Origin of the sequence: Mesorhizobium sp. LSHC420B00 (assembly GCF_000503055.1) — a bacterium.
Classification (GTDB): domain Bacteria; phylum Pseudomonadota; class Alphaproteobacteria; order Rhizobiales; family Rhizobiaceae; genus Mesorhizobium.
In genome coordinates, this window is record NZ_AYVY01000022.1 from 1 (window position 1) to 114,190 (window position 114,190).

A 114,190-nucleotide genomic window follows, 5' to 3' on the forward strand; every position below is an offset into this window, starting at 1 on the left:
CCGCGCCATGGCGATCGAACCGGCCGTGCTTTTGCTCGACGAGCCGTTCGGCGCGCTCGATGCCCAGGTGCGCCGCGAACTGCGCCGCTGGCTGCGCGACATCCACGACGCCACCGGCCACACCACGGTCTTCGTCACCCATGACCAGGAAGAGGCGCTGGAGCTTGCCGACCGCGTCGTGGTGATGAGCCAGGGCCGCATCGAGCAGGTTGGCACCGCCGACGAGATCTACGACACGCCGAACTCGCCCTTCGTCTATGGCTTCATCGGCGAATCGAGCTCGATCCCGGTCAAGGTCGAGGACGGCCAGGTCTGGATCGCCGACCGGCCGATCGGGCTTTCCGCGCCGCACGCACCGCAAGGTGAAGCGACGCTGTTCTTCCGCCCGCACGACGTCGATCTGGTGGAAGAATGCAACGGCTGCATCGCCGGCACGGTTGTCGCCAGCCGCCGCGTCGCCGGCACCAGGCGGGTCGAGCTCGAAATCGGCGGCGAACGCCAGCGGGTCGAGATCGAGTTGCCAGTCGACCATCCGGCGGCGCAGAAAAGCCGGGTGGCTTTCAGGCCGCGGCGCTGGAAGCTTTTTCCGGCTGCTTGATCCTCTTTTAGGCGCTACACCAGCCAGTTCTCGACCTTCAGGCCTTTGATCCGGTTGAACTCGCCGGTGTTGGCGGTCACCAGGGTAGTTCCCAGTGCATAGGCGTGGGCAGCAATAAAAAGGTCGTTTTGGCCGATGGTCTGGCCCCTGCCTTCCAGCTCTGCGCGAATCGCGCCGTACTCGGCATCTACCGGCACATCGAGCGGCAAGACAGGAATCTCAGCCAGCAATTCCTCGACCTTCTTGAGCAACTTGGCCGACTCTTTCCTGGCGCAGCCATATCGCAGTTCCGAGGCGACCACGATGCTGGTACACACGGCGGCGTCTCCCACGCGCAGGGCGGCGGCGGCGGCTTTCCCGGCCGGATTTCGGATCATGTCGCTGATAATGTTCGTGTCCAGCATGAACCGCATCAAAAAAATTCCTCGGATTTGACAGGCATATCCTCGACTTCGGGAAAGTCCTCCTCGGAACCGGGGGGCGGCTCTTTCGCCCATTGCGCGAGCAGCGCCGTGAGGCCGGGTTTGCGAACCGGCTCGATGATCAGGCGGTCGCCTTCACGACTGATCAAGACCTTTTCGCCGGGAAGTTCGAACTCGACAGGAATGCGCACCGCCTGACTGCGATTGTTACGAAACAGCTTCGCCTCTTTCGGCGGGGTTGTTGAATGGCGGCGTTGAGGCATGACGATAGCTCCTTGTATATACCATTTGTATATGCCAGACCGCGCGGCGATGCAATCGCCATCGCGTTGGCCGGCCGGGAACCATCGTGCACGCCGACGGCATCGGCACCGCTGCCAAGCTGCCCGGAAGACTCTGCCTGAAAGAAAAAACTAGAAATCCTCCACAGCGGGAATATTTCTTCTATCGACAACGTGGAGCGGCCGCTCTGCCTGCCTCGTCGCGCACAATGCCTTGCCGCTATAGTCCGGCAATAAGCGCACGCATTGGAGCCTTGTTTTCATGAAGCGATTTTTGCTTGGCGTCGCCACATTGGCCGGCCTGTTCCTCGCATCCTCCCAAGCCTGGTCGGCCGACAAATTGCTGAACGCTTCTTACGATGTCGGCCGCGAGCTGTTTGCGCAGGTCAACAAGGCGTTCGTCGCCGGCCACCCAGGCGTCACCATCGATCAGTCGCATGCCGGGACGTCTGCGCAGGCACGTGCCATCGCCGAGGGCCTCGGCGCCGATGTGGTCACCTTCAACCAGGTCCTCGACATCGACTTCCTGGTCAGGAAGGGTCTCATCTCCGCGGATTGGCAGAAAGATTTTCCCGACAACGCCTCGCCCTTCTATTCGCTGCCCTCCTTCCTGGTGCGCGCCGGCAATCCGAAGCACATCAAGGATTGGAACGATCTCGTGCGCGACGACGTCCAGGTGATCTTCCCCAATCCGAAAACCTCCGGCAATGCCCGGTACACCTACCTTGCGGCCACCGCCTACGCCAAGGAAGCCTTCAAGGGCGACGACGCCAAGGTGAAGGAATTCGTCACCAAGCTGTTCAACAACGTACCGATCTTCGACAGCGGCGGACGCGCCGCGACCACCACTTTCGTGCAGCGCGAGATCGGCGACGTGCTGATCACCTTTGAGTCGGAAACGCGCGGCGTCCGCAAGGAGTATGGCGAGGACAAATTCGAGCAGGTGACGCCCTCGGTCAGCCTTTTGGCCGAGTTTCCGGTGGCGATCGTCGACACGATCGCCGACGAGCATGGCACGCGCGACCTCGCCAAGACCTATCTCGACTTCCTTTATACGCTGGAGGGCCAGGACATCGCCGCCCGCAACGGCCTGCGGACCCGCGACGCGACGGTCGCCGCCAAGTACAAGGCTGAGTTTCCCGATGTCCGCCTATTGACGGTGGAGGATGTCTTCGGCGGCTGGGCCAAGGTCCAGGCCGAGCATTTCGCCGCTGGCGGCCTGCTCGACCAGACTTACGGCAGCCGCTGACGTCTGCAACCTCGTGAACTGATTGAAAGCGGGCGTTTGCCGGCTTTCTTCATTTGCTCGCCGAAAACGTGGCCTCCGCCCGTTCCGGACGCCCGCCCTCCAAAACGTTACGAAGAATCAACGCGTTTGCGCGCAATATGTCTTCGGGCGGCCTGTCTGCGCGAACGGCATCGCACGGCCAAACCGTCATTATTTGCACACAAACAGCCGCCAGATGCGGGTGGTTGGGGCTTAATGGGTTGACTCGGGCATGCTTACCAAAAAAGGCAAATACGGCCTCAAGGCTCTCGTGCATCTGTCCGGCCTGCCGGTCGGCCAGCTCGCATTCGTCAACGACATTGCGGTCGCCAACAACATCCCCAAGAAATTCCTGGATGCCATCCTGGGCGAGTTGCGCAATGCCGGCTTCGTCCAGAGCCGCAAGGGCAAGGAAGGCGGTTACCGCCTCGCCCGTCCCGCTTCCGAAATCAAGATCGGCCATGTCGTGCGTGTCCTCGACGGGCCGCTGGCGCCGATCCCTTGCGCCAGCCGCACACAATACCAGCGCTGCGAGGATTGCGACGAGGCGACCTGCCAGGTCCGGCACATGATGCTGGAGGTGCGTCAGGCGATCGCAGAGGTGCTGGACAACCGCAGCCTCGCCGCCATGCGCGACGCCGACAATGACGATTTCCCGGTCGAGCTGACGTCGCAGATTTAAATCTAGCATCAGGCCGGGCGCTTCACCGCCCCTAGCGGCGAGCGTGCCACTACCGGCGTCGACTGGATGATCGCCGTATTGGTCATCGCATGGGGAATGATCCGGTCGATCACCCGCTCGAGCTCGGCGACCGAGCCGACATGCGCCAAAGCGATGAAACAGTCTTCGCCGGTCACCCTGTCGCATTGGGCGATTTCCGGTAGGTCGCGGATGATTTCGGCCACGACAGCGAGTTGCCCCGGCACCGGCCTGATGCGCAGCCATGCCGACAGCTTCATGCCGAGCGCCGCCGGACTGATACGCACCGTATAGGCCTCGATCACACCGCTTTCCTGCAGCCGCTTGATGCGCTCGGCCACGCTCGGCGCCGACAGGCCGACCGATCGCGCCAGTTCGGCGGTGCTGGTGCGCGCATCCTCTTCCAGCAGGCGCAGGATTTTCAGATCCGCCGGGTCCAGATCGGTATTTTCATTTCGAAGGCGTTTCAGCGCAATGCTCCTTGCTTTCGGAAAGGAAATGGCCGCAATGCCCGGCCATCATCCATATCAATGGCAAAAATCGCCTGCGATACTGATCCCATGCAAGATCGGACGCAAGCCCCCGCAGCAAGTCCGGCACTCGCCGGCCCCGCCTTTACCTTGGCAAACGCGGTCCCGCCGCATCTCTGGTTCGGCGTCAGCGCCGTGTTCCACTATCTCGGACCGGCCTTGGCGGTGCTGCTGTTCCCGCATGTCGGCGTGCTGGGCATGGCTTGGCTGCGCATCGCCACCGCGGCACTCGTCTTTGCCCCATTGACCCGGCCATGGGCGGTCTTCGCCCGCGCCGATCGCTCGACGCGGTTGTTGCTTGTGGCTTTCGGCGTCTGCCTTGGGGTGATGAATTGCTCGTTTTACCTGGCGCTCGACCGGCTGCCGATCTCGCTGGTGGCGGCGATCGAATTCGTCGGCACCATCGGCGTTGCGCTTGTTGGCCTCAGAAGCCCGCGCAATCTCGCCGCCCTCGCAATCGCTGTCGCCGGCACCCTGTTGCTGATCGACGTCAAATGGTCGAGCGATCCCGTCGGCCTGTTCTGGGCCTTCCTCAACGGCACGCTGTTCGTTGGCTACATCGTGCTCGGCCACCGTATCGCGCGCGGCGGCGCCGGCGATGGCATCGCCGGGCTGGGTGCCGCCATGGCGGTCGCCCTTCTCGTCGTTCTGCCGATCGGTTTCGCCGATGCTCTGCCGGCTTTCTCGGCGCCGCCGCTGCTGTTTGCGGCGGTCGGCGTCGGCATCTGCTCGTCGGTCATTCCCTATATTTGCGACCAGCTTGCCATGTCGCGGCTGCCGCGCTCCAGCTTCGCGCTGATGCTGTCTTTGCTGCCGGTCACCGCGACGTTGATCGGCGTCATTGTGCTGCGGCAGGTGCCAAGCCTCACCGACTGCATCAGCATCGCGCTGGTGGTGGCCGGCGTCGCCCTTCACAAACCGGCGCCGGCGCCCACCTGATCAGGCCAGCTTCTCCTTGAGGAAAGCGATCGTCCGGCCCCAGGCGAGGTCAGCCGCCTTCTTGTCGTAGCGGGCCGCCGACGTGTCGTTGTTGAAGGCATGGTTGGCGCCTTCATAGACATAGACCGAGTATTCGACATGAGCCGCGTCGAGTGCCTTCTTGAAGGCATCGATGCCGGCATTGGTGCGGGTGTCGAGCCCGGCATAATGCAGCATGAGCGCGGCCTTGATCTTCGGCACGTCCTCGGCCTTTGGCTGCATGCCGTAATAGGCGACGGCCGCGGCGAGGTCCGGCGCGTTGACGGCCAGCATGTTCACCGTGCCGCCGCCCCAGCAGAAGCCGACGGCGCCGACCTTGCCGTTGCCGTCCTTGTAGCCTTTGAGGTAGGTGACGGTTGCCACGGCATTGGCGGCGACCTGTGCTGGATCGAGCTGGGAAAACAGGTCACGTGCCCTGTTTTCATCGTCCGGCGTGCCGCCGAGCGGTGTCATGAAGTCCGGCGCAAGCGCTACGAACCCTTCCAGCGCCACGCGCCGCGCCACATCGCGAATATGCGGGTTGAGCCCCCTGTTCTCGTGCACCACGATGACGGTGCCAAGCTTGCCGGTCTGGTCCGCCGGCTTGACCAGATAGCCCTTCATCTCGCCGCCCCTGCCGGGATAGCTGATGTCCTCGCCTTTCACACGCGGATCGTCTTCGGCGACGATTGCCGCCTGGGCCGAATTCGCCGCCAGCAGCGGCGCGATCGCGGCCGCTGCCGCACCCGATCCGGCAAGCCTGGTCAACTGCTCCATGAAGCGCCGCCGGTCGAGCGTCAGGTGCGTGTATTCGTCATAGGCATCGATCATCGCCTGGGTAATGACAGGCTCGGCGGCAGTGGGTCCGGCAGGTATTGTCATGGCGCGCTCCTCGTCGGCGCCCCCCGCGGCAACATAGAGCCGAAGCTTGCCTGGTCCAGTCACGGCTGAGTGAGGCTGCCATACGTCCCTGCACGAGGGCCGTGATGCCGCGCGCCCCACTGTCGTTAAATTTTGGTCCTTTGTGGCAATGCTAAATGCACGCACCACCATATAAAACAAACTTACCAGGCTAGGCCTCGCTCGCGCCATTTGGTGAGGAAAGAATGCCTGATTGACGACGAAGGAATTACGCCCATGACCTTTCCCTCCCCGCTTCTGGCAAGTGGGTTCGCCCTCGCCGCTATGGCTTTGCTGGCGCTGCGGTTCACTGCCTTCACCGCCTTCAAACGATCGTTGATCAAAATCCGCGTCAACCGGCACCCGGCCGCAAACACCAAAGCCTGAGGAAAGGTCATGGACGTTCAGGACATCATCAACACCGTCTCCCAGAAATCCGGTCTCAACCAGGCTTTGACGGAAAAGATCGCCGGCACGATTTTCTCGGTGCTCGAACACGAGGCGGAAGGCACGACTCTGTCCAGCTTCTTTGCCAAAATCCCGGGAGCCGACGCCCTGGCCAAGCAATATGATGTCATGGCTCCCGGCGCAGCTTCCGGTGGTGGCCTCCTGTCCTCGCTGGAGGGCGCGCTCGGCGGCGCTCTCGGCGAAAAGACCGGCGCGTTGATCAACGGCGTCGCCATACTCAAGGCATCAGGCCTTACGCTCGCACAGATCAGCCAGGCCGGCACGATGCTGGTCCAGCAGGCCGAGGCAGCCGCCGGCCCGCAGCTGACCAGTGAGGTACTTGCATCGGTACCCGACCTGAAAGGGCATCTCGGGCTCTGAAGGAACTTCTCTATTTCGGCAGCGTATAAGCCATCACATAGTCGCCCGGCTTGGTACCGACCGAGCCGTGGCCGCCGGCAACGATGACGACGAACTGGCGTCCGTCGGCTACCGTGTAGGTCATCGGTGTCGACTGCCCGCCCGCCGGCAGCCGCGCCTGCCAGAGCTGTTTGCCGGTCGTCAGGTCATAGGCGCGCACATAGTCATCGACTGCCGCACCGAGGAAGGCGACGCCGCCGGCAGTGATCATCGGCCCGCCAATGCCGGGCACGCCGACCTTGAACGGCAGCGGCAGCGGCGTCATGTCGTAGACGGTGCCGTTGCGATGCTTGTAGACGATCTTGCCGGTCCGAAGGTCGGCACCCGCCACATAGCCCCAGGGCGGCGCCTGGCAGGGAATGCCGAGCGGCGACAGGAACGGCTTCAATATCACTGCGTAAGGCGCACCGTCATTGCGGTTCAGGCCCTGTTCGCTGCCCTTGGTGTCGCCTGGCGGCGGCACGTCGGCGCGCGGCACCAGCTTGGAGATGAACGCCAGGTATGTCGGCATGCCGAACATCACCTGCCGGACCGGATCGACTGCCACGCCGCCCCAGTTGAAGGTGCCGAAATTGCCGGGGTAGATCAGCGAGCCCTGCAGCGACGGCGGCGTGTAGCGGCCCTCATAGCGCAACTTCCGGAGCTCGATCCGGCAGGCCAGCTGGTCGAACATGGTGATGCCCCACATATCCGCGCCGGTCAGCGGTTTCGGACTGAAGCTGAGATCCGAGACCGGCTGCGTCGGCGAGGTATGGTCGCCTTCGATCGCGCCGCCCGGCGCCGGCACTTCCTTGACCGGAACGATCGGCTCGCCGCTGCGCCGGTCGAGCACATAGAGGTCGCCCTGCTTGGTCGGCCCGACCAGCGCCGGCACCACGCCACTTTCCGTGGTGATGTCGACCAGCGTCGGCTGCGCCGGCACGTCCATGTCCCAGAGATCGTGGTGCACGGTCTGCCGCACCCAGCGCAATTGTCCGCTGTTGAGATCGAGCGCGGTGATCGAAGAGGAGAATTTCTCGTCATTGGCGCTGCGTCCGGCACCGAGTTGGTCCGGCGTCTTGTTGCCGAGCGGCACATAAAGCAGCCCGAGCTTCTCGTCGACGCTCGCCGTCGACCACATGTTGGGTGAGTTGTTGGTGTAGGTCTGGTCCGGCGGCAGCGGCGTCGTCTGGTCCGGATTGCCGGAATCCCAATTCCACAACAGCGCGCCGGTGTCGGCATCGTAGGCACGGATGACCCCGGACGGCTCCTGCGTCGAATAATTGTCGTTGACCGCGCCGCCGACGATGATCTTGTTGGCGACGATCAGCGGCGCCGAGGTCGAATAATAATAGCCCGGCTTCGGATATGGCATGTTGGCGAGCAGGTTCAGCGTGCCGCCTTCGGCGAAAGTCGGGCAGACCTGGCCATTCGCCGCATCGAGCGCGATCAGCCGGGCGTCGGATGTCGGCAGGTAGATGCGTGTGGCGCAGGGCTGGCCAGCGGCGACCTTGGCATCGGCATAATAGGACACGCCGCGGCAGGTCTGGTGCTGGCGGTCCTTGTTGAGCTTGACCTGCGGATCGAAGCGCCAGTTCTCCTTGCCGCTCGCGGCATCGATGGCGATGGCGAAATTATGCGGCGTGCAGATGTAGAGCGTGTCGGCGATTTTTAGCGGCGTCACCTGATAGGTCGTCTCGCCGATGTCGTCGGGCCCTTTCACGTCGCCGGTGCGATAGGTCCAGGCCGGCTGCAGATTGGCAACGTTTTCGGCGGTGATCTGGTCGAGCGGCGAATAACGCTGGCCATATTGCGTGCGACCGTAATAGTGCCATTCGCCAGCCGGCACGTTGCCGCCGAGATCGGCCGTCGGCGTCACCTTGTCGGTGTTGAGTTCACCCGCAATATCCTTTGGATCGGTCGTCATCGAATAGCCGGCGACCGCAAGCGAGGCCAGCACGGCGAGGATCAGCGGCGCGCGTCCGTCGGGACCGGTAAGCCCGCGCCGCGCCCATGGCGTCAACAGCCATAGCGCGACAAGCACGATGATGCCGCCGCGCGGGCCGAGCTCCCACCAGTCGAAGCCGACCTCCCAGACCGCCCAGGCGAGCGTGCCGAGCACGATCGCCGCATAGAGCCACAGCGCCGTGGATCTGCGCCTGTAGAGCAGCCAGGCCGCGACAAGGAAAGCTAGACCGACGATGACATAGTACCAGCTGCCCCCCAGCGTCACGAGCCAGATGCCGCCGCCGCCAACTGCCAGGCCGATGAGGAAAAGGATCAGGGAGGTGATGACCACAGCCAAGACGGTGCTCCTTCGACTGGTGCGCTCCGCGACGCGTCCATGGGCAACCCCGCATTGCGTTCCTGCCCCCACGCAACTTTCTCCGGCCCGCCTCCCCTGTCAAGCAAGCTCGGCGTTTTACGGCGCCGGCCTATCGCAAGCCCGGCGTTTTGGTTAGCGGACCCATTCAGATTGTGAGTCTACCGGCTGGACAGAGAACAAAACGGAGACACTTCTGGCCTTTCGCTGCCGAATCACTACATTCGGGGGGAGATGTCCGGCTTTTCGGAAGACATGCCCTTTTTTGACGAACCGAACGCGCGGCCCGTGGCCCCGTCGGGCATTGCCGCGCGCGCCATGGCTGCCCGCAGCAACCAGAACAACGCGCCCGATTATCTCAACGGCCTCAATCCCGAGCAGCGGCTGGCGGTGGAAACCACCGAAGGCCCGGTGCTGGTGCTGGCCGGCGCCGGCACCGGCAAAACGCGCGTCCTGACCACCCGCATCGCCCACATCCTTGCCACCGGCAAGGCTTTCCCCTCGCAGATCCTCGCCGTCACCTTCACCAACAAGGCGGCGCGCGAGATGAAGCAGCGCATCGGCCTGTTGATCGGCGAAGGCAATGTCGAGGGCATGCCGTGGCTCGGCACCTTCCACTCGATTGGAGTGAAGCTGCTGCGCAGACATGCCGAGCTGGCCGGGCTCAAATCCGACTTCACCATTCTCGACACCGATGATGTCGTGCGCCTGATCAAGCAGCTTATCCAGGCCGAAGGGCTGGACGACAAGCGCTGGCCGGCCAAGCAGTTCGCCCAGATGATCGACGGCTGGAAGAACAAGGGCCTTGGCCCCGCCGACATCCCCGAGGGCGATGCCCGTGCCTTCGCCAACGGCAAGGGCCGCGAGCTCTACAAGGCCTACCAGGAGCGGCTGAAAACGCTGAACGCTTGCGACTTCGGCGATCTCCTGTGCCACCCGATCCGCATCTTCCGCGCCAATCCGGACGTGCTGAAGGAATACCACAGGCGCTTCCGCTACATCCTCGTCGACGAGTATCAGGACACCAACACCGCCCAGTACATGTGGCTGCGGCTGCTGGCACAGCGGCCTCAATCCTCCCCCCTTGAGGGGGAGGTGCCCGCGAAGCGGGCGGAGGGGGTTGCCGCAGAAGGCACCGCTAGAGCGTCGAGCACTGCCGCCGGTAGGTCGAGCACTGCCGCACGGACCCCACCCGACCGGGCGTCGCCCGGCCACCCTCCCCTCAAGGGGGAGGGAAGCCCGCACCTGTCCACCGTAAATATCTGCTGCGTCGGCGACGACGACCAGTCGATCTATGGCTGGCGCGGCGCCGAGGTCGACAACATCCTGCGCTTCGACAAGGATTTTCCCGGCGCCACCATCATAAGGCTGGAGCGCAACTATCGCTCGACCGCGCACATCCTCGGCACCGCCTCCCACCTCATCGCGCACAATGAGGGCCGCTTCGGCAAGACGCTGTTCACCGAAAAGATCGCCGAGGACGACGAGAAGGTACATGTCCATGCCGCCTGGGATTCCGAAGAGGAGGCCCGCGCCGTCGGCGAGACCATCGAGGCCTATCAGCGCCAGAAGCACAATCTCAACGACATGGCGATCCTCGTCCGCGCGTCCTTCCAGATGCGCGAATTCGAGGACCGCTTCGTCACGCTCGGCCTCAACTACCGCGTCATCGGCGGCCCGCGCTTCTACGAGCGCCTCGAAATCCGCGATGCGCTGGCCTTCTTCCGCGTCGTCGCACAAGGCGCCGACGACCTCGCCTTCGAGCGCATCGTCAACGTGCCGAAGCGCGGCCTTGGCGAGGCCACCATCCGCCAGATCCACGACACCGCACGGGCGCTGCGCATCCCGATGCTGGAGGCGGCGGCAAAACTCGCCGAAAGCGACGAGCTGAAGCCGAAGCCGCGCGCCGCACTGCGCGAGGTATCGGCCAATTTCGAGCGCTGGCAGAAGGCGCTGGAAACCACGCCGCACACCGAGCTCGCCGAGACCATTCTCGAGGAGAGCGGCTACACCGACATGTGGAAGAACGACCGTTCGATCGAAGCGCCCGGTCGGCTCGAGAACTTAAAAGAACTGATCCGCTCCATGGAGGAGTATGAATCGCTGCGCTCCTTCCTCGAACATGTCGCCTTGGTGATGGACGCCGAGCAGAACGCCGAGCTCGATGCCGTCAACATCATGACGCTGCATTCGGCCAAGGGCCTGGAATTCGAAACCGTGTTCCTGCCCGGCTGGGAGGAAGGCCTGTTCCCGCACCAACGGTCACTGGACGAAGGCGGCCGCTCCGGGCTGGAGGAAGAGCGCCGCCTTGCCTATGTCGGCCTGACCCGCGCCAAGAAGAACCTGCATCTGTGGTTCGTCTCCAACCGCCGCATCCGCGGTCTGTGGCAATCGACCATTCCCTCACGCTTCCTCGAAGAACTGCCGGAAGCCCATGTCGAAGCTTCCGAGAGCGGCAACAGCTACGGCGGTTACGGCAATTCCTACGGCGGCGGCTCGTTCGCCTCCGGTCGCGGCGGCCAAGGGGCAGGCAGGCAGAACCCCTATGGGGCGTCGCGCTTCGACAACATAGGCGGCAATTCCGGCGCCGAGAAATCCGGCGCTTTCTCCAGCACCTATGCGACGCCGGGCTGGCAGCGCGCTCAGGCGAACCGCACCGAGGCGACCGACCGCAATTGGGGCACCCGCTCCGGCCACCAGGTCGAGCGCATCGGCTATGGCGAAACCGACTCCGGCTACGGCGCCGGCCGCACCTCGGTCAAGGGCCGCACCATCGACGGCGAGCTGGTCGCCAAATCCGTCGCCGACACGCCATCCCCCTTCAGCGTCGGCGACCGCGTCTTCCACCAGAAATTCGGCAACGGCAACATTGCCGCCATCGAAGGCAACAAGCTGACCATCGACTTCGACAAGGCCGGCCAGAAACGCGTGCTGGACGGGTTTGTGACGGGGGTTTGAGGTCGCCGGTCACCGATACCGCGCCTGGTTCCACTTGTGGCCGAGCAGCGACAGAATGATGATCAGCCCGTTGAAGAACTGGACATAGAAGCCGCTCAGGCCTGCCGCGACGACGCCGGTCTGGATGAAGGAGACCGTGACCGCGCCGATCGCGCCGCCGACGACGGTGCCGATGCCCCCCCAGGTCGGGGTGCCGCCGACGAACACCGATGCCAGCACCGGCAGGAGATAGCCGTCGCCGGCGGTCGGCCACCAGGTGAAGTTGATCATCACCGAGAACGTGCCGGCGATTGCCGCGCCGATGCCGACGAAGACGAACACTTTTACCCGCACGCGCTTGACGTCGATACCCATCTGCTGGGCGCTGTCGGGATTGTCGCCGACCACCTTGACCTGCGCGCCGAAGCGATGGCGGTTGTAAAGCAGCGCCGACAGCACGACGAAGCCGATGGCCCAGAAGATCTGCACCGGAATGCCGTAAAGCTGGCTGGAGAAGATCTTGTAGGCCCAGCTGTCGGCAAGGCCGGTCAGCGCCGTCGACCTGCCCTCGTTGATGATCTGGATCAGGCCGCGCAGCAGGAAGTTCATGCCGAGCGTGGCGATCAGCGACGACAGCCCGCCATAAACGACCAGGGAGCCGACCAGGAAGCCGAGCAGCATGCCGGTGACCATTGCGGCGGCGATGCCGAGGAACGGGTCGTAGCCGGCCTGCACGACCAGCGCAAACACCCAGGAGGCAAAGCCCATGGTCGCCGGAAACGACAGGTCGATCTCGCCGCAAGTGACGACGAAGACCAGCGGCACCACCACGAACAGCGCCACCGGCAGCGTGGTGAGTACGGAGCTGTAGAGATACCAGGTGGTGAACACGACCGGGTTGGCGATCATGAACACCGCCATCATGACGATGAACACGGCCAACGTGCCGAGCGCAGCGCGGTTGTCGAGGATGAACCCGCGCAGCCAGTTGTCGGACGGGTGTCTCCACTCTTTCCCGGCGGTTTCGCCATGCGTGCCGCCGAGGGGGCTCTGCAGATCGGGTTCCATGGTCTTGCTCATCGTGCCGCCCTCCCCGCATCGCCCGCGTCGTGCAACCCCGGCAATCCGCTGGGGTGGGCGACGTCTTCCATGAAATTGATCAGATCCTCGGCCGATTTGACCTCGCTGCGGTCGGCGGTGAGCGCGACCTTGCCGCGGTCCAGCACCACGAAGCGATCGGCGATATCGAAGACGTGGTGGATGTTGTGGCCGATGAACAGGATCGAGCGACCGCTCGCCCGCACCTGGCGCACGAAGTGGAAGACCTTGGCGGTCTCGGTCAGCGATAGCGCGGTCGTCGGTTCGTCGAGGACTATCAGCTCCGCCTTCTTATAGATGGCCCGCGCGATCGCCACGCCCTGGCGTTCGCCGCCCGAGAGCTGGCCGACGATCGACTGTGGCGTGAACACTTTCGAGGTGAAGCCGATCTCGCGCATCAGCCGGCTCGCCTCCGCAATCTCCTTGTTGACCTTCAGCCAGCCAAGCCAGCTGGTGAGCTCGCGGCCCATGAAGATATTGCGCACGATCGTCTGCTGCACGGCGAGCGCCCGGTCCTGGAACACCGTTTCGATGCCGGCGTCGCGCGAGCGCGCAGGGCTCCATCCGGTCACCGGCTTGCCGCGGACGAGAATCTCACCGCTGGTCGGTTTGACCACGCCGGACAGGATCTTGATCAGCGTCGACTTGCCGGCGCCATTATCGCCGATCAGGCCGACCACCTCGCCGCGATCGACGCTGAGATTGACCCCGCCCAGCGCATAGACCTGGCCATAGGACTTGCTGATGTCGCGCAGTTCGATGATGCGTTCGGCCATGGCGATCCTCGCTTGATTGTCGCGTGCCGGCCTTTTCGCCGGCGGTCCCGCCGGCCGGGCTCGATCCCGGCCGGCGGCTTGGGAGGTCAGCGCAGCGCCTGCTTGGCGAGCTCGGCGACGATCTCGTAATTCTGCGGCGTGACGAAGCCGGCGCCGGTATCGACATTCATCGGCGCAAGGCCGAGCACCACCTGCTGGCAGAGGCTGAGGATCGGCAGATAGCCTTGCAGGAACGGCTGCTGGTCGGCCGTTAGTTGGACCCAGCCGCCCTTAAAGCCCTCGACGATCTGCGGGCTGGTATCGAAGCCGAAGTTGAAGATATCGCCCGGCTTCCTGCCCGCCGCCTGCATGTAAGTCGGGACGTTGCCCAGCATCTGTCCGCCGGGATAGCCGACCGCCTTGACGTCGGGATTGTTGAGCAGTGCCGCGGTGATCACCGGAAGGGCCAGATTGGGGTCGGAAGCCCATTCGCCGCTCGGCGGCGAGGAGAGCTGTATGACCTCGACACCCGCTTCCTTGAGGGCAGCGACAGTGCCGCGTTCTCGCGCGCCGCGGCTCTCGTTCTCGAACGGGCCGATCATGATTGCCTTGTCGCCGGCCTTGAGCCCGGCCAGCTTGACCGCCTCGGCGCCGAGCGCGCGGCCCTGCTGCTCCTGCTGGGCGCCGACATAGCCGCCACCGAACGCCGCCGTGACCGTCGGCACCGGCACGTTCTGGTACATCATCTTGATGCCGTCCTTGTGCGCCTGTTCGGCCAGCGGCATGATCGCGGCGTCGCCGGGGTGGCCCATCATGGCGATGCCTTGGGGCTTGACCGCGACAGCCTCGCGCAATTGCTGCACCATCTTCTCGACATCCCACTGGGAAAAGATGTAGTCGACCTTCGGCCCGAGATCGGCCGCCGCCTGCTTGGCGCCATTATAGACGATCGTGCCGAAGGCATCGCCCTCCGCCCCGCCGACGAAGAAACGGATATGGACATCCTTGCACCACTGGGCATCGAGCGCCTGCGCCGGCAAGGTCGAGAGTGCGGCGGCGAGCGCCATCGCGGCCGCCGCGACGGTCGAGCGCAGAACTGTCCTTCTCATCGTAATGCTCATGCACTTATCCTCCCTTTGTTCCCTCGCTAGCCGAGGGGTTTTGACGATCGCTTCGGCATTGCGCCGCAATCTTTCGCTGGCCGGCACCTCCCGGCTTGTCCTGTTTTTATGCATGTCGTTATCGCAAAACCGCTGGGCACTTTTGCGCGACATGCATTAGCCTCACACCGGGTTCGGCAGGTAGCTCGCGCCTCCCCGGCATTGTTGGAGATAATCCAGCGCACGCGCCTGGCCGGTGATCTCGAGATCGCCGCGATAGACCGGGTCGTGCCAGCCCTCGATGTCGATGGCACCTTTGTAGCCGACCAGCCGCAGCTCGCTGATCACCCGCGTCCAGTCGCTGTCGCCGAAACCCGGCGTGCGCATCTGCACGAACGGCAGGCGGCCGAACACGCCATGTTCGCGGATCACGTCCCAGCGCACGGTCGCGTCCTTGCCATGGACGTGGAAGATGCGCCGCGCCCATTTGCGGATCTGCGGGATCGGATCGATCAGGTAGACCAGCTGGTGACAGGGCTCCCATTCGAGGCCGAGATTGTCGTCCGGCAATTCGTTGAACATCAGCTCCCAGGCGTCCGGATTGTGGGCGATGTTCCAGTCGCCGCTGGCCCAGTTGCCGTCCATGGCGCAATTCTCGAAGGCGATGCGCACGCCCTTGTCGGCGGCGCGCTTTGCCAGCTTCCCCCAGACCTCGCGGAAGCGCGGCAGGCTGTCGGGCAGCGGCTTGCCGCGGATACGGCCAGTGAAGCCGCTGACCATGTTGGTGCCGAACAGATGCGCGTTGTCGATGATCGTTTCCCACGCCTCGAGCACGCCGCGATCGACTTCGCCGCTCTCCAGCGGGTTGCCGAACACGCCGATCGACGAGACGACGACATCGGCATCGCCGATCGCCTCGCGGATCTCGCCCGCCAGCCGCGGAATGTCCTTGCCGCCCAGCGTCTGCCAGAAGAACGGCTGGATGCTCTCGAAGCCGAGCGGCAGGATCTGCCTGACATAGGCGGCCGGGTCGTCGAGGTTGGCGCGCACCATGGTGCCGATCCTGATGTCGAGCAGCGGGTTTGGCATCATGATCCTTCCTGTTGAGCGATAGCGACCCGGCGCCCGGTCTCGGCGCTCTCGATTGCGGCGAAAACCATGGCCAGGCTCTTGATGTTGTCGGCGCCGCGCGTCTCCGGCTCGGTGCCGGTCTCGATGGCGCGGACGAAATCCTGGATGATGCCGAGATGGCCGCCGACGCGATCTGCCGGGTCGAGCGGCGGCACGGCGATCGGTTCGGTGCGGTCGAACAGGCCTTCACGGACCGGCCGCACGACTTCCGCCTTCAGCCCATCCTCGCCGTCCCAGACAATGCTGCCGCGCTCGGCGACAATACGCCATGTACTGTCCCAACTGGTACGGAAGCCGGCCGCGCACCAGCTGCCGGCATAGGTGAACAGCTTGCCGCCGCCGAGGTCGAAGCTTGCGGTTGCCGACGACCCTTGCCGATACCAGGAATTGGCCGGCTCCCACTCCTGGCAATGGACTCCGGTCGGTTCGCCGGCCACCATGTAGCGGGCCGCGTCGAATGTGTGGATCGCCATGTCGAGCAGCAGCACATGGCGCATCTCTTCGCGAAAACCGCCGAAATGCGGCGCAACGAAGAAATCGGCGTGGATGCTGGTCGCAGCACCAATGACGCCGGAAGCGAGAAAGCGCCGGATGCGCCTGACATTGGCGACATAGCGGCGGTTCTGCACGACGGCATGGATGCGCCCGGCGCTGCGGGCGGCCTCGACAATGGCACGCGCATTGCCCGGGCTGTCGGCCAGCGGCTTTTCGGTCAAGAGGTGGCAATGATGGGCAAAGGCGGAAAACGCGACCTCGCGGCGGGCGGCGGGAACCACCACGTCGAATACCGCGTCGGGCCTGGTCTGGTCGAGCACGGCGTCGAGGTCGGTTCCGATGACAGCGCCGGAAAGCTCGTATTCGCGCGCCCTCGCCCGCGCCCTTTCGGCGTCGATATCAACCAGGCCTACAATGGCGAGCCCGTCGATCTGCCTGGCCGCATCGAGCCAGGCCTTGCTCATCGCTCCGCAGCCGACCAGGACGACATTGATCATCCAGTGTTCCTCCCTCTCGGCCCCTCCAGACCGATCCTCACGGCATTCACGGCAGGGCCGTGAATGTTTTTCCGTAAACGTTTACGAGAACACACCCGATGGCGTAGAATGTCAATTGGCCGGTTGCGAAAAATCGTGGTGTCGGCTTGGCCCGGAGAGCAGCCGGTGCTAGCCAAGCATGGGGGAGAACTGTCCTTTGGCGTCCAGCATTCACGACCTTGCGCGTCACCTGAACATTTCGATCGGCACGGTGTCGCGCGCGCTCAACGGTCGCGCCGACGTCAATGCCGACACACGCCAGCGCGTGCTCGATGCGGCCAAGAAACTGAACTATTCACCGAACCAGTCCGGCCGCAGCCTGCGGCGCGGCGCCACCCATTCGATCGCCTTCATGCTGCAGCCGCATCCGGGCGACCAGGAGTATGGCGAGCCGTTCTTCATTCCATTCCTGACCGGGCTGCAGGCCAAGCTCGCCGAAAGCGGGCTCGACCTGATCGTGGTGATGGGCGCGCCGGGCGACTATCAGCAGGAGCGCCTGCGCCGTGTCGTCGAGACCCGCCGGGCCGATGCCGTGGTGCTGGCCTGGACGCGGCGCGAGGACGAGCGTATCGACTATTTGACCCAGGCCGGTTTCCCGTTCGCGACGCTAGGCCGCAGCCGCTCCGGCGGCGATTCCTATCCCTCGCTCGACCTCGACTTCGAAAAAGCCGGGGCAGACGCGGTCGACCGTCTCGTCGCGCGCGGCCACCGCCGCATCGCGGCCATCCGCCCGTCGCTCGACCTCAACTTCGGCTATCTGTTCCTTGCCGGCTATCGCAAGGCGTTGCGGCGGCACGGCATTGAGTTCGACCCCGAACTGGTCGCCGACGGCTTCATCAACGAGGCCGGCGGCTACGCTGTGACGCCCAAGGTCATGCGCTCCAAGGACCCGCCGACGGCCATCATCTTCAACAATGATGCGATGGCGCTTGGCGGTTGCAAGGCCCTGGCCGAAACGGGCATCAGGCCCGGCCACGACATCGCCGTGATCGTCATCGTCGACACGCCGCTTTGCCGCTATTTTTCGCCGGCGCTGACCGGCTTCCGCCCGGCGCTGGAGCCGATGGGCGAACGGCTGGCCGAAATGCTGCTGGCATCGATCCCGGCCTTCGCCGGCCCCGAAGGCGCCCGCATCATCCGCGAAGTCTGGCCGCTGGAGCTTATCGCGCGCGACAGCGATTGAGCGCGGCGGTCACCGAGCAGGTTCAGATTGATCAAGGCCCGCCGCGCTCGCGCTCCGGCGTTGCAACCAGCAAGGCCGCTGCGGCATTGGCGGCGGCAAGTGCCGCCTCGACAGGCTGCCCACGCGCAAGCCCCGCCGCGAAGGCGCCAACGAATTCGTCGCCGGCACCGTGGGTGCTGATGACCTTCACCGGCATCGCAGGCAAGGCGAACGCCTGGCCGTCGCGGTCGCGATAGGCGACCCCCTCCCCGCCGGCGGTGACGATGGCAGCCGGGTAGGAGCCGACGAGCATACCGGCCGCCTTCGCAGCACCCTCGAGTGTGTCGACGACCGGAACACCGGCCAGGAATTCCGCCTCGATGGCGTTGACGATGACGATGTCGGTGAGCGCGATCAGCTCGGCGGACAGTTTCCGGGCGGGTGCGGCGTTGAGGAGGACGCGGCCGCCATGCGCCTTCACCGCCCGCGCCGCGGCGATATTGGCGGCTTCTGGCACCTCGTTTTGCAGCAGCAGCACCGCCGTTTGCGCGATCTGCTCGGCCGCCTCCGCAATGTCCTTTTCGCCGAGAGTGAGATTGCTGCCCGAGACGATCACCGCGCCATAGTCGCCGCTGTCGTCGAAAATCGCTACGCTCATGCCGGAGCCGGCGCCAGGCGCTACCCGCACGAAGCGGCTGTCGACGCCGCAGCGGTCGAGATTGTCGAGAAGCGTGCGGCCGAAATCGTCATCGCCGACAGCTCCGATCATTGCCGCACGCACGCCGGCCCGCGCTGCCGATACCGCCTGGTTGCCGCCCTTGCCACCGCATTTTGGATGCCAGGCATGACCGGTCACCGTTTCGCCCTTGCGTGGGCGATCGGGGGCTTCGACCATGATGTCGTAATGCAGGCTGCCGAATACGGTGACCAGCGGCGGGGAAGCCGTCATGTGCCCCTGACTTTCACGAGCCGCTGCCTTTCATGAGTTCTTGTCTTTCCGTTTCGACGTCACCGCGGACATGGTGCGGCCGAGATTGCGCTCCGCCGCCTGGTAGTCGCGTTGCGCCACCGCGACGAACAGCGCGTCGAGGATGTTGAGCTGGGCAATGCGCGCCGCGGCGTTCTCACCCATCAACGGCGAGCCTTGCGCGGTCGAGCAGAGCACGATGTCGGCGACGGCTGCCAATGGCGAGTTATCGTAGTTGGTGATGGCCAGCGTGCGTGCGCCGCTTTTGCGCGCAAGCTGTATAGCGTCGATGACGGCGCTGGTGTTGCCGGAATGCGAAAAGCCGACGGCGATGTCGTCGGCGCCGAGCAACGAGGCCGACATCAGCATCATGTGCGAATCGTCGTAGACAGAGGTGCGGATGCCGATCCGAAGGAATTTGTGCGAGACGTCGCGCGCGATCTGGGCGGAACCACCAACGCCGTAGAAGTCACGATTCCTGGCGCGGTAAAGCAGATCGGCGGCGCGGTCGAAATCGTCCATGTCGAGGATCGCCAACGTCTCCTCCAGCGCCTGGATGGAGGTGCGGAACACCTTCTGCACGATCTCGGCCGAACTGTCGTCCACCGACAGTTCCTGATGCATCTCGGCGGTTGGCAGGCGGCTGTATTCATAGACCGCCGTGCGGAAATCCCGATAGCCGGAAAAACCCAGCTTCTTGGCGATCTTGACCACCATCGCCTCCGAGACGCCGGCCTCCTCTGCGATCTGCTTGAGCGGGATAGTCTCGTCGAAGCCGCGCCTGCCGAAGACGGTTTCCACCACCTTCGCCTCGAGCGGCGTCAGATGCGGCATCATCATGCGGATGCGCGGCCCTACTGCTTTCAGATCCAGCCCGGTCAATGTCATCCACGTCCCCTCGTCACGCGATCGATAAGCATCGCGGCGAGGATTATAAGGCCAGTTGCCAGGAGCTGATAGAAGGACTGCACGTTCATCAGCGTCAGGCCATTGCGCATGCTGCCAAGGATGACGGCACCCAGGATTGTGCCGACGACGCTGCCCTTGCCGCCCATCAGCGAGGCACCGCCGATCGCCGCCGCTGCTATGGCGTCGAGCTCCCAGAGATTGCCGAGAATGGGTTCGGCCGCACCCAACCGGCCGATCAGGATCTGTGCGGCAAGCGCCGCCAGCAGGCCCGAGATCATATACGCGGCGATCTTGGTGCGGGCGATCGGCACGCCGGCTATATAGGCCGCTTCCTCATTGCCGCCGACGGCGAGCAGATATTCGCCGAACGGCGTCTTCTTGAGGATGATCCAGGCAATCAGCGCGACCACGGCCACGATAATGACCGCCAACGGCAATCCGAACAGCGAGCCATTGAAGATGGCACGGAAGCCGGCAGGCAGGCCGAGCACCGGATTGCCGCCGGTATAGATCAGCGCCAGCGCCCGGTAGGTGCTGAGCGTTCCCAGCGTGACGATGAAGGGCTGCAGCCCGACATAGGCGACCAGCACGCCGTTGAGCAGGCCGCAGGCAAGGCCGATGGCGAAGCCGGCGGCGATGGCCAGCGGAAACGGCACGCCGGCAACCAGCATCGAGGCCGAGATGACTGCCGAAAGAGCTGCCGTCGGCCCGACGGACAGATCGATGCCGCCCGAGATGATGACCAGCGTCATGCCCAACGCCAGGCAGGCATTGATGCTCGACTGCGGCAGGATGTTGATCAAATTGCGCTCGGCAAAGAAGCCGGGGACCAGCGCCCCGAAGACAGCGAGGATCACCACCAGGCCGATCAGCGTGCCAGCGTCGCGCACCGAAAACCGGTGCAGGAAATCTGCGCTTGGGCGCGCTGCTGTGTGTTGGGTTATATCGGTCATCCGCTGGTCCTGTCCGTTATGCACCGGCCCGACGGCCTTGCGCCTTGCCGGCCTCAATCTCCGTTTGGGGTATGGCGTGCGCGGCGATCGCCTGTTCGCTGAGACTTGCGCGGCCCAGTTCGGCGGCGACCGTGCCGTCGCGCATGACCAGCACCCGGTCGGCGAGCCGGATCACCTCGGGCAACTCGGACGAAACGACGATTGCCGAATGGCCTTCGGCGGCGAGCTCCTCGATCAGGTGGTAGATCTCCGCCTTGGCGCCGACATCGATGCCGCGCGTCGGCTCGTCGAACAGAAGGATCCGCGTTCCCGCCGCCAGCCAGCGGCCGATGATCGCCTTCTGCTGGTTGCCGCCGCTGAATAGGCGGATCGGCCGGTCGAGCAGGAACGGTCTGAGATTGACGCGTTTCATCTTCTCGGCTGCCACGCGCTTCAGCCGGCGGTGGTCGATGACGCCGCGCGGCGCGAACACGCCCATCGACGCCAGCGCCATGTTGCTGGAGATCGACCGCAACGGCACGATGCCTTCGCGCTTGCGCTCCTCCGGCACAAGGCCGATGCCGGCGGCGATGCCGCCGCGCGGACTGGAAAGTTTTATCGCCTTGCCGTCGATCTCCATTGTGCCTGATGACGCCCGGTCGGCGCCGGCCAGCAATCGCAGCAGCTCGGTGCGGCCCGAGCCGACCAGGCCGGCAATGCCCAGCACCTCGCCGCGATGCAGGTCGAACGAAACGTCACGGACCTTGGTCGCCGAGGCGAGGCCACGCACGCTCAGCCTGATCTCGCCGGAAGCATGCGAGCGGTGTTGTTCCTGCGCAAGCTCGCGGCCGACCATCATCGAAACGACGGCCTTTTCCGACACCTGCGCGAGATCAACGGTTTCCACCACGGCGCCGTCGCGCATGATGGTGGCGCGCTGGCAGATGCCGAACACCTCGTCCAGCTTGTGCGAGACGTAAACGACGGCGACACCGTCGCGCGCCAGACCGGCAATGACTTCCGCCAGCCGTTCGAACTCGCTAGGCGTGAGGCTCGATGTCGGCTCGTCCATCGCCACGATCCTGGCGCGGTCGAGCAGCGCCCGGGCAATCTCGACGATTTGCCGCTGCGCCACCTTCAGGCTGCCAAGCGGGGCTGCCGGGTCGATGGTCGGATCGATGGCGGCGAGGGCTTCCGCAGCGCGGCGTTCCTGCTGGCGCCGGTCGACGAAGACGCCGCCGCGCATCGGCGGATGGCCCAGGAACATGTTCTGGGCAACGCTGAGACGTGGCACCTGCTGTAATTCCTGATGGATCATCGCGACGCCCGCGGCGCGTGCCTGGACCGGGTTGTTCAGCGTCACCGGCCTGCCGTCGATGAGCACGCTTCCCGCTGTCGGCCGGTAGACGCCTGACAGGATGCGCAGCAGCGTCGACTTGCCGGCGCCGTTCTCGCCAAGCAGGCCATGGATTTCGCCGGCGCCGACCGAAAAGGACACGTCGCTCAGCGCCCGCACGGCCGGAAACAGCTTGGAAATGCTATCGAATTGCAGCCGGGCTGACATTGCTTCGGTTCTCCAGGCAAGGTGCCAACCCAAGGCCGGCACCCGCCGCCTGCTCTATTGGCCTGCTGCCGCGTCCTCGAGCAGTGCCTTGCGCACGGCATCGCCGCCGCCGGAGTAACGGTCGGCATTGTCCTTGGTGATCAGCGCCTGCGGCGTGGCGACGACGCGCGGCAGCTTCTGCCCGGCCACCAGCCGCAGCGCCGATTCCAGCGCCACCTCGCCAGTCAGCACCGGGAAGCTGTCGACGGTACCGGTCAGCTTGCCGGCCCGGATCGAGGCATAAGCGTCGGAAATCCCGTCGGTGCCGAAGACGGCCACCTTGTCCTGCAGACCGGCCGCCTTGACCGCTTCGACGATGCCCAGCGCCATGCCGTCATTGTTGGCATAGAAGCCGATCAGGTCGGGGTGCTGCTGCAGGATGTTGGTGGCCGCGTCGTAGGAGGTCTGGCGATCCCAGTTGCCCGGCACGCTGGCGACGACCTCGAACTTGCCGGCTTCAGTAATTGTGGTCTTGAAGCCGTCGGTGCGCTGGACGGCGGCGTAGACGCCAGCCTGGCCTTCGACGATGGCAACCTTGCCGCCATCCGGCCGGTTCTTGATGAACCATTTGGCGACGCGCACGCCATTGTCGCGCTGGACATTGCCGACATAATACTCGGCCTGCGGGATGACCGCGTCATTGACGTTGACCACCGGCACGTTGGCTGCCTTGGCCTGTTCCATGATCGGCTGCAAGTTGGAGTCGGTCTGCGGTGAAACGAGCAGCACGTTGTAGCCTTGCGTGACCAGGCCTTCGGCGATAGTGAGCTGGCCGAGTTGGTCGCCCTCGCTCTGCGCCGCCTGGTAGACGACGGGCACGCCGATGCGGTCGCCGAACGACTTGTAGCCCTCGCCCAGCGAGCGCCAGTATTCGTTGGTCAGCGTTTTGGAGACCGCACCCGCCTTGGTGCCCTCGGGCAGCTTGGGGAAAGCCCCGAACTTGGCCTCGAGCTGCGACCAGTCGACGCGATCCTTCTCGGTGTCGGAACTGAGCGGCGCGAGGTCCGCGGATAACACCGAGCCGATGGACAGCGCCATCAGGGCAGCGGTAGCGGTGACGAGCAGAAATTTCATGGTCTTTCCTCCCTTGTTGAAAAACGGTGATGGCCGGCCTCAGTTGTCCGGCCCGAGCATGGCTTCCTGGATGATGGCCTGCGACGCGATCGCGTCCTGACGGTCGACGGCGGCTGACAGGCGGTTGTCGCCGTCCAGCCGATCGACGACGCGCAGCATGCGCTTGACGGTCGCGATGTTGACTTGGCATTCGTGGACCGGGTCGAGCCCGGTCATGTCGGGGAACGTGTCGAAGTAGATGGCGCCGGCGTAGCCGTCGCGGCGGATCTGCCTGAGCAGCTCGATCGTCTGCAGCGTATGCACGGCACCGACCATCAAGCCGTCGTCGCGCTTGGCGTAGCCATCGTTGAGGTGCACGCCGAGTAGCTTGCTGTGCCGTGCCACGAGGGCGGCGGCGAAAGCCGGCTGCTCGTCGGCATAGAGCACATGGGCGAAATCGAGCGTCACGCCGAGATTGGGCAGGCCGATCTCGCGGATCGCCAGCAAGGTCGTCGCCGCATCGGGCATCAGGCTGTAGGAGCGCGGCTCGTTGGGTTTGTATTCAAGGCTGATCTGACAGCCCGGATCATGCGCCGCAACTTCACGAATGCCATCTATTTCGTGTTGCCAGAGTGTTGCGTAGTCAGCCTGGAAGGCGTAGTCGAAGCCATCCTGCCCTAACCACAATGTCATCAGGCTGGCGCCGGCCTCGCGCGCGGCGTCGATGCCGGCCTTGGTCAGGTCGATTGCCTCGCGGCGAACGGAAGGATCCGGATTGGTGAAGGCCCCGAGCTTGAAGGCCGGATTAGAGTAATAGCGCATGGCGAAGCCATTGATGGAAAGCCCGAGATCGCCGAGTTTGCGTGCCATTTCCGCAGGTTTTTCATCGACATGGTCGGGGAAGTTGAGGTCGAGATCGGTCAACTCCGCAACCTTCGCCGCACGTGCCGCCATTTGCAGCATGAGATCGGAAGAGCGTCGTGTAGGGANATGGTCGGGGAAGTTGAGGTCGAGATCGGTCAACTCCGCAACCTTCGCCGCACGTGCCGCCATTTGCAGCATGGACGGTTTGCCGACAAGATCGGGCCACTCGGCCTGTGGCCGCGAGGCAAAGGAATTGAGGCGGGTGGCGAAACGGCAGGCTGTCATCGGGAACCTTTCATTATCATAACTTTACATAAGAATGATTATTTGTAAAGTTGTTAATTGCTCGTTCGGCGACGACGAATTCGCCATGCTCAGGCCAGTTGCGACCACGCGGGGACAAGCAAGCGCAGCACTGTCACGCAAGTATCATGTTCGCGTCCTAGATCGCTTCTCCGAAGGCTTTCGCGGCATTCTCGATGCGACGCGGCGCTTTTTCAGATCCCGGCTGTTTTGTCACAAAGAGGATTTCCATGAAAAACCTGCACCGAAACGCGTCCCTCGCAGTCGCGCTGGCGATGTTCACCGCCTTGACCCCGGCCTTGGCTGAAAACGCAGCGACCGTCGGCGGCGTCAGCTTCGTCAACAAGGGCCTGGTCGGTGTCGGTCGCATCCCGGCCAGCCAAAGGGACAAGTTCGGCGAGACGTTTGGCTCCGGCTCGGGCATGGCGATCGACGCTGCCGGCTGGACGCATGGCGCCGATGGCTATAAGGGCTCGCTGTGGCTGCTGCCGGATCGTGGCTACAATGTCGTCGGCACCACCGATTACCGTCCGCGCATCAACACGATTGCCATCGAATTCGCCCCGATCGCACCGGGTGCGGCACCAGCCGCCGGCCAGGAACAGTCGGGCCTCAAGGCAACCCTTGCCGACACCATGCTTTTGACCGACGACAAGGGCGCCGACGCAACCGGCCTCGATCCGCTCAACGGCGTGCGCGCCGCGACCGACGACATGCCGATCCTGCCCGAAGCCAACGGCAAGCTCGCGCTCGATAACGAGGCGATCGCGCGGCTGCCCGACGGCACCATGTTCATCTCGGACGAATATGGTCCGAACATCTACCACTTCTCCGCCGATGGGCGTCTGATGTCGGCAACACAGCCACCGGCGGCGCTTGTCCCGATGCGTCATGGAACGCCGAACTTCGCGTCCAACAATCCGGGACCGGGCGCGGCAGACCCAGATCCGAAGGATCCCGAAACCGGCCGTCAGAACAACCAGGGCCTCGAAGGCATGGCACTGACGCCGGACGGGAAGTTCCTGATCGCTGTGCTGCAATCGGCCCCCAGACAGGATGGCGGCGATTCCGCTTCGACGCGCCAGAACACGCGCGCGCTGGTCTACGATGCCTCGGATTCGGCCCAACTCAAGCTTGCGCATGAATATGTGGTGCCGCTGCCGGTGTTCACCGATGCCAAGGGCAAGACCAAGATTGCCGCGCAGAGCGAAATCGTGGCTCTGTCGGACAAGACCTTCCTGATGCTGGCGCGCGACAGCGGCAACGGCCAGGGGATGAAGGGCGACACCTCGCTCCATCGCGAGATCAGCGTCGTCGATGTGTCGGCGGCAACCGACATCGCCGGCACCGAGTTCGACAAGGACAAGCCGGTTGCGCCCAAAGGTGAGCTCGATCCCTCGGTGACGCCGGCCAAGCTGACGCCGTTCATCGACATCAACGACAAGAATGAGCTCGGCCGCTTCGGGCTGCACAATGGCGCGCCCAATGACCGCAACAACCTTTCGGAGAAGTGGGAGGCGATGTCGGTGGTGAGCGTCCTCGATCCAACACGGCCCGACGACTATTTCCTGTTCGTCGCCAACGACAATGACTTTCTCACCCAGGACGGCTTCCAGGTCGGCGCGGCCTACAAGGCCGAAGATGGCGCCGATGTCGACACGATGTTCCTGGTCTATCAGGTCACGCTTCCAGGCCTCGCCGGGAAGTAGCGACACCCCCAGGCAGGCGGACGCGCCGAACGCGTCCGCCTGCCTGGCACGATCGAACGGTCGGGCCCTTCAGTTGCGGCTCGCCGGCACAAGGATTGTGTTCTAGTGGGTTTGCAAAACCTAAGACTGATGATCCGTCGAAGGCACTTACCTCAACATCTCCGCGTCCTTTGGCACGCCCGCATCGATCGGCTCGGCCGTCCTGTCCGACACGGCGGCGATCTTCCCGGCGGCCGACAGGTTCGGGCGCACGAAGACCGGCGCGACGCCGTCGACGCGGCTGTAGAGGTCGATAATGTCCTGATTCATGAAGCGCACACAGCCGGAGGAAGCGTTCTTCCCGATGGAATCCCACTCCGGCGTGCCGTGCAGCCGGTACATCGTGTCCTTGCCGTCGCGGAAGAGATATAGCGCGCGTGCGCCCAGCGGGCTGTGCGGGCCGGGCGGCATGCCGTCCTTGTATTTCGCCAGTTCCGGCCGGCGCTGGATCATCTCCGGCGGCGGCGTCCAGACCGGCCACTTCTTCCTCGCCTGAACCACGGCGCTGCCGGTCCATCCGAAACCGGCCTTGCCGAGGCTGACGCCATAGCGAATTGCCTTGCCGCCGTCGCGCACCAGATAGAGGAAGTGCTCGGAGGTATCGACGACGATCGTGCCGGGTTTTTCTCCGGTCGGATCGGACACGATTTGGCGCACGAATTTCGGATCGACCTTGGCTACCGGGATTGCCGGCAGTTGATAGCCCTCGTCGACGCGCGCCGCATACATACTTGCGGCATCGCCGAAAGCCGGATCGCTTGGCGCCGCGGTCACTGGCGGCGGCGCTACGTCCGTCGTGGTGCACGCCGAAAGAGCCACGGAGGCCGCGCCCAAAGCGGATGCACCAAGAAACGCACGCCGGTTCAGGCGCTCAAAAAACAGCGGAATATCGGACATGAACCCCCGGCTTGCCCATGAGATCCAGGAAAGATGCGGCCCCACGCGTGCAGGATCAATATACGATTCCGGAAGCTTTGAGAACATGATTGGATCAAGGCACGCCAGGCGGAATTCGCAACGCTGCGTCGACCTGTCTCGTTAAATCGGCAATCATTGCGGACCGGACTCAAGATAAGCCTTCGCCGAGTTGCCTGCCATGGACGACAAGATGCCCGCGCGCCGGCGGGCCAGCGACCTCACCAGTGGACCTATCCCGCGTACATTGCTGCTGTTCGCCCTGCCGGTGCTCGGCTCCAATGTTCTGCAGTCGCTCAACGGCTCAATCAATGCCGTCTGGGTCGGTCGTTTCCTCGGCGAAGCGGCGCTGACCGCCACGTCCAATGCCAACCTCGTGCTGTTTCTCATCCTCGGCACCGTCTTCGGCATCGGCATGGCGGCGACCATCCTGGTCGCGCAATCGGTCGGCGCCCGCGATCTGCCCGAAGCCCGCCGCATCGTCGGCACCAGCGCCACCTTCTTCTTCCTTGTCTCGGTGGTGTTCGCGGTCTGCGGCTGGATCTGGGTCGATACAATCCTCAATGCGCTCGGCACGCCGGCCGATGCGTTGCCGCTGGCGCGCTCCTATCTGCGTATCATTTTTCTCGCCGTACCGATGATGAACCTGCTGTCCTTCGTCATGACGGTGCTGCGCGGCGCCGGCGATTCGCGCACGCCTTTCCTATTCATGGCGCTGGCCGTCGTGCTCGACGTCATTTTGAACCCGTTGCTTATTCTCGGCATCGGCCCGTTCCCCGAACTCGGCATCGCCGGCTCGGCCACCTCGACGCTGATCGGCCAGACGGTAAGCGTGCTTGCCATCCTGATCGTGCTTTATGCGCGCAAGCACCCGCTGCGGCTGGCCGGCGCCAATCTTGCTCTGCTGCGGCCGGACCCGGCGCTGCTGCGCATTGTCGTCTTCAAGGGCGTGCCGATGGGCCTGCAGATGATCGTCGTCTCGTCCGCGGCGCTGACTGTGATGGGCATGGTCAATGCCTACGGCTCGCAGGTCGCGGCTGCCTACGGCATAGCCGCCCAGCTCTGGACCTATATCCAGATGCCGGCGCTCGCCATCGGCGCCGCGGTCTCGTCCATGGCGGCGCAAAATGTCGGCGCCGGGCGCTGGGACCGGATCGGCCGCATCGCCGCGTCCGGCGTCGGCTTCAACCTTGTGCTTACCGGCGTGCTTGTCGCGCTGCTGTTCGTATTCGATCGCGCGGTGCTCAGCCTCTTCCTCAGCAGCGACAGTGCAGCGATCGACATCGCCACTCACATCAACAAGGTCGCATCCTGGTCCTTCATCCTGTTCGGCATCACCATCGTGCTCTTCGCCACTGTGCGTGCCACGGGCGCGGTGATGCCGCCGCTGATCATCCTGGTGATCTCGGTACTTCTGGTGCGCACCAGCTTCGCCTATTTCTTTCGAAGTGCGATCGGTGAGGAAGCGTTGTGGTGGAGCTTTCCGGCCGGCTCGATAACCTCGCTCGTGCTGGCCACGGCCTATTATCGCTTCGGCCGTTGGCGCAGCGTGCACATGATCGAGAGCCGGCCGGCTGCCGGCGAACCGCCGGATACCGGCCTCGGCGTGCCGCGCCAGCGCGCGCATCTTTCGCCCGAGACGCCGAACGGCTGAAAGGCCGGCTCAGCGCGCGTATTTCGCGCCAAACCCGAGCGCCACCAGGGAAAAGACGACAATCATGCCGGCAAAGGCCAGGCTCGCCACGGTCGCGCTTGCCACGGTCGACAGGATGCCGATGCCGATGACCGGCAGCGCGTTGCCGCAAAAACAGCAGATGAAGAAGGCCGAGACCACTTCGGCGCGCCGGTCCGCCGGCGCGATCTCGTTCACCACTTGCAAGCCGCCGCGATAGCCGAGCGCTGCCGACACGCCACACAGAGCACTTGCGGCGACCATGATGGCCATCGAGGCGAAGACCTGCGCCGCAACGATCAGTGCGACGCTGGGGATCATCAGCGCAAGTGCCGCAAACATCGCGGCCCGGCTCGAAAGACGCGTCGTCGCCACAATGGTGACGGCCGCCACGATCGACAATTCAAAGAACAGAGCGCCGGCTACCGCATGGTTGGCTACCTGCAGTTGCTGCGCCAGGATGCTCGGCGCGAGTGCCGCATAAAAGCCGACGAGCGCCATCGCGCCAAAGCCGGTCACCGCCGGCGCAACGAAATTTGCGCGGATGTCATCAGGCACGGAAAGCCGCGGCCGCATCGAGACGTCAGCCAGTTTTCCCGGCCGCGAAACGGTTTCCTGCGTACGCCAGATCAGCAGGGTTACGATCGCTAGCATCGCCAGGTGGACGACGAATATCAGCCTGAGCGGCCAAGGTGCGTATTCTGCGAGCAACCCGGCCCCCAGCGCACCAATGCCGAGGCCGAGAAAATTGGTGCTGGTGGCAATCGTCGCCGCCTGTGACTTGTCGTTGGCCGAGAGCAATTCGGCGAGCCAGGCCGTCCCAGTCCCGGCGCCGACGCCAATTCCCAATCCGCTCAAAATCCGGGCGATGTCGAGCCACGCGACATTTTCTGCGAACAGGAAAAACACCGCGCTGACGACGGCCACCGCCATCCCGGCCAATGCCATCGGACGGCGCCCGATAACATCGGACACACGGCCCAACATCAGCAGCGCTGCCAGATTGCCGATGACATAGACGGCGTAGACCAGCGTCAAAGTGATCTGCGAGAAGCCGAAGACCTGCTTGTAGATGATGTAAAGCGGCGTCAGCGCCGTGCTGCCGGCGAAAAGAGCCGCGATCATGGCAGCCACGGCAGCCGCTGCGGCGCTGCCGCCGAGTTCGTGATCGCGCGTCATGACTTGAGCGTGAGCTGTCATTTTTCGACCTTTTGCTGTTCGGGATCTGACACCAAACGCCTTTTTCGCGTCAGCCGTTCCCCCTTCCCGACTTGCTCCTGACAAGTTTGGCAGCTTTGCCGATGGCGCTGAGCGAGATCCTCTTTTAACCTCAGCGGATTGTCAGGGGAGATTCATGGGCAAAGGACGGGTCGAGGCATTCACCGATGGCGTGGTCGCCATCATCATCACCATCATGGTGCTGGAATTGAAGGTGCCGCATGGCGAGGATTTTTCCGCGCTGGCACCACTCTGGCCGATATTCCTCAGCTATGTGCTGTCCTTTATCAATGTCGGCATCTACTGGAACAATTTGCACAACATGTTCCATACCGTGCAGCGGGTTGACGGCCGCGTGCTGTGGGCGAACCTCAACCTGCTGTTCTGGCTATCGCTGATGCCGGCGACGACAGCCTTCATGGGTGAGAACCATTTCGCGCCCGTGCCGGTCGCCGTCTATGGCGTCGACCTGGCGCTCTGCGCCATCGGCTTCAACATCCTCACCATGGCCCTGCATCGACTGCACAGCAGCGAAACCCTTTTCGCCAGGGCATTGGGCAATGACCTCAAGGGAAAGATCTCGCTGGCCCTCTATATCGCCGCCGTCGCACTGACCTTCGTCAATCACTGGATCGGTGTCTCGATCTATGTCCTGGTAGCGCTGATCTGGTTAGTGCCGGACAGGCGCTTCGAGCGGCTAATCGAGAAATAGACAGACCATGATCCCGAACCGAAGGACCGCGTCAGCGAAAAGTGGATGCCGGTTTTCGGAAAAGATCATGGTCCAACGAGAAGATAGAGCCCATCCCGAATTTTATCGGGATGGAACAGGCTCTAGCCTCGCATTTCCTTCAGCTTTTCCGCTACCGAGGCGGCAAGGTCGGCGTAGCGCTCCTCCAGCCGCTCGGCCGCCTTGATCACTGAAAAATCATGGCCGAACTTTTCCAGCGCCATACGCAGCTTTTCGACGAACTCCGCCTGTTTTTCGAGCGCCGAAAAAAGCGTTTTCACTTGCGCTTCGCTGATGTCGGGATTGGCAAGCATTTGCGGCACTTCGCGGCTCATCTGGTCGCCGGTTGCGGTCTGTTCTTTCAGGATCTCGATCCAGTCGGTCAATCGTCAGTCTCCTTTTTCGATATCAGCATGCGCAGCGCCCGCCGACGCGGTCAACCCGAAGATACCGGCATCGGCTTGCGCGAGCCTCGTTCCGCGCTAAGTTCGCCGCGGCCAGAACAGGAGAAAATCATGACCACCAACGCCGAGATCCAGACCGCCCTGCCCGCACTTGCCTCCGGTAATGTCGCCGTCATCACCGGCGCGGCCAGCGGCATCGGCCTTGCCGCGGCCAAACGACTAGCGGCGATGGGCATGAAGATCGTGCTGGCCGACATCGGCGGCGCACGCCTCGATGAGGCCCGACACGCCGTCGCCGCCATCGCCGGCGAGAGCGCCGTGCTTGCCGTTGCAACTGACGTCTCGAAAGCCGACGAGCTCGACCGACTGGCCGAACGGACATTCGGCGCCTTCGGCGACGTCTCGCTGCTGATGAACAATGCCGGCGTCGGCAACAACCCCGGCAAGCCCTGGGAGAACCGCGAGGCCTGGAAGCAGTTGCTGGACATCAATTTCTGGGGTGTCATCCATGGCGTCGAGGCCTTTGCGCCGCGCATGCTGGCGGCGGGAAAGCCGGGTCTGATCGTCAACACCGGCTCCAAGCAAGGCATCACCACGCCGCCCGGCAACCTCGCCTACAACGTCTCCAAGGCTGGCGTGAAGACCTATACCGAGGGCCTTGCACACGCGCTGCGCAACGAGCCCGGCGCCAATGTCGCGGCGCATTTGCTCATTCCCGGGTTTACCTTTACCGGCCTGACCGAAGGTGCGACCGAAAAGCCGGCCGGCGCCTGGACCGGCGAGCAGGTCATCGACTTCATGCTGGCCTCGGTGCTGCGTGGCGATTTCTACATCCTGTGTCCCGATAACGAGGCGACCCGGTCCATGGACGAAAAGCGCATGGCTTGGGCGATTGGCGACATCATCGAGAACCGCCCTGCCCTGTCGCGCTGGCACCCGGACTACAAGGAAGCCTTTGCAGCATTCATGAAATGATCCGGCGAACGTCGCGCAGGAACCCGGACAACAGGCTCCCTCACGCCGAAGCGTGCTTCTTCGCGTTGCGCTTCTTGGCCACGGCTTTGGGTGCGGCCATGTCGGCAACCTGTTCGTCGTGCCGCTTCGCCGCGCGTTCACATTTGGCCCGGATTTCCTCGACTTCGGATTCGGTCAGGTGCTCGATGCCGATAAAGGTATTCTTGGCTTTGCTGACGCGGATCAACTCGTCGAGCTTGGCCTGGATCGCTGCACTGTCGCGGTTCTGGGTGTTCTGGATGAGAAACACCATCAGGAAGGTGACGATCGTGGTGCCGGTATTGATGACGAGCTGCCACGTGTCGGAAAAGCCGAAGACCGGACCGCTTGCCGCCCAGACCACAATGATCAGGAAACAGACGGCAAACGTCGGCGGCAGACCGGCAAGATGGGCGATATGGTTGGCGATCCTGGTGAACAGCTTTTCGATCATGGCAGGGAGAAACAATCGGCAACTGATTCGAGTTCCCTGCGAGGAGGAATTCACGGTCAAACAGCGCACGCGCCGCGCTCGCAACGATCAGGCGGCGTCGTTTTCCCAGCGGTCGAGGAAAGCCTCGATAGGCAAGGCCTGCATGTCGGGGACTGCCCTGGCCAGTTTCTCGACCGGCCAGTCCCACCAGGCAAGACGTTCGATCCGTGCCGCAGTTTCCGCGCTGAAGCGCTGGTACAATGGCTTGGCCGGGACGCCGGCGACGATTGCATAGGCCGGCACGTCGCGCGTCACCACCGCGTTGGCACCGACGATCGCGCCATTGCCGATCACTATGCCAGGCATGATCACCGCGCCATGGCCGATCCAGACATCATGGCCAATGCTGACGGCTTTCGCCCGCCGCCGGTCGCGGAACGCCTGATCGACACCCAGCCAGCGGAAGTACTCGTTGGGCCGGTAGCTGATCTTGTGTTGCGTCAGCCGCTCGACCGGATGCTCCAGCGCATTGATGCGGCTGTTGGCGGCGATCGAGCAGAACTTGCCGATCGTCGTGTAGATCGCCTCGGCGTGGCGCTCGAAGTAGGAGAAGTCGCCGACCACCACCTCGCGCAGGATGACCCGCTCGCCGATCGACGCATAGCGTCCAAGCTTGCAAGCCTTCAGCTCCGCCGTCGGATGGATGCGCGGCTCGGGATCTTTCAGGACAAGGTGTTCGGGACGGTCCATGCGCGCGCTTTACGCCGGCACGCATAGTCTCGCAAGCCGAGTGCAGCGCCGCGCATCCGTTTGGATGCGCCAAGGACCCTGTAGCACCTTCAGTCTCTATTTCGGCTTGCCGCTGGTCCACACCACGTTCTGGCCGTAGAGCGGCACGGTGGTGACCGACATTTTTGCCGAGCCATCCTGCACTTGGCGCGAATGCGAGAGGTAGATCAGCGTCTCGTTGGCCTTGTCGTAGATCCGGTTCACCACCTGCTTTTTCCAGATCAGGCTGATGCCTTGCTTGAACACCTCCTCGCCGGCCTCGCTCATGTCGATATCGCCAATGGTGATCGGCCCGGTCTGGCGGCAGGAGATCGAAGAATCGGACGGGTCCTCGAACCAGTTGCCTTTCTGCAGGCGGTCGATCATGCCACGGTCGAAATAGGAGACGTGGCAGGTCACGCCCTCGACCTTCGGATCCTTGATCGCCTCGACGATGATGTCGTTGCCGAGCCAATCGACGCCGACCTTGCCGACTTCCTCGGCGACGGCCGCGCCGGCACCAATGACCAGGCATGCGGCCAACGCGCCGCCAATCAATTTTCGCAAAGAGGCCTCCTGCGGTTCGAATTTTGCCGACCTCAGGTGGGACGAACGGCAGCGCTTTGCAAGCAGATCGCCTTCCCACTGGATTGCCGGTTGCGGCAACGCGACATCTTTGCGTCGGCGCGACCGAACCGCTAAGAGTGTTCGCCAAGCCAGGGCCTTCACGGCGCCAATATGGCGGCCGATGGAAATCACGACGGACTTTCACTGATGATGCGTTCAATTCTGGTCGGCATTCTGCTCTTGATGGCCGCAGGCATCGGCTGGCTCACCTTCGACTGGTACCGCGGACATTATGGCGGCGAGCCGTTCGGAGCGCCGTTTACGCTGGTCGACCAGAAGGGCGCGCCGGTCACCGAAGCCGCCTTTCGCGGCCACCCCAGCGTCGTCTTCTTCGGCTTCACGCATTGTCCGGAAGTCTGCCCGACCACGCTTTTCGAGTTGGCCGGCTGGCTGAAGACGATGGGCGACGACGGCAAGAACCTGCGCGCCTATTTCGTTACGGTCGACCCGGAGCGCGACACGCCCGAAATCATGAACACCTATGTCAGCAATTTCTCCGATCGCATCCTCGGCATCACCGGCGATCCCGACAAGGTCCACGCCATGGCCAAGTCCTTCGGTATCTACTGGAAGAAAGTCGACACGAACGACGGCGACTACACGATGGACCACACCGCTTCGGTGCTGCTGCTCAATGCCAAGGGCGATTTCGCCGGCACCATTGCCTATGGCGAAAGCCCGGACGCCGCCATCGCCAAGCTCAAACGGCTGGTGGCGGAAGGTTGACATATCCGGTAATGACGCAGACGCGTTTGTATTTCACCGCGGGCAAGATCGAGGCTGATCGCATCTTCGCGGCGCTCGGTGCGGCGTTCGACGATGAGGGCCTGCCGGTTGCGGTGCTCGAGGTCGACGAGGACCGCGACATCCACGAAGTATCGCTCTATGCGGACGACAACGTCGATGCGGTCGAGGCGCGGCTTAGGGACATCCTTGCCGGACTGTCGCTGTCGAAATCGATAGAGCGCGAAGCGCTGCCCGACATCGACTGGGTGGCGCGCTCGCTGGAGGGGTTGAAGCCGGTGCGGGCCGGGCGCTTCTTCGTCCATGGCGCGCATGACCGCAGGAAGCGCCACAGCGGTGAGCTCGCCATCGAGATCGAGGCCGGCCTTGCCTTCGGCACCGGCCATCACGGCACCACCGCCGGCTGCCTCGAAATGCTGGAGCAGGTCATAGAGCGCGAGCATCCGCGCAACGCGCTCGACCTTGGCACCGGCAGCGCGGTGCTCGCCATCGCGGTGGCCAAGCTCGCTCATATTCCAGTGCTGGCGACCGACATCGACCCGGTCGCCGTCAAGGTGGCCGCCGCCAATGCGCGGCTGAACCATGTCAAGGCGCTCATTGAAACGGTGGCTGCACCCGGTTTTCATCATCCGATCTTTGCCGCGCGTGCGCCCTTCGACCTGATAATTGCCAATATATTGGCGCGGCCGCTGATGCGGCTGGCGCCGCAAATGGCCGGGCATATCGCGCGCGGTGGCTCGATCGTTTTGTCAGGCATTCTCGAGCGCCAGCGCGACGCGGTGATCGCGGCCTATGTCGGCCAGAAATTCCGGCACGTCCGCACCTTGCACCGCGAAGGCTGGGTGACGATCCATCTCAAGCGCTGAGGCGCCGCGCCTTCAACGCATCCGCTCGGACCTAGCGAGAGTTCGCCGCTTTCTTCAGCTCTTCGCGATCGTAGCCGTGAGCTTTCAGCGTTTCGTCATCAAAGCCAAGCAAAACGCCGCTCACATACCGGCTCGCTTCGCGCTGGCGAGCTTCGATCAGCGCGTTCACAGCGCTTCTGAAAAATCCGCGTCTGGCTGAAATCGTGGACATGATGGTCTCCTTTGCAGGCAATAAGACACGTTCCTCCACGTTAAGAAGGTAAGCCTTGCTGACGCTTTTTGAAATCGCCGATTCTGCATGGCCTCCATGCGCAAAAAGAGGCTGTCGCGACCAGGCATGATCGTTCCGAAAATCGATTCCGATTTTCGAGGTCATGCGCTACGGTCGCGCCAGCATTCGAGGAGAGCCCACATGTTCCAGACCTTCGATTCCGCCGGCGATCCGGCCGTTGGCAAGCCGCGCGTGGCAATGCTACGCCAATGGTTGGCGGCGAATGGGCTGGACGGCTTCATCGTGCCCCGCGCCGATGAGCACCAGGGCGAATATGTCGCCGACCGCTCGGCACGGCTGAAATGGCTGACCGGCTTCAGCGGCTCGGCCGGCGTCGCCATTGTGCTTGGCAAGCGCGCCGCCATGTTTGTCGACGGGCGCTACACGCTGCAGGTGCGCCAGGAGGTTGATCTCGACATCTTTTCGATCGAGAGCCTTGTCGACAACCCGCCGGCCAACTGGATCAAGGACAATCTCGGCAAGGGCGTGCGGTTGGGCTTCGATCCATGGCTGCATACGATCAGCGACGTCAAGGCGCTGAGGGCCTCGGCCGTCAAGTCCGGCGCGATACTGGTGCCGCTCGAACAAAATCCGATCGACGCCATTTGGCAGGACCAGCCCGGGCCGCCACTGGCGCCGGTCGAGATCCACCCGATCGGCTTTGCCGGCGAACTGGCCAAGGACAAGTTGGTCCGGCTGGCGGCAGCCATCGAGAAGGAGGGCGCCACCCATGCCGTATTGACCGACCCCTCCTCCATCGCCTGGGCCTTCGACATCCGTGGTGGCGACGTGCCGCACACACCGCTGGCGCTCGGCTTTGCCGTGCTCGCCGCCGACGGATCGCATCTGCTTTTCATGGACCAGCGCAAGTTCTCACGCACCGTCGCAGCCTATCTGACGCAGCTCGCCGAATTGCACGAACCCGGTGAATTCGAAACAGCGATCGTCACCCTGGCCAAGGGCGGTGCAAAAATCGCGCTGGACCCCGCTCTGGCGGCGGAGAAGCTCAGCATGCTGGTCGAGGACAATGGCGGCACCGTCACTGCCGCACCGGATCCGGCCCGCATCCCACGCGCAACGAAGAACAAAGCCGAGATCGCCGGCGCCCGCGCCGCGCATCGCCGTGACGGAGCCGCCGTCGCCAAGCTGCTGTGCTGGCTCGACCGTCAGGAACCCGGCACGCTCGACGAGATCACCGTTGTCACCAGGCTCGAGGAGACGCGCCGGCAAACCGGCGACGAAACACAGATGCCGCTGCGCGACGTCTCGTTCGACACAATCTCCGGCGCTGGTCCCAACGGCGCCATCATGCACTATCGCGTCTCCCGCGCCACCAATCGCAAACTGGAGCATGGCGAGCTGTTCCTGCTCGATTCCGGCGGACAGTACCAGGACGGCACCACCGACATCACCCGCACAGTGCCGATTGGCGCGCCGACGGAAGAGATGCGCGAGCGCTTCACGCTGGTGCTGAAAGGCATGATCGGCATCTCCATGCTGCGCTTTCCACTGGGCACGCGCGGCTCCGAACTCGATGCCGTAGCGCGCCTGGCGCTATGGAGACACGGCTGCGATTTCGCCCATGGCACCGGGCACGGTGTCGGCTCCTATCTTGCCGTACATGAGGGCCCGCAGCGTATCGCCAAGACCGGCACCGAAAAGTTGCTGGCCGGCATGATCGTCTCCAATGAGCCCGGCTATTACAAGGAAGGTTCTTACGGCATCCGCATCGAAAATCTCGTCCTGGTCACTCCGGCTGAGATGGTCGAAGGCGGTGACATCGCCATGCATGGCTTCGAGACGCTGACGCTGGCGCCGATCGACAAGCGGCTGATCCGGTCGGATCTGTTGACGCGTGACGAGTTGCATTGGCTCGACGAATACCACGCGCGGGTGCTGGCCGAGATCGGACCGATGCTCGACGGCGAGACGCTGGCCTGGCTGGAAAAGGCAACCGCCCCGCTGCCGCACGACTTTAAGCAATAGCGGCGGCGGCAACGCCGGTTGACAGGCTTTGCTCCGCAAGCAGTTCTTGCAAAGCCGTGACGTTGGGAGAACCGGCTCCCTTGCGCCAGAACAACACCGTGACGGCGTTGTCTTCGTCAGAGGGCAGTTCGTGCAGCTTTAGCCAGCGGCTCTCCGGGAAACCCGAAAGCACACTTTTCGGCATCAGCGCTATGCCCATGCCAGCCACCACGCAACTAAGGATGGCATGGTATGAACCAAGCTCGATGGTTTTCTCGGCCATGAACCCTCTGCGCGCGTACCATTGTTCCAGCCGCTTGCGGTGCGGGCAGCCGTGCTCGAAGGCTATCATGGTTTTGGGCATGTCCAGGCGGTCGTCGATCGAAACGCGCGATGCCGCCGAGACAATGATCAGCTGCTCCTGGAATGCGGGCAGCTTTTCGAACGGAGCGTCGGCGATGGGCTCGGCGGCGAACGCCGCATCGAGCTCGCCGGCAAGCATGGCGGTCGCGAGAACCTGAGGATTGCCGGTGCGCAACTGGATTTCCACTTCGGGATAACGTGCGTGATAGTCGGCGAGCAGACTTGGAAGCCGGGCCGCGGCGGTGCTCTCCATGGCACCTAGGCGAAGCGTGCCGCGCGGGCGTGGATCGAGCATCGCCGTTCGCGCCTCCTCCGCAAGCGCCAGCAGCCGATCCGCATAGCCGACCAATTTGTGACCGGCCGGCGATACGTGCAGGCGCTTGCCCTCCCGGATAAACAGCTGCACGCCGAGATCCTCCTCGAGCTGCCGGATGCGTGTGGTCACGTTCGATTGCACTCGAAACAGTTTTTCCGCTGCCCTGGTGATTCCGCCCTCGCGCACCACCGTGCGGAAGATGCGCAGATCGGCCAAATCCATATATCTCTCCTGGAGAACATAACGATCTTAATTATTCATTTTAGCTGATTAGCCCTTTCCCGTAAATCGTCGGTGTAGCTGCCGATCAACACGGCAAACCAGGGGAGATGGAAATGTCGCCTGAGCCCTTCGGCATCCAGCCGATCGATCTAAGCGCATTGACGCCGAAGCAGCGCGAGGCGCTCTATAGCGGCGCCGTGCGTCGCGCCCACCAGGAGAGAGCGGAGGCGATCCGGCTGAGCCTGTCGCGGGTCGCGTCGATATTCAAGAAGCCTGCTGGCTGGGCAGGAGCTATTGTTTCGTTCGCTGGGCTTATGGGCGCTGCGGCGAAGCGTACGATCAGAAGTGGTGATTTTCGCAATGGCGGTGGGTCGGCTATCGACCGGACCGCAGCATCACCCTGAGTGCGAAGCCGACCTGGCTTGTGCTGCCCAACAACTGCGTGACCGACATCACACAGACGACGCCAATCTGCAGGGGATTGACCGCAGCCTTACTGCTGCCAACCGGCTTTCTTCAACAGATCCGCCATCTGGTCTGCCCAATGTGGATTGCGCAGCCTGAGCGGCGCCAAGGCATCGCCTGTAGGGTTCTCCATCTCCCGCATCAGTTCGACGCAAGATCTTGCCTCCGGCAGACGGCCAAGCGAGACGTAGCAGCAGGCGAGTGTTTCATAGGTGGGTCGCCACGTGGGACCGACCTTGCGAGCCTCAATCGCCGCGACGAGCCCCTCGTTTGCCTGCCCCGCAAATAGATAAGCGAGCGCCAGGACATTAAACCAGACGAAGTTCTGCGGATCGTACCGGTTCAACATAAGGCCGTGTTCGAGCGGCGCTATCGCTTCGGATGCGCTGCCGCGGAAAAGCTGCCCCATTCCCATAGCCAGATGACCAAGGGCGAAACTTGGGCTGATCTCGATCGCTCTTTCCGCAGCAAGAACGGCTTGTTCCTGCGCATTGGCATATATGCTGCAGATGGCGAGCGCATAATGCGAATAGGGATTTTTCTCGTCGAGCCGAACCGCCTTCAGGGCTGCATCCAGGCCTTCTCGGATATCCTGTGCCGGCTTGTCGCTCCAGCCGTAAGCGACGATGCCGGCGCTCACCCGACCGAGCCAGAGATGGGCCTCTGCGAGTTCAGGATCGAGCTTGCACGCCAGCCGAAATAACTCGCGGCCACGCAAGTGAGTTTGACGGCCGACGTGGTGAAAATGCCAGGTACCTTGCCGCACCAGGTCCCAGGCCGTCGCATTTCCGCTGTTGCGTCCAACGGCTGGGAGCGACTCCGTCTTGAGCAGTTCGGGTTCGATCGCACCAGCCACCCGCTCGGCTATGGCATCCTGGACGGCGAACGCCTCCGTCAGTTCCATCTCGTATCGTTCGGCCCAGATCTGATTGGCCGAGGCGGCATCGACCAGTTGCGTCGAGACCCGGATCTGCTGGCCGGACCGGCGCACACTTCCTTCCAAGACATAACGGGCGCCAAGCTCGCGGGCCACCTGTTTGGAGTCGACCGACTTGTCCTTATAGACGAAGCTGGAATTGCGCCCGATCACCCGGAACCATCGGAACCTTGTCAGCGCGGTGATGATGTCCTCGGTGATGCCGTCAGCCAGATAGGCCTGTTCCCTGTCGCCGCTGACATTGGCGAACGGCAACACCGCAATGGACGCCCTTTCGGAGAGACCCGCCAGTTGGCTCGGAAGCGCATCGTCTGCAGCGGGGTCAAGCACATGAACACTGCCGGCGAAGCGATATCCGGTGCGGGGGACGGTGGCGATCCATTCGCTGCCGTCCGGCTGCGGGCCGAGTAGCTTGCGCAGGGCGGCAATCTGCACCGAAAGATTGCTTTCCTCGACGACGGCATCGGACCAGGCGGCCTCCATGAGGGCCGTCCTGCTCAGCGCCTGCGTCGGTGCCTCCACCAGGGCCTGAAGCAACGACAAGCCTTTTTGCCCGACCGCAACTGGCTTGCCCTCGCGAACAAGCGTCCCGCGCAGCAGGTCGAGCACGAACGGCCCGAACGCGAAGCGTCGCGGTGCTGAAGCATCTCGCTTTCCGGCTTCGGAAGAATTCGGAACTTTTCGCCTCCTGTTAAGGACTTCGGACGGGGGACTGATCATTCTGGCCCTCCTTCGCACAGACTAACACAAATGGAGGTTCAAGATGATGATGTTGAAACAGCCGGCCGCAATGGACAGTGCTGCGCCCAGCGAGGGAAAGGCTTTGGTTGTTAGGGGCGGCGAGGCTTATCGGGCCGAACAGGGGTCGGACTATCTGCCGGGAATAAGTGCTGAGACCGTCGGAGCGAAGGCCCTTTGGCTGGGCGTCGCCTCAATCCCGCCGGGCAAGCGGACCAAAGCCCATGTCCATGCGCGCCACGAAACAGCATTTTATATGCTGAGCGGAGACGAGTTGGAGATGTGGAGCGGGGACGAACTGCAGTTTCGCGACCTCGTGCATCCCGGCGACTATCTCTACATTCCCGCCAACGTGCTTCACGTTGCCGTGAACCGGGCAAGCACGCCGGCCACCTTTATTGGCGCCCGCAACGAACCGACCGCACAGGAGAGTGTCATTCTCTTCCCGAAGATGGACGGCAAAATACCATAGAGCGGCGATCTGGCAGGAAGACAGGCGTACTCCGTCGGTCCACTACCCGACGAGCTGCCGCGCAAGGATCAGCACGGCAGCACCCGCCAGGAACATCGCCATCAGCCCGCCGCGCAGCGAGACCAGGCCGGCAACAATCAAGGCTGCCCATTCCGCCGGTCCGGCGCTGAGCGCCGCCGGCGCCACCAGCGTGGTCAGCACCGCCGCCGGCACGGCGCTGAGCCCGGCCTCGACGCGCGGATGGATATGGTCGAAGCGTGAGATCACCAGATGACCGCCGATGCGGGTCAGATAGGTCGCGATCGAAGCGGCGACGATGATCCACAAGGTCGTGCTCATGGCCGTGTCTCCACGCCGCTGTGGCGGGGCGGCAGGATGACGGCGAGCAGCACGCCGGCCAGCGCACCTATGGAGACATGCCAGGGCGAGCCGACGGTTTTGTACGCAATGATGGAGGCGGCAGCGCTGGCGATGACCACCGGCAGCCACAGCGGCCGCTTGCGGAAGCTCATGACCAGGCCGAGAAAATAGATCGGCAGCAGGAAGTCGATGCCCAGCACATGGGTGTCGGGAATAAGCTTGCCGAACATCGCGCCGAGCGCGCTTTCGATGACCCAGAACACATAGACCGGCAGCCCAAGCCCCATATACCAGGTAAACCCGACGGTTTCGCCGGCCTCCGCCTTGCGCTCGGCCATCGCGAACTGCGGATCAGTGAGCACGAAATAGCCTATCGCCTGCTGGATCAGTGGCCAATGCGCGATGCGCCGGCCGATACCGGCCGAATAGAGCACGTGGCGAAAATTCACCGCGAAGATCGACAGCACGATCAGCCACGGCGCGACATGCTGGCCGAACAGCTCGATGCCTACCATCTGGCTGGCGCCGCCGAACACCGTTGCGCTCATCAGGAACGCTTCGAGCACGGAAAACCCGTTGTCGACTGCGAGCGCCCCGAACAGCAATGCAAACGGCGCCGATGCCACCACGACGGGCATGCTGAGCCGCACGCCGTCCCAGAAATCGCTTTTCGCACTGTTTTCGGAGATTGCTTCCGCCGACATCAATCGCCTCCTCGGGACGGTCGTATGTAGGGAGGGCCGCCCTCCTTGTCACACCAATTCGATTGAGGCAAATGATCAGCGGAAGTGATGGCTGAGGCGGGCGGCAAGGCGCTCCAGTGCCCAGTGGATAAAAATCAGACGCTTGGCACCTGGGAGGGCATATCCGTTGGCGCCCATCGGTCCTTGCCAAAAGTGGCGGCCACAGACCCAAGGCCAGAGGTGGTTCCCCAGAGGTGGTTGCAATGAGCGAATTTTTCATCGATCCAAAATTCGGCCGCCTGGCCTTCGGCGCCGATCCCGGCAGCTATCACGCGACGCGGCCTGGCTATCCTGATTGGGTATTCGAAATTCTATGTGAACGGTGCCGTCTCGCCCCTGGCACGGCGACGTTCGAGATTGGCGCAGGTACAGGAACTGCTACGCGCCGCTTACTCGAACTGGGCGCGAGCCCGATGCTCGCCATCGAGCCGGATTCTCGCCTCGCGACTTTCCTTTGCGAGACTATTCAGGACAAGGCGCTCTCGGTGAGCGTCTCTGCGTTTGAGGATGCCGTCCTTGAGAAGGCCGGTTTTGATCTCGGCGTCAGCGCCACTGCCTTTCATTGGCTGGATGAGGACACCGCGCTGGTCAAGGTCGCCGAGCTGCTTCGGCCGGGCGGCTGGTGGGCAATGGTCTGGAATGTATTCGGCGACAACAGTCGCCCCGATCCCTTTCATGATGCGACGAAGGCACTGCTTGAAGGGCCTTCGAGCCCTTCGGCGGGCTCAAATGGTATTCCGTTCGCCCTTGATGCCGAGGCCCGCGTGGCGGCGCTGGAGCGAACCGGCGCGTTCGATTCCATCGAACATGGGACAAGTGTCTGGTCGCTCGTCCTCGATCCTGACCAGACGGTCGCCCTCTATGCCACTTTTTCCAACATCAACATCCGCAGCGACCGCAAAGCAATCCTGGCGGAGCTGGGTCGCATCGTCCGCGACGAGTTCCAAGGCTCCATAACCCGCAACATGACCACCAGCCTCTACACTGCGCGGCGCATTTGACTGTCTGATTTATCCGCTAGCGCGGCGAAGCCTTGCCTTCGATCGCCCTGCCCCAGTCGAGCAGCGGTTTTGCCCGCATGACGAAGTCGACGAGTTCGTCGACCAATCCAGCTCCATAAATATCCGCCGGCTCGACTGCGTGCCGGACGGCAAAATGCCGATTGCGGATCGCGGCAGCGAGATCGGGCTCGGCGATATGCTCGAAGCCGCGCGGCGTGCGCTTCATGCAGCCGTCCGGGTCGAGCTCGAGGCCGTTCTTCTTCAGCGCCGCGACGAGGGTGCGGAATTCAGCCGGCCGCTTCGCGATCGCGTTGCGCAGCGCCAGCAATAGCTCCGGTCCGGGCTGCCACCAGGCAACGGCGGCAAAGCAGCGATCGAGCCCGATATGGACGTAAAACACGCCCTGTTCCATCTTGGTGCCGTCAGGCGAAAGGATCGCCGACAAATGCCGGTTATAAGGCCGTTTGTCCTTGGCGAAACGCACATCGCGATTAATCCGGAACAGCGACTTCTTGCGGTCGCCGCGCAGGCCGAGCCCCGCGGCCGTGAAGCGCTCGGAGAGCGTTTCGACCAGATCGCCGAAGGGGTCGCGCAGATCCCGTTCGAAAAGGTCGCGGTTTTCCAAAAACCACTCCCGGCTCTGATGAAAATCCAGCGCCTTGAGGAAGGGAATGGCCTTTTGCCCAAAACCGTTGAACGCAGCCGCCATCACGCGCCCTTGCCGATCCGCTGCAACCAGGTGTCCTCGTCGATCACCTCGATGCCGAATTTGGTCGCGTCCTTCAGCTTGGAACCGGCGCCCGGCCCCGCTACCAGGAGATCGGTCTTCGCAGAAACCGAGCCGGCGACCTTCGCGCCGAGACGTTCGGCCATCGCCTTGGCCTCGGGGCGCGTCATCTTTTCCAGCGTGCCTGTAAACACGATTGTCTTGCCGGCGACCGCACTATCGGCTGAGACGTTCACGATGTATGGCTTCGGGTGGACCTGTGTGAGCAGCGCTTCAAGCACGGCGTCGTTGCGTTCATTGCCGAAGAAATCGCGAAGCGCACCTATCACCGTATCGCCGATGCCGTTGATCGAAGGAAAAACGGTGTGTGGATCGGCTGCCGCTGCTGTCTCCTTGCCAATGCGGATCAACTCCTCGATCGTCGAGAAGGTTCGGGCAAGCACAGCGGCCGTCGTTTCGCCGATATGGCGGATGCCCAGCGCAAAGATGAAGCGATCGAGTTCCGGTTCGCGGCGAGCGTCGATGGCAGCGAAGAGCTTGTCGAGGCCGTCGTAGTTGCGTTCCTCGACACTGCGTACATTCTTGCGCGTCTTGCCCGACGCGGCCTCACGCTGCCTGGCCTGCTCTTCCCGCCGCTCGGCCAGCGCCTTGGTAACGGCGGGACGACGATCCCTGAGCGTAAAGATATCGGCGGCTGTCTTGATCAACCCGGCGTTGAAGAACAGATCTATGTTTTCAGCGCCCAGGCCTTCGATATCCATGGCGCCGCGTGACACGAAATGGCGCAATCCTTCCACGGCCTGCGCAGGGCAGATCAGTTCGCCGGTGCAGCGGCGGCGGGAATCCTCCTTGCCGGTCTTCTCGTTGATCTCGCGCGTTGCGGGTGAGCCGCAGATCGGACATTTGTGCGGGAATTCGTAGGGCACGGCATCTGGCGGACGCTTATCGGCTACGACGCTGACGATCTGCGGAATGACGTCCCCTGCCCGCTGGATGACCACTGTGTCGCCGATACGCACGTCATAGCCGTCGCGGATCGGCTGGCCGTTGCTGTCCAGACCCTTGATGTAATCTTCGTTGTGAAGCGTGACGTTTTCGACCACTACGCCGCCGACCGTGACGGGTGCAAGCCGGGCAACGGGCGCCAGCGTACCGGTACGGCCCACCTGAATGTCGATCCTGAGCACGGTTGTCATCGCCTGTTCGGCCGGAAATTTGTGGGCGATGGCCCAGCGCGGTTCGCCAGTGACGAAACCCCATCTGCGCTGCAATTCCAGCTGGTCGACCTTGTAGACGACGCCGTCGATGTCGTAGCCCAGTGATGAGCGCTGGGTCTCGATCAGGTGATAATGCGCGACCAGTTCCTCGACCGATCTTGCCCGGACCATCAGCGGGCTGACCTTGAACCCCCACTCCGCGAATTTTTGCACGGAATCGTATTGGGTCGGAGCCGGATCCTTTGTGGTAAAGCCCCAGGCGTAGGCAAAGAACTTGAGGTTGCGGCTGGCGGTAATAGACGGGTCCTTCTGACGGAGCGACCCGGCCGCGGTATTGCGCGGATTGACGTAATCCTGGCCGCCGATCGCCGCCGAGCGCTGCTTCAACGCCTCGAATTCCGCGTAGGTCATATAGACCTCACCGCGTATTTCGATGACCTCGGGCCAGCCCGATCCCTTCAAGGTCTTGGGAATGTCGGCGATGGTCCTCAGATTGGCGGTGATGTCCTCGCCAACGGCGCCGTCGCCGCGCGTTGCCCCCTGCACGAACACACCACCTTCATAACGCAGCGAAGCCGACAGCCCGTCGATCTTCGGCTCAGCCGTGAAGGCGATGTCCAGATCCTTGTCGCGATCAAAGAACCGCCGGCCACGTACGATGAAATCGGCGACATCCTGGTCGGTATAGGCCTTGGCGAGGCTGAGCATCGGCACCGCATGACGCACCTTGGCAAAGCCTTCCGCCGGTGGCGCGCCGACCCTGCGTGAGGGGGAATCCTCACGCAGCAAAGCAGGGAAGCGCTGTTCGATGGCGAGATTGCGCCGCGTCAGCGCGTCATATTCCGCGTCCGTGATTATCGGCGCGTCCTCGCCATGGTAGCGCCGGTCGTGCTCGGCGATCTCCTGCGCCAACCGCTTCAACTCGCTTGCCGCCTCGCTTTCGCTGAGCGAATCGACTGGTTTTTCGTCCATACACTGCTCCCTCCACGGTGGCGCGACACAATAGAACAGGATTCTCTCATGAGGGAGAGATCAGACACGGAAATCATTCCTGAACAGCAGGATGGAGCCAGACCCTGACTCAGGTCACGAGCGCCGGAAACGAACTCGTCTAGAGCAATTCCAGGAAAAGTGTGAAACGGTTTTCCGTCCGGAATTGCGCAAAAAATAGTAGTTGGAGCAAAGACATGAACTACTGGCTGTTCAAATCCGAACCTTCGGTCTTCTCCTTCGAGGCGCTGAAGGCCAANCGGCGTGATGAACCGCTCTACGCTGCCGCGATGTTCTCCCGCAGCAAGCGCTCGGCCGCCGCGCGCGCCTCGTCGGTGATGGTGGCGCCGGCGAGCATGCGCGCGATCTCCTCCTGCCGCGCCGCCCGGTCCATCTCGGCGATGCCGGTCGACACCCGGTCGGCCCCGCCTGACTTGGAGATCAGGAAATGCGTCGCGGCGCGCGCCGCCACTTGCGGCGCGTGCGTGACCGAAAGCACCTGCACGCGCTTTGCCAGCCGCGCCAGCCGCTGGCCGATGGCGTCGGCAACCGCGCCGCCTACCCCGGTGTCGATTTCGTCGAAGACCAGGGTCGGCGCCGAGCCGCGATCGGCCAGCGCCACCTTGAGTGCCAGCAGAAAGCGCGAAAGCTCGCCGCCGGAAGCGACCTTCATCATTGGGCCGGGCCGGGTGCCGGGGTTGGTGTGCACCCAGAACTCGACCTGGTCGATGCCTTCTTCCATGCGGCTCCCGGCATCGCTTGCGATCTCGACGATGAACTCAGCCCGTTCGAGCTTCAGCGCCGGCAGTTCGGCCATTACCGCCTTGGTCAGCCCTGCGGCCGCCGCATGGCGAAGCGACGACAGCTGGGCCGCCGTAATGTCATAGGCCTGACGCGCAGCTGCAGCCTGTCTCTCCAGCGCATGCAGGCGCTCTTCGCCAGCGTCGAGATCGGTAAGGTCGGCCGCCATGGTGTCGCGCAGTTGCGCCAGATCGTCGACAGCGACGCTGTGCTTGCGCGAGGCGGCACGCAGCGCAAACAGCCGCTCCTCGGCCTTCTCCAGCCGCTGCGGATCATATTCAGTGGCGCGAAGTGCTGCTTCCACGCCCGACTGCGCCGCGTCGAGCGACAGCATCGCCTCGTCGAGCGATTTGACGACCTCTTCAAGCAAGCCGGGCGCTTCCGTCACCTTGCGCTGCAGCCGCCTGAGCAGGCTGGCCAACTGCGGCAAGGGTGAGGACGGGCCCGAGAGCACATCCTGCGCATCGTGGATTTCCGAGGCGATCTTTTCGGCACGCATCATCGAGGCGCGCAGTTCGGCGAGCTCGGTCTCTTCACCCGGTTGCGGATCGAGCCTGGTCAATTCGGCGACCGCCGCACGCAGATAATCGGCCTCGCGGGAAGCCGCCTCGACTTTGGCCCGGTGCCGTGAAAATTCCTGCTCGCAGGCGCGCCAGTGCCGCCACGCCTCGCCTGTTGCACGCGCGGCGCCCAGATGACCGCCGAAGCTGTCCAGCAATTCCCGATGCGCACCGGGATCGATCAAAGCGCGCTCGTCGTGCTGGCCGTGGATCTCGACCAGCGCATGGCCGACGTCGCGCATCAGCGTCACGCTGGACGGCTGGTCGTTGACGAAAACGCGCGTGCGGCCGTCCGCCGTCTGGACGCGGCGCAGGATGATGTCGCCGTCGTCCTCGATGGCGTTCTCGGCGAGCAGCATACGGGCCGGGTGGTTGCGCGGCACGTCGAACACAGCGATGACCTGGCCTTGTGCCGCGCCATGCCGCACCAGCGAGGCGTCGCCGCGGGCGCCAAGCGCCAGCGACAAGGCGTCGAGCAGGATGGACTTTCCGGCGCCGGTTTCGCCGGTCAGCACCGAAAGGCCGGACGAGAAGTCGATGTCCAGCTTCTCGATCAGAACGATATCGCGGATCGACAGCCTGGAGAGCATGGTGACGCGCCGCTCAGGCGCCGGTGATCAGCTTCCCGGCCTTGGAGATCCACGATCCGGCATTCTCGCGCGGCTCGAGCCCACCACTCTGCAGGAGCTTATAGGAGTCCTTGTACCACTGGCTGTCGGGATAGTTGGTGCCGAGCACGGCCGCGGCGGTCTGCGCTTCCGACGTCAGCCCCATCGCGTAGTAGCTCTCGGTCAGACGCGCCAGCGCCTCCTCGACATGGCGTGTGTTGGAATAGTTCTCCACCACGTTGCGGAATCGTTTGACGGCTGCGATGTACTCGCGGCGCTCGAGATAATAGCGGCCGATCTGCATCTCTTTGCCGGCGAGCTGATCGTTGGCGAAGCGGATCTTCTCCTTGGCGTCGTCGGCATATTCGGACGTGGGCCAGCGCGTCACCAGGTCCTGCATCGTCTGCACGGTAAGACGCGCTTCCTTCTGGTCCTGGGTGACGTCCTTGATCTGGCGGTAGTAGCTCAGCCCGATAATATATTGGGCATAGGCTGCATCGTCGGTCGACGGGTAAAGGGTCAGGTAGCGCTTGGCCGAACCAATCGCCTCGTCGTAATTGCCCTGACGGTAGTCGGCAAAGGCGCCCATCACCATCGATTTGCGGGCGAATTCCGAATACGGATGCTGGCGGTCGACGGCATCGAATTTGCGGCTTGCCTCCTGCAGGCGCCCGGCATTCAGATTGGCGAGACCCTGATTATAGAGCACGTCGGCCGGCTCGGTCTGATCGACATAGGTCGATAGATCGACGTCCTTCTCGGACGACATGCAGGCCGACAGAAACAGCGATGGAACGACGACCGAAAGCGCCAGGAAAACAGCCCGCCGCGGCACCTTCGATTGACCAACTCGCTTGAAAAACATGATTGGATTCCGCCCTTTCGGCGTCATTTCAGTCGACGGCAGCAGCCATAAACCATAACCGCCTTGCCCGGCAACGCTATCCCCGGCCAATCGCACATTTTTGTGGCGGTTTGGCGCCACCTGGAAAGCTGTGCGATTTGGCCGGCCAGTGATGCATCCTTGCAACACAGCTGATCGCAATAAGAGCCGCAAAAACGTTAAGAATCAGATCATCCAGGGCGCAAAGAGGGGGGCATTGACGGCGCTCATCTCGGCGGCACGGCCGCGCTCGCGGCGCGTCGTCTCGACGATCTCGAAAGCCGAACGGTCGGACAAGAGACGGCGCAGCGCCGCGGCGTTCAGCCTGTGGCCACCACGATAGGAGCGGAAGCAGCCGATAAACCGGGCACCGGCGAGCGCCAGGTCGCCCATTGCATCCATCGTCTTGTGCCGCGCGAACTCGTTGGGATAGCGCAGGCCTCCCATGTTGATCACGCGGTTGTCATCGCCGATCACCAGCGAGTTCTCCAGCGAGGAGCCGAGCGCGTAGCCAGCTGCCCATAGCCGCTCGACGTCCTTCATGAACCCGAAAGTGCGGGCCCGCGCGACGTCGCCGCGGAAAATGTCGGCATTCATATCGGATGCGAAAAGCTGGCGGCCGATCGCCGGGCTTTCGAAATCGATCTCGATCTCGAAGCGCGTGCCATCATAGGGCCTGAACTCCGCCCAGCAGGCGCCGTTCTCGATGCGAACCGGCTTGACCACCCTGATGTAGCGACGCTTGACCGGCAGCGTTTCGATGCCTGCCTGGTCCATGGCCTCGATGAACATGACCGCGCTGCCGTCGAGGATAGGCACCTCACGGCCGTCGATTTCAATGACGAGATTGTCGATCCCAAGCCCAAAGAGCGTCGCCATCAGATGCTCGACCGTGGCAATGTGCTCGCCTTGCGGATCGCCAAGCATGGTGCAGAGGTCGGTGGCACCGACCTCGGAAACGAGCGCGCGAAATTCGTGGCTTCCGCTTGCATTCGAAAGCTGGAAGACGATACCCGTATCGGCATCTGCCGGCAGGAAATGGACGGTGACCGGATTGCCGCTATGGACGCCGATACCAGTCAGCGTCGCACGCGATTTAAGTGTCGTCTGATAGTCGTGCAAAACAATCCCCATAGCCCGTACTGCCTAGGTCCGCTTCATCTGCCCTGAGGGCGCGGCTCTTGATTGATCGGCAGGCAGGGCCACTTCCCCGAGACTCCCAGCAAACCGACTTTGGTCGGTGGCGAAGATAATGGTCCCACAGGGAGACTCCAAATCACGGTTTCTTACTCTTTGTAACTGCGGTCCAGCGCGGGATTGCCCCATAAGTCCTTGTTTTAAAATCGCTTTTAATATTAACAGGCGAACAGTTTCCTGCTCGCCTGTTAACAACTGTTACGAACCGTCAACAGATCAATTGGCCTGCCGGCGCAGGAAGGCGGGAATCTCCAGCTGATCGTCTTCCTGGACAGCCCGGCTCTGCGGCGTCAGTCGGCCCTGCTCGTCCAGCTGGCCGCGGCGCGGCGCGTAAAGCTGCGGATCCTGGCTGGCTAGGCGGCGCACTTCCGCCGGCGCCTGGCGCAGTTTCGGTTCGCGCGGCTGCGCCGGCTGCAGCCGTGCAGGTTCCTCTTCGCGGCGGGTTAGGCCGTTGGTCAGGCGCTTGAGCAAGCCCATCGGGCCGCTGTTCTCGTGGTCGGCCGGGCGGGCCTTGGCTTCCACTTCAGCCTTCACCTGCGGCGGGAAATCCTCTACCCGCGGCATGCGCTGGGGTGCCGCGGCAATCGGCTGCGGCATTTCACGATGCGGAGCCGGCTGCATCGCTTGCTGAACCACTGGCTGCATCATCGGCTGCGGCTGAGCGGGAGGCGCCTGGAAGATCTTGCTCTGCGGACGGAAGTCTTCCGAATGCGCGACCGGTGCCGGGCGGGCCTGCGCCATCGCTGCCGCATTCGCCTCGGCGAGCTGAATGGCCTCGGCGACCGGATCGGCAGCACGTGGTTCATAGATCGGCTGCTGGACAGGCGCCGGGCGCATTTCCGTGACCTGAGCCGCCGGGCGGCTGACCGGCTTCGGCGGAGCCGTGCGGATGGCGATCGGCGCTGCAGCGATTTCGGCCGCCGATTTGTCGATGCCGGTGGCGACCACCGACACGCGGATAACGCCTTCGAGTTCCTCATCGAAGGTGGCGCCCAGAATGATGTTGGCGTCCTGGTCGACCTCTTCGCGAATGCGGGTTGCGGCCTCGTCGACTTCGAACAGTGTCAGGTCGCGGCCGCCGGTGATCGAGATCAGCAGGCCCTTGGCGCCCTTCATCGAGGTCTCGTCGAGCAGCGGGTTGGCGATGGCGGCTTCCGCGGCGGCCATTGCGCGGCCCTCGCCCGAAGCCTCGCCGGTTCCCATCATCGCCTTGCCCATTTCGCGCATGACCGAGCGGACGTCGGCGAAGTCGAGATTGATCAGGCCTTCCTTGACCATCAGGTCGGTGATGCAGGCGACACCCGAATAGAGCACCTGGTCGGCCATGGCGAAGGCGTCGGCGAAGGTCGTCTTGTCATTGGCCAGCCGGAACAGGTTCTGGTTGGGAATGACGATCAGCGTATCGACACATTTCTGCAGTTCCTCGATACCCATGTCGGCCGTCTTCATGCGGCGCTGGCCTTCGAAGTGGAACGGCTTGGTGACGACGCCGACGGTAAGGATCCCCTTTTCGCGGGCAGCGCGCGCGACCACGGGCGCCGCCCCGGTGCCGGTGCCGCCGCCCATGCCGGCGGTGACGAAGCACATATGCGTGTTCGAGAGATGATCGATGATCTCGTCGATGCACTCTTCCGCCGCCGCGCGCCCGACTTCAGGCTGCGATCCGGCGCCGAGACCCTCGGTGACATGCGCACCGAGCTGGATCAGCCGCTCGGCCTTCGACATCGTCAGTGCCTGCGCGTCGGTGTTGGCCACCACGAACTCGACGCCGCGCAAGCCGGCGGTGATCATGTTGTTGACGGCATTGCCGCCGCCGCCGCCGACACCAAACACGGTGATGCGCGGCTTGAGCTCGGTGATGTCCGGCTTCTGCAGATTGATGGTCATTGTCTTCGTCCTTTGCCTTTCCCGCCGCTTCGCCGCCGCGGCCGCCTATGGGGCTGTCCCCGTCAAATTAAAAACTGTCTCTCAACCACTGACTCATTCGATGCAGTTTTCCGCCTGTTCCGGTCATCCGAAGACCGGAAATTCCCTTCGCCGGGCGGCTCTCGAAGCTCGCCATCTGCGGGTAGATCAGAAGTCCGACCGGGGTCGAGAAAGCCGGCCCCTTGGCCGCCTCGGGCAGGCCTGCCACGCCGAGCGGGCGGCCAATGCGCACATTGCGGCCGAGAATGCGGCGTGCGGCTTCGGGCAGGCCGGCAAGCTGGCTGGCGCCGCCGGTCAGCACCACCCGCTTGCCGACGGCATTGCCGTAGCCGGACTTGTTCAGCCGGTCGCGCAGCAGTTCCAGCGTCTCGTCGATGCGGGCGCGGATGATGCGCGTCATCACCGAGCGCGGGATCTGCAACGGCACCTCGCCGTCTTCGCCGATCGGATGGATCGAGACCAGGTCGCGGTCGTCGGCGCTTCCTGGCAGCGCCGAGCCATGCATCACTTTCAGCCTTTCAGCGGCATCGAGCGAGGTCGACAGGCCCTTGGCCATATCCAGCGTGACGTGGTTGCCGCCAATCGCGATGGCGTCGCCGTGGACGAACTTGCCTTCCGAAAATACCGAGATCGTCGTCGTGCCGCCGCCCATGTCGATGCAGGCCGCGCCCATTTCGAGCTCGTCGTCGACCAGGGCGGCTAGCCCGCTGGCATAGGGTGTCGCCACCATGCGCTCGACCGAGAGATGCGAGCGGTTGATGCAGAGCTCCAGATTGCGCAGAGGCGCCGCGTCGCCTGTCAGCACGTGCATGTCGACGCCAAGCTGGTCGCCAACCATGCCGCGCGGATCGCGCACACCGCGCTCGGCATCCAGCGAAAAGGCCACGGGAAGCGAATGGATCACCTCGCGCTCAGCCCGCAGCGCCTGCTTGGCGCCGGCGGCAAGCACGCGTTTGATGTCGGCCTCGTCTGCTTCATGACCGCCGAGATTGATGGTGGCCGAAAAAGCCTCGCTCTTCAGCCGGCCGGCGGTCATGTTGACGATCAGCGAATCGACCGTCAGTCCCGCCATGCGTTCGGCGGCGTCGACGGCAAGACGGATGGCGTGCTCGGCACGGTCGAGATCGATGACGACGCCCGATTTCACGCCTTGCGATTTCTGGTGGCCGATGCCGATCACCTGGATGCGATGCGAGCGTCCGCGCAGCAGCTTGCCATCGTCGCGCGGCTTGAGCTTGGCCACCACGCAGCAGACCTTGCTGGAACCGACATCCAGCACCGTCAGGATGCCGGACCGGCGCGACGAGGCATCGCTGTTGCCGCCAAGCCAGCTCATATCTTCGTCTCCGGCTTGCGCTTCAGCATCTTGGGCTTTTCGTTAAGCGCAGCCTCGCGCTGCGTCGCCGCTTCCGGCGTCAACTGGACGACCAGACGGTCGGAAAGGCGCATGTCGACGGCTGCGATGTCGCGCGTCAAAAGCCCGTTCTCGTGGTCCATCCTGACCAGGTCGGCAATCGCCTGGTCCTCACCGTCTTCGGGAAGCTTGACGGTGATGCCATTCTCAAGCTTGAGATCCCAGCGCCGTTCGCCGATGCGGATATAGCCTTTGATCCGCGCGGCAAGCTCCGGATAATTCTTGATCCTGGCCAGGAAATCCGGCGCCTTGGCCGGTGCGCCGGTGCCGATGATCAGCGGCAGCAATATCTGCTTGCCGCCGGAGAACGGCGCGATCACGGTGCCGGATTTCTCGATGACCGAAAGCGCGCTCCCTTGCTGCCACAGCGCGAACGGCTCGCGCTCCTCGACGCGCACTTCCAGCGTATGCGGGTAGACTTTGCGCACTGCCGCGGCTTCGACCCAGGGCAGCGTGGTGATGCGTTCGCGCGCAGCTTCGGCATCGAAGCCGATCAGCGAGGTCCAGCCGTCGAGTTCCAGCCTGTCGAGAATATCGATCTCGGAGGTTTCGCGGTTGCCGACGACCTTGACCTGGTCGACGGCAAAACCGGTGCGGGCGGTGACACTCTGGACGATGGCGTCGGCATGCCCGCCGAGATAGGCGCCATAGGCGCTGCTCGAAATAAGCAGTGCCGCCGACAGGATGGCAGCGCAATAGGGCGGCGCTTCGAAATCGCCCTCGCCGAGGCGCGCCAGCACACGCACCGGCCGGCGGAGCAGGCGTGGCAGCACGAAATGGTCGAACGACAACGGCATGCCGAACAGCACCGGCCCGGCCGCGCCCTTCCCCTTGCCCTGTCCCCACTTCAACGCAGACACGAAGCGTCCTCCACCATCCAACTCAACAAATCGCCGAACGAGTGTCCCGCTTGCGCGGCGATTTCCGGCACCAAAGACGTCGGCGTCATACCCGGCTGGGTGTTGACCTCGAGCCAGACAATTTCACCGTTTTCGGAGTGACGATCGTCATAACGGAAGTCCGACCGGGAAACGCCCCGACAGCCGATAGCTTGGTGAGCCTTGAGCGTCAGTGTCTGTATTTTTTGGTAAATATTCGGTGAAAGTTTTGCCGGGCATTCGTGTTTTGATCCGCCCGCGACGTATTTTGAATCATAGTCGTAGAAGGAATGGCCGGTCGGGATGATCTCGCAGACACCGAGCGCCACATCGCCCATCACCGCGCACGTCAATTCTCGCCCGTGCACATAACGCTCGACCATCACCGTATCGCCATATCTCCACTCGGACGAGCCGATGATCTGCGGTGGATGCGACTGGCCTTCATGCACGATGACGACGCCGAAGCTCGATCCTTCGTTGACCGGCTTGACCACATAGGGCGGCTTCATCGGGTGCTTGTTCTGGATGGCGAAGCGATTGGCCACCTTCGATTCCGCTACCGGAATGCCGGCCGCCTTGGCGACCTTCTTGGCCTGTTCCTTGTTCATCGCGAGCGCCGAGGCAAGCACGCCGGAATGGGTGTACGGAATGGCCAGATACTCGAGGATGCCCTGGATGGTGCCGTCCTCGCCGAAGGGGCCGTGCAGCGCGTTGAAGACGACGTCGGGCTTGAGCTCGACGAGCACCGAGCTGATGTCGCGCGAGACGTCGACCCGGGTGACCTGGTAGCCCTCCCCCTCGAGTGTATCGGCGCAGGCTTTGCCCGACGACAGGGACACGGGCCGCTCGGACGAGAATCCCCCCAGAAGGACGGCCACGTGCTTGCTTGTCATTCCCCGTCATTTCCTCTCACAGCAGGCCTGCACCATCGTGCATGGCCCGAAAAGCATCGCGCGCACTCAAATACGCCGAGCAGCTTTGCTCCCGTGTTTCCGCAACATTGAGTCCGAGTCTCCCGGCAGGTTGCCCCCCAGACGGAAACGCGAGTAACGCGTCGAAACGACTCAAATCAGGAAACGCTTCAGGGCAGAGAATCAGAGAGTTGATTCGCTGGCAAGTGCTTACGATTCCGATGGATTCACTTTCCGCAAAAACGGCAGCAAAATGTGAATTCATGAGGTCCGGAGGCAACGGTCTTCGGCTTGCGCTAAAGCAGCTGCCCGAGAAATTCCTGGACGGCATGGCCCGGCCGAAAATTGCCGATGCGCTTGATCTCCCACTGCAGCCGGATGCCCGATCTTTCGAGCACGCGCGCACGCACCGTCTCACCGAGATATTCAAGCTCGTAGCCTGTGGCGGTCCCGGTGTTGATCATGAAGTTGCAATGCATCGGCGACATCTGTGCCCCGCCGACCATCAGGCCGCGGCAGCCGGCCTTGTCGATTTCCTTCCAGGCCGAGGTGCCCTCGGGATTCTTGAAGGTCGAGCCACCGGTCTTTTCGCGGATCGGCTGCACGGTCTCGCGATGGTTCTGGACAGCATCCATCGCGGCCTTGATCGCCGCCTTGTCCTCCGGAACGCCTTCGAACAGCGCCGACGTGAAGATCAGCCCGGACGGCGCAGCTGAATGGCGATAGGCATAGCCCATGTCGGCGTTGCTCAGCACATGCACATTGCCCTTGCGGTCGAGCGCCCGCACCTCGACCACGCGCTCGCGCGTCTCGACACCGTTGGCGCCGGCGTTCATCCTCAGCGCTCCGCCGATGGCGCCGGGAATGCCGTGGTAGAAATGAAAGCCGCCGATGCCGGCCTCGTAGGCAACGGCCGCAACGCGCTTGTCGGGTGTCGCGGCCCCCGCCTTGATCGTGGTCGGCGCTATCACTTCGGTCTCGCCAAAGCCTTTGGCCGAAAGCCGGATGACGAAGCCCGCAATGCCGCCGTCACGGACAAGCAGGTTTGAGCCGACGCCGACGATGGTCAGCGGTATTTCCTCGGGCACCGCCTTCAGGAACGCGGCAAGATCGTCCTCGTCGGCCGGCTGGAACAATGCCTCCGCGAGCCCGCCGGCTCGAAACCAGGTGATCTTGTCCATCTCGGCATTGGGCGTGATGCGGCCGCGCAATCCGGCAAGCCGGTCGCCAAGCTTGTCGATCAACGCCTGGCCGCGCATCATGAGATAGTCCCGCCGAGTTCTTTGGGCAGCGCATAGGCCCATTGGGTGATGTTGCCAGCGCCGAGGAAGACGACGAAATCGCCCGGCTTCGCCACCTCGCGCACGATCGGCGCAATCGCCGCCGGACCTTCGATGTAGCGTGCGTCGCGATGGCCGCCGGAGCGGATGCGCGACACCAGTGCGTCGGACGTAACGCCGTCGATCGGTTCCTCGCCGGCCGCATAGACGGGCGCCACCATTACCGTATCGGCGTCGTTGAAGCAGACGGAAAACTCGTCGAACAGATCGCGCAGCCGAGTGAAGCGATGCGGTTGGGTAACGGCGATGATGCGGCCCTTGGTGGCGCTGCGCGCCGCCTTCAGTACCGCCGTGATCTCGACCGGATGATGACCGTAATCGTCGAACACATCGACACCGTTCCACGAACCGGTATGGGTGAAACGCCGCTTGACGCCGGCGAAGGACGACAGGCCCTTCTTGATCGCCTCGGCCGAAAGGCCGAGCTCATGCGCGACGGCAATCGCCGCCGTCGCATTGGAAACGTTGTGGCGTCCGGGCATCGGCAGCCGCAGACCGGCAATCGTTATCTGGCCGTGCGTCTTGCGGTCGCGGATCACCACGTCGAATTCCGAGGTTGGGCCGTCCATGCGGTGATTGGTGAAGCGCACGTCGGCCTGCGCATTTTCGCCATAGGTGATGACGCGCCGGTCCTCGATGCGGCCGACCAGCGCCTGCACCTCGGGATGGTCGGTGCACATCACGCCAAAGCCGTAGAACGGCACGTTCTCGACGAACTGGCGAAACGCCTCGCGCACTTTGTCGAAGGAGCCGTAATGGTCGAGATGTTCGGGGTCGATATTGGTGACGACGGCAATCTCGGCCGGCAGCTTGAGGAAGGTGCCGTCGCTCTCGTCGGCCTCGACCACCATCCATTCGCCGTCGCCCATGCGGGCGTTGGTGCCATAGGCATTGATGATGCCGCCATTGATCACCGTCGGGTCGAGCCCGCCGGCATCGAGTAGCGTCGCCACCATCGAAGTCGTCGTTGTCTTGCCGTGCGTGCCGCCGATCGCGACCGCCTGCCGGAAGCGCATCAGCTCGGCTAGCATTTCGGCGCGCCGCACGATCGGCAGCAACTTCTCTCTCGCCGCCTTCAGCTCCGGGTTGGATTTCTTGATTGCGGTGGAGACGACGACCACTTCGGCCTCGCCGAGGTTCTCGGCCTGGTGGCCGACGAAGCATTCGATGCCCTTGTCGCGCAGCCGCTGCACATTGGCGCTGTCGGCCTGATCGGATCCCTGCACCTTGTAGCCGAGATTGTGCAGCACCTCGGCGATGCCGCTCATGCCGATGCCGCCAATGCCGATGAAATGCACGAGGCCGATCGTCTGTGGCATCTTCATCAATGCGTCTCCTTCCTGAATTCCGAAACGGATTTCCTGGACGCAATAGCCTCTGTCAGATCGGCGAGCAACCGCGCGGCATCCGGTTTACCGGACGATTTCGCCGCCGCAGCCATTGTCGCCGCCCTGCCTGGATCATCCATTAGCCCGCCGACAAGCGCAGCGATCCGCTCCGCCGAAAGCGTGGATTGCGGATGCACCTCGGCGCCACCCGCTGCGGCAAGGGCGGCCGCATTCGCCGCCTGGTCGTGGTCGAGCGCGTGCGGATAAGGGACCAGCAGCGCCGGCCTGCCGATCACCGCGATTTCCGATACGGTCGACGCGCCGGAGCGCGACATCACCAGATGCGCCGCCGCGAGCCGCGCCGCCATGTCGGTGAAGAAGGGCGACACCTCGGCCTCGATGCCAAGCGCGGCATAGGCGGCTTCCACCCGCGCCACATCGTCGGCGCGGGCCTGCTGCGTGATCGCCAGTCGCCTACGCTGTGCATCGGAAAACCGGGCGATCGCCGCCGGCACCGCATCGGAAAAGAACTGCGCGCCCTGGCTGCCGCCAAACACCAGAAACCGGAACGGCTCTTCGCCGGCCGATGCAGCATAGGGTGTATTCGCTGCTTCCAACACTTGCGGCCTGACCGGATTGCCGGTGGTCACCGTCTTGGCGCCAGTGGCACTGATGTCTTCCGGCAGGAACCCGCCGGCAACGGCGTCGACGCGGCCGGCGAGCGCCCGATTGGCGCGGCCCATCACCGCATTCTGCTCGTGGATCAGCGTCGGCACCTTGCGCCGGGTCGCCGCGTAAAGCGGCGGCAGTGTCGGATAGCCGCCGAAGCCGACCACTATGGCGGGCTTGATGCTGGCGATGACGGCCGACGCCTGCCGCACCCCGCGCCAGATTTTCCAAAACGCGGCGAGCATGGCAAAAGGATTCTTCGAGCCCATCGTCGCCGACTGGATCGGATGGATGGCGGTCGCCGGGAACTGCCCGGCAAAGCGCTCGGCGCGGTCGTCGGTGGCCAGATGTACCGCCCAGCCGCGCGCCTTGAGCTCATGTGCCAGCGCCTCGGCCGGGAACAGATGTCCGCCCGTTCCGCCAGCAGCTAGAAGGATGACCCCCTTCGCCATCTCACTCCGCCGGCATCGCACGCGGCGACGGCATGAAGCCCAGCTGCTTGCGCTTTTCCGGGCGCTTGCGCGTCAGCGCCAGCACCATGCCCATCGAGATGGCGATCGCGATCTGGGAGGAACCGCCATAGGAGATGAACGGCAGCGTCATGCCCTTGGCCGGCATCAGTTGCAGATTGACGGCCATGTTGATGACCGACTGCAGGCCGAAGACGGTGACCAGGCCGCCAACCGCGTAGCGCGTGAAATCGTCCTGCTCCTTGAGTGCCGTGTTGAGGCCGCGCAGCACGATGAAGCCGAAGATGGACATGATGAAGAAACACATGATCAGCCCGAATTCCTCGCCAGCGACCGAGAAGACGAAATCGGCATGGCTGTCGGGGATGACCCGCTTGACGGTGCCCTCGCCCGGCCCGACGCCGAACCAGCCGCCATTGATCAGCGCCTCGCGGCCCATGTCGACCTGGAACGTGTCGCCCTCGCCGGTCATGAAGCGGTCGATGCGGCCGGCAACGTGCGGGAACACCGCATAGGCGGCGAACACGCCGCCGACGCCGGCAGCACCCAGCGCGACGATCCACAGCCACGGCAGCCCGGCCATGAAGAACATCACCCCCCAGGTGCCGAGCACCAGCATGGTCTGCCCCAGGTCAGGCTGCGCCACTAGCAGCGAGATGACCAGCGCAAGCAGCAACATGGCGAACAGATTGCCCGGAATGTCGGGCTGGCGCTTGTGCTCGGCGAACAGCCAGGCGCAGATGATGACGAAGCCCGGTTTCAGGAACTCGGACGGCTGTATCGACAGGCCGGCAAGCGATACCCAGCGCCGCGCGCCTTTCACCTCGACGCCGATATAGAGCACCGCCACCATCAAAAACAGCGTGATGCACAGCATGACCAGCGCCATGCGCCGGATCTGCCTGGATTCAAGGAACGAGACGGCAAGCATCACTCCAAGTGCCGGAATGGTGAAGATGATCTGGCGTGTGGCGAAGTGGAAACTGTCTAGTCCGATGCGTTCGGCCACCGCCGGGCTTGCGGCGAAGGACAAAACGATGCCGAGGCCCATCAGCGACAGGAACGCCGCCAGGAACCAGCGATCGATCGTCCACCACCAGGTCGCCACGGGGCTTTTGTCGAGACGGCTTTGCATTATCGTGTCCCTCCGATGGGCTTCACGCCATCAATGGCGGTTGCGGCTTGCCTGAACGCCTCACCGCGGACTTCGAAATTCTTGAACTGGTCGAAACTGGCGCAGGCCGGCGACAGCAGCACCACCGCCTCGCCGCTACTATCCTTGGCCGCATCGCGGGCGGCGTGTTCGACCGCCGCAGCCAACGTGCCTGATATCTCGTAGGGCACCGCTTCGCCCAGCGTCGCCGAAAAGGCCGGTGCGGCTTCGCCGATCAGATAGGCCTTGGCGATACGCGGGAAGAAGCCGCGCAACGGCTCGATGCCACCCTCTTTCGGCAGACCTCCGGCAATCCAGTAGATACGCGCAAAGCTCGACAGCGCCGGTGCCGCGGCATCGGCATTGGTCGCCTTGGAATCGTTGACGAACAGCACATGCCCTTTGCGGCCGACCTGCTCCATGCGGTGCGCCAGCCCCGGGAAACTCTCCAGTCCGGATTGGATCTCGCCGAGCTCGAGCCCGACCTTGAGGCAGGCGGCGGCGGCGGCCAGCGCATTCTGCGCGTTGTGCTGGCCGCGCAACGAGCCGATGCCTTCGAGAAAGGCGACCCGGCTGTAGCGGCCGTGCACGGCTTCCATCAGGTTGGTGCCTTCGGCGAAATAGCCGTCGGTCAGCGGCAGGCGCTTGGAGATGCGAATGATCTGCCGGCCCGCTCGCTCCAGCCGGTCGGCGATCTGGGCGCACCAGGAATCGTCGACACCGATGATTGCCGTCTCGCTGCCGGCCACCAGCCGCTCCTTGATCGAGGCGTAGTGTTGCATCGTGCCATGGCGATCGAGATGGTCCGGCGTCAGGTTGAGCAGGATGCCGGCCGTCGGATTGATCGAAGGGGCAAGATCGATCTGATAGGACGAGCACTCAACCACATAGTGCCGCTCGGGCTGCGGCGGATCGAGCGTCATCACCGCGCGGCCGATATTGCCGCCCATCTGCGTGTCGCGCCCGGCCGATTTGAGGATGTGCGCCGTCAATGCCGTGGTCGTCGACTTGCCGTTGGTGCCGGTGATGGCGATGAAGGCTGCTGCCGGCGCCCGCGCCGTCCGCTCGCGGCAGAAAAGCTCGATATCGCCGATGATCTCCACGCCTGAGCCCCGCGCGAGCTCGACGGTCCAGTGTGGCTTGGGATGCGTCAGCGGCACGCCGGGCGACAGCACGAAGGCGGAAAACCTCGCCCAGTCCGCGCCGCGCAGGTCTGCGGTGGCGATGCCGACCGCGCCGGCCTTGGCAACGCTGTCGGGATTGTCGTCCCAGGCGAGGACGTCCGCGCCGCCCTCGATCAGCGCGCGCGCCGTGGCAATCCCCGAGCCGCCGAGCCCGAAGAGCGAAACGCGCTTGCCTGAAAAGGATGCGGCGGGGATCAAGCGGCCTCCTATCTGAGCTTCAGGGTCGACAGCCCGACCAGCGCCAGAATGACGGCGATAATCCAGAAGCGGATCACCACCTGGCTTTCGGTCCAGCCGAGCTTTTCGAAATGATGGTGGATCGGCGCCATCAGAAAGACGCGCTTGCCGGTCATCTTGAAATAGCCGACCTGGATGATGACCGAGAATATCTCGACGACGAACAGGCCGCCGACGATGACCAGCACGATCTCGTGCTTGGTCGCCACCGCGACCGTGCCGATCAGCCCACCCAGCGCCAGCGAGCCGGTATCGCCCATGAAGATTGCCGCCGGCGGCGCATTGAACCACAGGAAACCGAGACCGGCACCGATCACCGCTCCGAGGACCACGGCAAGCTCACCGGTGCCGGGAACGAAATGGATCTGCAGATATTCAGCGAACACCGCATTGCCGGAGAGATAGGCGATGACGCCGAAGGACGCCGCCGCGATCATGATCGGCACGATCGCCAGCCCGTCGAGGCCGTCGGTCAGGTTCACCGCATTGCCGGCGCCGACGATGACGAAGCACGAGAACGGGATGAAAAACCAGCCGAGATTGACGAGAAACTCCTTGGCGAAAGGGAATGTCAACGATGACGAGAACGGCACCTGGCCGTTATGCATGATCACCCAGGCGGCGATGCCGGCAATGACGAATTCGAGCCCGAGCCGCGCCTTGCCGGAAAAGCCGAGATGCGATTGCTTCGTCACCTTGAGATAATCGTCGTAGAAGCCGATCGAGCCGAACCCCAGCGTCACCAGCAGCACCACCCAGACGTAGATGCTCGACAGGTTCGCCCACAGCAGCGACGAACCGACGATGCCGGACAGGATCATCAGTCCGCCCATTGTCGGCGTTCCCGCCTTCTTGAAATGCGTCTGCGGCCCGTCGGCGCGGATCGGCTGGCCCTTGCCTTGCCGCAGCCTCAGCGAATTGATGATGGTCGGTCCGAAGATGAACACGATCAGCGCCGCTGTGATCAGCGCTCCGCCGGTGCGGAAAGTTATGTAGCGGAAGACGTTGAAGACCGAGATCTTGTCCGCAAATTCGACGAGCAGTGTTAGCATGCGCTTGCGTCCCCCGGACCGATCCTAGGTCTGTCTGCTGGTTGTGGCTTCCGCCGGAAACTTGCCGAGCAACGCCTCGACCAGCTTTGAAAAGCCTATGCCCTTCGACGATTTGATCATGACCACGTCGCCGGGCTTCAATTCCGACAGAAGCACCGGTTTCAGATCTTCCGCGCCGGCGCGGTATTCCGTCTTGATCTCGCCCGGCAGCACGTCGGCCAGCGCCCGCATTTCCGGGCCGCCGAGGAAAACCGTGCGCGTATCGGTGCCGACGATCAGGTCGGCAAGCGCGGCATGCAATTTCGCCGAATGGCTGCCGAGCTCGAGCATGTCGCCAAGCACGGCAATGCGCCTGCCCTCGCCCGACACCGGTGTGGTGTTGAGCAGTGCCATTGCAGCGGTCATCGACGCCGGATTGGCGTTGTAGCTCTCGTCGATCAGTGTGATCGGCCCCTTGGGATGGCGCAACACATAGCGTTTGCCGCGTCCGCGTTCGGGCGAAAGATCGGCCAGCGCCTGCGCAACCCTGGTGACGTCGGCGCCGACCAGATGCGCGGCACCCAGCACGGCCAGCACATTCTGCACCATATGGCGGCCCGGCGCGCCGATCCTGGCGACAATCTCGTGTCCGCCAATCTTGGCGGCTATCACGGAGTGATCGGCATTGAGCTCGCATTTGATCAGTTTGAAGGTCGCCCGTGCATTCTCGCCGAACCCGTAGACATGCTCGACGCCCGCTTCTTTCGCCATCTTCTCCAGCAGCTTCCAGCGCTGGTCGTCGCGGTTGAGAAGGGCGGCGCCACCGGGCTCCAGTCCCTCGAAAACCTCTGCCTTGGCCTTGGCGATCTCGTCCAGGTTGCGGAAGAAGCCGAGATGAGCGGCCGCGATCAGCGTAATGATGGCGACATGCGGCCGGACCATTTTGACGAGGGGCCGGATCTCGTCCGGATGGTTCATGCCGATCTCGAAGACGGCATAGTCGCAATCCTGCGGCATGCGCGCCAGTGTCAGCGGCACGCCCCAGTGATTGTTGAACGACTGAGCCGATGCATGCACCGTACCGACCGCGGACAGAGCGTGGCGCAGTGCTTCCTTGGTGGTGGTTTTGCCCGCCGAACCGGTCACGGCAATCACCCTCGCCTTCGAGCGTGCGCGCGCCGCAACGCCGAGCTTTTCCAGCGCGACGAGCACGTCCTCCACGACGATCATCGGTGCCGTCAGCCGCCCCAGCGACGGCAGCTTGCCCTCGGCGACGACAAGCACGCCGGCGCCCGCCTTGATGGCGGCGGTGACGAAATCATGGCCGTCCATCACCTCGCCCTTGATGGCGAAGAAGGCGTCTCCCGGCTGCAGGCTGCGGCTGTCGATGGAAATGCCGGCGATGCCTTCAGGCATCGGACCGAGCGGCCGGCCATCCATGGCGGCAACCAGCGCCTCGGAGGTCCACAGATAGCTCACGCCGCTTGCTCCCTGAGCGCCGAGCGAACTTCCTCATGATCGGAAAAATGCAGCGTCTCGGTGCCGATGGTCTGGCCTTCCTCATGGCCCTTGCCGGCCACGATCAGCGTGTCGCCAGCGTGAAGCATCCCGACTGCCTCGTGGATGGCCTTGCGCCGGTCGCCGATCTCGATGGCGCCAGGTGCGGCCTCCAGGATCGCGGCGCGGATCGTCTCGGGAACTTCCGAGCGGGGATTGTCGTCGGTGACGATGACGACATCGGCCAGCCTTGTGGCGATCTCGCCCATGATCGGCCGCTTGCCCCGGTCACGGTCGCCGCCGCAACCGAATACGACGATGACGCGGCCGGTGGTAAAGGGACGCACCGAAGCCAGCACGTTTTCCAGCGCGTCCGGCTTGTGCGCGTAGTCGACATAGACCGGTGCGCCATTGGCGGCCGTCCCAACGAGGTCGAGCCGCCCCGGCGCACCCTTCAATTTCTCTAGCGCCATCAACGCCTTGGCAACAGATGTTCCAGTCGAAATGGCGAGGCCCGCCGACACCAGCGCATTGGCGATCTGGAAGTCGCCCGCCAACGGCAGGTCGACTTCATGGAGAACGCCGTCAACTTCGACCTCGGCGCGTTGGCGGTGGCGCTCGTGCTCGACCCGCTTCAGCCGCAGGAAATCGCCGTGGCGGCCGACCGTCAGCACGTTCAGTCCCGCTGCCCGCGCCGCCTTGATTGTCGGCTCCGACCACGGGTCGTCGGCAAAGATGACGGCCGGCGCGCCCTTCGGCAGCAGCGCATCGAACAGACGCAATTTGGCGCGATGATAGTCCTCGACCGTCGGATGATAGTCCATATGGTCGCGGCCGAGATTGGTGAAGCCGCCGGCCGCAAGCCTGACGCCATCGAGCCGGCGCTGGTCGAGGCCATGGCTGGACGCTTCCATCGAGGCGTGGGTGACGCCGGCCTCCGCCAACTCCTTGAGCAGCCTGTGCAGTGCCACCGGATCCGGCGTGGTCAGCGAGCCATATTCATTGCGGCCCGGCGCCACCACGCCGGTCGTGCCGATCGAAGCGGCGACCAAACCCGCCTGCTCCCATATCTGTCGGGTGAATGCGGCGACGGAGGTCTTGCCGCTGGTGCCGGTCACCGCGACCATGGTTTGCGGTTGCTTGCCGAAAATACGGGCAGCACTCAGCGCCAGCGCAAGGCGCGGATCGTCTACGACAAGAACCGGAACTGGCAGCCCGGCGACCGCACTGCCCTTGCCGACAACAATCGCGGCAGCGCCGCGGCTCGCGGCATCGGCGGCATAGGCTGCGCCATCCGCCTTGGAGCCGGTGAGCGCGAAAAAGACAACACCCGGTGTTACCTGGCGGGAGTCCGACGAAATCCCTGTAACCTCCATGTCGAAGGAAGCTGTCCCCTCGACAGGCAGGATACCGGCTAGATTTTTCAGCTTCATCGAACCCCGTTCATCGCAACAAAATAGCGCGCAGTTGCCGGCGCGCCCCAAGAATCACTGATAGGAAACCAGCGTTGCACCATTTTCATGGCTGAAATCTGGCTTCACGCCAAGCATGGAAGCCGCACGTCGGATGATGTTTGCAGCCATGATGCCCGCATTCGAGGCAGCCGTGGCACCCATGCCGGGCTTTTCCGGCTTCGGTTCGTCGGCGATCGTAAGCACTATGTATTGCGGATCGTCCATTGGGAAAGCCGCAACGAAAGCGTTGAAATTCTTTTCCTTCGAGTAGCGGCCGTTGACGACCTTCTCCGCCGTTCCCGTCTTGCCGCCCACCCGGTATCCTGGCACCCGGGCATTGCGGCCGGATCCCTTTTCGGCATTGAGGGCATAGAGATAGCGCATGCCCTCGACGGTCTTGTCGCTGACCACTTTCTTGGCCACCGCCATCGCCTGCTCCTGGGTGCGCGGCAGGAAGGTCGGGTCCATCAGATAGCCGCCATTCATCAGCGCGGCGCAGCCGACCGCCGTCTGCAGCGGGGTCGTCGACACGCCGTGGCCGAAGGCGATGGTAATCGAATTGACCTGCTTCCAGACCTTGGGCTCGGTCGGCCGGGCGACTTCCGGCAGTTCGGTCTGCATCTTCTCGAGGATTCCCAGGCGATGCAGGAATTCGCGGTGTCCGTCAATGCCAACCGCTTCGGCTTCCTTGGCAGAGCCGATATTGGATGAGTAGATGAACACTTCCGGCACCGACAGCACCCGGCCCTTGCCATGGAAATCATGGATGGTCTGATGGCCGATCCTGATCGGGCGCGATGCGTCGAAGCGGCTTTGCAGCGTTATCTTGCCGGAATCGAGCGCCATGGCGGTGGTGAAGCTCTTGAAGGTCGACCCCATTTCGTACAGGCCGGCGGACATACGGTTGAGCCGGTCCTTGTCCTGCGCGTTATAGGGGTTGTTCGGATCGAAATCTGGAACCGACGCCATCGCCAGCACCTCACCGGTCTTGACGTTGAGCACGACGGCACCCGCCGCGATCGCATGGTACTTTTCAATGCCGGTGGCGACCTCGTCACGTACGATATGCTGGACGCGCAGATCGATCGAGAGCTGGACCGGCTTCAAATCCTTGGCCACCGCCAGGCCCGACGCCTGAAGATCGCTCAAGCCCTGTTCGTCGATGTATTTCTCCATGCCGGAGATGCCCTGATTGTCGATGTTGGTGAGGCCGACAATGTAGGACGAGGTTTCGCCGGCCGGATAGAACCGGCGCTTTTCGGTGCGGAAGCCGAAGCCGGGGATGCCGAGCTGCATGATATCGGCCTGCTGCTTCGGCGTCAGTTGCCGCTGCAGCCAGACGAAGCCGGCGCCGCTCTTCAGCTTGTTGTATGTCTGCTCGTAGTCGATCTCGGGAAGCACCGTCGACAGCTTTTCGATCGCCTCGTCGGCATCGACGATGCGGCGCGGTTCGGCAAACAGCGACGCCGTCTTGATGTCGGTCGCCAGCACTTCGCCGTTACGGTCGACGATGTCGGGCCGCGATGCCGTCACCCGGCTCTGCGGCCCGCCCGACAGGTCGGGGTTCTGGAAACCCAGATAGACCAGCCGCCCGGCAATGGTCGAATAGATACCGAAGAACACCGCCATCGTCATGACAATGCGGGTCCTGCCCTTGCCACCGGTTGCCTTGCGGGCACCTTCGACCACGATCGATCCGCCCGCGCCGGGCTTCGAACCGCGCTTCAGCAGCCTGCCAACCTGTGGAAATCTGGCGGCCATTGGAAATCCGGTGATCATTGGACGATGCCTCCGGTCACCACCGGATCCTTGCCGCCAATATCAGCCATGCCGCCCAGCCGCTGCGATGAAAGGTCCTCGATGTTGACGGGTTTGGCCGGCAGATCGTCCAGCCCGACGATCTGGCGCGCATTGACCGGCTCGAGTCCGAGTTGCGATTTGTAGATTTCGGTGAGCTTCTGCAGGCGCGACGGCTGGGTAAGCAGGCTCCAGTCCGCCTTGAGCAGGTCGATCGTGTCCTCTTCATAACGGATCTGCGCCTGGATCTTGTGCACTGCCGCCAGTTGCTCCTCGGCCTCGCGCTTGGTCTTGTAGGTCAAGGCAGCCGCCGAAACCATGACGGCGATCAGGACTATGTCGCTGGTACGAAACACGTGTTCACCTCTCTCCCGGTCGATCGGCACCGGGAAGCTTTGGGCCAGGCAGTTTTGGCAGGCCGAAAATCGAAAAATCACCAGCGCGCGCCGGCGCCTCTGTACGGATCGCAGCGCGCAGCCTTGCCGAGCGCGCCCGCGGATTGGCCGAAATCTCGGCATCGCCAGGCGTCACGCCGCTGCCCTTCTTGGTGAAGGTGGCGGTGCGCGCCTGCGCCTCGGGCAGGTGCCGCGATCCGGTCGCTGAATCAGCTCTGTCGGCGATAAAGCGCTTGACCATGCGGTCCTCCAACGAATGGAAGGTCACCACGGCAAGCCGCCCGCCCGGTTTCAGCACGCGCTCGGCGGCAAACAGCGCCTTTGCCAGCTCGCCGAGCTCGTCGTTGACGAAGATGCGCAGCGCCTGGAAAACCCGGGTGGCTGGATGGATCTTGTCTTTCGGCGCGCGGCCGATATGCGTCTCGATGGCATCGGCAAGGTCGAGCGTGCGCTCAAAGGGGCGTTTTTCGCGACGGCTCTCGATCATACGGGCGATGCGCCCAGCATGGCGTTCTTCGCCGAGAAAACCGAAGATGCGGGCAAGATCGCCCACCTTGAAAGTGTTGACGACGTCGGCGGCGCTCAGGCCCGCCTGCGCCATGCGCATGTCGAGCGGTCCATCGGCGCGGAATGAAAAGCCGCGCTCCGGCTGGTCGATCTGCATGGAGGAGATGCCGATGTCGAGCACGACGCCATCGGCACTTTCAACCTGCTCGTCGAGCGTTGAGAACGGTGCCTGGACAAGCCTGAGCCTGCCGCCGGACTGCTGTTCAAGGGTCCGCCCCGCCGCGATCGCATCCGGATCGCGGTCGATGGCGACGACCGAGGCTCCGCTTGCCAGAATGGCCTTCGTGTAGCCGCCAGCACCGAACGTGCCGTCGACGAGCACCTCGCCTTTTGTCGGCGCCAGCGCCTCCAGAACTTCGGCAAGGAGGACCGGAATGTGACGGGCTGGTCCGCCAACGGCATGAACTTCATCGCCGTCGCCCGCCATCATTCCGGCCGCTCCCCGGGCTTCGTCCCCTGCCGAAGCTGCAAAAGCCGGGCGCGAGCTTCCGTCCCATAGGCGCTGAACCGTCCCGGCTCCCAGATCTGAAAGAAATTGCCGCGGCCAACGAAGGCCACTTCCGCTGAAATGCCGGTATGCTCGCGAATGAAATCGCTCATCGTGATACGGCCGTCCTGGTCGAGCTTCAGAAACGTTCCATCGCCATGGCAGAAGAACGACATGTCGTCCGCCGCCTGCAGGAACGGGTCTTCCTGCGCGATGCGCTGCTCGTAGCGATCGAGCAGGTCGAGCCCACCGACATCCATCGCCGGGCGATCCAGGCAGCGTAGCGCATAAAGTTCCGAATAGCCGCGTTTCTGCACAACGGCACGGAAATGCGCCGGCACGGACACCCGTCCCTTCGCATCGATCCTGTTCACCGCGTTCGACAGAAACCGGTCCATTACGCCTTACGGCCGCTTGCGCCGCCGCACCCCTCTGCATCTTCCTGTCCGCGCCGCCCCGGCCCGGTCGCCGTCCAAAACCCACTTCATTATGACGGGCGAACGCAGGCAAACGCGCAGCCGCCGCGGCTGCCCGATTGGCGTACGCTTCACCCTGACACGGAACGAAGGCTTGAGTATCGGAATGGGATATCATGGGGTGTTATGGGCGTCAACGGGAACAGTCTTCAAAACGCGCCTGCCACGACTGGGGAGAGCAGCTTTGACGGCACTCCGGTCTTTATCCTCCATTAAGCCTAACGAAGGGTTTAGAGCCGTGTGGTCCAACCGGACGCGGCTTGCTGCGGATCGTTGCCGCGCATAGCCTCGGCATCTCCTTTTCCGGTCAGTAACGAGGTTTGAAGCCATGTCTGAAACAGCCAAGTCGCGCGCCGCGGCACTTCCTCATCTGCGTCGCGCCGGGCTGGCCAAGGGCGACCCAATTCCCTTGCCCTTGACCATGGCCGCCATTTTCCACGCGCCGGGTGACGCCACCGGCTACGATCAATATGGCCGCTTCAGCAATCCGACCTGGGATGCAGTCGAGCACATGCTGGCGCATCTGGAAGACGCCCCATGCGTCGCCTTTCCCTCGGGAATGGCTGCCATCTCGGCGGTGTTTTTCGGCCTGCTCAAAGCCGGCGACCGTATCCTGCTGCCGTCCGACGGCTACCATACGACGAGAGCGCTGGCAGACCGTTTCCTGAAGTCCTTCGGCGTCGCGTACGATGTCCGGCCGACATCGAGCTTCCTCGACGGCGGCTTTGACGGATACCGGCTTGCCTTCGTCGAAACGCCCGCCAATCCAGGACTGGACATATGCGACATCGCAGCCGTCGCCGAAGCCGTGCACAAAGCGGGTGCGATGCTTGTGGTCGACAACACGACGATGACGCCTTTCGGCCAGCGCCCGCTCGATCTCGGCGCCGATATCGTCATTGCTGCCGACACCAAGGCGCCGAACGGCCATTCCGATGTGCTGTTCGGCCATGTCGCCAGCCGCAACGCAGATATTATCTCGAGGGTGACCGACTGGCGCGAGACGTCGGGCGCCATCCCCGGGCCATTCGAGGCATGGCTGGTACATCGCGGCCTCGAAACGCTGGACGTGCGCTTCGACCGCATGTGCGCTTCCGCCGAAATGATAGCGCGACGGCTGAAAGACCATCGCGCAATCAGCGGCTTGCGCTTTCCGGGACTGGAGAGCGACCCATCACACAATCTTGCCCGCGCCCAGATGGAGCGCTTCGGATTTCTCATCTCGTTCGTGCTCGCCTCGGAGGACAAGGCCGAGGATTTCATCAACAACTGCGCGTTGATGCAGGCAGCGACATCGTTCGGCGGCGTACACACTTCGGCCGAACGGCGATCAAAAAGGGGAGATGCCGTTCCGCCCGGCTTCGTTCGCTTGTCGATCGGCTGCGAGCCGGTGGAAGAGCTTTGGCAGGCGATCGAGGCGTCGCTAGACCGCATCGGCACCTGAGCAGCGCGACTACGAATTCAGATCGCCGGCGTCGATCTTGCGCCGGCCGTGGAGAACGCGAACGATTTCGATCGCCTCTTCGCGGACACGATACAAAGTGAGGTATTCGCCGACGATCAGGTGACGGATGCCGGGCGCAATGTCTTCGCGCGGTGCACCTGAGAAGGGATGCAGGGTCAGCAAATCCACCGCCTTTGCAAGAGATCCACGAGGCGAACCGCCGCATTTGGATTCTGTTCGGCAATGTAGTCGACGATGGCTTCGAGGTCGATCAATGCCTGAGGAAGCAGGCGATATTTCACTCCTCAAGGCCTTTGGCCTCGGCCATTTTTAGATATTTGGCGCGCAGCCGTTCCATGATTGGCGGCCCGTCCAGCGCCGGTCCGCTGTCGATCCCCTCCTGCGCCATCTTGCGCAATTCCTCGACCGTGTAGCCGAGCAGGTCGCGCCTGTCCTTCCATTGTCTCAGTGCGTCGCGGATCACCTCGCTCGCCGAGGCATATTCGCCGGCGGCGACCACGTCGTCGACTGCCGCGGCCATCTCCGGCGACAGCGTGATGCTGCGTTTATCGACCTGTCCCATGACGCGCTCCTGAATATCGTCATCAACTGGTACGATTTAATCGCACCATTTTCAAGGAATGTCGCGCTCGATTGCGGGTCGAAAAGTGAATCAACGGCTGCGCCCGAAGACGTAACCTGCTGATATCAGGAGATTTCCTTTTATCGGGGAAACTGCCAGCTGGCCTGTAAGCCGGGTTCTGTATGGCCCTCGCCCCTTACGGGGCGAGAACGTGGCGGCCATTCATCTTGGGCGCATGTTGCCATGCGCCTCACGCAACCTACCCGGACGGTGAGCCGGAAACAGCCCTCGAGGGTTTCCCCTCGCACCGCCCCTATTCGGTCTTGCTCCCGGTGGGGTTTACCGTGCCGCTCCTGTTGCCAGTCGCGCGGTGGGCTCTTACCCCACCCTTTCACCCTTGCCACGATTAGATCGTGGCGGTTTGCTTTCTGTGGCACTTTCCCTGGGGTCGCCCCCGCCGGCCATTAACCGGCACCGTGTCTCCATGGAGCCCGGACTTTCCTCACCCGCAGCCTTTCGGCTTCGCGGGTGCGGCCGCCCGGCCAGCTGGCAAGGCGTATAAAGGGGTTCAGGCCCAAAAACGCAAACGAAAAAGCAAGTTATCGCTTGTCAGGCGGGCGCTCCAAGTGCTGCCAGTTGCACCTTGACCTTGCCGCAATAGGCTGCGGACACCGGGTTCATCCGTGTGGCGCCGTGGCCGGCATTGTATTTCAGGATCGTGCCGCAGGTCGTGCCGCCGCCGAGATCTTGCGCCATGGCAAGGTACTTCATGCCGTATTTGATGTTGGTATCGGGATCGTAGAGACCCTGAACCGAACCGCTATAGCCCATCATTCTTGCCGTCGCCGGCTTGATCTGCATCAGGCCGATCTCGCCGGCGCTGCCGACCTGGTTCGGCTGGTAGTTGCTCTCGATCTTGATGACGGCATTGGCGAGCGATACCGGCACGCCGTAGCTGGCGGCATATCGCGCAATGATCGCCGAATACTGTCCGCTGCCGCCGACAACCGCCGCCTGGGGCGCTGGCCTGCTCTTCGGAGCGACTGACGCCGTTGCCATGTGGTCGATACGTTTGCGGTTACGCTTCACATGCTGTTTGGCGATTGTCTTTCTCGCAGCGGTTGGCCTTTTCGCGGAGACTGGCTTTTTCGTCCTTACCGCGGCCGCTTTTTCCACTTTTGCGGTGGTGGTCTTCTCTATTTTTGTACCACGGGTGGCTTTCGGCATGGCGGTTTTGCCGGCTGCGGCACTGAAGCCTTGATCGGCCCGCTGGCTCAGCGGCGCGCTGTTCGCCGCGCTGAAGGCAAAAGTCATTACGCCGGCAGCAATGGCTGCCGTTAAAACGGTCAATTTCTGCATGTGATCCTGTTCTGTTTGATCTGCACAAAGAACTTCGCGCAGATACCCTCAATCAACATCGGAACATCTGGGGATAGAGATCCGACAATCTGTACGGATCGCCTTTGACGACGGAATTGGCGCCAAAGAAGGCGGCGCAAGTCACTTTAGGTAACAGATTGTAACTTTTAATCTGGGAAAAGATTATTTGAGAGAGGCTATCCTTGCGGAAGCGAGCAGCCTTTCCAGCGTGCGGATCGTCGATCCGTCAGCCATGCCATCGACCAGGCGCTGCCGGAAATGCCGCTGAAATGCCTCGACCACGATTTCGGTCTGCCGGTCGAAAGCGCCGGTGATCTCGACGCCATAACCATAGAGCGACAGCATCGACTGCAGCGCCTCGACCTCGGCGCCGGTATCATCTGGCTTCAGTACGGCGCCGCGCCGGATCGGTGCTGCCGGCACAACATGGCCGACACCGGCGGCAAACAAGACTTTCCATGGAAATTTCTCGCCCGGATCGACCTTGCGCCCCGGTGCCACGTCGGAATGGGCGAGCACCCGCTGCGCCAGAATGGAATGGCGCTCGACAATGCCGACGCACAGGCCGATCACCGCGTCGATCTGCGGTTTTGGAAAATTGCGATAGCCCAGAGTATGCCCCGGATTGACGATCTCGATGCCGATCGAACAGGAGTTGATGTCGCTCTGTCNGCTCTTGCCGGCATGCCAGGCGCGATCGCTTTCCCTTACCATCTGAACAATGCGGCCGTCCTCATGGACCAGATAGTGCGACGAGACCTCGCTTGCCGGATCGCACAACCATGCCTCGGCGCCGGCGCCGGTCGCCATGCCGGTGTAGTGCAGCACGATCATATCGGGTCTAAGCGTGCCGCGCCGCGGTCCGAAATTCGGCGATACCCTAACCTCGGCGCTCGGCTCGTCGGGCGGAAAGCCGCTCATGCGTGCCGCAGGCCTCGCTCGATCATCTCATAGGCCGCGTTGATCGCCGCCAGCCTGGTCGTCGCGATCTTGATGAATTCCTGCGGCAGGCCGCGTGCGATCAGCCGGTCCGGATGATTGTCGGAGACCAACTTGCGGTAGCGCCTGCGGACCTCTTCGAACGGCTTCCCACGCTCGATGCCGAGCACAACATAAGGATCGGCGGCGCCCAGATCGACATGCCGCGCCAGGATGCTCTGGTAGTGCGCCTCATCGATGCGGAAGATCTCGGCGATGCGATGCAGGAATTGGCGCTCGCGCTCATGCACCAGCCCGTCGGCCTTGGCGATGTGGAACAGCCCGTCGAGTATGTCCTCCAGCATCAGGCAATTCGAATGGCCCGAACCGCAAAGCTGCGCCATCCGCTCGGCATAGGTTTCGAAACCGGCAATGTCGCGTTTGGCCAAATCGTAGAGCCGCGCCACATTGCGCCTCTGTTCCTTCGGCACCTCGAATATTTCCTGGAAGGCGCGCACCTCGTCTTGGGTGACGATGCCGTCTGCCTTGGCCATCTTGGCCGACAGCGCGATCATCGCCACCGAGAAGGCGACGCGCCGGCGCAGATCGGCATCGCCGGAGAAAACCGTGCGCACGGCTTCGACCACTTCGGCGACGCCTGACGACGCTGAAGATGAAACGCGTGTGACGAAGTCGCCGAGGCGGTCCCAAATCGACATGAGGGTTTCATAGGGCCAACCGCCCATCGCTATCAAGCCAAGACAGTGCCGCAGGGGCTGGCCCAATCGATTTGGCGGAATGCCTGAGGCGGCTGGCGCTAGCGCTCACCCATGGAAAATCCGCAGACGGCAGCCTCGGCGCGCAAACGGCGAGCCTAGCGATTGGCGCCTTGGGTCGTCGTTTCGGCGCCAGCGTCGGCGCACTCGGCCGCAAGGCGCGGGTATCGTAAGCAGCAGAAAGGCCGGCGTGTGAGGCCGGCCTCTCTTGGTTGTCACATCAATTATTGCGCCGGGGCAGCCGGCGCAGGAGCGGGGGCCGGGGCCGGCTCGGCAGGTTTGTTGGCGTCAGGAGCAGCCGGCTTCATCGTCTGGTCGGATGCCGGCGGGTTAGTGCTCTGCGTCGTAGTGTTGTCGGTGCCGCTGTCGCTGCAGGCCGCAACGCCAAGCAAGGCAAGCGCCGAGACCGACGCAAGAATGAGTTTCTTCATGATATCTCTCCTCTAATCACGCCACCGTTACCGGCGACGATCGGGGACACAATGCATCAGGTCATGATGAGTTTCGTAACGTTGCGTTTCCGCGTGTAACATCAAGCGCTTGGCCGTACAAAGCGTTGAGCACTAACAGGATGCGTAAAATGAAAATGCCGGAGGCGCTGCCATGACCGCAAGATGGGATTTCTGGATCGACCGCGGCGGTACCTTCACCGACATCATCGGCCGGGACCCGGAAGGCGGGCTGTATCCCAGGAAACTCCTTTCGGAAAATCCCGAAGCCTATGCCGACGCTGCCATCCAGGGCATTCGCGAACTGCTCGGCGTCCAGCCCGGCGCCCCAATCCCTTCCGCTCTGATCGGCGACGTCAAAATGGGCACCACGGTCGCCACCAATGCGCTTCTCGAGCGCAAGGGCGACCGCGTGCTGCTGCTCATCACCAAGGGCTTCCGCGATGCGCTGAGGATTGCCTATCAGGCCAGGCCCGATATCTTTGCCAAGCAGATCATCCTTCCCGAACAGCTCTACGAGCACGTCATCGAGATAGACGAACGCGTGCGCGCCGACGGTCGTGTCGAACGCCTGCTCGACATCGCCTCCGTGCGTCCTGCCATCGAACAGGCCAAGGCTGACGGTATCGATGCGGTCGCGATCGTCTTCATGCATGCCTGGAAACATCCCGATCACGAAAAGGCGGTCGCCAAAGTCTGTCGAAAGCTCGGATTCTCGCAGGTCTCGGTCAGCCACGAGGTCTCGCCGCTGATCAAGCTGGTCGGCCGCGGCGACACCACGGTGGTCGACGCGTATCTGTCGCCGATCCTGGCAAGGTATGTGCAAAGGGTTGCGGCGGAACTGGGTGCCGCGCCAATCTCCCCCCTTGTGGGGGAGATGTCGGCGAAGCCGACAGAGGGGGGCGCTGTCCCGCCAACATCTCAGTCTGTCACGCCCCCCTCTGCCCTGCCCCCTTTGCCGCCACTTGGCATCTCCCCCACAACGGGGGAGATTGGCCAATCCCCCCGCCTTATGTTCATGATGTCGTCGGGCGGCCTCACCGCCGCCGACATGTTCCAGGGCAAGGATGCGCTGTTGTCCGGCCCGGCCGGCGGCGTCGTCGGCATGGTCGAGACGGCAAAACTCGCCGGTTTCGGCAAAGTCATCGGCTTCGACATGGGCGGCACCTCCACCGATGTCGCCCACTATGATGGCGACTACGAGCGCGCCTTCGACACCGAGGTCGCCGGCGTGCGCATCCGCGCGCCGATGATGCGCATCCACACCGTCGCCGCCGGCGGCGGCTCGATCCTGCACTATGAGGCCGGCCGCTTTCGCGCCGGGCCGGATTCGGCCGGCGCCAATCCCGGCCCGGCCGCCTACCGGCGCGGCGGTCCGCTTGCGGTCACCGACGCCAATGTCATGCTGGGAAAGCTGCAGCCCGACTTCTTTCCGGCCATTTTTGGGCCGGGCCAGGACGAACCGCTCGACGTGCGGACAGTTCGCGAGACGTTCACCGCACTTGCCGCCGAAATCGGCGACGGCCGCTCGCCGGAAGCCGTTGCCGAAGGGTTCGTCACCATCGCCGTCGAAAACATGGCCAATGCCATCAAGAAGATTTCGGTGCAGCGCGGCTACGACGTCACCGAATACCTGCTGAATTGTTTCGGCGGCGCCGGCGGCCAGCACGCTTGCCTCGTCGCCGATGCGCTCGGCATGGAGGCTGTGCTGATCCATCCCTTTTCCGGCCTGCTCTCGGCATACGGCATCGGCCTGTCCTCGGTGTTTGCGTCACGCCAGCAGGCGCTGCTGAAGCCGCTGGCGGACGATTCCGGGCCGGCGATCAACGAGCTCATCGCAACGCTGCGCAAAGCCGTCATCGACGAACTCGCCGCGCAAGGCATCACCGAAGACGCGGTCGCCTCGAAGCCGATGCTGCAGATCCGCTATGACGGCACCGATACCGCGCTGCCTGTGAACTTTGGGCACGGCTCGATTGCGCAGGCCAAGGCGGACTTCGAACTGGCGCACAAGGCGCAGTTCGGCTTCGTCTATGATGACAAGCCGATGATCGTCGAATCGGTCGGCGTCGAAGGTACCGATACCGGCAGCACCGGCCGCGACGAAAGCGATTCAGTTCTTGAACACAAGGCCGCAAGTCCTTCCGGGACGCGGAAAATTTTCGTCGACGGCATCTGGCGCGACGCCGGCATCTTCCCTCGCGAAACGCTGAAGCCCGGTAACAAGATCGCCGGCCCCGCTTTGATCATCGAGCCGAACCAGACCATCGTCGTCGAGCCCGGCTGGCAGGCCGAGATCACCGCCAAGGACCATGTACTGATGCGCCGCATCGAGAAGAAGCACCGGCAGGCCGCACTCGGCACCGAAGCCGATCCGGTGATGCTGGAGGTCTTCAACAATCTGTTCATGTCGATCGCCGAGCAGATGGGCGTAACGCTGCAGAACACCGCCTATTCGGTCAATATCAAGGAGCGGCTCGACTTCTCCTGTGCCGTTTTCGACCGGAATGGCGCGCTGGTCGCCAACGCGCCGCATATGCCGGTGCATCTCGGCTCGATGGACCGCTCGGTGGAGACCATCATCCGGCTCAATTCCGGCGACATTCACCCCGGCGACGTCTTTGCCCTGAACGCCCCTTACAATGGCGGCACGCATCTGCCTGATATCACCGTGGTGACACCGGTGTTTTCCCTCCCCCTCGAGGGGAGGGTGGCCGCGAAGCGGCCGGGTGGGGTCCTCTCAGAAGGCACCACAAATGCGTCGAGCACTGCCGCAACGACCCCCTCCGGCGGCTTCGCCGCCACCTCCCCCTCGAGGGGGGAGGAGATCCTCTTCTACGTAGCCTCGCGTGGCCACCATGCCGACATCGGCGGCACGGCGCCCGGCTCGATGACGCCGCTTGCCACTACCGTCGATGAGGAAGGTGTGCTGTTTGACAATTTCCGCATCGTCGATCGCGGCAGGTTCCGCGAGAAGGACCTGGAGACGCTGCTGACCGACCACCCCTACCCGGCGCGCAATCCGCACCAGAACATCGCCGACCTCAAGGCGCAGATCGCCGCGAACGAAAAGGGCGTCGCCGAGCTGCGCAAGATGGTCGCGCATTTCGGCCTTGGCGTCGTCGAAGCCTATATGGGCCATGTCCAGGACAATGCCGCCGAAAGCGTGCGTCGCGTACTGGAGCGGCTGCCCGACAGTTCCGAATACGAATATCCGACCGACACCGGCCAAATGATCNGTGCGTCGCGTACTGGAGCGGCTGCCCGACAGTTCCGAATACGAATATCCGACCGACACCGGCCAAATGATCAAGGTGAAGATATCGGTCGACCGGCACAAGCGCGAAGCGACCGTCGACTTCACCGGCACGTCGCCAGTGATGAAGAACAATTTCAACGCGCCAGAGCCGGTCGCCCGTGCCGCGGTGCTTTATGCCTTCCGCGTCATGGTCGAAGACAACATCCCGATGAATGCCGGATGTCTGCGGCCGATCAACATCGTCATTCCCGACGGCTCGATGCTGAAGCCCGCCTATCCCGCGGCAGTCGTCGCCGGCAATGTCGAGACCTCGCAGCACGTCACCAACGCGCTGTTCGGCGCGATGAGGGCAATGGCCAATGCGCAAGGCACGATGAATAATCTCACCTTCGGCAACAAGCAGTACCAGTATTATGAGACGATCTGCTCCGGTTCGCCGGCCGGCCGCATGAACGACGGCCGCGGCTTTCACGGCACCTCCGGCGTCCACACCCACATGACCAATTCGCGCCTGACCGATCCGGAAGTGCTGGAACTGCGTTTCCCGGTATTGCTCGAAGATTTCCATATCCGCGAAGGTTCCGGCGGCAAAGGCAAATGGAATGCCGGCGACGGCACCAAGCGCACCATCCGCTTCCTCGAAAAAATGGAATGCGCGATCCTGTCCTCGCATCGCAACCACCCGCCGCAAGGCCTGGACGGCGGCGGCGATGGCGAGGTTGGCTCGACCAAGATCCGCCGCAAGGATGGCCGCGTCGAGGTCCTGAAGGCCTGCGATCAGACCATCCTCGACGCCGGCGAGGCAGTCATCGTGACGACGCCGACGCCTGGTGGATTTGGCAAGGCCTGAACTCGCGTCAACAGGCTGTCACCGGCCTGTCATGACCCTGCGCTACCCGCTTGCGGCAAAGCAAACGGGGAATCGCCTTGCCATGACGGACATTTCTGGAGAACTGGTTTTTCGCCGCGGCAAGGAAGTTGGCAAAGCCGTCTACCAGAACCGCCCGCTGTCGAAAGCCGGCATCTCCGAGCGCTTGTTCGCCTTCCTGTTCTCCGGCCTTGTCTACCCGCAGATCTGGGAAGACCCCGAAATCGACATGGACGCGATGCAGCTCGGCAAGGGTCACCGCATCGTCACCATTGCCTCGGGCGGCTGCAACATCCTCGCCTATCTCACCCGGTCGCCGGAAAGGATCGATGCCGTCGACCTCAACACCGCCCACATCGCGCTGAACCGTATGAAGCTCGAAGCCGTCCGTCACCTGCCGTCGCAGGGCGACCTGTTCCGTTTCTTCGGCGCGGCTGAGACCGGGCACAATTCGCAGGCCTACGACCGCTTCATCGCACCGCATCTCGACCCGGTCAGCCGCCATTATTGGGAGCGCCGCAGCTGGCGCGGCCGTCGCCGCATCGCTGTCTTCGACCGCAATTTCTACCAGACCGGCCTGCTTGGCCTGTTCATCGCCATGGGCCATCGCACCGCAAAATTCTTCGGCGTCGACCCGGCCGACATCATGGACGCCAAGAGCATCGCCGATCAGCGCCGCTTCTTCGACGAAGAGCTGGCGCCGGTCTTCGAAAAACCGCTGCTGAAATGGGCGACTTCGCGAAAAGCTTCGCTGTTCGGCCTCGGCATTCCGCCGGCCCAGTACGATTCGCTGATCACCTCGGGTGACGGCACCATGGCCAGCGTGCTCAAGGCGCGGCTGGAAAAGCTCGCCTGCGATTTTCCGCTGAAGACCAACTATTTCGCCTGGCAGGCTTTTGCCCGCCGCTATCCCAATCCCGGCGAGGCCGCCCTGCCCGCCTATCTCGAAAAGCGCAACTACAAGACGATCCGCAACAATGTCGATCGCGTGGCAATCCACCATGCCAATCTGATCGAGTTCCTTGCCGGCAAGGATGCCGGTTCGGTCGACCGCTTCGTGCTGCTCGACGCACAGGACTGGATGACGGACGACCAGCTCAACGGGTTGTGGGCCGAGATCACCCGAACCGCCTCCACCGGCGCCCGCGTCATCTTCCGCACCGCAGCGGAACCCAGCCTGCTGCCCGGCCGCGTCTCGAATTCGCTGCTCGACCAGTGGCGCTACGAGAACGACGCCTCGCGCGAGTTTTCGGCGCGCGACCGCTCGGCGATCTATGGCGGCTTTCATCTCTACGTGAAGCAGGGCGCATGAGCACGACCGAGTTGCCGGCCAGCCATGCCGAGCTGATGGACGGCGTTTACCGCTGGCAGCGTCATATCTACGACCTGACCCGCAAATATTATTTGCTCGGTCGCGACCGGCTTATCGCCGGCCTGGATGTGCCGGCCGGCGGCACCGTGCTCGAGCTCGGCTGCGGCACCGGCCGCAACATCATCCTTGCCGCCCGCCGCTATCCCGGCGCGCGCTTCTTCGGCCTCGATATTTCGGCCGAGATGCTGGAGACGGCCACCGCCGCCCTTGCCCGCGAAGGCCTCTCCGGCCGCGTCACGCTGGCGCGCGGCGATGCCACGGATTTCGACGCAAAGGCGCTGTTCGGCGTCGAAAATTTCGACCGCGTCTTTGTCTCGTATTCGCTGTCGATGATCCCCGGCTGGGAGAAGACGGTATCCGCGGCTCTTGCTGCCCTGTCATCTGGCGGCTCGCTGCATATCGTCGATTTCGGCCAGCAGGAGGCCCTGCCCCGCTGGTTCCGCACGCTGCTGCGCGGCTGGCTGAAAAAATTCCATGTCGAGCCACGTCAATCGCTGCGCGCGGTTCTGGATTCGGAATCTGCAAGAACCGGTGCAAGCTTCCGTTTCCAAGCGCTTTATCGCGGCTATGCGTGGCTCGCTGTGATCGGCCTAGGTCGATAGCCAGGGTGTGTTGAGATTCAGGTCAGGCCGAGTCGAAAACGGTGGGCTCCGAGAACCGGCGCGGGGTGTACTTTTGGGTACGTGAGCACCGGCCTACGCCGGCCGTAGCCTTAACTGCCACGACCGCTCATGAGTGCTTTGGCCGGCGAAGGCCGGAAGCGCAGGAAACCGCCGTTGCAGGCCGGCANCCGGCCTACGCCGGCCGTAGCCTTAACTGCCACGACCGCTCATGAGTGCTTTGGCCGGCGAAGGCCGGAAGCGCAGGAAACCGCCGTTTGCAGGCCGGTATCACCTGAATATCGATACAGCCTAATGCAGCGCCTTGACCAGCGCCGCCACCATTACCTGCGGCCGGTAGCCGAGCCTGGCCGGCGTCAGCCCGAGCCGCACCACAACCAGCTGCTCGGAGGGAATGATGGCGACCGTTTGCCCATCATGCCCCTCCATCCAGTAGGTGTCCTTGGGCAGGCCGGCGGCAATGCCGGCGCCGGGATTTTCCTCGTCGCCCGGCCCTTCGATCCATAATTGCCCCTTGCCGTAGACCTTCGAGGCAGTTGCCGGTTCCCGCATCCAGTCGACGAAGCCGGCGGGCAGGATCGCCTTGCCGTTCCAGACGCCACCCTGCAGCAGGAATTGGCCGAAGCGCGCCCAGTCGCGTGCCGTGGCATAGAGATAGGACGAGCCGACGAAGGTGCCGTGCTCGTCGGCCTCTAGCACCGCGCTCCGCATGCCGAGCGGATCGAACAGCGCGACCCTCGGCCACGCCAGCGCCTTGTCCTTGTCGCCGATCGCGTCCTGCCACAATCGGGACAGCATCACCGCCGTGCCGCTCGAATAGGAAAACACCTTGCCGACCTCGCCGGTCAGCGGCTTGGATCCGGCAAAGCCTGCCATGTCCGGTTCGAGATAGAGCATGCGCGTCACATCGGCGACGTCGCCATAATCCTCGTTGAATTCCAGTCCGCTCGACATTGCCATCATGTCGGCGAGGCTGATCACGGCACGGCCATCTGCTTGCCAGGGTCGAAACAGGCCCTGGTTGGTGATCGCCAGCTTGCCGTCCTTCATCAGCGTGCCGACGATCGCCGCATTCACCGTCTTGGTCATTGACCAGCCCAGTAGCGGGGTCTTTTCGGAAAAGCCGTCGCCATAGCGCTCTGCGACGATGCGGCCGTTCTTGACCACCACCACCGCCCGCATGCCAGCACCGGTCAATGCCGGATCGTCGAGGATTGCCGTGACCTCGGGATCCTGCGAGGCATCGGCCTTGTCGCCCTCCGGCCAGATCGCATCGGGCAGCGGCGCCGGCGTCGGTGCAACTCCCGCGACAGCCTTGGCGGCGGCAATATCGCTGTCGGGAACCGAGGCGCAGCCGAGCCCGTCGCGGGCGACCGCGACACTCTTGCCGAGCCCGCCGAACAGGCCCGCCGAAACCGTTCCCTTCTCCTTGTCCACCGACACTCTCATCAGCTTCAGCAGCGGATGGCCCGGCGCCTGCACATCGACGGCGAGCACGTCGTCGGCGTCTCGCCCTGCGATGAAGACGTTCGAACAGACGATCTTGGCCGAATAGCCGGAACCGACGCGGATCAGTTCCGGCGGCGCGAAATACAGCCAGCCGGCGAGCATCGCAGCGGCCAGCACAGCCAGGCCCAGCAGCCATTTGACGAACTTCAGAAGGATCTGCATTTTTTTCGAATTCCCCCCGAGCGCGATCTATGTCATCGATTTGCCGCCATTGTTTCGGCAAAATCGCGGCTCTTGTCGAGCGCCGTCAACCGAATATCAACCATGATCGGCGATCACGAGGGACTGGGCGATTCTGTAGGGTGATCGTCCGGCTGGGCTTGCATGCATGTGTCCCAAACTGCGCAACGGTTTGGGAATGCATGAAACGAAGATCCAGGCGCTTCGCGTAAGTCAGTTTCAAACGCGTCGCGCCCGGTCGAGGGGCCACCCGCGGAAAGACCCATCAGCGGCCGGCTGAAACCGGCTCGGGAAGTAGCGATGCGCCGTTTCGCGGTCCTCATCACGCTGATGCTGCTTGGTGCCTGCTCGACGGTCGATGATCTGACGCCATCGCTGTCGTCGTCCAGCGCCCCGACGGTTGCGGTACGCGCGCCCCGTTTTGCCGATTCCGACCCGCATGAATGGGATAGCGGCGCACCGTGGAGCTACGCCGTCCACGGCACCGACGTCTCCAAATACCAGACATCGATCGACTGGCCGGCGGCCAGGGCCAGCGGCATCTCCTTTGCCTTTATCAAGGCTACCGAAGGCGGAGACCGGTTCGATGAAGCTTTCAACGAGCATTGGAGCCGCACGAAGGCCTCGGGTATCCCCCGTGCCGCCTATCATTTCTTCTACTTTTGCACGCCGGCCGCTACCCAGGCGCGCTGGTTCATCCAGAACGTGCCCAAAGACAGTTCGGCGATGCCGCCCGTTCTCGACATGGAATGGAACCCGAAATCGCCGACCTGCAAGCTGCGGCCAGATTCCGCCACGGTACGCAGCGAGATGAGCACATTCCTCAAAATCGTCGAAAAACACTACGGCAAGAAGCCGATCATCTACACGTCGGTCGACTTCTTCGAAGATAATGGTCTATCGGGTTTCCGGGCCTACCCCTACTGGCTGCGCTCCGTCGCCGGGCACCCGCGCCAGAAATACGGCAGCCATCCATTCACCTTCTGGCAGTATACCGGAACGGGCGTCGTGCCGGGCATGGCCGGAAACGCCGACATCAACGTCTTCAACGGCTCCGAAGCCGCCTGGAAGAAGTGGTTGCGGCAGAACACCCGTTGACACCAGGCCTGCCGCCTGCTTTTCGACACAGCCAATGACGAATACCCGCAACCGCTGGTAATCTTCTCGGAAGGATGGCGATGCGATCGCGCTTTGGAATTCTCGCGGCGCTGCTCCTGACCGCCGTGCCGGCCGCGGCACAGCAATGCGGCGGCGATTTCGAGGCATGGAAGCAGGGCGTGGCGGCGGAGGCCAGGGCGGCCGGCGTCGGCGCTGCCGGCCTTGATGCGCTGGAAAACGCCACCCTCGATGAGAAGGCGCTGGCACGCGACCGCGCCCAGGGCGTCTTCACCCAGACCTTCATCGAATTCTCGAACCGCATGATCTCGTCGCATCGACTGAAGCAAGGCGCGGCCAATCTGCAAAAATATGCCGAGATCTTTGCCCGCGCCGATCGCGAATTCGGCGTCCAGGCGCCGGTCATCGCTGCTTTCTGGGCCCTGGAAACCGATTTTGGCGCCGTGCAAGGCGATTTCCACACACTGAACGCACTGGTCAGCCTCTCGCATGACTGCCGCCGCCCGCAGTTGTTCCGGCCGCAGATCGTGCCGCTGCTGATGCTGATCGATCGCGGCGTGGTGCCGGCCGACGTGACCGGTGCCTGGGCCGGCGAGATCGGCCAGACGCAGATGTTGCCTTCCGACTATCTCGGCCACGGCGTGGACGGCGACGGCAATGGCCTGGTCGACCTGCGCGGCAGCGCGCCTGATGTGATCATGAGCACGGCCAGCAAGATCCAGTCGCGCGGCTGGAAGCGCGACCAGCCCTGGATCGAGGAAGTCCGTGTGCCCGACGATTTGCCGTGGGAGCAGACGGGACGCACCAACAAGCTGCCGTTGATGCAATGGACCCAGTGGGGCGTTACCAGGCCCGACGGTACGCCGCTTCTCGACAACGGCCTGAAGGCCGGCCTGGCGCTGCCCATGGGTCGCAAGGGGCCAGCCTTCCTGACCTACGACAATTTCGACGTCTATCTCGAGTGGAACCAATCCTTCACCTATGCCCTGACCGCGGCAAATCTTGCCGCCCGGCTGGGGGGCGCGCCGCGATTCGATCCGCGCAACCCGGAACCCGGCCTCAACGGCGACCAGATGAAGGCGCTACAGACCAAGCTCGAGGCGAAAGGCTATGACGTCGGCACCGTCGACGGCATTCTAGGCACCAACACCCGCGAAGCGATCCGCAAGGAGCAGATGCGGCTGGGCCTGCCGGTCGACGGCTGGCCGACGCTCGAGCTGCTGGCGGGGCTGTGAGGGCGGTGAATGGTGAATGGTGAATGGTGAATGGTGAATGGTGAATGGTGAATGGTGAAAAGAATAGCACCGGAGCCGCACTGAACACCAGAGCTACTACTATTCACTATTCACTATTCACATCACCGCCTGGCAAGCAAGAAATCGATGAAGGCTCGCAGCGGCGCGGGAACCTGCCGGGAACTTGCGTGATATAGATAAAAACCCGGAAATCTCGGCGACCAGGCTTCGAGAAAGCGGATGAGCTTTCCCGCTTCGATCCACGGCCGGACCTGGTATTCCAGCATGTACGCCACGCCGACCCCATCCAGAACCGCCCCGATCATCAGGTCCGTATCGTTGACCGTCAGGCCACCGCTGACGGCCACTTCCAGGGCACGTTGGCCTCGGGCGAACTCCCACCGGTAGAGATTGCCGCCGCTCGGCCACTGGAAATTGATGCACTGGTGCTGATGCAGGTCCGCGGGGTGACGGGGTATCGGGTGATGCTGCAGATACCTCGGCGCCGCCACTGCAGCCATCTCGAGCTCCTCGCTGAGCTTCACAGCCACCATATCCTTGTGCAGCCGCTCACCCAGTCTGATTCCAGCATCGAAGCGGCCCTCGACGATGTCGGTGAGCATGTCGTCGACAATGATTGTGAGGGCGATATCGGGATAGGCGCGGCGGAAATCGCCGAGGATCGGCGCGATGAAACGCGTGGCGGCGATGCGCGGAACATTGATGCGCAGCGAGCCTGCTGGCCGGCCGCGTGATGCATGCGCGTCCGCGACGGCGCCTTCCAGTTCGCCGAATGCCGGTGCGATGCGGGCAAACAGCTTCTCGCCCTCAGCGGTCGGCGACATGCTGCGCGTGGTGCGGTTAAGCAGGCGGACACCGAGACGCTCTTCCAGCCCACGTATCGTCTGGCTGAGTGCTGGAGGCGAAATCCTGAGCTTGGCCGCGGCGCGGACAAAGCTTCCCTCTTCGATGATTGCTGCAAATGCCGTGAGTTCGGAAAACTCGCTTCCTCGCATTATGTACCTCAGGCTTAACAAGTCAGTTAGATAATAGGCTATTCTCTGAGCAATAGCATGCCCCTAGCTTTTCCCCCGGAACGCCGCTCGATCGAGGCGGCCGTAGCCAGACGAAGGAACAGCCATGCATCGTCCACTCGAAGGCAAGACCGCACTTGTGACCGGCAGCTCGCGCGGCATCGGACGCGCCATCGCCGAGGGGCTCGCGGCCAAGGGTGCTGCCGTGGTCGTCAACTATGTCGGCAACGAGAAAGCAGCCAGGGAAGTCGTTGCCGCCATTGAAGGGATTGGCGGAAAAGCCGTCGCCATCCAGGCGGACGTCTCCAGCATCCCCGACATTCGCAAGTTGTTCGACGAAACCGAACGGCAGATGGGGCCGATTGACATCGTCGTAGCCAATGTCGGCGTCGCCGTCATAAAGCCGCTCGTCGAGGCCACCGAAGCGGACTTCGATCATGTGTTCGGGGCCAATGCCAAGGGCACCTTCTTCACGCTTCAGGAAGCGGCGCGCCGCGTTCGCGACGGTGGCCGCATCATTGCCGTCTCCACCGGTGGAACGAAGATGTTCTTCACGCACACGGCGCTTTATCTCGGCAGTAAGGGAGCCGTCGAGCAGTTCGTCCGCGTCCTCTCGCGCGAACTCGGCCCGCGCGCCGTTACCGTGAATGCGCTTTCGCCAGGCTTCACCGACACCGACCTGCTTCCGGAGCGGGACCGGGCCGTGGCCGCCGGCATGTCGCCCTTCGGCCGGATCGGAGGGCCGCGCGACGTCGCCGATGTCGCGGTTTTCCTGGCTTCGGACGAAGCTCGCTGGCTGACCGGCGAGAATATCCAGGCCGGCGGCGGAGTAGCCTGACTGAATGGTGAATGGTGAATGGTGAATGGTGAATGGTGAATGGTGAATGGTGAATGGTGAATGGTGAATGGTGAAAAGAACAACACCTGAGCCGCGCAGAGCACAAGAGCTACTACTATTCACTATTCACTATTCACTATTCACTATTCACTATTCACTAATCCGCCATCGTCTCGAGGCTGGCGAACCCTTGCGGCGCGTCGCCTTCGTCGAATGGCGTTGCCACCTCGACGAAGGTGTCGGGATAGAAGCCGTTGAACCGTGTCCTGAGCGACAGCGAGTAGGCGCCGATATGGCCGATCTCTATCCAGTCGCCGGTATCGACGGTTTCGGGCAGCCAGAACGGCCGCGACAATATATCGACGGAATCGCAGGTCGCGCCGCAGACCTTGAAGGGCACGATGGTCTTGTCCTCGCCATTGCGCGAGCGGATCGCCGGATCGGGGATGAAGCGCGCCGGCAGCGTGATCTTGCCGGTCCATGAATCCGACAGCGACGCCCAGATGCCGTCATTGATGTAGAGCCTTTTGCCCTTGCGCAGCAGCACGCGCACGATCAGCGACAGGCAGCGCGCCACGATCACCCGGCCGGGCTCGGCCACCAGCGGCATCTGGTCGAATTGGTACTCCTGGAGGTCGCCCGATAATCGCGACATGATCTGGCCGAGCGACGGCATCTCCGGCTTGCGGCTGTTCGGGTCATGGCCATATTCGGCCGGAAAGCCGCCGCCGACATCGAGCCCGGCAATGTCGAAACCGACGCGGTTGCGCACCCAGTCGGCCGAAGCCAGCGCCCGCTCATAGGTGTCGGGATCCTCGATCTGGCTGCCGACGTGAAAGCACAGCCCGACCTTGTAGCCGGTTCGGTTCAGCCGTTCGGCGAGTTCCACCGCATTGGCCGGTCCGGCGCCGAACTTCTTCGACAGTTCGTAGGCCGCCGAGCCTTTCGTCTGGATGCGCACGAACACGGTGATCGCGCCCGGATCGATGTCGAGCGCCCGCACCACCCTGGTCAGCTTGGTGATCTCGTCCTCATGGTCGAGCGAAATGACGCGGATGGCGTATTTCTCCAGCGCCAGCCTGATGTCCGACTGCGCCTTCACCGGGTGCATGTAGAGCATCTCGGCGTCGGGCGAGACGGCGCGCACGGCGGCGAATTCGCCGGGCGAGGCCACATCGAAGGCGCTGACGCCGGCCTCGACCAGCGCGTTGAGCACGATCTGCTCGCCATTGGTCTTGACCGCATAGGCGGTCTTGCCGGGAAACATGCCCATGAACTGTTTGGCGTCCGCCTTCAGCACCTGCGGGCGGAAGCAATAGATCGGATCGTCCGGGCGCAGCGCCAGCGCTGCCTCGCGGGCATTTTCGAATCGCTGCATGGACGAATCCCTTGACTGAGGCTGCGCACAATTAATCCAAGCTAGCGGCTAATGAAAACAATTCTATGTCTCGCCGCCCCGGCTTCGCGGCGCTACGCCTTTCTGTACGCCGGTTATGGGCGAGCTAGGCCATCGCTCAGGTTTCGGGTGGCCCTTGCGGCCGGATCGGGTATGGCGTGAACAGACGCCTGAAGAGCAAGGCATCTCGTCTGGGAGGACGACCAATGGCGATAGCTGCCACCACCACGATGCGCGGGCCGATGGTGCTCAAGGACTGGGCGCAGCTTCTGCTGCTCGGCGCCATCTGGGGCGGTTCGTTCTTCTTTGCCCGCATTGCGGTGGCGGAACTTCCTCCGCTGGTGCTGGTGCTGTTCCGCGTCACCATCGCGGCGGCGGCACTTCAGCTCTATCTTGCGGTTCGCGGCCCATCCTTTCGCCTCGCTTTGCCGCATGCCGGCCTGTTCTTCCTGCTGGCGCTCGCCAACAATGTCATCCCTTTCTCGCTGATCTTTGCCGGCCAGACCGAGCTTGGCGCCGGCGTCGCCTCGGTGCTCAATTCGACGACGCCGTTCTGGACGCTGATCCTCGCCAACGCCCTGACCAGCGACGAAAAGCTGTCCTGGAACAAGCTTGCCGGCATCGCCCTCGGTATCGCGGGAACGGCGGTGATGATCGGTCCCGGCCTCGTCGCCGGGCTCGGCGGCCCGGTCTGGGCGAAATTCGCGCTCATCGGAGCGTCACTATCCTATGCGGTTGCGCTGATGATTGCCCGCCGCTTCAAGGGTGTGCCGTCACCGGTCATTGCCACCGGACAATTGACTTGCTCGACCATCATCATGATCCCGGTCGTTCTGTTCACCTACGGGACCGCCAATCTGTTCTCGGCTTCGCCGCCGGTCTGGGCGGCGGTGCTGGCGCTGGCGCTGCTGTCGACCGCCTTCGCCTATATCCTCTATTTCAACCTTGTCGCCTCGGCCGGCGCCACCAACGCCTCGCTGGTCACGCTCATCGTGCCGGCCAGTGCCATCCTGCTCGGCTTCCTGTTCCTGGGCGAGCGGCTCGAACTGTTCGAATTGGGCGGCATGGCGCTGATTGCGCTTGGCCTCGTCACCATCGACGGTCGCCTGTTCGGGCGGCGTTAGAGATGGCGCTATATGGACGTGATCGCCGGAACAGATGAACCCTGCCATTCCAGACGCCAGAGACCGCCTTGCCGGAGATTCTGAACGAGATCGGNGAGATCGGGAAGGAAGGCGGCAAGGCAGGTCCCGCCAACATGTCTCACGGAAGGATACACAAGACCGGTCGCGGCGTCTTGCTTGCGAAGTTGCTTCGCCAGCGCCTGACCGGCAGGATAGGCTAAGACAGTGTCCGGATCGAGAACCGGGTCCTTGCTGAACTCAGCACCGCGCAGATCGTGAAACGAGCCTATGAAGTCGGCAACGAGCTCCGCGTAGTCGGTGACGTTTTCGAACCGTTCGATCGCGGCAAGCTCGCGCGTCAGATGAAAAGAGACCTCGCCGAGCGCGGTTTCCGCATCGAACGCACAGTACCAGACGCCCCTGGCATCATCGTTGAAACGATTGCCGCCCGGACGGGTGTAAGCGAACGCCGCATTGATGAAGGTGTAGCCCGGTCTCCCGAAAACCAGTTCGCGCGGATCGAGGTCGGGCAATCCCCCTTGCTGCGCCTGAAGGCGGCCGCTGGTGGCCCCTTCGAGCTCCGCAAGGTCCTCCAAATCTCCATGATTCCTGGCCAACGGCATCAGGACCGGTTCCTTGAGCCTGCCTGTCGAAATCAGCCGGATCGTGTCGCGCTGGGAAATGTCAGCGCGTGGTGGGATCTGCATTCAAAGTCCACCGCGCAAAGCGTCGATATGTTGGCGAACCTGCAGCAGCTTCGGAATGCCGCCCTCGATCATCACGTCCAGGGGGCGCCGGCCACCATAAAGAGGCCCTTTGTTCGGCAACCGCACCCATTCATCGGCAAGCCCTTCGGAAAACAGAAGCCGCAGTCCCTTGAAGATGCCGATCAGGGCGCTGATGCGTGTCAGCGAATCCTGGGAGAGAACGCCCTCCCACTCGCCTTTCTTCATGCGGAACCAGGTTCTCTCCGACACGTCGCCGATCAAGGTACAGATCTCGGTGCTGGTCAGATGCCAGATGGCTGCGAGCCTGACGATGCCGGCAACAGCAGCTGGCGTGATCCGCGCCCGTGCCGAGGCATCCGCCAGATTTGCCGGCAAAGCCTGATTTGCAGGATCGCGAACCGCATAAGCGACACTCATTCCAGCCTCCATCAATTGGCAGGCAATATACTGCCAATTGGCAGAAAATTCAAGTCCTGGCTATCTCACAACGCTGCTGGTTGCCCACCGCATTCGTATAGCGTGCAGCACCCGGTTGGACATGCAAAGGGCGCTCCGACGCTCCGAATCTTCAGTCGTTCCGAAAATCGATTCCGATTTTTGCCGCGGTAGCGCTGCCATTCTCGCTACTGCCACGGCTTTGCCACAAATTATTCACAGGTCCCGAGCCGGCTTTTGACAAAGAGTTTCAATGCCTAACGGCAAACGGCAGGTCGCAAATTCCACAATCTCGTCGCATTGCAGCAAAGTTTCTGCTTGCCTGTGGCACAAATGACCCTAGACTCTCGCCATAGCTCTTTAAGAGGAGGCTATGACATGGGACTGACGAGGCCGATCAACGCATTGATGATTTGTGCTGCGTTTGCATTCATCGGCGCCCTCATTATGGGCGTCCTTCCATAAGGCCGCTGAGCGGGGGGAAGACCAGCACCGAATACTCCAAACATTTGAAAAGGCCGGGCATTTTGCCCGGCCTTTTGCATTCCCCCGATCTTTGACATTTCAAAAAGGAGCTTGCCGCCTTACGCCGCGGCTGATCCCGCTGCCTCGACTTCGTGCGACCTGATGCCGATCATGTGGCAGATGGCGAAGACCAGATCGGCCCGGTTCATCGTATAGAAGTGGAAATCGCCGACGCCGCGCTCGACAAGGTCCAGCACCTGCTCGGCCGCCACGGCAGATGCCACCAGCGCATGCGTTTGCGGATCGTTCTGCAGCCCATCGAAACGCTCGGCCAGCCATGCCGGCACCAAGGCGCCGCACCGCGCCGAGAAGTTGGCGACCTGGGTGAAATTGTGCACCGGCAATATGCCCGGCACGATCGGTATGTAGATGCCGGCCCGCCGTGCCCGCTCGACATAGCGCTCATAAAGATCGTTGTCGAAGAAGAACTGGGTGATCGCCCGCGTCGCGCCGTTGTCGGCCTTGCGCTTCAGCATGTCGAAGTCGGTGGCGAAATCCGGACTCTCCGGATGTTTTTCCGGATAGGCCGAGACCGATATGTCGAAATCGCCGGCGCCCTTCAGCGCATCAACCAGTTCGGCGCCATTGGCATAGCCTTCCGGATGCGGCCGGTAGGCCGCGCCGACGCCCTCGGCCGGATCGCCGCGCAGGGCGACGAAACGCTTGACGCCCATATCGGCGAACTCCCGGATCACCGCATCGACCTCGTGGCGCGCCGCGTCGACACAAGTCATGTGCGCCGCCGGCGTCAGCGTCGTTTCATTGAGGATGCGCTTGACGGTGCGGGCCGTCCGCTCGCGGGTCGAACCACCGGCGCCATAGGTGACCGAGACGAATTTCGGCTTGAGCGGCTCAAGCCGGGTGACCGTGTCCCACAGCCTTGCTTCCATCTCATCGTTTTTCGGCGGAAAGAACTCGAACGAAACCCTGACCTTGTCGCCGATGTCGGGGCGGCGGGAGAAGCGGAACTGGTTCATCAGGCGGTTTCCCCTATCGGATACGCATTGGCCGGTTGTCTGTCGTTGGAAGGCTCGGCAATCAGCATGCGCCGATCGCGGCCGAGCCAGAGTTTGACGGTGAGCTTGGCCTCGTTGCCGCCGCGCGGCTCGAATTCCTGGCTGTCCTCTAGGTCGAGGCCGGCCTCGGAAAACCAGTCGCCAATCTGCCGGTCGGAAAAGCCGAGACGCATATGCGCGTGCTCCTCGCGCAAGAACTCCAGCGCGTGCGGCGCGAAATCGACGATCACCAGCCGGCCGGCCGGGCGCAACAGACGCGCCGCCTCGCGGATGGCGCGGGCGGGATCGTCGAGATAATGCAGCACCTGATGGATGGTAACGAGATCAAAGGCGTCGCGTTCGACCGGTGGCGCAAAAATGTCACCCTGCCGCACTTGCGCATTCGAAACGCCGGCCTTGTCGAGATTGGCGCGCGCCACCGTCAGCATCTCGCGCGACATGTCGATGCCGATACCGCGCCGATAGAGCGGCGAAAAGATCTCGAGCAGCCGTCCGGTGCCGGTGCCGAGATCGAGCATCGACTGGAACGGCCGCTTGCCGACGAGCTTGACGAGCGCTGCTTCGACCGCGCGGTCCGGCACGTGCAGCGAGCGGATATGGTCCCAGCTTGCGGCGTTTACCGAGAAATATTCGGCAGCCCGGTCCTGCCGCTTGCGCTTGACCGCGGCCAGCCGTTCGAGATCACGCTCGACCTGCGGATCGGCGCCGCGGATGCCGGAGACCAGCCTGAGCACGAAATCGCGCGAGGTGTCGGAATCCGAAAGCCGGAAGAAGGCCCACGAGCCCTCCTGGTAGCGGCCGATCAACCCGGCCTCCAGCAGCAATTTCAAGTGGCGCGAGACGCGCGGCTGCGACTGGCCGAGGATTTCGGTGAGATCGGAAACGGTCAGGTCGCCGCGCGACAGCAGTGCCAATATGCGCAGCCGGCTGGATTCGGCCGCCGCCTTCAATGTATCTACCATCGTGTCGAGAGCGACATGCATGCGAGCATTCTCTTTGAAAAAGATATAAACATATGTTTATGTTGATTTTGATAGGCTTGCAAGCGCTATGTCGCTTCCGGACAAGAAAATGACGCATGCGTGGCGGATCGCGCAAAGCCGCAAGCATCGAGGCGAGAACCATGTTCGAAACGCGCAGCGGCGAAAAGCTTCTGGAAACCGACCCGGAAACGATGCCGCCGGATGGCCATGTCGTCTTCATCGGCCGCATCGCTTCGCCTTGGACGACACGGGAGACTTGCCCCAAAAACATGAGGGCCGCGCGGGAGACGGGACAGCCGGCGCGCTTGGTCATCGACCCGCTCTACCGGGATGGCCTGCTTGGGCTGGAACGCGCCAGCCACGTGATCATCCTGTCCTGGCTGCACCATGCGCCGCGGCAACTGATTGTCCAGAAACCCCGCCATGCAGTTGAACCGAAGGGCGTCTTTTCGCTGCGCTCCCCTGCCCGGCCGAACCCAATTGGGCTGCATGTCGCCAGGCTGGTTGCCGTCGACATCGATATCGGCCGCATCGATCTCGACGCCATCGACGTGCTCGACGGCACGCCGGTCATCGACATCAAGCCTTATTTCGCTTCGACCGATGCCTTCGCCGAGGCGACCATGGCCGGGCGGGACGAGTCACCCAGATCGGATGAGCAGTGAGCGCCCCGACCGGCCGCCGCCGCGCCATCGCCAAGGCACTGACTGCGCTCCTGCCGCTGGCGCCCTATGCCGACATGGAAAAGATCCGTGCCGATGCCGGCGCCGTGCATATGAAGACCTTGCCGCCGAGCATTGCCGTGTGGCTGGCGACGATTGCGCATATTCGCCATATGCACACCGACTACGAAAAGCTGCTGGCCGAAGGCTATGACCGCGATTCCGCGCGCTTCTTCGTCATCGAACAGACCAACATCGTACTAACCCGCTGGCGCGCCACCCGGCTGCTCGACGATGAGGATGAGGCGTAGAGCGATGGCAGGCACACGCGTCGAGTTCTACGCTCTTCACCATTGTGATTGGCGAAATCGAGGGGTGACGGCCAATCTCCTCCCTCGTAGGGGAGATTGGCCGTCACCCCGGCTTTCGCCAATCTCGAAAGTTGCAGGACTGAACGAGGCGCTAAACTAGCGTGCCAGCAAGCTCAAGGCAGTCGCGACGATGTCGGCGACCGGACGCGTGCCATCCAAGGTTATTGCCGCCTCGTCCGTCGCTGGCGCCTCCAGCGTGGCGAACTGGCTGTCGACCAGGCTTGCCGGCATGAAATGGCCCTTGCGATTGCCGACGCGCCGCATCGCCGTTGCCGGGTCGATCTCCAAATAGACGAAAACGATATCCGGGCAAAAGCCGCGCAGGCGATCGCGATAGCTGCGCTTCAGCGCCGAGCAGGCAGCGACCACACCTTGCCCGCTTGCGATCGACGCGGCCATGCGCTGGCCGATCGCGTCGAGCCAGCCCTCGCGCAGCGCGTCGGTAAGCGGTTGTCCGCTCGCCATGCGCGCGACGTTTTCGGGCGGATGCAGCCTGTCGCCTTCGATAAAGAGGGCGCCCAATGCTGCTGCAAGCGCGTCGCCGACGACCGACTTGCCGCATCCGGCAACGCCCATCACCACGATGGCGGGTATCGTTCGAACAGTGCTCGCCGGCTTATATGACACGTCGTTCCCGGTCATGCAGGTCAGCGGCTTGCCGGCGCGCGGCCATAGAGCAGCAGCATAGCGACGATGACGACGCCGTAGATGATCTGCCGCCCCGCCTCCGGCATCTGCATGACGGAGAGAATTGATTGCAGGAGCGTGATCAGGATGACGCCGGCGACGGTACCGAGATAGGAGCCCCGCCCGCCGAGGATCGAGGTGCCGCCGAGCACCACGGCGGCGATCGACGGCAGCAGATAGGCATCGCCCATCGACTGTGCCGCCTTGGAGGCATAGCCGGCCAACAGCACGCCGCCGAAGGCCGAGAGCCCACCCGAAACCGCAAAGGCGATCATCACCACGCGCCGTGTGTCGATGCCGGAAAGATAGGCGGCACGCTCGCGGTTGCCGATGCCGTAGACAGTGCGGCCGAAGCCGGTGCGGGTCAGCACGAACACCATTGCGGCGCCGATCAGCGCCCAGATGAGAACTGCGTTCGGCACGCCAGGAACGGCAAAGCCGGTCGCCAGATAGCGCATCGCACCGGTTGCCGAATCCTGCGGCGAGAAACCGCCCGTATAGACCACCATCAGCCCCTGCGCGACCGCGTTGGTGGCGAGCGTGATGATCATCGAGGGAATGCGCAGATAGGCGACGCCAATGCCGTTGACGATGCCGATCAGGACACCGCAGAAGATGCCGAACGGAATGGCAAGCGCCACGCCGACAGGGCCGTACGCGGCTGCGGCACAGGCCATCATGGCGCCGACCGCCACCGACCATGGCACCGACAGGTCGATCTGGCCGAGCAGGATGACCAGCATCATGCCGGTGGCGATGACGCCGAGAAACGAGGCCACCTTGAGCTGCTGCAGCAGGTATTCAGGCGACAGGAAGCTGCGCGAATAGAGGCTGCCGAGCAACAGCAGCAGCACGATGCAAGCGAACGCCGTCAGCACCGCCGGGTCGGCGCGGCGAAGGAATTTCGGCATGCGGCCGGCGAGACCACTTACAGTCGTTTCGCTCACAGGAACCACTCCAGCCGGTTGCGGACCCGAAACAGGGCGAAGGCGCCGAGGCTGACCGCGATCAGCAGGATCACGCCCTGGAACAGCGGCTGCCAGAGCGGATCGAAATCGAAGACGAACAGCAGGTCGCCGATGGTGCGGAAGGCGAGCGCGCCGAAGATCGCGCCGATGGCGCTGCCCTTGCCGCCGAACAGCGACACGCCGCCGAGCACGACCGCGGCGATTGAAAACAGCGTGTAGGCGTTGCCGCTCGCATAGGCCGCATCGCCGGTATAGGTGAAGAACGTCAGGAACAGCCCGCCGATCGCGGCAAGCAGCCCGGCAAGCGCATAGGCGGCGAACTTTCCACGCCGGATCGGCACGCCGGACATGTAGGCCGCCATCTCCGAGGAGCCGGCTGCATAAGCGGCGCGGCCGAGCACCGACCGGCTGAACGGCACCCAGACGACAAGCACGACCGCCACCAGCGCCACCAGGCTCGCCGGCACAATACCAAACAGGCGCCCGGTTAGCGCGTCGGCGAGCCCCTCATTGACCGAGCCGCCCGGAAACGGCCGCAGCAGCAGCGCGATGCCGAAATAGACCGCGCCGGTGGCGATGGTGGCGACGATCGGCTGCAGGCGCCCATAGATAACGATGGCGCCGTTGATTGCCCCGCACAGCAGCCCGGTGCCGAGCACGGCGATGACGCCGAAGGCGGTCTCGATGCCGGTGCCGACGACCAGCCACGACGCCAGGCAGTTGGTCAGCGTGAAGATCATGCCGACGGAGAGGTCGATGCCGGCGGTGATCACCACCAGCGTCTGCGCCATGGCGACGAAGGCGAGCAGCACGCCCTTGTTCGAAGCCGTCTGTACGACGTTGGCGGTGAAGCCCGCCGGATGGTTCGAGGTGTAGATGACGAACATGACGACGAAGATGCCGAACGCCAGCAGCGTTCCGCGCTGTTCGGCAAGCCAGTAGCGCCAATCCTTCACGCGTCCGCTCCTTGCTTTGGCATCTCTTCGTGAATGTTGAGCGCGCTGGCGATCAGCGCCCGCTCAGTGATTTCGGCGCCGACCAGTTCACGCTTTACCGCGCCGTCATAGAGCACCAGCACCCGGTCGCAGCAGCCGATCAGCTCGTCATAGTCGGTCGAATAGAACAGGATTGCCGCGCCGCCGTCGGCAAGCTTGCGCATCAATTGGTAAAGCTCCTGCTTGGTCCCGACATCGATGCCGCGTGTCGGATCGTTGAGCAGGATGATGCGCGGCTGCCGCATCAGCCATTTGGCGATGACGACCTTCTGCTGGTTGCCGCCGGACAGCGCGCCGACGGGGATGTCGAGGCCGGCCGTCTTGATCGCCAGAAGACCGACCATGTCGTCGATCAGCCGCTGCTCGGCGGCGCGATCGATGATGCCGGCCCTGGACAGCCGGTCAAGGGCGGCGAAGGAGAGGTTTTCGCGCACCGTCATCGGCAGCATCAAGCCTTCGGTCTTGCGGTCCTCCGGGATCAGCGCCATGCCGATCCGGTCATCGCGCGCGGCGGCCGGGCTGGCGATCGCCACCGGCCTGCCGTCGATCAGGATTTGGCCCGACAGGCCGCGCAGCACACCGAAGAAGGCGAGCAGCAATTCGCGCTGGCCCTGGCCGTCGAGGCCGCCAAGCCCTACCACCTCGCCCGCCCCGACCGACAGCGAGACATCGTGCAGCCGATCAGTCCATGACAGGCTGCGCGCCTCGAGAACCGGCGTGGCTGCAGCAGCCGCCCGCGCGGGCTTGGGCGGAAAGATGTGGCTGTATTCGCGCCCGATCATCAGTTCGACGACCTCATTGTCGCTCTTGGTACCGGCCGCATAGCTGGCGACATTGCGGCCATTGCGGAACACCGTGCACTGGTCGGCCAGCTCGGCGATCTCGTTCATGCGGTGCGATATGTAGAGCAGCGCCAGCCCTTCCGAACGCAACCGCTTCAACACGGCAAAAACCCTGGCGACGTCAGCGGCGGTCAGAGCCGAGGTCGCCTCGTCGAGGATCAGGATGCGTGGCTTGCGCGCCAGTGCCTTGGCGATCTCGACCATCTGCCTTCTTGAAAGAGGAAGATCCTTGACCAGCGCCAGTGGATGGATATCGGAGGCGCCGGCGCGAGCCAGGGCTTCTTCCGCAACGCGGCGCTGTGCCTTGCGATCGATCATGCCGAAACGCTTGGGCGGATCGGAAATGGCGATGTTGTCAGCCACGCTGAGTTCGGGGACGAGCGACAGTTCCTGGAAGATGCACACGATGCCGGCCTGGTTGGCGGCGGCCGGCGAAGCGAAGGTCACTTCGCTTCCGTCCAGCATCATGCGGCCTTCGTCGGGCGCGACGACCCCCGCCATGACCTTGATCAGCGTCGATTTGCCGGCGCCGTTCTCGCCGAGAATGGCGTGGATGCTGCCTGGAGTGACCGACAGCTCGGCCTTTTCCAGCGCCCGCACGCCGCCATAGCGCTTGGATATGCCTTCCATGCGGAAGAGCGGAACCGCACCGTCCATCGGCCCTCCCCAGGCGCTTGGCAATCAGGATGTCGAGCGCCGACGCCGCGGGATTTCCCGCGGCGTCGGGCTGTTGGAGCTTACTGGTTTTCCTTGCTCTGGCCCATGATTTCCTGCGCCGTGAAATTGATGCCGCAGGTCGGGAAGGAATTGCCGACGAAGAAATTGTCGGACTGGTCGGGGAAGTAATCCTGGCCTGCCTTGAAGTTCGGATCCTCGACGATCGCCAGCGGCAGCTTGACCGCTTGCGGCACGACCTGGCCTTCAAGTGCCGCGATCGCTGTCTTGATGGCAACCGCAACCTGGGCCGGGCCGGTACCGGCCGACGAGCATTTCAGGCCGTCAGCGGCGAACTTGGCGCAGAATTTGCGGAAGCCATTCTCCGTCTCGCCGCCGAACGGCACGAACGGATGCTTGGCATCGATCATCGCCTGCACGATGCCGGTATCGCCGCCCTGCCCGGTAACGCCGTCGAAGGGACCATTGGTGGCAATGGCGTCGGCCGAAGCCTTTTGCGCAACGCCGTCATCCCATTTGCCGACGACCTCGGTAACATCCCACTTCTTGCCGGACGCGTCGAGAACCTCGTGGATGCCGTTGTGACGGTCGGTGTCGACGGACGTGCCGGCGACGCCGCGCACTTCCAGCACCTTGCCGCCGTTCGGCACGTGCTTGACCAGCCAGTTGCCCCACAATTCGCCAAGGCCTTTCTGGTCGACATTGACGTTGATGGCATCCTTGGTGTCGAGGATGTTGTCGAAAGCGACCAACACGACGCCGGCTTCCTTGGCCCGCTTGATGACAGGGCCGAATGCGGTCGGATTCTGAGCGTTGACGACAATCGCGTCATAGCCGGAATCGATGAAATTGTTGATTGCCGAAATCTGGGCCGGCACGTCTTCGCCGGTCGAGACCACCTTGAATTCCTTGAGCTTGGCTGCGACCTCCGGCTGCGCTGCATAGGCCTTCGCCGTCTGCACCATCTGGATGCGCCACGTGTTGGCGATGTAGCCGTTGGCCAGAGCGATGCGGTATGGGCCGTCTTTTTTGGGGAACTTGAAGAACTGCGTATCGGCCGACCAGGGTGCGAAGCACTCAGGCTCGGCCGATGGCCCCTTGACGATTTCAGGCTCGGCGATCGCCGACGAGCTCAGCATGACAAAAGCAGTGGCGGCAACGATACCGCCAGCGAGTGACTTGATCATCGATATTCCTCCCAGTTGCAGTTTGTTTGTTGTTACGTCGATGAATTTGCGCGTTCCCGGCCCGGCACCTCCCGCCATACCCGTTGCGCGTTCAGGTGACCGAATGCCGACCCGATTTCCTCCTTTATTGCCCGGCTAATCCCGTAAAAAACTATCATATTATACATAATAAACAAGCATGAGCTGTCGCTTATGTATAATAAACAGATTCCACTCTTCGAGGCGAAATCCCGCCTATGAAAAGTGGTAGCGCTACCATGACGTTATGTAAAGCGCCATTTACATTGCGTTGAAGCTCGCTTCAGCGCGCCGTGCTCTCACGCCGCTTGAGTTCGAAGCCGAGGTCGACGACCCGCTGCTCCGGCCTGTTGCCCTCGATAGCCGCAAGCGCCATGGCGACAGCCCGCCGGCCGATCTCGTAGCGATAGGTCCGAACGCTGGTCACCGACGGGAAAGCAACCTCCATCATGTCGAGATCGTTGAAGCCGACGATGCCGATCGTCTTCGGCACGGCGATCGAAGCGCGATGACATTCGAACAGCACGCCAAGCGCGATATCGTCATTGTTGCAGAATACCGCGTCGAGGCTCGGCACCTTGGCCAGCGCGTCGCGGAACAATTCGCGGCCGAGGGTGACGCTGGAGGGCACCGGCGTCGTGGTCGTGAGCCTCGGATCGAACAAGCCGGCCGCCTCCATCGCCGCGCGATAGCCGGCAAGCCGCCGCTGCGAACGCGGATCCATGCGCGCGCCGATGAAGCCGATCCGGCGATAGCCGGCCTCGATCAGATGTTCCGCAGCCGCCTTGCCGCCCTGGAAATGTGAGAAACCGACCATCATGTCGACCGGATCGAGCCCGGTCTCCATCACCTGCACCACCGGACAGCCAGCCGTTTCCAGCAGTTTTCGCGAGGCCGGCGTCTGGTCGATGCCGGCCACGATCAGCGCGGCAGGGCGTTGCGGGCCAAACACCTGCAGCAGCCGCTCTTCCTCGAGGCCGGAATAGTGGGTGTTGCCGAGCTGGATGCGGAAAGGGCCGTCCGACAGGCTGTCGTAGATGCCGCGCACCACTTCGGCAAAGACGTTGTTGGTAAGCGACGGTACCAGGACGCCAAACACCTCGGCGCGCGCCGAAGCCAGCGCCCGCGCATTCGGGTCGGGCACATAGCCGAGTTCATTCACGGCGGACTCGATCTGGCGGCGCAGATCTTCCGAGACACGCCCCGGCTCACGCAAGGCGCGCGATACGGTAATGGCGCCGACACCGGCCTTGCGCGCGACGTCGGCGATGGTCGGGCGGCCGCCGCCGCGGCGCGAGCGCGGCTTGATCACTATACTCGTCCCGACGCCGGGCAACCGCCCAGACGTGACCGCGAAACAATGTTCAGCGTCTTTGCCACTGCTGCCTTGCCAACCCGTTGCCACACCTTGTCTGGCGTCGCGCAGCCTTCGGCTATTGTCAAGCGACGGCCGGAGAGACTGTGTCCGTACCGCCGTGCCTCAGGCCGTCACGGCAGCGCTGCGCCGGGCCTTCCACAGCAGCAGCACCATGGCCAAAATGTTCAGCAGGTTCCAGGCAATGCCGTTGAGGAACGCGGCGGCATACGAACCGGTCAAATCGTAGATCCAGCCCGACATCCAGCCGCCGATAGCCATGCCGAAGATGGTCGCCATCATAACGATGCCGACGCGCTGGCCAGCCTCTTTGGCAGGCATATATTCGCGCACGATGATCGCATAACAGGGCACGATGCCGCCCTGCGACAGGCCGAAGACGAGCGAGACGACATATAGCGAGGCCAGCCCGTCGAACGGGATATAGAACAACAGCGACAGGCATTGCAGCACCGAGCCGATCAGCAGGGTTTTCACGCCGCCGATGCGATCGGCAAGGAAACCCGAGCCAAGCCGACTGACGACGCCCGCCGCCAGCATGATCGACAGCATATCGGCGCCATGCGCCACGCCGTAGCCGAGATCCATGCAGTAGGCGACGATATGGACTTGCGGCATCGACATCGCCACGCAGCAGCCGAGTCCGGCGACGATGAGCAGCGCCTGCAAGGCCGCCGGCGACAGCGAGATCGGCTGGACCACGCGGCTGCCCGGCGATCCGGGAGCCGCCTGGGGCGGTGCGCCGCGCCGGAGCAGTAGGATCAAGGGCACCATGGTGACCACGCAAACGATGCCGATCGCGGCATAGGTGAAGCGCCAGCCTTCGGTCTGCATGACATAGGGCATCGCCGTCGGCCAGATCGCTCCGGCGAGATAGTTGCCGGACGCGGCAGCCGTCACCGCAACGCCGCGGCGCCGGTTGAACCAGTGCGAGATGTCGGCGATCAGCGGCCCGAAGATCGCCGACGAGCCGACGCCGATCAACAGGCCCTGGACAAGGGTGAACTGCAGGATAGAACTGGTCAGCGACGCCAGCAGGAAGCCGGCGCCAAGTGTAATCGCGGCAATCAGCGCCGGAACCCAATACCCCACGCGGTCGATGGCGCGGCCGAACAGCACATTGCCGGCGGCAAAGCCGACCATGGTCGCGGTATAGGGCATCGAGGCAGCGGCGCGATCGACGCCGAATTCTGCCTGCACGGCGGGCAGCACCACGACCACCGCCCACATGCCGACCCCGCCTATGGTTGCCAGCAGCATCGAGACGCCGAGCCGTATCCAGGCATAGGCGCTGTCGATGCCGGAACTTGCTGCCTGGTTTGAGACGATTGGGGTCAAGAACGTTTCCTGTCCGCAGTTCTTAAATCGGCGGTTCTGACCACTATCAGGGCATTCGCATCGCGGAGCAGCGCCACGACAGGCCAATCCGTGGCTCCAGGGATTTGGGCCGAAGTGGAACAGGGGTGCGCCACCAGACGTTTTCCCGGCAACGACCTTGTGAAAGGAGTTTGCCATGACCGCGCAACGGAAATGGTCTGCCGACGTCACCGAGCATAGCGATGCGCTGGATCTCGAAGAGCACATCTTCGAATCCCACGATCCGAGGAAGATCGCCGCCTCGCTGAAGCGGTCGGCCGAGCACAGCGACCGGCGCAAGGCGGGGCCGTTTCAGTCCGCCATGTCGATGCTGAATTTCTACATTAACCGCGCCGGCAAGAACCTGCCGGCGGCGCAGAAGAAAGTGCTGGAGGACGCAAAGGACGAACTGCGCGTCCTTTTTGGCCGCCCAAAGGAAGACTAGAATTGGTCACTATTGATTGGTTCTGCCAAATCAGGCTGAACTGGACCTAGTGACAGGGCCTCTTTGTCGCCAGTCTGCAGGCTGGCTTGCATTCGCAAGCCTGCAAAAGCCTGGCGTCATGACGGTCAAGATCGGCATCAATCCCATCACCTGGAGCAATGACGACGTCCCGGCGCTTGGCGGCGACACGCCGCTGCAGACCTGCCTGTCCGAAACCGCACAGGCCGGTTATCGCGGCACCGAGCTCGGCGGGAAATTTCCGCGCCAGGCTGAGGTGCTTGGGCCGCTCCTGTCCTCCTATGGCCTGGAACTCGTCTCCGGCTGGTATGATGGCCGCATCCTCGACCGTACGGTCGAAGAGGAATTCGCGGCGATTACCCCGCATCTGGCGTTGCTGCGCGACCTCGGCGCCAAGATCGTCGTCTATGCCGACACCTCGCGCGGTCGCCATGACGGCATTTTCGCACCGATCTCCGAGCGTCCGCGCCTCGCCAACAGCGACTGGCGGGCCTATGGCGAGAAACTGACCGCCCTCGCCGACAGCATGGCCGCATTCGGGGTCGGCATGGCCTTCCACCACCACATGGGCACCATCGTCGAGACGGACGATGAAGTCGACAGGCTGATGGCGGCGACGGGCCGAAGCGTCGGCCTTTTGTTCGATACCGGCCACTGCCTGTTTTCGGGCGGCGACCCGCAATCGCTGTTGCAGCGACATCTCGACCGTATCGTGCATTTCCATTGCAAGGACGTTCGCAGGGCGGTGCTGGAAAAGGCACGCCGCGAGGACATGAGCTTCATGGCGGCAGTTTTGGAAGGCATTTTTACCGTGCCCGGCGACGGCTCGGTCGATTTCCTGCCATTGCTGAAATCCCTCGCCGCGCGCGGCTATGAAGGTTGGATTGTTGTCGAGGCTGAGCAGGATCCGGCCAAGGCGCATCCGCTGACCTATGCCAGCAAGGGCTATTTCTCGCTGCTCGCCACCGCCCGGCAGGCCGGCTTCGAAGTGGCGACGCGGCAGGCAGACTGACCGGCCCGCATTTGCGAGCCGGGGGAACATAATGGGCGCGCGCCTCGATGGGGTTAGCGACGCGAATGCGCCCGGCGATCCGCGCCGCCTTGCTCCCTGCGCGGCGCGGATCGCAGAATCCCGGCTCTGGATTTCAAACCCCGACTTTCAAGCTTGAGGCCGGCCGGAAGCCGTGCCTTGATGCAACCGAGGAGGAGCGACATGGCTTTCGAAGCTGCGCTTGGCATGGAACGGCTTTGCACCATCCGGGAGATTGCCGAGAAGGCGGAACTTGGCGCCGCCACCGTTCATCGCGCGCTGAAGAACAGCCGCGAGGTCCACCCCGAAACCAGGCGACTGGTGCTTGATACCGTCTGTCGGCTCAACGAGGAAAAGATCGCCCGCGCCGCCCGGTTCGTCGGGGGATAGTGCCTTGGCCGACCACATGCGCCTTTCCCTCGACATCATGTCGGTCGACCGCGCTTCGGAAGAACCGATGCATCGTCAGATCTACGGCGCCTTGCGACGCTTCATCCTTGACGGCCAAATCCCGCAGAACACGCTGCTGCCGTCGACGCGCTCGCTGGCCGAAGACCTCAAGGTCGGGCGCAACACGGTCATCGCCGCCTATGACCAGCTCCTTGCCGAAGGTTTTATCGAGGCGCGCGCCGGATCGGGCACCTGGGTAGCGCCGATCCAGCAGAACCGCCCCTTGGCATCTCTGCGCGCCGGACTGGCAGCGCCGCAAAAACTGTCGCGGCGCGGTCAGACCATCGTCAACGGCCCGCAACCGCCGCGTAATGCCGGCGTCATTAATTTCCATCCGGGCGTGCCTGAAACGGCGTCGTTTCCGTTCACCATCTGGTCAAGCCTTCTGGTGCGTAATGCACGCAGCCGCGACGAGAGCCTGCTTGGCTATCTCTCCTTTGCCGGCCACCCCGGCCTGCGTCAGGCCATTGCCTCGACCATCGGCCTGTCGCGCGGCATCAGCTGCACCGCCGACCAGGTGATCATCGTCACCGGTGCACAAGCAGCACTCGATCTCGTCTCGCGCGTGCTGATGGACGAAGGCGACCATGTCTGGATGGAGGAGCCCGGCTATCTCGGCGCCAAGAGCGCCTTTCTCGCCAGCGGCGCCAGGCTGGCACCGTTGAAGGTCGACCGGCGTGGCTGGCATCTTGCCGATCCGGAGCTGCCGCCGCCGCGGCTGATCTATGTGACGCCATCCTGCCAATGGCCGTTCGGCACCATCATGCGCATCGAGGAGCGATTGCAGTTGCTCGACATCGCCGAACGCAACGGCGCCTGGATCGTCGAGGATGACCTATGACGGCGAATACCGGTTCCGCGGCCGGCCGGTGCCGGCGCTGCGCGGGCTCGATCATGCCGACCGCGTCGTCTATATCGGCAGCTTCGGCAAGACGCTGATCCCGGCGCTGCGCATCGGCTATCTGATCGTGCCGCGCGAACTGTCAGTGCCGTTCGACCGGGCGGTGAGCATCACCGGCCAGTTCGCGCCGCTGATCCTGCAGGCAACGGTCAACGATTTCATCACGCAGGGCTATTTCGCCACGCACCTCAAACGCATGCGCCGGCTCTATGCGCGCCGGCAGGCGAACTTCGTCAAGCTGTGCCAGGAGCATCTGGCCGAATGGCTGACCGTCACGGAAAACGATTCCGGCATGCAGCTGCTGGCGAGCTTCGTCAGGCCCTACAAGGACAGCGACGTGGTCGCCGCCGCCGTCAAGGAGGGGCTCGACGTCCAGGGCATCTCGATCAACTACCATTCCACAGAACCCGAGCACGGCCTGCTGCTCGGCTATGCGGCAATGGACGAACGCCAGATCCTGCGCGCGGTGCTGGCGCTGCGCGCCGCGTTCCTAAGGTTGGACAGAAGCTAGAGCCAGGCTTCCCCAATCCGGGCTTTCCGGCGCCGGCGCATGTTGCCTGGCAAGATCGGGAATCCCTAGGATCCCGGCTAGCGACGCCGATGCAGCCAAGGCAGCGCCCGCTTCGCTCTCTTGGCGCGAAGAGATCGCCCCCACGGATCAGCCGCGCGCGCTTACCCTACTGCTCGATCTCGGGTTCGACGAGTTTCGCCAGATTTCGCAGCGACTCCTGCCAGCCGAGATAGCAGGCCTCAACCGGGATGGCATCTGGAATACCGGCCTGCGTGATATTCACTTCGGTGCCGACCGACACTTTCTTCAATGTCACGGTCACCTCGATCTCGCCGGGCAGGTTGGGGTCGTCGAACCGGTCGGTGTAGCGCAGCTGCTCATTGGGCACGAGCTCGACATATTCGCCGCCGAACGAGTGGCTGTCGCCGGTGGTGAAGTTGCGGAAGGACATTTTGAACGTACCGCCGACTTTCGCCTCGAAGTGATGAACCGTGCAGGTGAAGCCGTTCGGCGGCAGCCATTTCGCAAGTGCATCCGCTTCGAGGAACGCGCGGTAGACTTTCTCCGGGCTGGTTGTCAGAACGCGGTGCAGACGTACGGTGCCGGGCATATCGTTAATCCTCCGTGGTTGGTGATCGATGCCCCTAGGACGAGCGGGAGCCCGGCCTATCCGACACGGGCCTGCGGATTTTTTGACGACCGGTTATGCCGGCCGGAATCCCCGCCCGGCCGCCGGACAAGGAACTCGGCCGCAGGGTAGCAAACCGCGTCGGAACGGGTCTAGTTCACACTGTCGAACTTCTGCAGATCAACCGGTGCCGCCTTGCGCAATTCGACATCATCCAGCGAAGCATTTTCCAGCGCCACCCGCGCCGCCGCGTCGATGTTGTGGATCATGTCCTGAATATCGGTATCGTCATGCGCCGGGTTCATGGCGATCATCACCGTGCGATTGAGGATGTCGAGCGAGCGCTTGCCGAGGTCGTCGGCGTAATCCAGCCGCAGGCCCTGGTTCTCGGGCAATGCATAAGGATTGAGCGCCGGATGATGCGCGCCTTCATGCATCAGCACCTGGTCCCACTGGGTGAAATTGTGACGGCCGGTCTTGCCGGCAACGACGCTCGGAATGGTCTTCGAAAAAGTCTGCGCCGCCTGCTCGCTCGGCAGTAGGTACATCACCTGTGCGGCGCAATCGTCGTCCGGGCTGTTCATCGGCGACGGTGTCAGACCGAGATTGCCGAGATGGCGGGTGCCGGCCAGCACCATCTTCTTCTCGGCGCGCATCGCCTCGATGATGCCGTCCAGTCGATCGAGTTGGACGTTGAGCATCGCCCCCATCAGTTCGGAAGCACGCGCGCCGATGCCGGCGAAGGGTTTGATGCTGTCGCTTCTGCCCTGCCAGTAGAAATGGCAAGGGTCGATGGCGCAGCGCGCCCGCTCCGCCACTTTCGGGTCGCTGGTGGCAATGCCGCCGCCCTCGCCCGAGGTCATGTTCTTGAAGTAGTTGAAGGAATAGGCGCCGGCATGGCCGATCGAGCCGAGCTTGCGGCCCTCATAGCCGCCGCCGATGCCTTGGCAGACATCCTCGAGCACCAGCAAGCCGCGCTTGGCAGCAATGTCCATGATCGCATTCATGTTGCAGGCCGCGCCCCACATATGCACCGGGATGACCGCCCTGGTGCGCGGCCCTATGGCATCGCGCAAGGCGACGGGATCGATGGTCAGGCTCTCGTCGATGTCGACGATGACGGGAATGGCCCCGACCGACAGCACCGCGGTCGCGGTCGCCATATAGGTGTGCGCGGGCACCAGGACCTCGTCCCCCGGACCGATGCCGAGCCCGATCAGGCCGGCCGCGAGCCCATAGGTGCCGCTGGCGGCCAGTGCGAAATGCTCGACGCCAAGATGCTGCGCATAGCGGGCCTCGAAGCGGTCGCATTCGCTGTCCTTGCCGTAACGAAACAGCGCGCCCGAGCGGATCACCCTGGCAATGGCTTCGATTTCCTCTTCGCCGGCGGTGTACATGGCAGGCCTCCAAGTTACTTGGTAGTTTGGGTCACTTGGTAATGTGGGTCGCTTGATGGTGTGGACAGCTGTAGGCTTGTGGGCACAGTTTGGAAGAACCACTCCGCCGCTATTCGACCAAGCCATCTGCGCCCGGAAGACGGTTCCTATGAGTGGTTTTGAACCCTGATTGGGGAAATCGGCAGCTAAGTGTCTCAGCCGGCAGGCAAATCGTACCCATCCGAATTCGCCAAAGTGGCCCTGTCGGAAAGCCAGCTTTCGGCGTTCCATTCCGGCCAGTTGGGCAAACGGTTGGTTCCATGAAATACGGGACACACTTTGGAAGACCCTCGAGACCGGCGCGCCGGCGGAAAGGCTGACATTCGTGAACGCCGCCGGCTCCAGCAAACGGATCGTGCTCCACGAGGACGATGTCGGCATGTGCCACGGCGCCAACAGCGCCTTTCTCGAATTGAACGGGCTAGGTGTCTGCAGTTCCGGCGCGGTGATGGTGCCGTGCCCGTGGTTCCTCGAAATGGCCGAAAGCGCCGCAGCCAACCCTGGCCTTGACCTTGGCGTCCACCTGACGCTGAACAGCGAGAAACAGCACTACAAATGGCGGCCGCTGACCGCGCCGTCGCGGGCGGCCGGCCTGACCGACGAGTTCGGCTTCTTATGGCCCGACGTGGCGACCACGCGCCGCAAGGCGGTGCCGCAGGCGATCGAGGCCGAGCTTCGCGCCCAGATCGACACCGCCTATCGCGCCGGCATCGACGTCACCCACCTCGACGCGCATATGGGCGCGGCATTGTCGCCCGAATTTTGCGACATATACATCAAGCTCGGGCTGGAATATCAGCTGCCCGTGCTGTTGACCAAGACGCTGTCCGCCTATTCCCCCAACGACAATCTGGTCGGCGTCACCGAGGAGGCGTTCCAGCGCGGCGTGGCGCTGGCCCGCGCCGGCGGCTTTGCCATTTTCGACGCCGCCATCCAGACGACCTGGGGCCGGCCGCGCTCCAGGCCGATCGAGCCCGTTTACAAAGCGCTCATCGAGGGTGTGCGCGAGGGCCTGACTTTCTTTTGCCTGCATTGCAACGCGCCCGGTGAACTCGAGCTGATCGAGCCGCGCTCCGCCTATATCCGCACCGAAGAGTACGAGCTGTTCCGCGACCAGGGCTTTCGCGACTGGCTCGCCGCACAGCCGATCGATGTCATCGGCATGAAGCCGTTGCGCGAGGAGCTTCGCGCAGCACTCTCGGCCGGGCGATCGTCAACATCAGCCCGCGGCAACAACGCGGGCGAACAGCGATTGACGTCGGCAAAGGCCCGCAAAGCGGCCACCCGATCCGCGACGTGAGCCGATCGTCGCGGCCGGAAAACGGCGCCAGAGGGATTGGAACTGCAACGACAAATGGGAGAATAAGATGAAAACTCTTCTGAAAGCGGCATTGGGCGCCTTCGTCACGGCGGGCCTGATGACAGGCATTGCATATGCCGCGGGCCTCAAGGATCCGAAGGACGTCCACATCACGTTCGTCGTGCATGGGTCGGCGTCCGATCCCTATTGGTCGGTGGTCAAGCGCGGCGTCGATGACGCGGCCGCCCTCACCGGCGCCAAGGTCGAATATTACGCGCCGCAGGTCTTCGACGTGGTCGAGCAGGCCCGGCTTCTGGACGCCGCCATCGCCACCAAGCCGGACGGCATCGCGGTCTCCATCGCCGACGCCAATGCACTCGGCAAATCCGTCAAATCCGGGCTTGCCGCCAATATTCCGATGGTGGTTCTGGATTCCGGCGAGAAGGAAGGCGCCGAGCTCGGCACCACGCTCTATGTCGGCACCGTTTCCGAATATGATTCCGGCAAGAAGGCCGGCGAGCGGCTGGCCAAGGAAGGCACGCTCAAGGTCGTCTGCATCAACCACGAGGTCGGCAATGTCAGCCTCGACCAGCGCTGCCAGGGCCTCAATGACGGGCTGAAGCCATCCGGCGGCGGCACCGAGGTTCTGGCCGTGGCGCCCGATCCGGCCGACATCCAGCGCCGCACCGAAGCCTATCTGTCGGCGCATCCCGACACCCAAGCCGTCTTTGCGCTTGGTGCCACCGCCGCCAATCCGCTGATCCCGATGTTCCGCGACAAGGAACTGTTCGGCAAGCTCAAGCTCTACACTTTCGACATCAGCCCGGAGGTCCTCGACTCTGTCGTCGCCGGCGAAATGGGCTTCGGCATGGACGCCCAGCAATATCTGATGGGCTATCTGCCGGTGATCTATCTGGTCGAGCAGGCGACGCACGGCTTCTGGCCGCAGAACAACGCCTATACCGGGCCGCTGTTCATCGACTCGCCCGAAAAAGCCAAGGCGATCCTGGCCCTCGCCAAAGAGGGCATCCGCTAGGCCAGCACTCCGACGGAACGGGAGAATGCGCCAGGCGCTCTCCCGATCCGTTCGAAGATTGCGAATTGAGCGATTGGAGAGCCTAATGGCGGTCGTGGAAGACAAGGCGATACCTCCGGGCGAACTGAAGGCGACCGACCGCTTCGGCATGACGTCGAAGCGGGCCGCCGGCGCCGACGAGCGGCTGGCCAGCACCGGCAAGCTGACCCAGTGGCTGCGCCGGCCGGAAGCCGGTGCTGCCGGCGGGCTGCTTGCGACGATCATCATCTTTGCGCTGCTGCCGGGCGCGGCGAACCTCTATTCGCTGCAGGGGTCGATGACCTTCCTGACGCTGTCGGCGGAGCTCGGCATCGTCGCCACGGCAGCAGCACTTCTCATCATCGCCGGCGAGTTCGACCTTTCGGTTGGCTCCATGGTCGGCTTTGCCGGTGTCGTCATCGGGCTAACTGTGAAGTACTGGGGCCTGCCGCTATGGGGCGGCATCGCCTGTGCCTTCGCCGTTGCCATCCTCACCGGCTATCTCAACGGCCTGATCGTGGTGAAGACGCGCCTGCCCTCCTTCATCGTCACGCTCGCCACGCTCTATATCCTGCGCGGACTGTCGATCGGCATCACCCGCGCCGTCACCGGCCGCACCCAAATTCCCTACATCCTCGAAGGCGTACCGGACCCGGCGACGGCCGGCATTTTCAACGGCCATCTGCTCACCGGCCTGTTCCACTGGATGGGCGCGCAAGGCTGGATCGGCACCCGCAGCGACGGCATTCCCTTCGTCGCCGGCATTCCGATGTCGATCGTCTGGTGGCTTGGCCCGACGGCGCTGGCCGGCTACGTGCTCACCCAGACGAAATACGGCAACTGGATCTTCGCCACCGGTGGCGACCTGATCGCAGCTCGCAACGTCGGCGTGCCGGTCGATCGCGTCAAGATCAGCCTGTTCGTCTACACCGCTTGCGCGGCGACGCTGCTTGCCACCATCCAGGTGATGGAGGCGGGCTCCGCCGACACCACGCGCGGCCTGCTCAAGGAGTTCGAGGCGATCATCGCCGCCGTCATCGGCGGCGTGCTGCTCACCGGCGGCTACGGCACAGTCTATGGTGTGCTGTTCGGCGCGCTGATCTTCGGGCTGGTGCAGATGGGCATCTTCTACACCGGCATCGACACCGACTGGTTCAAGGTCTTCCTCGGCATCGTCATCCTGATGGCCGTGCTGGTCAACAACTACATCAGGCTGAAGGCGCTCGGCCGCGGAGGTGGCAAATGACCGAGCGGGCCCAAATGAGCGAACCGGCCCAAATGACCGAACCCGCAATGGAACTGCGCGGCGTCAGCGTCAATTTCGGCTCGGTGCGCGCGCTCCAGGACATCGACATCAAGGTCTATCCGGGCGAGGTCCACTGCCTGCTCGGCGACAACGGCGCCGGCAAGTCGACGCTGATCAAGGTTCTGTCCGGCGTCTACCGGCCGAGCAAAGGCGAAATCCTGGTCGACGGCAAGACGGTCACCTTCCGCAGCCCGCGCGACGCGCAGGAGCTCGGCGTGGCAACGGTGTTCCAGGACCTCGGCATGATCTCGCTGATGTCGATTACCCGTAATTTCTTCCTCGGCCGCGAGCCGACCAAAAGCAGCCTGCCCTTCTCGCGCATCGACAAGGAGCGCGCCAACACCATCGCCAGGCAGGCGATGGCCGATATCGGCATCGATGTGCGCGACCCGACGCAAGCCGTCGGCACGCTGTCGGGCGGCGAGCGCCAGTCGGTGGCGATCGCCCGCGCCGTGCATTTTGGCGCGCGCGTGCTGATCCTCGACGAGCCGACCTCCGCACTCGGCGTCCACCAGGCGGCGATGGTGCTGAAGTTCATCATCGAAGCACGGATGCGCGGCCTGGCAGTGATCTTCATCAGCCACAACATCCACCATGCCTATCCGGTCGGCGACACCTTCACGCTGCTCAACCGCGGCCGCAATCGCGGTACCTACGCCAAATCGGACATCTCGCGCGACGAGGTCATCTCGATCATGTCGGGCGGCGAGGATCTGAAAGCGGTCGAGGCGGAGATCGCCGGCCTGCTCGCCCAGATCGGCAGCCGGCCGCCTGCGGCGCCTTGAGCTGACAATCGGACATTGCGGGGAATGATCCAATGAGCAGGTTACGCGTCGGGGTCGTCGGCGTCGGCATGATCTCGCAGGTCGAGCATATTCCCAATCTGCTGCGCCTCGGTGAGTTGTTCGAGCTGGTCGGCGTCGCCGATCCCTCCAGGATTTCGCGGCAGTTCGTCACCGACACCCATGGCATCGCCAATTTCGAAACGGTCGACCAGCTCTTCGACCAGCGCCTGGACGCGGTGGTGATCGGCTCGCCGGACCCATTGCATCACGAACAGGTGTTGGCGGCGCTGGCGGTTGGCCTGCATGTCTTTTGCGAAAAGCCGCTCTGCTATTCCCTGGCGGAAATCGCCGAGATCGTCGCCGCGCGCGATGCCGCCAGGAAAATCATGCAAGTGGGCTACATGAAGCGCTTCGATCCGAGCTACCGGCTGGCGCTCGCTTCGCTGCCGGGAACATCGAGCACGCTGCGCGCGGTCTCGGTGGAAGTGAACGATCCCGACGCCTGGCCGTTCATCGCCCATCAGCCCTACAGGCGCGGCACCGATATCCCAAAAGACATGATCGCCGCTGTCGCCGCCAAGCAGAAGCGCCAGGTCGAACAAGCCATTGGCGTGCCTTTCACTGATCTCGCTTTCCGTGGATTTACCGGCGCTTACAGCTCGGCCTTGATTCACGATGTCAATGCCGTTCACGGCCTGCTCGATGCGCTCGGCGTGCCGGACGGCGAGATCGTCGGCGCGCAGATCTTTGCCAATGGCGACGGCGGCCAGGGCGCCGTCAAGCTGCTGGACGGACAGGCGCTGTGGACCATGACCCATCTTACCGTACCTAAGCTCGCCGACTACAAGGAGCGGATCACGCTGTTCTTCGACGATGCCAGCCTGGAGCTCGAATTCCCCTCGCCCTGGCTCAACCATCATCCGACCCGGCTGACGGTGACGACCTCGCACGGTCACACGCTGTCGAAGAAAGATTTGCGCGCCGGCTACGCGGAAGCCTTCGTCGAGGAGATGCGTGGCTTCTGGGCGGCGATCGTCAATGGCGACCCCGTCGTCAACCCGCCCGAACACGCCGCCCGCGATCAGGCCTTGCTGCTCGGGCTGACCCGGCGGCATCTCGCGACCGGACCGTTCGACTGAGCACTCAAACCGGGAGCCGAACGGCGGCTACCTGGACTTGATGACGCCGTCGGTATTGGCCAGCAGCTTGCGCACTGCATTGCGTGCCGCGTCCGGCCGCTGCAGGCGGATGCTCTTCTCGATTGCCTCATGCAGCCTCTGCGCATGCTGCAAATCGTCGAGTTCCCGGGTCGTAAAAGCGAACAGATGATCGAACGCCGATTCGATCAGCACGCCGAGCGGCACCAGCAGATCGTTGCCCGAGGCGCGCAGGATGGCGAGATGAAACCGCGTGTCGGCGCGCGTCCGCTCCTGCAGGTTGGTCGCCTCGCCCATCTCGCGGCAGGCCTGGCTGATCTCGGCCATCTGCTCGTCGGTGCGCCGCATGGCGGCAAAGGCGCTGGCCTCCGGCTCGATGATGTGGCGGAATTCCTGCACCGTCCT

Annotated in this window: 107 protein-coding genes, 1 other RNA gene and 1 pseudogene (1 of these 109 cut by a window edge); 38 read left to right on the forward strand and 71 right to left on the reverse strand. The window is 63.4% G+C overall.

What is annotated here, in order from left to right:
- On the forward strand, positions 1-598 hold a 598-nt coding region (locus tag X760_RS64380), incomplete at its 5' end, for a TOBE-like domain-containing protein (protein ID WP_023721146.1).
- A gap of 14 nt (positions 599-612) precedes the next feature.
- Here X760_RS64380 and X760_RS64385 read toward each other — a convergent pair.
- Together X760_RS64385 and X760_RS64390 are read right to left on the reverse strand one after the other, a co-directional pair.
- Positions 613-1,014, reverse strand: coding sequence for a type II toxin-antitoxin system VapC family toxin (locus X760_RS64385; protein WP_245278671.1), 402 nt, complete (start codon positions 1,012-1,014; stop codon positions 613-615).
- Entirely contained in the window at positions 1,011-1,283 is a 273-nt protein-coding gene (locus tag X760_RS64390; RefSeq protein ID WP_023721148.1) for an AbrB/MazE/SpoVT family DNA-binding domain-containing protein, read from the reverse strand. Before X760_RS64390 ends, X760_RS64385 begins: the two co-directional genes overlap by 4 nt.
- 280 nt (positions 1,284-1,563) lie before the next feature.
- On the opposite strand from X760_RS64390, the gene X760_RS64395 reads away from it, so the two are divergent.
- Entirely contained in the window at positions 1,564-2,550 is a 987-nt protein-coding gene (locus X760_RS64395) for a sulfate ABC transporter substrate-binding protein (RefSeq protein WP_023721149.1), read from the forward strand.
- A gap of 250 nt (positions 2,551-2,800) precedes the next feature.
- Positions 2,801-3,250: an Rrf2 family transcriptional regulator gene (locus X760_RS64400; protein WP_006202816.1), complete on the forward strand. Its 450-nt coding sequence runs from the start codon at positions 2,801-2,803 to the stop codon at positions 3,248-3,250.
- 8 nt (positions 3,251-3,258) lie between these two features.
- Here the strand turns inward: X760_RS64400 and X760_RS64405 are convergent, their stop codons facing one another.
- The gene (locus tag X760_RS64405) at positions 3,259-3,738 is read right to left on the reverse strand and encodes an Lrp/AsnC family transcriptional regulator (RefSeq protein ID WP_023721150.1); all 480 of its coding nucleotides are present in this window, start codon (positions 3,736-3,738) and stop codon (positions 3,259-3,261) included.
- Between the two features lie 90 nt (positions 3,739-3,828).
- On the opposite strand from X760_RS64405, the gene X760_RS64410 reads away from it, so the two are divergent.
- Entirely contained in the window at positions 3,829-4,737 is a 909-nt protein-coding gene (locus X760_RS64410) for a DMT family transporter (RefSeq protein ID WP_023721151.1), read from the forward strand.
- Here X760_RS64410 and X760_RS64415 read toward each other — a convergent pair whose 3' ends face one another.
- On the reverse strand, positions 4,738-5,637 hold the full coding sequence (locus X760_RS64415; protein ID WP_023721152.1) for a dienelactone hydrolase family protein: 900 nt from the start codon (positions 5,635-5,637) through the stop codon (positions 4,738-4,740). It abuts the gene before it with no gap.
- Between the two features lie 255 nt (positions 5,638-5,892).
- Here X760_RS64415 and X760_RS77310 point away from each other — a divergent pair, with 255 nt between their 5' ends.
- Both X760_RS77310 and X760_RS64420 read left to right on the forward strand, forming a co-directional pair.
- A complete protein-coding gene (locus X760_RS77310) occupies positions 5,893-6,042 on the forward strand; it encodes a hypothetical protein (RefSeq protein WP_023721153.1) in 150 nt (49 codons plus the stop codon).
- A gap of 9 nt (positions 6,043-6,051) precedes the next feature.
- Positions 6,052-6,483: a hypothetical protein gene (locus tag X760_RS64420; RefSeq protein WP_023721154.1), complete on the forward strand. Its 432-nt coding sequence runs from the start codon at positions 6,052-6,054 to the stop codon at positions 6,481-6,483.
- A 10-nt stretch (positions 6,484-6,493) separates the two neighbouring features.
- On the opposite strand, the gene X760_RS64425 is transcribed toward X760_RS64420, so the two are convergent.
- A complete protein-coding gene (locus tag X760_RS64425) occupies positions 6,494-8,806 on the reverse strand; it encodes a glucose/quinate/shikimate family membrane-bound PQQ-dependent dehydrogenase (RefSeq protein WP_023721155.1) in 2,313 nt (770 codons plus the stop codon).
- 252 nt (positions 8,807-9,058) lie between these two features.
- Here X760_RS64425 and X760_RS64430 point away from each other — a divergent pair, with 252 nt between their 5' ends.
- Positions 9,059-11,782: a UvrD-helicase domain-containing protein gene (locus X760_RS64430; protein ID WP_023721156.1), complete on the forward strand. Its 2,724-nt coding sequence runs from the start codon at positions 9,059-9,061 to the stop codon at positions 11,780-11,782.
- Positions 11,783-11,791: 9 nt separating this feature from the next.
- Here the strand turns inward: X760_RS64430 and X760_RS64435 are convergent, their stop codons facing one another.
- The 5 genes from X760_RS64435 to X760_RS64455 form a co-directional block, all read right to left on the reverse strand.
- Positions 11,792-12,841, reverse strand: coding sequence for an ABC transporter permease (locus tag X760_RS64435; RefSeq protein WP_023721157.1), 1,050 nt, complete (start codon positions 12,839-12,841; stop codon positions 11,792-11,794).
- Positions 12,838-13,635: an ATP-binding cassette domain-containing protein gene (locus tag X760_RS64440; protein WP_023721158.1), complete on the reverse strand. Its 798-nt coding sequence runs from the start codon at positions 13,633-13,635 to the stop codon at positions 12,838-12,840. The genes X760_RS64435 and X760_RS64440 overlap by 4 nt, the downstream gene beginning before the upstream one ends.
- Before the next feature lie 86 nt (positions 13,636-13,721).
- Positions 13,722-14,735, reverse strand: coding sequence for a substrate-binding domain-containing protein (locus tag X760_RS64445; protein ID WP_023676725.1), 1,014 nt, complete (start codon positions 14,733-14,735; stop codon positions 13,722-13,724).
- A gap of 162 nt (positions 14,736-14,897) precedes the next feature.
- Positions 14,898-15,806 carry a sugar phosphate isomerase/epimerase gene (locus X760_RS64450; protein ID WP_031194578.1) on the reverse strand — a complete coding sequence of 303 codons (909 nt, stop codon included), beginning with the start codon at positions 15,804-15,806 and terminating at the stop codon, positions 14,898-14,900.
- Positions 15,803-16,837 carry a Gfo/Idh/MocA family oxidoreductase gene (locus X760_RS64455; RefSeq protein ID WP_023721160.1) on the reverse strand — a complete coding sequence of 345 codons (1,035 nt, stop codon included), beginning with the start codon at positions 16,835-16,837 and terminating at the stop codon, positions 15,803-15,805. Before X760_RS64455 ends, X760_RS64450 begins: the two co-directional genes overlap by 4 nt.
- A 196-nt stretch (positions 16,838-17,033) precedes the next feature.
- Between X760_RS64455 and X760_RS64460 the strand changes: the two genes are divergently transcribed.
- Entirely contained in the window at positions 17,034-18,059 is a 1,026-nt protein-coding gene (locus X760_RS64460; protein WP_023721161.1) for a LacI family DNA-binding transcriptional regulator, read from the forward strand.
- 31 nt (positions 18,060-18,090) lie between these two features.
- Here X760_RS64460 and X760_RS64465 read toward each other — a convergent pair whose 3' ends face one another.
- From X760_RS64465 to X760_RS64485, 5 genes are read right to left on the reverse strand one after another with little or no spacing between them, the layout of a single operon-like run.
- A complete protein-coding gene (locus X760_RS64465) occupies positions 18,091-18,987 on the reverse strand; it encodes a ribokinase (protein WP_023721162.1) in 897 nt (298 codons plus the stop codon).
- A 30-nt stretch (positions 18,988-19,017) separates the two neighbouring features.
- On the reverse strand, positions 19,018-19,893 hold the full coding sequence (locus X760_RS64470) for a MurR/RpiR family transcriptional regulator (RefSeq protein WP_023721163.1): 876 nt from the start codon (positions 19,891-19,893) through the stop codon (positions 19,018-19,020).
- Complete coding sequence (locus tag X760_RS64475) at positions 19,890-20,867, reverse strand: ABC transporter permease (protein ID WP_023721164.1); 978 nt, start codon at positions 20,865-20,867, stop codon at positions 19,890-19,892. The genes X760_RS64470 and X760_RS64475 overlap by 4 nt, the downstream gene beginning before the upstream one ends.
- A 16-nt stretch (positions 20,868-20,883) precedes the next feature.
- Positions 20,884-22,410: a sugar ABC transporter ATP-binding protein gene (locus tag X760_RS64480; protein WP_023721165.1), complete on the reverse strand. Its 1,527-nt coding sequence runs from the start codon at positions 22,408-22,410 to the stop codon at positions 20,884-20,886.
- Positions 22,411-22,464: 54 nt separating this feature from the next.
- On the reverse strand, positions 22,465-23,523 hold the full coding sequence (locus X760_RS64485; RefSeq protein WP_023721166.1) for a substrate-binding domain-containing protein: 1,059 nt from the start codon (positions 23,521-23,523) through the stop codon (positions 22,465-22,467).
- A 1,376-nt stretch (positions 23,524-24,899) separates the two neighbouring features.
- On the opposite strand from X760_RS64485, the gene X760_RS64495 reads away from it, so the two are divergent.
- Positions 24,900-26,378, forward strand: coding sequence for an esterase-like activity of phytase family protein (locus X760_RS64495; RefSeq protein WP_023721169.1), 1,479 nt, complete (start codon positions 24,900-24,902; stop codon positions 26,376-26,378).
- Between the two features lie 147 nt (positions 26,379-26,525).
- Here the strand turns inward: X760_RS64495 and X760_RS64500 are convergent, their stop codons facing one another.
- Entirely contained in the window at positions 26,526-27,314 is a 789-nt protein-coding gene (locus tag X760_RS64500; RefSeq protein ID WP_023721170.1) for a L,D-transpeptidase, read from the reverse strand.
- A gap of 199 nt (positions 27,315-27,513) precedes the next feature.
- On the opposite strand from X760_RS64500, the gene X760_RS64505 reads away from it, so the two are divergent.
- Positions 27,514-28,986 carry an MATE family efflux transporter gene (locus X760_RS64505; RefSeq protein ID WP_023721171.1) on the forward strand — a complete coding sequence of 491 codons (1,473 nt, stop codon included), beginning with the start codon at positions 27,514-27,516 and terminating at the stop codon, positions 28,984-28,986.
- A gap of 9 nt (positions 28,987-28,995) precedes the next feature.
- On the opposite strand, the gene X760_RS64510 is transcribed toward X760_RS64505, so the two are convergent.
- Complete coding sequence (locus tag X760_RS64510) at positions 28,996-30,183, reverse strand: MFS transporter (RefSeq protein WP_031194580.1); 1,188 nt, start codon at positions 30,181-30,183, stop codon at positions 28,996-28,998.
- A gap of 175 nt (positions 30,184-30,358) precedes the next feature.
- On the opposite strand from X760_RS64510, the gene X760_RS64515 reads away from it, so the two are divergent.
- Positions 30,359-30,934, forward strand: coding sequence for a TMEM175 family protein (locus X760_RS64515; protein WP_023721173.1), 576 nt, complete (start codon positions 30,359-30,361; stop codon positions 30,932-30,934).
- Between the two features lie 122 nt (positions 30,935-31,056).
- Here the strand turns inward: X760_RS64515 and X760_RS64520 are convergent, their stop codons facing one another.
- A complete protein-coding gene (locus X760_RS64520) occupies positions 31,057-31,338 on the reverse strand; it encodes a hypothetical protein (protein WP_023721174.1) in 282 nt (93 codons plus the stop codon).
- A gap of 129 nt (positions 31,339-31,467) precedes the next feature.
- Here X760_RS64520 and X760_RS64525 point away from each other — a divergent pair, with 129 nt between their 5' ends.
- The gene (locus X760_RS64525) at positions 31,468-32,331 is read left to right on the forward strand and encodes an SDR family NAD(P)-dependent oxidoreductase (RefSeq protein WP_023721175.1); all 864 of its coding nucleotides are present in this window, start codon (positions 31,468-31,470) and stop codon (positions 32,329-32,331) included.
- A gap of 40 nt (positions 32,332-32,371) precedes the next feature.
- On the opposite strand, the gene X760_RS64530 is transcribed toward X760_RS64525, so the two are convergent.
- The 3 genes from X760_RS64530 to X760_RS64540 form a co-directional block, all read right to left on the reverse strand.
- Positions 32,372-32,803, reverse strand: a complete 432-nt coding sequence (locus X760_RS64530; RefSeq protein WP_031194582.1) for a low affinity iron permease family protein — start codon at positions 32,801-32,803, stop codon at positions 32,372-32,374.
- 87 nt (positions 32,804-32,890) lie between these two features.
- On the reverse strand, positions 32,891-33,532 hold the full coding sequence (locus X760_RS64535; RefSeq protein ID WP_023721177.1) for a DapH/DapD/GlmU-related protein: 642 nt from the start codon (positions 33,530-33,532) through the stop codon (positions 32,891-32,893).
- Between the two features lie 96 nt (positions 33,533-33,628).
- Positions 33,629-34,117: a CreA family protein gene (locus X760_RS64540; RefSeq protein WP_023721178.1), complete on the reverse strand. Its 489-nt coding sequence runs from the start codon at positions 34,115-34,117 to the stop codon at positions 33,629-33,631.
- A gap of 207 nt (positions 34,118-34,324) precedes the next feature.
- On the opposite strand from X760_RS64540, the gene X760_RS64545 reads away from it, so the two are divergent.
- Together X760_RS64545 and X760_RS64550 are read left to right on the forward strand one after the other, a co-directional pair.
- A complete protein-coding gene (locus X760_RS64545; RefSeq protein WP_023721179.1) occupies positions 34,325-34,903 on the forward strand; it encodes an SCO family protein in 579 nt (192 codons plus the stop codon).
- Between the two features lie 11 nt (positions 34,904-34,914).
- Positions 34,915-35,787, forward strand: a complete 873-nt coding sequence (locus tag X760_RS64550) for a 50S ribosomal protein L11 methyltransferase (RefSeq protein WP_023721180.1) — start codon at positions 34,915-34,917, stop codon at positions 35,785-35,787.
- A 31-nt stretch (positions 35,788-35,818) separates the two neighbouring features.
- Here the strand turns inward: X760_RS64550 and X760_RS79170 are convergent, their stop codons facing one another.
- A complete protein-coding gene (locus tag X760_RS79170; RefSeq protein WP_348633244.1) occupies positions 35,819-36,163 on the reverse strand; it encodes a hypothetical protein in 345 nt (114 codons plus the stop codon).
- 36 nt (positions 36,164-36,199) lie between these two features.
- On the opposite strand from X760_RS79170, the gene X760_RS64560 reads away from it, so the two are divergent.
- A complete protein-coding gene (locus X760_RS64560) occupies positions 36,200-38,044 on the forward strand; it encodes an aminopeptidase P family protein (protein ID WP_023721182.1) in 1,845 nt (614 codons plus the stop codon).
- Here X760_RS64560 and X760_RS64565 read toward each other — a convergent pair.
- Positions 38,034-38,924, reverse strand: coding sequence for a LysR family transcriptional regulator (locus X760_RS64565; RefSeq protein ID WP_023721183.1), 891 nt, complete (start codon positions 38,922-38,924; stop codon positions 38,034-38,036). The genes X760_RS64560 and X760_RS64565 overlap by 11 nt on opposite strands.
- A gap of 113 nt (positions 38,925-39,037) precedes the next feature.
- Between X760_RS64565 and X760_RS64570 the strand changes: the two genes are divergently transcribed.
- Positions 39,038-39,328, forward strand: coding sequence for a hypothetical protein (locus tag X760_RS64570; RefSeq protein ID WP_156948172.1), 291 nt, complete (start codon positions 39,038-39,040; stop codon positions 39,326-39,328).
- A gap of 89 nt (positions 39,329-39,417) precedes the next feature.
- Here X760_RS64570 and X760_RS64575 read toward each other — a convergent pair whose 3' ends face one another.
- The gene (locus X760_RS64575) at positions 39,418-41,046 is read right to left on the reverse strand and encodes a winged helix-turn-helix domain-containing protein (protein ID WP_084642880.1); all 1,629 of its coding nucleotides are present in this window, start codon (positions 41,044-41,046) and stop codon (positions 39,418-39,420) included.
- Between the two features lie 46 nt (positions 41,047-41,092).
- On the opposite strand from X760_RS64575, the gene X760_RS64580 reads away from it, so the two are divergent.
- The gene (locus X760_RS64580) at positions 41,093-41,536 is read left to right on the forward strand and encodes a cupin domain-containing protein (RefSeq protein WP_245278683.1); all 444 of its coding nucleotides are present in this window, start codon (positions 41,093-41,095) and stop codon (positions 41,534-41,536) included.
- A gap of 42 nt (positions 41,537-41,578) precedes the next feature.
- On the opposite strand, the gene X760_RS64585 is transcribed toward X760_RS64580, so the two are convergent.
- Positions 41,579-41,875, reverse strand: coding sequence for an AzlD family protein (locus X760_RS64585; RefSeq protein WP_023721187.1), 297 nt, complete (start codon positions 41,873-41,875; stop codon positions 41,579-41,581).
- Positions 41,872-42,600 (reverse strand): AzlC family ABC transporter permease, encoded by a 729-nt coding sequence (locus X760_RS64590; protein ID WP_023721188.1) that lies wholly within the window; start codon positions 42,598-42,600, stop codon positions 41,872-41,874. The genes X760_RS64585 and X760_RS64590 overlap by 4 nt, the downstream gene beginning before the upstream one ends.
- Before the next feature lie 242 nt (positions 42,601-42,842).
- Here X760_RS64590 and X760_RS64595 point away from each other — a divergent pair, with 242 nt between their 5' ends.
- Positions 42,843-43,640: a methyltransferase domain-containing protein gene (locus X760_RS64595; protein ID WP_031194584.1), complete on the forward strand. Its 798-nt coding sequence runs from the start codon at positions 42,843-42,845 to the stop codon at positions 43,638-43,640.
- Positions 43,641-43,656: 16 nt separating this feature from the next.
- Here the strand turns inward: X760_RS64595 and X760_RS64600 are convergent, their stop codons facing one another.
- The 21 genes from X760_RS64600 to mraZ form a co-directional block, all read right to left on the reverse strand.
- Positions 43,657-44,349, reverse strand: a complete 693-nt coding sequence (locus tag X760_RS64600; protein WP_023721190.1) for a TIGR02453 family protein — start codon at positions 44,347-44,349, stop codon at positions 43,657-43,659.
- Positions 44,349-46,556: an NAD-dependent DNA ligase LigA gene (gene ligA / locus X760_RS64605; protein ID WP_023721191.1), complete on the reverse strand. Its 2,208-nt coding sequence runs from the start codon at positions 46,554-46,556 to the stop codon at positions 44,349-44,351. Before ligA ends, X760_RS64600 begins: the two co-directional genes overlap by 1 nt.
- 295 nt (positions 46,557-46,851) lie before the next feature.
- Entirely contained in the window at positions 46,852-48,525 is a 1,674-nt protein-coding gene (gene recN / locus X760_RS64610; protein ID WP_023721192.1) for a DNA repair protein RecN, read from the reverse strand.
- Positions 48,526-48,538: 13 nt separating this feature from the next.
- Positions 48,539-49,408 carry an outer membrane protein assembly factor BamD gene (locus tag X760_RS64615; protein ID WP_023721193.1) on the reverse strand — a complete coding sequence of 290 codons (870 nt, stop codon included), beginning with the start codon at positions 49,406-49,408 and terminating at the stop codon, positions 48,539-48,541.
- Between the two features lie 204 nt (positions 49,409-49,612).
- Positions 49,613-50,560 (reverse strand): UDP-3-O-acyl-N-acetylglucosamine deacetylase, encoded by a 948-nt coding sequence (lpxC, locus tag X760_RS64620; protein ID WP_023721194.1) that lies wholly within the window; start codon positions 50,558-50,560, stop codon positions 49,613-49,615.
- Positions 50,561-50,839: 279 nt separating this feature from the next.
- Positions 50,840-52,510, reverse strand: a complete 1,671-nt coding sequence (ftsZ, locus tag X760_RS64625; protein ID WP_023721195.1) for a cell division protein FtsZ — start codon at positions 52,508-52,510, stop codon at positions 50,840-50,842.
- Positions 52,511-52,577: 67 nt separating this feature from the next.
- Positions 52,578-53,885, reverse strand: a complete 1,308-nt coding sequence (ftsA, locus tag X760_RS64630; protein ID WP_023721196.1) for a cell division protein FtsA — start codon at positions 53,883-53,885, stop codon at positions 52,578-52,580.
- Positions 53,882-54,823, reverse strand: a complete 942-nt coding sequence (locus tag X760_RS64635; RefSeq protein ID WP_023721197.1) for a cell division protein FtsQ/DivIB — start codon at positions 54,821-54,823, stop codon at positions 53,882-53,884. Before X760_RS64635 ends, ftsA begins: the two co-directional genes overlap by 4 nt.
- Positions 54,811-55,737 carry a D-alanine--D-alanine ligase gene (locus X760_RS64640; protein ID WP_023721198.1) on the reverse strand — a complete coding sequence of 309 codons (927 nt, stop codon included), beginning with the start codon at positions 55,735-55,737 and terminating at the stop codon, positions 54,811-54,813. Before X760_RS64640 ends, X760_RS64635 begins: the two co-directional genes overlap by 13 nt.
- Before the next feature lie 314 nt (positions 55,738-56,051).
- Positions 56,052-57,017, reverse strand: coding sequence for a UDP-N-acetylmuramate dehydrogenase (murB, locus tag X760_RS64645; protein ID WP_031194586.1), 966 nt, complete (start codon positions 57,015-57,017; stop codon positions 56,052-56,054).
- Positions 57,014-58,420 (reverse strand): UDP-N-acetylmuramate--L-alanine ligase, encoded by a 1,407-nt coding sequence (gene murC, locus X760_RS64650; RefSeq protein ID WP_023721200.1) that lies wholly within the window; start codon positions 58,418-58,420, stop codon positions 57,014-57,016. The genes murB and murC overlap by 4 nt, the downstream gene beginning before the upstream one ends.
- The gene (murG, locus tag X760_RS64655) at positions 58,420-59,544 is read right to left on the reverse strand and encodes an undecaprenyldiphospho-muramoylpentapeptide beta-N-acetylglucosaminyltransferase (protein WP_023721201.1); all 1,125 of its coding nucleotides are present in this window, start codon (positions 59,542-59,544) and stop codon (positions 58,420-58,422) included. Before murG ends, murC begins: the two co-directional genes overlap by 1 nt.
- A 1-nt stretch (position 59,545) precedes the next feature.
- On the reverse strand, positions 59,546-60,697 hold the full coding sequence (gene ftsW / locus X760_RS64660; protein WP_023721202.1) for a putative lipid II flippase FtsW: 1,152 nt from the start codon (positions 60,695-60,697) through the stop codon (positions 59,546-59,548).
- A complete protein-coding gene (gene murD, locus X760_RS64665) occupies positions 60,697-62,097 on the reverse strand; it encodes a UDP-N-acetylmuramoyl-L-alanine--D-glutamate ligase (protein WP_023721203.1) in 1,401 nt (466 codons plus the stop codon). Before murD ends, ftsW begins: the two co-directional genes overlap by 1 nt.
- Before the next feature lie 8 nt (positions 62,098-62,105).
- Entirely contained in the window at positions 62,106-63,188 is a 1,083-nt protein-coding gene (mraY, locus tag X760_RS64670) for a phospho-N-acetylmuramoyl-pentapeptide-transferase (RefSeq protein WP_023721204.1), read from the reverse strand.
- Between the two features lie 24 nt (positions 63,189-63,212).
- Positions 63,213-64,646, reverse strand: coding sequence for a UDP-N-acetylmuramoylalanyl-D-glutamyl-2,6-diaminopimelate--D-alanyl-D-alanine ligase (locus X760_RS64675; RefSeq protein ID WP_023721205.1), 1,434 nt, complete (start codon positions 64,644-64,646; stop codon positions 63,213-63,215).
- Positions 64,643-66,097, reverse strand: a complete 1,455-nt coding sequence (locus tag X760_RS64680) for a UDP-N-acetylmuramoyl-L-alanyl-D-glutamate--2,6-diaminopimelate ligase (protein ID WP_023721206.1) — start codon at positions 66,095-66,097, stop codon at positions 64,643-64,645. Before X760_RS64680 ends, X760_RS64675 begins: the two co-directional genes overlap by 4 nt.
- Positions 66,098-66,151: 54 nt before the next feature.
- Entirely contained in the window at positions 66,152-67,879 is a 1,728-nt protein-coding gene (locus tag X760_RS64685) for a penicillin-binding protein 2 (protein WP_023721207.1), read from the reverse strand.
- A 14-nt stretch (positions 67,880-67,893) separates the two neighbouring features.
- Complete coding sequence (locus X760_RS64690) at positions 67,894-68,271, reverse strand: hypothetical protein (RefSeq protein ID WP_023676771.1); 378 nt, start codon at positions 68,269-68,271, stop codon at positions 67,894-67,896.
- A gap of 4 nt (positions 68,272-68,275) precedes the next feature.
- Positions 68,276-69,307, reverse strand: coding sequence for a 16S rRNA (cytosine(1402)-N(4))-methyltransferase RsmH (gene rsmH / locus X760_RS64695; RefSeq protein WP_023721208.1), 1,032 nt, complete (start codon positions 69,305-69,307; stop codon positions 68,276-68,278).
- Positions 69,304-69,762 (reverse strand): division/cell wall cluster transcriptional repressor MraZ, encoded by a 459-nt coding sequence (gene mraZ / locus X760_RS64700; RefSeq protein WP_023721209.1) that lies wholly within the window; start codon positions 69,760-69,762, stop codon positions 69,304-69,306. The genes rsmH and mraZ overlap by 4 nt, the downstream gene beginning before the upstream one ends.
- A gap of 406 nt (positions 69,763-70,168) precedes the next feature.
- Here mraZ and X760_RS64705 point away from each other — a divergent pair, with 406 nt between their 5' ends.
- A complete protein-coding gene (locus X760_RS64705; RefSeq protein WP_023721210.1) occupies positions 70,169-71,284 on the forward strand; it encodes a cystathionine gamma-lyase in 1,116 nt (371 codons plus the stop codon).
- 9 nt (positions 71,285-71,293) lie between these two features.
- On the opposite strand, the gene X760_RS78105 is transcribed toward X760_RS64705, so the two are convergent.
- The 7 genes from X760_RS78105 to X760_RS64735 form a co-directional block, all read right to left on the reverse strand.
- A complete protein-coding gene (locus X760_RS78105; protein ID WP_245278673.1) occupies positions 71,294-71,473 on the reverse strand; it encodes a type II toxin-antitoxin system RelE/ParE family toxin in 180 nt (59 codons plus the stop codon).
- 109 nt (positions 71,474-71,582) lie between these two features.
- Entirely contained in the window at positions 71,583-71,867 is a 285-nt protein-coding gene (locus tag X760_RS64715; RefSeq protein ID WP_023721211.1) for a type II toxin-antitoxin system ParD family antitoxin, read from the reverse strand.
- A 151-nt stretch (positions 71,868-72,018) separates the two neighbouring features.
- Positions 72,019-72,417: RNase P RNA component class A (gene rnpB, locus X760_RS73825), an RNA gene on the reverse strand.
- 59 nt (positions 72,418-72,476) lie between these two features.
- The gene (locus X760_RS64720) at positions 72,477-73,226 is read right to left on the reverse strand and encodes a transglycosylase SLT domain-containing protein (protein ID WP_023721212.1); all 750 of its coding nucleotides are present in this window, start codon (positions 73,224-73,226) and stop codon (positions 72,477-72,479) included.
- A gap of 183 nt (positions 73,227-73,409) precedes the next feature.
- Positions 73,410-74,168 (reverse strand): N-acetylmuramoyl-L-alanine amidase, encoded by a 759-nt coding sequence (locus X760_RS64725; RefSeq protein WP_023721213.1) that lies wholly within the window; start codon positions 74,166-74,168, stop codon positions 73,410-73,412.
- Positions 74,165-74,884: a DnaJ family molecular chaperone gene (locus X760_RS64730; RefSeq protein ID WP_023721214.1), complete on the reverse strand. Its 720-nt coding sequence runs from the start codon at positions 74,882-74,884 to the stop codon at positions 74,165-74,167. The genes X760_RS64725 and X760_RS64730 overlap by 4 nt, the downstream gene beginning before the upstream one ends.
- A gap of 281 nt (positions 74,885-75,165) precedes the next feature.
- Complete coding sequence (locus X760_RS64735) at positions 75,166-75,372, reverse strand: hypothetical protein (RefSeq protein WP_023721215.1); 207 nt, start codon at positions 75,370-75,372, stop codon at positions 75,166-75,168.
- Positions 75,373-75,544: 172 nt separating this feature from the next.
- Here X760_RS64735 and X760_RS64740 point away from each other — a divergent pair.
- The 3 genes and pseudogenes from X760_RS64740 to X760_RS64750 all read left to right on the forward strand — a co-directional run bounded on the left by X760_RS64740 (position 75,545) and on the right by X760_RS64750 (position 81,491).
- A pseudogene (locus X760_RS64740) lies at positions 75,545-79,499 on the forward strand (hydantoinase B/oxoprolinase family protein).
- Positions 79,500-79,530: 31 nt separating this feature from the next.
- Positions 79,531-80,829 carry a DUF3419 family protein gene (locus tag X760_RS64745; RefSeq protein WP_031194591.1) on the forward strand — a complete coding sequence of 433 codons (1,299 nt, stop codon included), beginning with the start codon at positions 79,531-79,533 and terminating at the stop codon, positions 80,827-80,829.
- Entirely contained in the window at positions 80,826-81,491 is a 666-nt protein-coding gene (locus X760_RS64750) for a class I SAM-dependent methyltransferase (protein WP_023721217.1), read from the forward strand. The genes X760_RS64745 and X760_RS64750 overlap by 4 nt, the downstream gene beginning before the upstream one ends.
- A 309-nt stretch (positions 81,492-81,800) precedes the next feature.
- Here the strand turns inward: X760_RS64750 and X760_RS64755 are convergent, their stop codons facing one another.
- A complete protein-coding gene (locus X760_RS64755) occupies positions 81,801-83,180 on the reverse strand; it encodes a serine hydrolase (protein ID WP_023721218.1) in 1,380 nt (459 codons plus the stop codon).
- A gap of 318 nt (positions 83,181-83,498) precedes the next feature.
- On the opposite strand from X760_RS64755, the gene X760_RS64760 reads away from it, so the two are divergent.
- Both X760_RS64760 and X760_RS64765 read left to right on the forward strand, forming a co-directional pair.
- On the forward strand, positions 83,499-84,296 hold the full coding sequence (locus X760_RS64760; protein ID WP_023721219.1) for a GH25 family lysozyme: 798 nt from the start codon (positions 83,499-83,501) through the stop codon (positions 84,294-84,296).
- 80 nt (positions 84,297-84,376) lie between these two features.
- Complete coding sequence (locus X760_RS64765; protein WP_023721220.1) at positions 84,377-85,549, forward strand: lytic murein transglycosylase; 1,173 nt, start codon at positions 84,377-84,379, stop codon at positions 85,547-85,549.
- A 122-nt stretch (positions 85,550-85,671) separates the two neighbouring features.
- On the opposite strand, the gene X760_RS64770 is transcribed toward X760_RS64765, so the two are convergent.
- Complete coding sequence (locus X760_RS64770; RefSeq protein ID WP_023721221.1) at positions 85,672-86,565, reverse strand: LysR family transcriptional regulator; 894 nt, start codon at positions 86,563-86,565, stop codon at positions 85,672-85,674.
- A 124-nt stretch (positions 86,566-86,689) separates the two neighbouring features.
- On the opposite strand from X760_RS64770, the gene X760_RS64775 reads away from it, so the two are divergent.
- On the forward strand, positions 86,690-87,421 hold the full coding sequence (locus tag X760_RS64775) for an SDR family oxidoreductase (protein WP_023721222.1): 732 nt from the start codon (positions 86,690-86,692) through the stop codon (positions 87,419-87,421).
- A 157-nt stretch (positions 87,422-87,578) separates the two neighbouring features.
- Here the strand turns inward: X760_RS64775 and X760_RS64780 are convergent, their stop codons facing one another.
- Positions 87,579-88,799, reverse strand: a complete 1,221-nt coding sequence (locus X760_RS64780; RefSeq protein WP_023721223.1) for an alanine racemase — start codon at positions 88,797-88,799, stop codon at positions 87,579-87,581.
- Positions 88,800-89,023: 224 nt separating this feature from the next.
- Here X760_RS64780 and X760_RS64785 point away from each other — a divergent pair, with 224 nt between their 5' ends.
- Positions 89,024-89,941, forward strand: coding sequence for a DMT family transporter (locus X760_RS64785; RefSeq protein ID WP_023721224.1), 918 nt, complete (start codon positions 89,024-89,026; stop codon positions 89,939-89,941).
- Between the two features lie 8 nt (positions 89,942-89,949).
- Here X760_RS64785 and X760_RS64790 read toward each other — a convergent pair whose 3' ends face one another.
- The 4 genes from X760_RS64790 to X760_RS64805 form a co-directional block, all read right to left on the reverse strand.
- The gene (locus X760_RS64790) at positions 89,950-90,564 is read right to left on the reverse strand and encodes an RES family NAD+ phosphorylase (protein ID WP_348633245.1); all 615 of its coding nucleotides are present in this window, start codon (positions 90,562-90,564) and stop codon (positions 89,950-89,952) included.
- 84 nt (positions 90,565-90,648) lie between these two features.
- Complete coding sequence (locus X760_RS64795) at positions 90,649-91,086, reverse strand: antitoxin Xre/MbcA/ParS toxin-binding domain-containing protein (RefSeq protein ID WP_023721226.1); 438 nt, start codon at positions 91,084-91,086, stop codon at positions 90,649-90,651.
- Positions 91,087-91,688: 602 nt separating this feature from the next.
- The gene (metF, locus tag X760_RS64800) at positions 91,689-92,606 is read right to left on the reverse strand and encodes a methylenetetrahydrofolate reductase [NAD(P)H] (protein ID WP_023676795.1); all 918 of its coding nucleotides are present in this window, start codon (positions 92,604-92,606) and stop codon (positions 91,689-91,691) included.
- Entirely contained in the window at positions 92,606-93,628 is a 1,023-nt protein-coding gene (locus X760_RS64805) for a metalloregulator ArsR/SmtB family transcription factor (protein ID WP_023721227.1), read from the reverse strand. The genes metF and X760_RS64805 overlap by 1 nt, the downstream gene beginning before the upstream one ends.
- A gap of 140 nt (positions 93,629-93,768) precedes the next feature.
- On the opposite strand from X760_RS64805, the gene tsaA reads away from it, so the two are divergent.
- Both tsaA and X760_RS64815 read left to right on the forward strand, forming a co-directional pair.
- Positions 93,769-94,293 (forward strand): tRNA (N6-threonylcarbamoyladenosine(37)-N6)-methyltransferase TrmO, encoded by a 525-nt coding sequence (gene tsaA / locus X760_RS64810; protein WP_023721228.1) that lies wholly within the window; start codon positions 93,769-93,771, stop codon positions 94,291-94,293.
- Entirely contained in the window at positions 94,290-94,601 is a 312-nt protein-coding gene (locus tag X760_RS64815; RefSeq protein WP_023721229.1) for a DUF2293 domain-containing protein, read from the forward strand. The genes tsaA and X760_RS64815 overlap by 4 nt, the downstream gene beginning before the upstream one ends.
- A gap of 156 nt (positions 94,602-94,757) precedes the next feature.
- Here X760_RS64815 and X760_RS64820 read toward each other — a convergent pair whose 3' ends face one another.
- The 7 genes from X760_RS64820 to X760_RS64850 form a co-directional block, all read right to left on the reverse strand.
- Complete coding sequence (locus tag X760_RS64820) at positions 94,758-95,303, reverse strand: gluconokinase (protein ID WP_023721230.1); 546 nt, start codon at positions 95,301-95,303, stop codon at positions 94,758-94,760.
- Positions 95,304-95,308: 5 nt separating this feature from the next.
- A complete protein-coding gene (locus X760_RS64825; protein ID WP_023721231.1) occupies positions 95,309-96,295 on the reverse strand; it encodes an ABC transporter permease in 987 nt (328 codons plus the stop codon).
- Positions 96,292-97,272 carry an ABC transporter permease gene (locus X760_RS64830; protein WP_023721232.1) on the reverse strand — a complete coding sequence of 327 codons (981 nt, stop codon included), beginning with the start codon at positions 97,270-97,272 and terminating at the stop codon, positions 96,292-96,294. Before X760_RS64830 ends, X760_RS64825 begins: the two co-directional genes overlap by 4 nt.
- The gene (locus X760_RS64835) at positions 97,269-98,810 is read right to left on the reverse strand and encodes a sugar ABC transporter ATP-binding protein (RefSeq protein ID WP_023721233.1); all 1,542 of its coding nucleotides are present in this window, start codon (positions 98,808-98,810) and stop codon (positions 97,269-97,271) included. Before X760_RS64835 ends, X760_RS64830 begins: the two co-directional genes overlap by 4 nt.
- 80 nt (positions 98,811-98,890) lie before the next feature.
- Positions 98,891-100,015 carry a sugar ABC transporter substrate-binding protein gene (locus X760_RS64840; RefSeq protein WP_023721234.1) on the reverse strand — a complete coding sequence of 375 codons (1,125 nt, stop codon included), beginning with the start codon at positions 100,013-100,015 and terminating at the stop codon, positions 98,891-98,893.
- A gap of 301 nt (positions 100,016-100,316) precedes the next feature.
- Positions 100,317-101,345, reverse strand: a complete 1,029-nt coding sequence (locus X760_RS64845) for a LacI family DNA-binding transcriptional regulator (protein WP_023721235.1) — start codon at positions 101,343-101,345, stop codon at positions 100,317-100,319.
- A 168-nt stretch (positions 101,346-101,513) separates the two neighbouring features.
- Positions 101,514-102,746 (reverse strand): MFS transporter, encoded by a 1,233-nt coding sequence (locus X760_RS64850; RefSeq protein WP_023721236.1) that lies wholly within the window; start codon positions 102,744-102,746, stop codon positions 101,514-101,516.
- Positions 102,747-102,921: 175 nt separating this feature from the next.
- Between X760_RS64850 and X760_RS64855 the strand changes: the two genes are divergently transcribed.
- The 5 genes from X760_RS64855 to X760_RS78120 all read left to right on the forward strand — a co-directional run bounded on the left by X760_RS64855 (position 102,922) and on the right by X760_RS78120 (position 106,119).
- On the forward strand, positions 102,922-103,209 hold the full coding sequence (locus X760_RS64855; protein WP_023721237.1) for a DUF3175 domain-containing protein: 288 nt from the start codon (positions 102,922-102,924) through the stop codon (positions 103,207-103,209).
- 118 nt (positions 103,210-103,327) lie between these two features.
- Positions 103,328-104,239, forward strand: coding sequence for a myo-inosose-2 dehydratase (gene iolE, locus X760_RS64860; protein ID WP_023721238.1), 912 nt, complete (start codon positions 103,328-103,330; stop codon positions 104,237-104,239).
- A 201-nt stretch (positions 104,240-104,440) separates the two neighbouring features.
- On the forward strand, positions 104,441-104,647 hold the full coding sequence (locus tag X760_RS64865) for a LacI family DNA-binding transcriptional regulator (RefSeq protein ID WP_023721239.1): 207 nt from the start codon (positions 104,441-104,443) through the stop codon (positions 104,645-104,647).
- A 4-nt stretch (positions 104,648-104,651) separates the two neighbouring features.
- Positions 104,652-105,548, forward strand: a complete 897-nt coding sequence (locus X760_RS78115; protein WP_245278675.1) for a PLP-dependent aminotransferase family protein — start codon at positions 104,652-104,654, stop codon at positions 105,546-105,548.
- On the forward strand, positions 105,538-106,119 hold the full coding sequence (locus X760_RS78120; protein ID WP_245278676.1) for a hypothetical protein: 582 nt from the start codon (positions 105,538-105,540) through the stop codon (positions 106,117-106,119). Before X760_RS78115 ends, X760_RS78120 begins: the two co-directional genes overlap by 11 nt.
- Before the next feature lie 166 nt (positions 106,120-106,285).
- Here X760_RS78120 and X760_RS64875 read toward each other — a convergent pair whose 3' ends face one another.
- Both X760_RS64875 and X760_RS64880 read right to left on the reverse strand, forming a co-directional pair.
- Complete coding sequence (locus X760_RS64875; RefSeq protein ID WP_023721240.1) at positions 106,286-106,729, reverse strand: SRPBCC family protein; 444 nt, start codon at positions 106,727-106,729, stop codon at positions 106,286-106,288.
- Between the two features lie 170 nt (positions 106,730-106,899).
- On the reverse strand, positions 106,900-108,144 hold the full coding sequence (locus X760_RS64880; RefSeq protein ID WP_023721241.1) for an aminotransferase class I/II-fold pyridoxal phosphate-dependent enzyme: 1,245 nt from the start codon (positions 108,142-108,144) through the stop codon (positions 106,900-106,902).
- A gap of 364 nt (positions 108,145-108,508) precedes the next feature.
- On the opposite strand from X760_RS64880, the gene X760_RS64885 reads away from it, so the two are divergent.
- The 5 genes from X760_RS64885 to X760_RS64905 all read left to right on the forward strand — a co-directional run bounded on the left by X760_RS64885 (position 108,509) and on the right by X760_RS64905 (position 113,767).
- A complete protein-coding gene (locus X760_RS64885; RefSeq protein ID WP_245278677.1) occupies positions 108,509-109,483 on the forward strand; it encodes a polysaccharide deacetylase family protein in 975 nt (324 codons plus the stop codon).
- A 67-nt stretch (positions 109,484-109,550) separates the two neighbouring features.
- Entirely contained in the window at positions 109,551-110,519 is a 969-nt protein-coding gene (locus X760_RS64890) for a sugar ABC transporter substrate-binding protein (protein ID WP_023721243.1), read from the forward strand.
- A 148-nt stretch (positions 110,520-110,667) separates the two neighbouring features.
- Entirely contained in the window at positions 110,668-111,783 is a 1,116-nt protein-coding gene (locus X760_RS64895; RefSeq protein WP_023721244.1) for an ABC transporter permease, read from the forward strand.
- Positions 111,784-111,815: 32 nt separating this feature from the next.
- Positions 111,816-112,628 carry an ATP-binding cassette domain-containing protein gene (locus X760_RS64900; RefSeq protein ID WP_023721245.1) on the forward strand — a complete coding sequence of 271 codons (813 nt, stop codon included), beginning with the start codon at positions 111,816-111,818 and terminating at the stop codon, positions 112,626-112,628.
- Positions 112,629-112,660: 32 nt separating this feature from the next.
- Complete coding sequence (locus X760_RS64905) at positions 112,661-113,767, forward strand: Gfo/Idh/MocA family oxidoreductase (protein ID WP_023721246.1); 1,107 nt, start codon at positions 112,661-112,663, stop codon at positions 113,765-113,767.
- Positions 113,768-113,794: 27 nt separating this feature from the next.
- Here X760_RS64905 and X760_RS64910 read toward each other — a convergent pair whose 3' ends face one another.
- Positions 113,795-114,190, reverse strand: partial view of a FadR/GntR family transcriptional regulator gene (locus tag X760_RS64910; protein WP_023721247.1) — the 3' portion only. It continues 378 nt past the right edge of the window; 396 of the gene's 774 nt are visible here — the last part of the coding sequence; the start codon falls outside the window, past its right edge; the stop codon is at positions 113,795-113,797.

Excerpts from the sequence above, each read along its gene's own strand:
- X760_RS64390 (WP_023721148.1), bottom strand. The coding sequence starts at position 1,283 with ATGCCTCAACGCCGCCATTCAACAACCCCGCCGAAAGAGGCGAAGCTG.
- X760_RS64395 (WP_023721149.1), top strand. The coding sequence starts at position 1,564 with ATGAAGCGATTTTTGCTTGGCGTCGCCACATTGGCCGGCCTGTTCCTC.
- X760_RS64400 (WP_006202816.1), top strand. The coding sequence starts at position 2,801 with ATGCTTACCAAAAAAGGCAAATACGGCCTCAAGGCTCTCGTGCATCTG.
- X760_RS64410 (WP_023721151.1), top strand. The coding sequence starts at position 3,829 with ATGCAAGATCGGACGCAAGCCCCCGCAGCAAGTCCGGCACTCGCCGGC.
- X760_RS64415 (WP_023721152.1), bottom strand. The coding sequence starts at position 5,637 with ATGACAATACCTGCCGGACCCACTGCCGCCGAGCCTGTCATTACCCAG.
- X760_RS77310 (WP_023721153.1), top strand. The coding sequence starts at position 5,893 with ATGACCTTTCCCTCCCCGCTTCTGGCAAGTGGGTTCGCCCTCGCCGCT.
- X760_RS64420 (WP_023721154.1), top strand. The coding sequence starts at position 6,052 with ATGGACGTTCAGGACATCATCAACACCGTCTCCCAGAAATCCGGTCTC.
- X760_RS64430 (WP_023721156.1), top strand. The coding sequence starts at position 9,059 with ATGTCCGGCTTTTCGGAAGACATGCCCTTTTTTGACGAACCGAACGCG.
- X760_RS64435 (WP_023721157.1), bottom strand. The coding sequence starts at position 12,841 with ATGAGCAAGACCATGGAACCCGATCTGCAGAGCCCCCTCGGCGGCACG.
- X760_RS64440 (WP_023721158.1), bottom strand. The coding sequence starts at position 13,635 with ATGGCCGAACGCATCATCGAACTGCGCGACATCAGCAAGTCCTATGGC.
- X760_RS64445 (WP_023676725.1), bottom strand. The coding sequence starts at position 14,735 with ATGAGCATTACGATGAGAAGGACAGTTCTGCGCTCGACCGTCGCGGCG.
- X760_RS64450 (WP_031194578.1), bottom strand. The coding sequence starts at position 15,806 with ATGATGCCAAACCCGCTGCTCGACATCAGGATCGGCACCATGGTGCGC.
- X760_RS64455 (WP_023721160.1), bottom strand. The coding sequence starts at position 16,837 with ATGATCAATGTCGTCCTGGTCGGCTGCGGAGCGATGAGCAAGGCCTGG.
- X760_RS64465 (WP_023721162.1), bottom strand. The coding sequence starts at position 18,987 with ATGACGGCTTCCCCGCCGCTGGTCACCGTATTCGGCAGCCTGCATTAC.
- X760_RS64470 (WP_023721163.1), bottom strand. The coding sequence starts at position 19,893 with ATGACATTGACCGGGCTGGATCTGAAAGCAGTAGGGCCGCGCATCCGC.
- X760_RS64475 (WP_023721164.1), bottom strand. The coding sequence starts at position 20,867 with ATGACCGATATAACCCAACACACAGCAGCGCGCCCAAGCGCAGATTTC.
- X760_RS64480 (WP_023721165.1), bottom strand. The coding sequence starts at position 22,410 with ATGTCAGCCCGGCTGCAATTCGATAGCATTTCCAAGCTGTTTCCGGCC.
- X760_RS64485 (WP_023721166.1), bottom strand. The coding sequence starts at position 23,523 with ATGAAATTTCTGCTCGTCACCGCTACCGCTGCCCTGATGGCGCTGTCC.
- X760_RS64495 (WP_023721169.1), top strand. The coding sequence starts at position 24,900 with ATGAAAAACCTGCACCGAAACGCGTCCCTCGCAGTCGCGCTGGCGATG.
- X760_RS64500 (WP_023721170.1), bottom strand. The coding sequence starts at position 27,314 with ATGTCCGATATTCCGCTGTTTTTTGAGCGCCTGAACCGGCGTGCGTTT.
- X760_RS64505 (WP_023721171.1), top strand. The coding sequence starts at position 27,514 with ATGGACGACAAGATGCCCGCGCGCCGGCGGGCCAGCGACCTCACCAGT.
- X760_RS64510 (WP_031194580.1), bottom strand. The coding sequence starts at position 30,183 with ATGACGCGCGATCACGAACTCGGCGGCAGCGCCGCAGCGGCTGCCGTG.
- X760_RS64515 (WP_023721173.1), top strand. The coding sequence starts at position 30,359 with ATGGGCAAAGGACGGGTCGAGGCATTCACCGATGGCGTGGTCGCCATC.
- X760_RS64525 (WP_023721175.1), top strand. The coding sequence starts at position 31,468 with ATGACCACCAACGCCGAGATCCAGACCGCCCTGCCCGCACTTGCCTCC.
- X760_RS64530 (WP_031194582.1), bottom strand. The coding sequence starts at position 32,803 with ATGATCGAAAAGCTGTTCACCAGGATCGCCAACCATATCGCCCATCTT.
- X760_RS64535 (WP_023721177.1), bottom strand. The coding sequence starts at position 33,532 with ATGGACCGTCCCGAACACCTTGTCCTGAAAGATCCCGAGCCGCGCATC.
- X760_RS64545 (WP_023721179.1), top strand. The coding sequence starts at position 34,325 with ATGATGCGTTCAATTCTGGTCGGCATTCTGCTCTTGATGGCCGCAGGC.
- X760_RS64550 (WP_023721180.1), top strand. The coding sequence starts at position 34,915 with ATGACGCAGACGCGTTTGTATTTCACCGCGGGCAAGATCGAGGCTGAT.
- X760_RS79170 (WP_348633244.1), bottom strand. The coding sequence starts at position 36,163 with ATGACCTCGAAAATCGGAATCGATTTTCGGAACGATCATGCCTGGTCG.
- X760_RS64560 (WP_023721182.1), top strand. The coding sequence starts at position 36,200 with ATGTTCCAGACCTTCGATTCCGCCGGCGATCCGGCCGTTGGCAAGCCG.
- X760_RS64565 (WP_023721183.1), bottom strand. The coding sequence starts at position 38,924 with ATGGATTTGGCCGATCTGCGCATCTTCCGCACGGTGGTGCGCGAGGGC.
- X760_RS64570 (WP_156948172.1), top strand. The coding sequence starts at position 39,038 with ATGTCGCCTGAGCCCTTCGGCATCCAGCCGATCGATCTAAGCGCATTG.
- X760_RS64575 (WP_084642880.1), bottom strand. The coding sequence starts at position 41,046 with ATGATCAGTCCCCCGTCCGAAGTCCTTAACAGGAGGCGAAAAGTTCCG.
- X760_RS64580 (WP_245278683.1), top strand. The coding sequence starts at position 41,093 with ATGATGTTGAAACAGCCGGCCGCAATGGACAGTGCTGCGCCCAGCGAG.
- X760_RS64585 (WP_023721187.1), bottom strand. The coding sequence starts at position 41,875 with ATGAGCACGACCTTGTGGATCATCGTCGCCGCTTCGATCGCGACCTAT.
- X760_RS64590 (WP_023721188.1), bottom strand. The coding sequence starts at position 42,600 with ATGTCGGCGGAAGCAATCTCCGAAAACAGTGCGAAAAGCGATTTCTGG.
- X760_RS64595 (WP_031194584.1), top strand. The coding sequence starts at position 42,843 with ATGAGCGAATTTTTCATCGATCCAAAATTCGGCCGCCTGGCCTTCGGC.
- X760_RS64600 (WP_023721190.1), bottom strand. The coding sequence starts at position 44,349 with ATGGCGGCTGCGTTCAACGGTTTTGGGCAAAAGGCCATTCCCTTCCTC.
- ligA (WP_023721191.1), bottom strand. The coding sequence starts at position 46,556 with ATGGACGAAAAACCAGTCGATTCGCTCAGCGAAAGCGAGGCGGCAAGC.
- recN (WP_023721192.1), bottom strand. The coding sequence starts at position 48,525 with ATGCTCTCCAGGCTGTCGATCCGCGATATCGTTCTGATCGAGAAGCTG.
- X760_RS64615 (WP_023721193.1), bottom strand. The coding sequence starts at position 49,408 with ATGTTTTTCAAGCGAGTTGGTCAATCGAAGGTGCCGCGGCGGGCTGTT.
- lpxC (WP_023721194.1), bottom strand. The coding sequence starts at position 50,560 with ATGGGGATTGTTTTGCACGACTATCAGACGACACTTAAATCGCGTGCG.
- ftsZ (WP_023721195.1), bottom strand. The coding sequence starts at position 52,510 with ATGACCATCAATCTGCAGAAGCCGGACATCACCGAGCTCAAGCCGCGC.
- ftsA (WP_023721196.1), bottom strand. The coding sequence starts at position 53,885 with ATGAGCTGGCTTGGCGGCAACAGCGATGCCTCGTCGCGCCGGTCCGGC.
- X760_RS64640 (WP_023721198.1), bottom strand. The coding sequence starts at position 55,737 with ATGACAAGCAAGCACGTGGCCGTCCTTCTGGGGGGATTCTCGTCCGAG.
- murB (WP_031194586.1), bottom strand. The coding sequence starts at position 57,017 with ATGATGCGCGGCCAGGCGTTGATCGACAAGCTTGGCGACCGGCTTGCC.
- murC (WP_023721200.1), bottom strand. The coding sequence starts at position 58,420 with ATGAAGATGCCACAGACGATCGGCCTCGTGCATTTCATCGGCATTGGC.
- murG (WP_023721201.1), bottom strand. The coding sequence starts at position 59,544 with ATGGCGAAGGGGGTCATCCTTCTAGCTGCTGGCGGAACGGGCGGACAT.
- ftsW (WP_023721202.1), bottom strand. The coding sequence starts at position 60,697 with ATGCAAAGCCGTCTCGACAAAAGCCCCGTGGCGACCTGGTGGTGGACG.
- mraY (WP_023721204.1), bottom strand. The coding sequence starts at position 63,188 with ATGCTAACACTGCTCGTCGAATTTGCGGACAAGATCTCGGTCTTCAAC.
- X760_RS64680 (WP_023721206.1), bottom strand. The coding sequence starts at position 66,097 with ATGAAGCTGAAAAATCTAGCCGGTATCCTGCCTGTCGAGGGGACAGCT.
- X760_RS64685 (WP_023721207.1), bottom strand. The coding sequence starts at position 67,879 with ATGGCCGCCAGATTTCCACAGGTTGGCAGGCTGCTGAAGCGCGGTTCG.
- rsmH (WP_023721208.1), bottom strand. The coding sequence starts at position 69,307 with ATGATGGCGGGCGACGGCGATGAAGTTCATGCCGTTGGCGGACCAGCC.
- mraZ (WP_023721209.1), bottom strand. The coding sequence starts at position 69,762 with ATGGACCGGTTTCTGTCGAACGCGGTGAACAGGATCGATGCGAAGGGA.
- X760_RS64705 (WP_023721210.1), top strand. The coding sequence starts at position 70,169 with ATGTCTGAAACAGCCAAGTCGCGCGCCGCGGCACTTCCTCATCTGCGT.
- X760_RS64715 (WP_023721211.1), bottom strand. The coding sequence starts at position 71,867 with ATGGGACAGGTCGATAAACGCAGCATCACGCTGTCGCCGGAGATGGCC.
- X760_RS64720 (WP_023721212.1), bottom strand. The coding sequence starts at position 73,226 with ATGCAGAAATTGACCGTTTTAACGGCAGCCATTGCTGCCGGCGTAATG.
- X760_RS64730 (WP_023721214.1), bottom strand. The coding sequence starts at position 74,884 with ATGTCGATTTGGGACCGCCTCGGCGACTTCGTCACACGCGTTTCATCT.
- X760_RS64735 (WP_023721215.1), bottom strand. The coding sequence starts at position 75,372 with ATGAAGAAACTCATTCTTGCGTCGGTCTCGGCGCTTGCCTTGCTTGGC.
- X760_RS64745 (WP_031194591.1), top strand. The coding sequence starts at position 79,531 with ATGACCCTGCGCTACCCGCTTGCGGCAAAGCAAACGGGGAATCGCCTT.
- X760_RS64750 (WP_023721217.1), top strand. The coding sequence starts at position 80,826 with ATGAGCACGACCGAGTTGCCGGCCAGCCATGCCGAGCTGATGGACGGC.
- X760_RS64755 (WP_023721218.1), bottom strand. The coding sequence starts at position 83,180 with ATGCAGATCCTTCTGAAGTTCGTCAAATGGCTGCTGGGCCTGGCTGTG.
- X760_RS64760 (WP_023721219.1), top strand. The coding sequence starts at position 83,499 with ATGCGCCGTTTCGCGGTCCTCATCACGCTGATGCTGCTTGGTGCCTGC.
- X760_RS64765 (WP_023721220.1), top strand. The coding sequence starts at position 84,377 with ATGCGATCGCGCTTTGGAATTCTCGCGGCGCTGCTCCTGACCGCCGTG.
- X760_RS64770 (WP_023721221.1), bottom strand. The coding sequence starts at position 86,565 with ATGCGAGGAAGCGAGTTTTCCGAACTCACGGCATTTGCAGCAATCATC.
- X760_RS64775 (WP_023721222.1), top strand. The coding sequence starts at position 86,690 with ATGCATCGTCCACTCGAAGGCAAGACCGCACTTGTGACCGGCAGCTCG.
- X760_RS64780 (WP_023721223.1), bottom strand. The coding sequence starts at position 88,799 with ATGCAGCGATTCGAAAATGCCCGCGAGGCAGCGCTGGCGCTGCGCCCG.
- X760_RS64785 (WP_023721224.1), top strand. The coding sequence starts at position 89,024 with ATGGCGATAGCTGCCACCACCACGATGCGCGGGCCGATGGTGCTCAAG.
- X760_RS64795 (WP_023721226.1), bottom strand. The coding sequence starts at position 91,086 with ATGAGTGTCGCTTATGCGGTTCGCGATCCTGCAAATCAGGCTTTGCCG.
- metF (WP_023676795.1), bottom strand. The coding sequence starts at position 92,606 with ATGAACCAGTTCCGCTTCTCCCGCCGCCCCGACATCGGCGACAAGGTC.
- X760_RS64805 (WP_023721227.1), bottom strand. The coding sequence starts at position 93,628 with ATGCATGTCGCTCTCGACACGATGGTAGATACATTGAAGGCGGCGGCC.
- tsaA (WP_023721228.1), top strand. The coding sequence starts at position 93,769 with ATGTTCGAAACGCGCAGCGGCGAAAAGCTTCTGGAAACCGACCCGGAA.
- X760_RS64820 (WP_023721230.1), bottom strand. The coding sequence starts at position 95,303 with ATGACCGGGAACGACGTGTCATATAAGCCGGCGAGCACTGTTCGAACG.
- X760_RS64835 (WP_023721233.1), bottom strand. The coding sequence starts at position 98,810 with ATGGACGGTGCGGTTCCGCTCTTCCGCATGGAAGGCATATCCAAGCGC.
- X760_RS64840 (WP_023721234.1), bottom strand. The coding sequence starts at position 100,015 with ATGATCAAGTCACTCGCTGGCGGTATCGTTGCCGCCACTGCTTTTGTC.
- X760_RS64855 (WP_023721237.1), top strand. The coding sequence starts at position 102,922 with ATGACCGCGCAACGGAAATGGTCTGCCGACGTCACCGAGCATAGCGAT.
- iolE (WP_023721238.1), top strand. The coding sequence starts at position 103,328 with ATGACGGTCAAGATCGGCATCAATCCCATCACCTGGAGCAATGACGAC.
- X760_RS64865 (WP_023721239.1), top strand. The coding sequence starts at position 104,441 with ATGGCTTTCGAAGCTGCGCTTGGCATGGAACGGCTTTGCACCATCCGG.
- X760_RS78120 (WP_245278676.1), top strand. The coding sequence starts at position 105,538 with ATGACCTATGACGGCGAATACCGGTTCCGCGGCCGGCCGGTGCCGGCG.
- X760_RS64875 (WP_023721240.1), bottom strand. The coding sequence starts at position 106,729 with ATGCCCGGCACCGTACGTCTGCACCGCGTTCTGACAACCAGCCCGGAG.
- X760_RS64880 (WP_023721241.1), bottom strand. The coding sequence starts at position 108,144 with ATGTACACCGCCGGCGAAGAGGAAATCGAAGCCATTGCCAGGGTGATC.
- X760_RS64890 (WP_023721243.1), top strand. The coding sequence starts at position 109,551 with ATGAAAACTCTTCTGAAAGCGGCATTGGGCGCCTTCGTCACGGCGGGC.
- X760_RS64895 (WP_023721244.1), top strand. The coding sequence starts at position 110,668 with ATGACGTCGAAGCGGGCCGCCGGCGCCGACGAGCGGCTGGCCAGCACC.
- X760_RS64900 (WP_023721245.1), top strand. The coding sequence starts at position 111,816 with ATGACCGAACCCGCAATGGAACTGCGCGGCGTCAGCGTCAATTTCGGC.
- X760_RS64905 (WP_023721246.1), top strand. The coding sequence starts at position 112,661 with ATGAGCAGGTTACGCGTCGGGGTCGTCGGCGTCGGCATGATCTCGCAG.